The 84,280-nt window shown below is 32.3% G+C and carries 80 protein-coding genes and 1 other RNA gene (1 of these 81 cut by a window edge); 54 read left to right on the top strand and 27 right to left on the bottom strand.

The window, feature by feature from the left end; all coding sequences use genetic code 11:
- Positions 1-361 precede the first annotated feature (361 nt).
- A complete protein-coding gene (locus tag DK442_RS17825) occupies positions 362-988 on the bottom strand; it encodes a putative quinol monooxygenase (protein ID WP_109437253.1) in 627 nt (208 codons plus the stop codon).
- Positions 989-1,854: 866 nt separating this feature from the next.
- Between DK442_RS17825 and DK442_RS28795 the strand changes: the two genes are divergently transcribed.
- On the top strand, positions 1,855-2,766 hold the full coding sequence (locus DK442_RS28795) for a leucine-rich repeat domain-containing protein (RefSeq protein ID WP_109437252.1): 912 nt from the start codon (positions 1,855-1,857) through the stop codon (positions 2,764-2,766).
- 382 nt (positions 2,767-3,148) lie between these two features.
- Entirely contained in the window at positions 3,149-3,319 is a 171-nt protein-coding gene (locus tag DK442_RS28280) for a hypothetical protein (RefSeq protein WP_160114246.1), read from the top strand.
- A 183-nt stretch (positions 3,320-3,502) separates the two neighbouring features.
- Here DK442_RS28280 and DK442_RS28275 read toward each other — a convergent pair whose 3' ends face one another.
- On the bottom strand, positions 3,503-3,646 hold the full coding sequence (locus DK442_RS28275; protein ID WP_160114245.1) for a hypothetical protein: 144 nt from the start codon (positions 3,644-3,646) through the stop codon (positions 3,503-3,505).
- Between the two features lie 388 nt (positions 3,647-4,034).
- Here DK442_RS28275 and DK442_RS17815 point away from each other — a divergent pair, with 388 nt between their 5' ends.
- From DK442_RS17815 to DK442_RS17795, 5 genes are all read left to right on the top strand, one after another.
- On the top strand, positions 4,035-4,415 hold the full coding sequence (locus DK442_RS17815) for a hypothetical protein (protein ID WP_109437251.1): 381 nt from the start codon (positions 4,035-4,037) through the stop codon (positions 4,413-4,415).
- Positions 4,412-4,804 carry a hypothetical protein gene (locus DK442_RS17810; protein ID WP_109437250.1) on the top strand — a complete coding sequence of 131 codons (393 nt, stop codon included), beginning with the start codon at positions 4,412-4,414 and terminating at the stop codon, positions 4,802-4,804. Before DK442_RS17815 ends, DK442_RS17810 begins: the two co-directional genes overlap by 4 nt.
- Before the next feature lie 305 nt (positions 4,805-5,109).
- Positions 5,110-5,979, top strand: a complete 870-nt coding sequence (locus tag DK442_RS17805; protein WP_109437249.1) for a polyprenyl synthetase family protein — start codon at positions 5,110-5,112, stop codon at positions 5,977-5,979.
- A 101-nt stretch (positions 5,980-6,080) separates the two neighbouring features.
- Positions 6,081-7,649, top strand: a complete 1,569-nt coding sequence (locus DK442_RS17800; RefSeq protein ID WP_109437248.1) for an HAD-IA family hydrolase — start codon at positions 6,081-6,083, stop codon at positions 7,647-7,649.
- 16 nt (positions 7,650-7,665) lie between these two features.
- A complete protein-coding gene (locus tag DK442_RS17795) occupies positions 7,666-8,535 on the top strand; it encodes a helix-turn-helix domain-containing protein (RefSeq protein WP_109437247.1) in 870 nt (289 codons plus the stop codon).
- A 95-nt stretch (positions 8,536-8,630) separates the two neighbouring features.
- Here the strand turns inward: DK442_RS17795 and DK442_RS17790 are convergent, their stop codons facing one another.
- Positions 8,631-9,257 carry a hypothetical protein gene (locus DK442_RS17790; protein WP_160114244.1) on the bottom strand — a complete coding sequence of 209 codons (627 nt, stop codon included), beginning with the start codon at positions 9,255-9,257 and terminating at the stop codon, positions 8,631-8,633.
- 944 nt (positions 9,258-10,201) lie between these two features.
- On the opposite strand from DK442_RS17790, the gene DK442_RS17785 reads away from it, so the two are divergent.
- Both DK442_RS17785 and DK442_RS17780 read left to right on the top strand, forming a co-directional pair.
- A complete protein-coding gene (locus DK442_RS17785; RefSeq protein ID WP_160114243.1) occupies positions 10,202-11,305 on the top strand; it encodes a hypothetical protein in 1,104 nt (367 codons plus the stop codon).
- A gap of 784 nt (positions 11,306-12,089) precedes the next feature.
- On the top strand, positions 12,090-12,935 hold the full coding sequence (locus DK442_RS17780; protein ID WP_109437244.1) for a T9SS type A sorting domain-containing protein: 846 nt from the start codon (positions 12,090-12,092) through the stop codon (positions 12,933-12,935).
- A gap of 737 nt (positions 12,936-13,672) precedes the next feature.
- Here DK442_RS17780 and ssrA read toward each other — a convergent pair.
- Positions 13,673-14,071, bottom strand: a transfer-messenger RNA (tmRNA) gene (gene ssrA, locus DK442_RS17775).
- A gap of 150 nt (positions 14,072-14,221) precedes the next feature.
- Here ssrA and DK442_RS17770 point away from each other — a divergent pair.
- The 4 genes from DK442_RS17770 (at position 14,222) to DK442_RS17755 (ending at position 18,304) form a co-directional block, all read left to right on the top strand.
- Positions 14,222-15,430 carry an NAD(P)-dependent oxidoreductase gene (locus tag DK442_RS17770; protein ID WP_109437243.1) on the top strand — a complete coding sequence of 403 codons (1,209 nt, stop codon included), beginning with the start codon at positions 14,222-14,224 and terminating at the stop codon, positions 15,428-15,430.
- Positions 15,431-15,459: 29 nt separating this feature from the next.
- Positions 15,460-16,281: an orotidine-5'-phosphate decarboxylase gene (gene pyrF, locus DK442_RS17765; RefSeq protein ID WP_109437242.1), complete on the top strand. Its 822-nt coding sequence runs from the start codon at positions 15,460-15,462 to the stop codon at positions 16,279-16,281.
- 311 nt (positions 16,282-16,592) lie between these two features.
- A complete protein-coding gene (locus tag DK442_RS17760) occupies positions 16,593-17,375 on the top strand; it encodes an ABC transporter substrate-binding protein (RefSeq protein WP_109437241.1) in 783 nt (260 codons plus the stop codon).
- A 149-nt stretch (positions 17,376-17,524) separates the two neighbouring features.
- A complete protein-coding gene (locus DK442_RS17755; RefSeq protein WP_109437240.1) occupies positions 17,525-18,304 on the top strand; it encodes an alpha/beta fold hydrolase in 780 nt (259 codons plus the stop codon).
- 10 nt (positions 18,305-18,314) lie between these two features.
- Here DK442_RS17755 and DK442_RS17750 read toward each other — a convergent pair whose 3' ends face one another.
- The 3 genes from DK442_RS17750 to purU all read right to left on the bottom strand — a co-directional run bounded on the left by DK442_RS17750 (position 18,315) and on the right by purU (position 20,267).
- Complete coding sequence (locus tag DK442_RS17750) at positions 18,315-18,485, bottom strand: Lacal_2735 family protein (protein ID WP_109437239.1); 171 nt, start codon at positions 18,483-18,485, stop codon at positions 18,315-18,317.
- A gap of 155 nt (positions 18,486-18,640) precedes the next feature.
- Positions 18,641-19,351 (bottom strand): DUF4197 domain-containing protein, encoded by a 711-nt coding sequence (locus DK442_RS17745; RefSeq protein ID WP_109437238.1) that lies wholly within the window; start codon positions 19,349-19,351, stop codon positions 18,641-18,643.
- Between the two features lie 61 nt (positions 19,352-19,412).
- Positions 19,413-20,267, bottom strand: a complete 855-nt coding sequence (gene purU, locus DK442_RS17740; protein ID WP_109437237.1) for a formyltetrahydrofolate deformylase — start codon at positions 20,265-20,267, stop codon at positions 19,413-19,415.
- Positions 20,268-20,549: 282 nt separating this feature from the next.
- Between purU and DK442_RS17735 the strand changes: the two genes are divergently transcribed.
- The 6 genes from DK442_RS17735 to DK442_RS17710 all read left to right on the top strand — a co-directional run bounded on the left by DK442_RS17735 (position 20,550) and on the right by DK442_RS17710 (position 29,873).
- Positions 20,550-23,984 carry a methylmalonyl-CoA mutase family protein gene (locus DK442_RS17735; RefSeq protein WP_109437236.1) on the top strand — a complete coding sequence of 1,145 codons (3,435 nt, stop codon included), beginning with the start codon at positions 20,550-20,552 and terminating at the stop codon, positions 23,982-23,984.
- A 198-nt stretch (positions 23,985-24,182) separates the two neighbouring features.
- Complete coding sequence (locus tag DK442_RS17730; RefSeq protein WP_109437235.1) at positions 24,183-24,440, top strand: hypothetical protein; 258 nt, start codon at positions 24,183-24,185, stop codon at positions 24,438-24,440.
- A gap of 68 nt (positions 24,441-24,508) precedes the next feature.
- Positions 24,509-25,627 (top strand): hypothetical protein, encoded by a 1,119-nt coding sequence (locus DK442_RS17725; protein ID WP_109437234.1) that lies wholly within the window; start codon positions 24,509-24,511, stop codon positions 25,625-25,627.
- A 93-nt stretch (positions 25,628-25,720) separates the two neighbouring features.
- Positions 25,721-27,274, top strand: a complete 1,554-nt coding sequence (locus tag DK442_RS17720; RefSeq protein WP_109437233.1) for a sodium:alanine symporter family protein — start codon at positions 25,721-25,723, stop codon at positions 27,272-27,274.
- A 65-nt stretch (positions 27,275-27,339) separates the two neighbouring features.
- On the top strand, positions 27,340-28,668 hold the full coding sequence (locus tag DK442_RS17715) for an amidohydrolase family protein (RefSeq protein WP_109437232.1): 1,329 nt from the start codon (positions 27,340-27,342) through the stop codon (positions 28,666-28,668).
- Positions 28,665-29,873 carry a hypothetical protein gene (locus DK442_RS17710; RefSeq protein ID WP_109437231.1) on the top strand — a complete coding sequence of 403 codons (1,209 nt, stop codon included), beginning with the start codon at positions 28,665-28,667 and terminating at the stop codon, positions 29,871-29,873. Before DK442_RS17715 ends, DK442_RS17710 begins: the two co-directional genes overlap by 4 nt.
- A gap of 3 nt (positions 29,874-29,876) precedes the next feature.
- Here the strand turns inward: DK442_RS17710 and DK442_RS17705 are convergent, their stop codons facing one another.
- Positions 29,877-30,260 carry a hypothetical protein gene (locus DK442_RS17705; RefSeq protein WP_109437230.1) on the bottom strand — a complete coding sequence of 128 codons (384 nt, stop codon included), beginning with the start codon at positions 30,258-30,260 and terminating at the stop codon, positions 29,877-29,879.
- Between the two features lie 216 nt (positions 30,261-30,476).
- On the opposite strand from DK442_RS17705, the gene DK442_RS17700 reads away from it, so the two are divergent.
- Together DK442_RS17700 and DK442_RS17695 are read left to right on the top strand one after the other, a co-directional pair.
- A complete protein-coding gene (locus DK442_RS17700) occupies positions 30,477-30,941 on the top strand; it encodes an Lrp/AsnC family transcriptional regulator (RefSeq protein ID WP_109437229.1) in 465 nt (154 codons plus the stop codon).
- Between the two features lie 250 nt (positions 30,942-31,191).
- Positions 31,192-32,670, top strand: a complete 1,479-nt coding sequence (locus DK442_RS17695; RefSeq protein ID WP_160114242.1) for a hypothetical protein — start codon at positions 31,192-31,194, stop codon at positions 32,668-32,670.
- A gap of 432 nt (positions 32,671-33,102) precedes the next feature.
- Here the strand turns inward: DK442_RS17695 and DK442_RS17690 are convergent, their stop codons facing one another.
- Both DK442_RS17690 and DK442_RS17685 read right to left on the bottom strand, forming a co-directional pair.
- A complete protein-coding gene (locus DK442_RS17690; RefSeq protein ID WP_109437227.1) occupies positions 33,103-33,855 on the bottom strand; it encodes a DJ-1/PfpI family protein in 753 nt (250 codons plus the stop codon).
- A gap of 23 nt (positions 33,856-33,878) precedes the next feature.
- Positions 33,879-35,093, bottom strand: coding sequence for an MFS transporter (locus DK442_RS17685; protein WP_109437226.1), 1,215 nt, complete (start codon positions 35,091-35,093; stop codon positions 33,879-33,881).
- 136 nt (positions 35,094-35,229) lie between these two features.
- Here DK442_RS17685 and DK442_RS17680 point away from each other — a divergent pair, with 136 nt between their 5' ends.
- Entirely contained in the window at positions 35,230-35,844 is a 615-nt protein-coding gene (locus DK442_RS17680; protein ID WP_109437225.1) for a DUF1684 domain-containing protein, read from the top strand.
- Positions 35,845-35,915: 71 nt separating this feature from the next.
- Here DK442_RS17680 and DK442_RS17675 read toward each other — a convergent pair whose 3' ends face one another.
- The 4 genes from DK442_RS17675 to DK442_RS17660 all read right to left on the bottom strand — a co-directional run bounded on the left by DK442_RS17675 (position 35,916) and on the right by DK442_RS17660 (position 39,171).
- Positions 35,916-37,052, bottom strand: coding sequence for a porin (locus tag DK442_RS17675; RefSeq protein ID WP_109437262.1), 1,137 nt, complete (start codon positions 37,050-37,052; stop codon positions 35,916-35,918).
- Positions 37,053-37,355: 303 nt separating this feature from the next.
- On the bottom strand, positions 37,356-37,694 hold the full coding sequence (locus DK442_RS17670) for a P-II family nitrogen regulator (protein ID WP_109437224.1): 339 nt from the start codon (positions 37,692-37,694) through the stop codon (positions 37,356-37,358).
- 15 nt (positions 37,695-37,709) lie between these two features.
- Positions 37,710-38,075 (bottom strand): fluoride efflux transporter CrcB, encoded by a 366-nt coding sequence (gene crcB / locus DK442_RS17665; protein ID WP_109437223.1) that lies wholly within the window; start codon positions 38,073-38,075, stop codon positions 37,710-37,712.
- Between the two features lie 61 nt (positions 38,076-38,136).
- The gene (locus tag DK442_RS17660; protein WP_109437222.1) at positions 38,137-39,171 is read right to left on the bottom strand and encodes a GyrI-like domain-containing protein; all 1,035 of its coding nucleotides are present in this window, start codon (positions 39,169-39,171) and stop codon (positions 38,137-38,139) included.
- A 93-nt stretch (positions 39,172-39,264) separates the two neighbouring features.
- On the opposite strand from DK442_RS17660, the gene DK442_RS17655 reads away from it, so the two are divergent.
- Entirely contained in the window at positions 39,265-41,316 is a 2,052-nt protein-coding gene (locus DK442_RS17655) for a dihydrofolate reductase (RefSeq protein ID WP_109437221.1), read from the top strand.
- Between the two features lie 68 nt (positions 41,317-41,384).
- Here the strand turns inward: DK442_RS17655 and DK442_RS17650 are convergent, their stop codons facing one another.
- Genes DK442_RS17650 through DK442_RS17640 form a run of 3 tightly spaced genes read right to left on the bottom strand, consistent with a single transcriptional unit; the run spans position 41,385 to position 44,514 of the window.
- Positions 41,385-42,011 carry a response regulator transcription factor gene (locus DK442_RS17650; RefSeq protein WP_109437220.1) on the bottom strand — a complete coding sequence of 209 codons (627 nt, stop codon included), beginning with the start codon at positions 42,009-42,011 and terminating at the stop codon, positions 41,385-41,387.
- A complete protein-coding gene (locus tag DK442_RS17645) occupies positions 42,008-43,894 on the bottom strand; it encodes a sensor histidine kinase (protein ID WP_109437219.1) in 1,887 nt (628 codons plus the stop codon). The genes DK442_RS17650 and DK442_RS17645 overlap by 4 nt, the downstream gene beginning before the upstream one ends.
- Positions 43,895-43,914: 20 nt before the next feature.
- Positions 43,915-44,514: a hypothetical protein gene (locus tag DK442_RS17640; RefSeq protein ID WP_109437218.1), complete on the bottom strand. Its 600-nt coding sequence runs from the start codon at positions 44,512-44,514 to the stop codon at positions 43,915-43,917.
- A gap of 422 nt (positions 44,515-44,936) precedes the next feature.
- On the opposite strand from DK442_RS17640, the gene DK442_RS17630 reads away from it, so the two are divergent.
- On the top strand, positions 44,937-45,323 hold the full coding sequence (locus tag DK442_RS17630) for a nucleoside triphosphate pyrophosphohydrolase family protein (protein WP_109437216.1): 387 nt from the start codon (positions 44,937-44,939) through the stop codon (positions 45,321-45,323).
- A 64-nt stretch (positions 45,324-45,387) separates the two neighbouring features.
- Here DK442_RS17630 and DK442_RS17625 read toward each other — a convergent pair whose 3' ends face one another.
- Positions 45,388-46,455, bottom strand: coding sequence for a branched-chain amino acid aminotransferase (locus tag DK442_RS17625; protein WP_109437215.1), 1,068 nt, complete (start codon positions 46,453-46,455; stop codon positions 45,388-45,390).
- A 181-nt stretch (positions 46,456-46,636) separates the two neighbouring features.
- Here DK442_RS17625 and DK442_RS17620 point away from each other — a divergent pair, with 181 nt between their 5' ends.
- The 3 genes from DK442_RS17620 (at position 46,637) to DK442_RS17610 (ending at position 48,932) form a co-directional block, all read left to right on the top strand.
- Entirely contained in the window at positions 46,637-47,143 is a 507-nt protein-coding gene (locus tag DK442_RS17620; RefSeq protein WP_109437214.1) for a DUF4920 domain-containing protein, read from the top strand.
- 11 nt (positions 47,144-47,154) lie between these two features.
- The gene (mnmD, locus tag DK442_RS17615) at positions 47,155-47,850 is read left to right on the top strand and encodes a tRNA (5-methylaminomethyl-2-thiouridine)(34)-methyltransferase MnmD (protein WP_109437261.1); all 696 of its coding nucleotides are present in this window, start codon (positions 47,155-47,157) and stop codon (positions 47,848-47,850) included.
- Between the two features lie 176 nt (positions 47,851-48,026).
- A complete protein-coding gene (locus tag DK442_RS17610) occupies positions 48,027-48,932 on the top strand; it encodes a TIGR01777 family oxidoreductase (RefSeq protein ID WP_109437213.1) in 906 nt (301 codons plus the stop codon).
- Between the two features lie 65 nt (positions 48,933-48,997).
- On the opposite strand, the gene DK442_RS17605 is transcribed toward DK442_RS17610, so the two are convergent.
- Entirely contained in the window at positions 48,998-49,669 is a 672-nt protein-coding gene (locus DK442_RS17605; protein WP_109437212.1) for a YceI family protein, read from the bottom strand.
- A gap of 165 nt (positions 49,670-49,834) precedes the next feature.
- Here DK442_RS17605 and DK442_RS17600 point away from each other — a divergent pair, with 165 nt between their 5' ends.
- The 12 genes from DK442_RS17600 to DK442_RS17545 all read left to right on the top strand — a co-directional run bounded on the left by DK442_RS17600 (position 49,835) and on the right by DK442_RS17545 (position 61,328).
- Positions 49,835-50,377 carry a nucleotide exchange factor GrpE gene (locus DK442_RS17600; protein WP_109437211.1) on the top strand — a complete coding sequence of 181 codons (543 nt, stop codon included), beginning with the start codon at positions 49,835-49,837 and terminating at the stop codon, positions 50,375-50,377.
- 6 nt (positions 50,378-50,383) lie between these two features.
- On the top strand, positions 50,384-51,496 hold the full coding sequence (gene dnaJ, locus DK442_RS17595) for a molecular chaperone DnaJ (protein WP_109437210.1): 1,113 nt from the start codon (positions 50,384-50,386) through the stop codon (positions 51,494-51,496).
- A 284-nt stretch (positions 51,497-51,780) separates the two neighbouring features.
- Entirely contained in the window at positions 51,781-52,710 is a 930-nt protein-coding gene (locus tag DK442_RS17590) for an ABC transporter ATP-binding protein (RefSeq protein WP_109437209.1), read from the top strand.
- Positions 52,703-54,001, top strand: coding sequence for an ABC transporter permease (locus tag DK442_RS17585; protein WP_109437208.1), 1,299 nt, complete (start codon positions 52,703-52,705; stop codon positions 53,999-54,001). Before DK442_RS17590 ends, DK442_RS17585 begins: the two co-directional genes overlap by 8 nt.
- Before the next feature lie 4 nt (positions 54,002-54,005).
- Complete coding sequence (locus tag DK442_RS17580) at positions 54,006-54,893, top strand: mechanosensitive ion channel domain-containing protein (RefSeq protein WP_200825129.1); 888 nt, start codon at positions 54,006-54,008, stop codon at positions 54,891-54,893.
- 38 nt (positions 54,894-54,931) lie between these two features.
- A complete protein-coding gene (locus DK442_RS17575; RefSeq protein ID WP_235010984.1) occupies positions 54,932-55,831 on the top strand; it encodes a DUF6268 family outer membrane beta-barrel protein in 900 nt (299 codons plus the stop codon).
- On the top strand, positions 55,831-56,994 hold the full coding sequence (locus DK442_RS17570) for a sigma-54 dependent transcriptional regulator (protein ID WP_109437207.1): 1,164 nt from the start codon (positions 55,831-55,833) through the stop codon (positions 56,992-56,994). The genes DK442_RS17575 and DK442_RS17570 overlap by 1 nt, the downstream gene beginning before the upstream one ends.
- 51 nt (positions 56,995-57,045) lie before the next feature.
- Positions 57,046-57,567, top strand: coding sequence for a hypothetical protein (locus tag DK442_RS17565; RefSeq protein WP_160114241.1), 522 nt, complete (start codon positions 57,046-57,048; stop codon positions 57,565-57,567).
- Between the two features lie 122 nt (positions 57,568-57,689).
- Positions 57,690-58,568 (top strand): PPK2 family polyphosphate kinase, encoded by an 879-nt coding sequence (locus DK442_RS17560; protein WP_109437205.1) that lies wholly within the window; start codon positions 57,690-57,692, stop codon positions 58,566-58,568.
- Between the two features lie 20 nt (positions 58,569-58,588).
- Positions 58,589-59,977: a M20/M25/M40 family metallo-hydrolase gene (locus tag DK442_RS17555; protein ID WP_109437204.1), complete on the top strand. Its 1,389-nt coding sequence runs from the start codon at positions 58,589-58,591 to the stop codon at positions 59,975-59,977.
- A 41-nt stretch (positions 59,978-60,018) separates the two neighbouring features.
- Complete coding sequence (locus tag DK442_RS17550) at positions 60,019-60,777, top strand: peptidase E (protein ID WP_109437203.1); 759 nt, start codon at positions 60,019-60,021, stop codon at positions 60,775-60,777.
- The gene (locus DK442_RS17545; protein ID WP_109437202.1) at positions 60,774-61,328 is read left to right on the top strand and encodes a hypothetical protein; all 555 of its coding nucleotides are present in this window, start codon (positions 60,774-60,776) and stop codon (positions 61,326-61,328) included. The genes DK442_RS17550 and DK442_RS17545 overlap by 4 nt, the downstream gene beginning before the upstream one ends.
- 5 nt (positions 61,329-61,333) lie before the next feature.
- Here the strand turns inward: DK442_RS17545 and DK442_RS17540 are convergent, their stop codons facing one another.
- Entirely contained in the window at positions 61,334-61,699 is a 366-nt protein-coding gene (locus DK442_RS17540) for a hypothetical protein (RefSeq protein WP_109437201.1), read from the bottom strand.
- Positions 61,700-61,797: 98 nt separating this feature from the next.
- Between DK442_RS17540 and DK442_RS17535 the strand changes: the two genes are divergently transcribed.
- The 5 genes from DK442_RS17535 to DK442_RS17515 all read left to right on the top strand — a co-directional run bounded on the left by DK442_RS17535 (position 61,798) and on the right by DK442_RS17515 (position 65,775).
- Positions 61,798-63,168 (top strand): MATE family efflux transporter, encoded by a 1,371-nt coding sequence (locus DK442_RS17535; protein WP_109437200.1) that lies wholly within the window; start codon positions 61,798-61,800, stop codon positions 63,166-63,168.
- A 162-nt stretch (positions 63,169-63,330) separates the two neighbouring features.
- On the top strand, positions 63,331-64,416 hold the full coding sequence (locus tag DK442_RS17530) for an OmpA family protein (RefSeq protein ID WP_109437199.1): 1,086 nt from the start codon (positions 63,331-63,333) through the stop codon (positions 64,414-64,416).
- A gap of 68 nt (positions 64,417-64,484) precedes the next feature.
- Complete coding sequence (locus DK442_RS17525) at positions 64,485-64,712, top strand: hypothetical protein (RefSeq protein WP_109437198.1); 228 nt, start codon at positions 64,485-64,487, stop codon at positions 64,710-64,712.
- An 18-nt stretch (positions 64,713-64,730) separates the two neighbouring features.
- A complete protein-coding gene (locus DK442_RS17520) occupies positions 64,731-65,303 on the top strand; it encodes a phosphatase PAP2 family protein (protein ID WP_109437197.1) in 573 nt (190 codons plus the stop codon).
- 148 nt (positions 65,304-65,451) lie between these two features.
- Positions 65,452-65,775, top strand: coding sequence for a hypothetical protein (locus DK442_RS17515; RefSeq protein WP_160114240.1), 324 nt, complete (start codon positions 65,452-65,454; stop codon positions 65,773-65,775).
- A 52-nt stretch (positions 65,776-65,827) separates the two neighbouring features.
- Here DK442_RS17515 and DK442_RS17510 read toward each other — a convergent pair whose 3' ends face one another.
- Positions 65,828-68,071: a penicillin-binding protein 1A gene (locus tag DK442_RS17510; protein ID WP_109437195.1), complete on the bottom strand. Its 2,244-nt coding sequence runs from the start codon at positions 68,069-68,071 to the stop codon at positions 65,828-65,830.
- Between the two features lie 436 nt (positions 68,072-68,507).
- Here DK442_RS17510 and DK442_RS17505 point away from each other — a divergent pair, with 436 nt between their 5' ends.
- Positions 68,508-68,786 (top strand): hypothetical protein, encoded by a 279-nt coding sequence (locus DK442_RS17505; RefSeq protein WP_109437194.1) that lies wholly within the window; start codon positions 68,508-68,510, stop codon positions 68,784-68,786.
- Positions 68,787-69,277: 491 nt separating this feature from the next.
- Complete coding sequence (locus tag DK442_RS17500) at positions 69,278-70,549, top strand: acyloxyacyl hydrolase (protein ID WP_109437193.1); 1,272 nt, start codon at positions 69,278-69,280, stop codon at positions 70,547-70,549.
- A 5-nt stretch (positions 70,550-70,554) separates the two neighbouring features.
- Here DK442_RS17500 and meaB read toward each other — a convergent pair whose 3' ends face one another.
- From meaB to DK442_RS17485, 3 genes are all read right to left on the bottom strand, one after another.
- Positions 70,555-71,631 (bottom strand): methylmalonyl Co-A mutase-associated GTPase MeaB, encoded by a 1,077-nt coding sequence (gene meaB / locus DK442_RS17495; RefSeq protein ID WP_109437192.1) that lies wholly within the window; start codon positions 71,629-71,631, stop codon positions 70,555-70,557.
- 88 nt (positions 71,632-71,719) lie between these two features.
- The gene (locus DK442_RS17490; protein ID WP_109437191.1) at positions 71,720-72,274 is read right to left on the bottom strand and encodes a DUF2911 domain-containing protein; all 555 of its coding nucleotides are present in this window, start codon (positions 72,272-72,274) and stop codon (positions 71,720-71,722) included.
- A 78-nt stretch (positions 72,275-72,352) separates the two neighbouring features.
- Positions 72,353-72,577 carry a hypothetical protein gene (locus DK442_RS17485; RefSeq protein ID WP_109437190.1) on the bottom strand — a complete coding sequence of 75 codons (225 nt, stop codon included), beginning with the start codon at positions 72,575-72,577 and terminating at the stop codon, positions 72,353-72,355.
- A gap of 290 nt (positions 72,578-72,867) precedes the next feature.
- Between DK442_RS17485 and DK442_RS17480 the strand changes: the two genes are divergently transcribed.
- The 4 genes from DK442_RS17480 (at position 72,868) to DK442_RS17465 (ending at position 76,476) form a co-directional block, all read left to right on the top strand.
- Positions 72,868-73,359, top strand: a complete 492-nt coding sequence (locus DK442_RS17480; RefSeq protein WP_109437258.1) for an RNA polymerase sigma factor — start codon at positions 72,868-72,870, stop codon at positions 73,357-73,359.
- Positions 73,343-73,957, top strand: coding sequence for a hypothetical protein (locus DK442_RS17475; protein ID WP_109437189.1), 615 nt, complete (start codon positions 73,343-73,345; stop codon positions 73,955-73,957). The genes DK442_RS17480 and DK442_RS17475 overlap by 17 nt, the downstream gene beginning before the upstream one ends.
- Positions 73,941-75,311, top strand: coding sequence for a hypothetical protein (locus DK442_RS17470; protein ID WP_160114239.1), 1,371 nt, complete (start codon positions 73,941-73,943; stop codon positions 75,309-75,311). The genes DK442_RS17475 and DK442_RS17470 overlap by 17 nt, the downstream gene beginning before the upstream one ends.
- A gap of 526 nt (positions 75,312-75,837) precedes the next feature.
- Complete coding sequence (locus DK442_RS17465) at positions 75,838-76,476, top strand: hypothetical protein (protein ID WP_109437187.1); 639 nt, start codon at positions 75,838-75,840, stop codon at positions 76,474-76,476.
- Positions 76,477-76,831: 355 nt separating this feature from the next.
- Here the strand turns inward: DK442_RS17465 and DK442_RS17460 are convergent, their stop codons facing one another.
- Positions 76,832-77,182, bottom strand: coding sequence for a DUF6249 domain-containing protein (locus DK442_RS17460; RefSeq protein ID WP_109437186.1), 351 nt, complete (start codon positions 77,180-77,182; stop codon positions 76,832-76,834).
- A gap of 149 nt (positions 77,183-77,331) precedes the next feature.
- Here DK442_RS17460 and DK442_RS17455 point away from each other — a divergent pair, with 149 nt between their 5' ends.
- The 4 genes from DK442_RS17455 to DK442_RS17440 all read left to right on the top strand — a co-directional run bounded on the left by DK442_RS17455 (position 77,332) and on the right by DK442_RS17440 (position 80,402).
- Complete coding sequence (locus DK442_RS17455; protein WP_109437185.1) at positions 77,332-77,919, top strand: RNA polymerase sigma factor; 588 nt, start codon at positions 77,332-77,334, stop codon at positions 77,917-77,919.
- Positions 77,903-78,292: a hypothetical protein gene (locus tag DK442_RS17450; protein WP_109437184.1), complete on the top strand. Its 390-nt coding sequence runs from the start codon at positions 77,903-77,905 to the stop codon at positions 78,290-78,292. Before DK442_RS17455 ends, DK442_RS17450 begins: the two co-directional genes overlap by 17 nt.
- 91 nt (positions 78,293-78,383) lie before the next feature.
- Complete coding sequence (locus DK442_RS17445; protein WP_109437183.1) at positions 78,384-79,712, top strand: NAD(P)/FAD-dependent oxidoreductase; 1,329 nt, start codon at positions 78,384-78,386, stop codon at positions 79,710-79,712.
- 3 nt (positions 79,713-79,715) lie between these two features.
- On the top strand, positions 79,716-80,402 hold the full coding sequence (locus DK442_RS17440; RefSeq protein ID WP_109437182.1) for a peptidoglycan DD-metalloendopeptidase family protein: 687 nt from the start codon (positions 79,716-79,718) through the stop codon (positions 80,400-80,402).
- Between the two features lie 102 nt (positions 80,403-80,504).
- On the opposite strand, the gene DK442_RS17435 is transcribed toward DK442_RS17440, so the two are convergent.
- A complete protein-coding gene (locus tag DK442_RS17435; RefSeq protein WP_160114238.1) occupies positions 80,505-82,433 on the bottom strand; it encodes an Ig-like domain-containing protein in 1,929 nt (642 codons plus the stop codon).
- Positions 82,434-82,852: 419 nt separating this feature from the next.
- Positions 82,853-84,280: the 3' end of a preprotein translocase subunit SecA gene (gene secA, locus DK442_RS17430; protein WP_109437180.1), read on the bottom strand. The gene runs 1,944 nt beyond the window's last position; the window shows 1,428 of its 3,372 coding nt (coding positions 1,945-3,372); its start codon lies off the right edge, out of view — the gene reads right to left on this strand; its stop codon occupies positions 82,853-82,855.

The raw sequence follows: 84,280 nt of genomic DNA, 5'->3' as shown, positions 1-84,280 counted from the left end.
ACCGGGTGATGCTTGGGACTGCACCCATAAAGGCAGTCTGGTTCCTGTTGGCTCCTATGTATGTGTTATAGATTATAACGAACCGGAGCTGGGCCACGAAACAAAAATGATATATGTCAATTATTGATGTTTTCGCTTCTCTAACGGTTGACAGTAACTAACAAGAAAAGTAAAGAGGTTTTTAAAAAGAAAATAGGCGCTTTCACCAGATGTGCATCAAAAAATAATTGAGTTTGCTAAACTTGAAAAAAATACAAGCTGACCTCTTGTAGTTATACAACAAGCTTGAATATTTATATATCTATATATCAAAAAAGGAGCATCAATTAAAATGCTCCTTTTCTAACTATGGTAAAAGCTATTATTTCGAAGCCAAAATATCTACTTTTTGAATAGCTGTGGCTTTAAAGTCGTTCAACATAACAGGAGCATTTTCCATAAGTGCAGCGGCTACTTTACCGGTTAGATGGGCCTCCCTTCCGGAGTCATTGGCAAAAGTGTCAAATATAGCATACGTTGTATCGTCTAATTTAAGAGCATACCATGCTAATGTCTCGGGCTCGTCTGCTACCAGTTGCTTTCCAGTCTGAAGGAAATTTTCTACAGCCTCAGATTTTCCTGTTTTAGCATTCATAATAACCAACAATCCTTTTTTTTGAGTTCCGGGTTTATGGTTAGAAGCAATCACATTAACCGGCCGAATACTCACTTTTACATCAAAACTTTCCAATAAATTATCGGCATGAGCTAATAATGCTATTGCAACCTCACCAGTTAAATGCTCTTGTCTACCTGCTTCAACTTCAAAAGTATCATATATACCAAAAGTGCTGTCGTCTATCTGCAAAGCAAACCAGGATACCGTTTCAGGCTCTTGAAGTACTAGTGGTAATCCACTAAGTAAAAAATCTTTAACTTCCTTTTCTTTACCAACTTTGGCTTTCATAGTTACTAATAGTCCAATTGTTTCTTTCTTTCTGTGTTTCATAATAGTATGGTGTTTTGATTTAGAAAATAATTGAAAATCCCAGAATGAAGACTAGGAATACTACTTTTAATAGCATTTTTGTTTTCAATAATTTATCATTTTGTTACTGTGCAAATTTGTAACTACTCTAAAGATTGTGGAATGGACATCTGTAATTTATACATGGACGATTTTACAAAAACAACAATACGCATACGTAGTGTAGGTAATCCCAAAACTTATCTGCCAAAGAGTCGCTGTGGTGCATAAAAAAACTGATGCAATTTAACCTAGATTCATAGGCATTTTGAACTGTGGTATAGAACTCTAACCTTTAAACAGAGTCAGCACTTAACTAAAAAATGTCCTGTAAATTTTGCCTAAAAGATGAAATGAAGCAAGCGTTAACAAACTAAGACTAGACGGGCCATCGAGGCATCATAAGCAAGACTATTTCATTTTATGAACAAAGAAACAAAACCATTTTTTTGCCTTGGACTTTGGTGATACATGTTCTTAGTAAATAAGCTAAACTCCAGGAAAGAATCTTAATTAAAAATATATCAAGGCTTTCAATTTCAAATTATTTCAACCTTAACGTATAATAAAATGACACAAAAAATAATTTTGTAAAGTCCCATAAAATTCCTTTTCAGTCCCAGTTTCAATTCATTTCAGCACTTTATTTATCAAATCTGCAAAATAAGTGGAATTTTCGTTTTCAAATAAATACCAATACCAACAGGCAGATAGTTGATTTATCCATATATAGTGCAAGTTTTTCTGATAACGGTAATGTTTTGATATCAATTATTGGATATTTTTCCTGTATGGTTATTTTTTGTTTTAGAATGTTTTTTAAAAATGGATAAAAATAAACCCATCAGATGAGAAAACAATTAGAATTAATAATGCTTACCATCTTTATAGTATTGGCAGTTCTTACCGGTTATGGCCAAAATGTAGGGGACGAATTTAGCTTTGATGGCATCAAATATAGAATTACTTCTAAAAATCCCAATTCGGTAGAGGTTGTGGGACTGTCTGGAGGCATTAGGGCTTCGTGGTCCCACAACTTGACAATCCTCAAAAATATCTTTTTTAAAAATCAAATCTATGACATTACCGCTATTGGAGAAGATGCTTTTAATCGTCGTGACCAGATCTCTCTAGAAGTTTCCACGGACAAGTTGACCGAAGTAACCTTCGAAAGTCCAAGCAATGTGACAGTTATCGGGGCTAGTTCTTTTGCCTATAATCGATTGACAGAGGTAACCCTGCCCGAAAGTGTAATCAGTATTGGCAGGTATGCTTTTTACGATAATAGATTGACTGGTGTGATCATACCCAATAGTGTGACCAGTATTGGTCGGTATGCTTTAGCCTATAACCGATTAACCAGGGTAACCATATCCAAAAATGTGACCAGTTTTGGCATGTATGCTTTTTGGGACAACGATTTGACCAAGATCATCATACCTGCCTCGGTGACCTATACAGGGAATTCGACTTTTGCGAACAACCCAAACTTAGCCACGGTAGAGGTAAAACCCACCGATCCACCAACACTCCATACAGCTACCTTTCTAGATTTGAATGGCACCGATCTTCGTAACCAAATAAAACTTATAGTGCCCCTTGGGAGAATACAAGCTTATTTGGATAATGGATGGACGGGGTTTAAATCCATATCCGATGGTAGCACGTCGGTCATAGGTGCGCCCGAAGATGACTGCTTTATCATCTCCCCCAACCTGACAAGAGATAAGGTACATATTAACCTGCTGGGGCCGGGATAAGAATTAAAACAAGTAAAGATTTAATTGAGAAAATAGTGATTGCAGATAGGTAGGATGTTTAAGGCACGTTTGATCAAAAGAATCAAGAGGTTTTTCAAGAATTGGTTGACGGATTTAGTAGACTCTGGAAACAGGACGGATAATTGTTCAAGGACTGAGCAGTTGTTTAAATCAGTCTAAAGCGCCAATAGATCAATCGAACCCAAAAACACTGTGAAACTAAACCGTTGCTTTAGTCCTCACTTGCTTTTTTTGCAATTCAGCCTTTTTTGATCCAAATAATAGCTTTTGGCGCTGTTTGGTTTTTGTAAAGTTTATTAAATAATAAAGAATTAAAAATATAATTCAATGCAAATCTGTGTTATAAGAGAATAAAGTAACAATGAAAAAAAAGACATTACCAAAATATTATATGAACGAAAGAAGTATCCGGGAAACCAAAAGAACCGGAAAACAACATATGATGGAACGTTTGCAAAATGGGAATTCGGTACTGGTGGTGGTTACCAACTATGTTCCATTGACATTTGCCAGATCTCTAAATGACCGCTAATATCATGGAAGATCTGAGCCAAAATGTTCTATCCCCCAGTATCCTTATAATTCTAATAATATCGATAATTTTAGTTGTGTCGGCATTGATAAGTTGGAATATCAAATGGGTAATCAAGCAATCCATCAATGTGTTAAAAAAGATAAAAAGCAGGCGTTGAGTAATAGGCTTAGTGAATAGTTATCAAGAGAATCTAATGTAATCCTGACGTTCTTTTTTGGTTTGAGCGGAGAGTTTATCAATAAAAATAGTTTCTAATTTTGATACTAGATTTTCTGCCTCTAGCTCCTCTTCATAGGTTAGTTGATTTTGAATAATATTTTTCATGTTTTTAAAATAATTTTTGATATTCAGGTCCTGTCGTATATCCTTTTAGTAAATAACAATCTGTTTATCGAAAAAATCAAAAAAGTGTACTTGAGTTCTTAAATAATAGGATGAATAACAAAATATTAGGGATAAATAAAGTGTCTGTCTATGAAGCCAGGGTGAAGCAAACCCATTATCATGATTTTTTTGATATTAGAATGTGGTTTGGGTTAGAATCCCCTTAATAGATGTACTGAAATGAGTTCAGGTTTATTATTGACTACGATAATAATTGCATTCCTACCTTTCTTCGTCCCACTTTAAAGCAGTTTCGCCACTTTTTTTAGAATATTTTAGATAAAGAATTGATATTTGATGTACTACAGAGTTCAAGAAAAAATAAACTATGGAGGGTAATATAATCACATTATCAAATAGGGAAAAGTACTTTTTAAGATTATCTGTTCTTAATTTCGATGATCAATATATTGCAGATTTCCTCTCACTTAGAAAGGAGGATTTATGTTATGTAAGAGGTACACTAAAAAAGAAATTTAAGGCCAAAAATTGGGCAGATTTAATCCAACAAGCTTTTGAACTTGGTTTATTGAAAAAACTGGATTATGTGGACTCAACAGTAGAAAAAATAGCATTAGGGTATGCATCAAAAATTATACAGGATTTTAAAAGCATATCTTATGGATATAAAGTTCCTCAGGATACCTTGCTTGATTTTGATAATACAGTGACATCTACTTTAAAACATTTGATAATTACTTCAAAATGATACATACGCTATCAAAACTACTTAATGATAAGGAATTAATCTATTTGAGTTTAATGTATCAAGGGTTAGATAAAGAAGCTATATCCAAAGAATTGGAGTTTAATGATAATAGAAAGCATAGTTATATGGAAAAACATATTTTTGATAAACTTTCCGTTCATAATTGGCATAATGCCTTTAGGAGAGCATTCAATTTACAATTGCTGGATAGACAGGATTTTTTGTTGATTGATATTCAAAAAGAAGCTTCAACGATTTCTACAAAGATCACAGAAATTTTAAACGCTACAGAAGTTGATGATAAAGAAAAAGAACTCATAATTTATTTAGCCTTGTTATCCTTTCAAATTAAGATTGAATATAGTTATTTGTTTAAAGAGAAGCAATGATAACGACTAACCCTAAATAATATAATAAATTAAGAGAATTAGAAGGTTTTGGTGATTAGATGAACTAAATTAACCCTATGCGCTATACTAATTTACAGTTAGCGCTTTTTGTTTGGTATTTCTTGAATTTTCACTTTTTCGAACCCCTACTTTTAATACATTAACAAATCACGCAAATATTTTAATAATTGTTTAACGAGGCCACTAAAATTTAGATGAAGTGTATAGCGTTAAAAATTAAAGGTTGAAGTGTTTAAAACCAGCTAAACGCCTTCAATTTATAGCTCGAAAAACCTATATAGAAAATGGAAAAACTCCAGGATGTTCTAACAAGAACTAAAACAAAAATAGATACAGCTTTTAGAGATATTAAATTCTCCGATACTAATATGCTTGAATCTACAAATGAAGCTATGTATTACATGCTAAACTTGGGAAATGGAGGAAAAAGAATAAGACCGGCCATTGTTTTTGCGATATCAGAAGGCTTTAATGGTAATAAACAGCAAGCATTTGAATTTGCCAAAGCAGTAGAGTTTATTCATACTTATACCCTAATTATTGACGATATTCAAGACAATGATGCTATTAGAAGAAATGCGCCCACTTGTCATATGAAATATGATGTCAACACAGCTACTTTGGCCGCTTCAAGACTCTTTGAAGAAGGATTGTATCCATTTCATAAGTATTGTCAAGACATAGAGCTTTTTCGAAAATTAAATGATCAGTTGCATAAAGGGCAATGTGCAGATTTAAATGCCGAATCGTGGGCAGAAGATATGGTATCATTAAAACACTTGCAATTTATACATTCGGGTAAAACAAGTGCTTTAATACAGATAGCCATTTTAGGAGGGTGTATTTCTTGCAAACTATCAGAACAAAAAATAAATAAACTATTAGATTATGGATATTATTTAGGTCTTGCATTTCAAGCTAAAGACGATATCCTTAGTAAAACTGAAACAACAGAATCATTGGGTAAACCAGCAGGAGAACAAGCAGATGAAAATAAGCTAACCTATCCATCACTTTTTGGTTCTGTAGAAAATGCTCAAATCGAAGCCAACAAATTATCAGAAAGAGCAATAGCTTACTTAAATGAATTTGAGAACGAAAATGTAGCCGTTTTAGAAGAACTTGCAAGATTTACAGTTCAGAGGAAGCGATAATACCATCTCGAAAGTAAACACACATCTTACCTAATTGCTTTCTAGAACAAAAAGCTAAGGTGGATTTCTCGTCATATGTTTCACTAATAAATCAAAACAACATGAAAGAAGTTTTAACCCCAGAACTTATTACCAATTTACAAGAATTATCACAAACTTTAGATATCTATGATGCGATTATTTTTGACTTAGGCGATGTCCTTTTAAATTGGGATTCTATACACTTTACATCAGAAACAAAAGGAATAGATGATGTACGAAAAATGGTCAAACATCCCGTTTGGCAGGATTTAGAAAAAGGTTTAATTAATAGAGAGCTAGCCCTTTCAATGTTGAGTTGCGAATTACAAACCCCTTATAGCAAATTAAAAGAACTGCTTGAGTTAAGTGTAGGCAGTTTAAAGGTTAATGAGTTTATGCTAGGGGTGCTTAAAGCATTACATGAAAAAGAAAAAAAGATATACTGCCTTTCGAATGTTGATTTAGAATCCTTTGTCTATTTATATACTCATTTTGATTTTTGGAAATATTTTAATGGGATATACGTATCGGCTTTGTTGGAACTTAGAAAGCCAAACCCAGATATTTTTCAATATATTATTTCAAGCGCTTCGATAAACCCCAAAAACACCATCTTTATAGATGATAAGTCAGAAAACCTGCAGGAAGCAGCAAACTTTGGAATTAGTACCTTAAAATATAATAAAGATAACTTTGAATATATCGCTATAGAAAGTGATGGGCCTATACCTCTTAAAACTATAACATCAGGAGTAAGCAAGAAGAAGACATTGGGAGAAGCCTATTTGAACCTTAGGCTTCGTAAATTTCCTTTTTGCAGGAGTTTTGTAAGTAATAACGTGCAATTAATTGGAGGCGAAGATTTTTCCAAAGAAATATTTTCTACAGCGGTTATTTTACACTCGTATACATCACTTCCAAATGATATAGTAGAATCCATGTGCCAGGAGATACTTAACCATGATGGACAAAATAAATTGCGTTGGTGTTTTTACAAAAATGAAGCTAGGCCAGAAAATTTCCCAGATGATTTAGACACTACATCCATGGTGTTATCTTTTCTATTAAACCATAACAAGCTGAATAGAGAGGGTATTATACCTGTAGCAGAACAAATGATAGATAATAGAAATGTAGAAGGTGTTATTCAAGTATATTTTGATAACAATAGGCCAAGAATAGATGCTATAGTTGCTATTAATGTATTATATTTAATGCACCAAATAGGGTATGGAGAAAGAAACGAGTTAAAAGAAACTGAGGCATTTGTATTCAATTTTTTAATAAGTAATGAATACCTTAAAGGTACACGATATTACCCAGCCCCAGATGTCTTTTTATTTTTTCTTTCTAGACTAGTAGTTGACTTTCCTGATAAATTTGAAAAATTTTATAAGCCACTCACAGAAATGCTTATAGCTCGGGTAAATTGTTCAACGTTTCCATTAGAAAGAGCATTAAGAATCATTGCGTTAAAAAAGCTAGGAATTGTGAATAGAGTAGATTTTTTAAAATTATTAGATACACAATTGACAGATGGAGGCTGGCCGGTGTATGGGCTTTTTATAGCACCAAGGTCTAATACATATTTTGGAAGTAGAGAGCTTAGTACGGCATTTGCCTTAGAAGCTTTAAATTTATTGAGTTAAAACTAAGCAAAGTTTTATGGTACAGACTATTATTAATAAGCAAAATAATGAATTAGCATTTAGGTTAGAACAGTTCAGCAACCTAGATCAGTTTAAACATTTGCAAAGAAAAAATTGTTACTCTATCATCTTGTTAAGAAGTAATAGTTTTACTTTGAAAGTAGATTTCTCAGAATATCAACTCAAGGAAAATCATATCATTTGCTTGTCACCTTACCAACCATTTATGTTGAGTTCGGAAAAAGAATGCTCAGGATTTATTTTAAATTTTCATCCCGATTTTTTTTGTACATACCGCCATCAAAATGAAATAGAAACAGAAGGAGTACTTTTTGGTAATTTTCATGGCTTACCTTTTTTTAAAATAGCAGAAGAGTTTTTGTTTTTTAGCCTTATGGAGCAAATTTCGAGAGAAATGAATAAAGATTCGATTGCGCAACATGAGGTATTAGTGGCTTTTTTAAAAGTATTTCTTATTGAAGCTGTAAGACAGAAAAAGAAATTTGATAAAGATTCAGTGCTTCAATTTACAGATCGACAATCCGAAATCTTACAAAATTTAGTAAATGCTATAGAAAGTAATTATGCTAGATTACATGCCCCGCAAGAATATGCAGATATGCTATGTGTAAGTTCTAGAACTTTAGCAGCAATAGTAAAAAAATATTTAAATCAAACCCTTACATCTTTAATAACCCATAGAATTGTAGTAGCAGCCAAAAGAGAATTATATCTAACCTCTAAACCAGTAAAGCAAATAGCAGCTAATTTGGGATATGAAGATGAATTTTATTTTAGTAGATTTTTTAAAAAGAAAGTAGGTGTTTCACCAGATATTTACCGAAAGACAGTTGGGTTTGCTAAACTTGAAAAAAATACAAACTGACCTCTTGTAGTTATACAACAAGCTTGAACATTTATGGATCTATATATCAAAAAAGGAGCATCAATTAAAATGCTCCTTTACTACGGTAAACGCTATTACTTCGAAGCCAAAATATCTATCTTTTGGATAGCTGTAGCGCTAAAATCCTTCAGTATAACAGGCGCATTTTCCATAAGAGCAGCGGCCACTTTACCATTTAGGTGAGTATCCCTTCCGGAATCTTTAGTAAAAGTATCAAATATAGCATAAGTTGTATCATCTAATTTAAAACCATACCATCCTAATGTTTCAGGTTCATTATCGACCAATTGCCTACCAGTCTCCAGAAAATGTTCTACAGCTTCAGATTTTCCTGCTTTGGCGTTCATAATAACAAGGAACCCTTTGTTTTGTGTTCCAGATTTGTGGTTAGAGGCAATCACATTAACAAATTGAATGCTCGTGTTTGCATCAAAATTTTCTAATAAATCATCAGCATGAGCTAATAAGGCTTTTGCAACCTCACCTTTTAGATGGGCTTGTCTCCCGGTTTCAGTTTCAAAAGTATCATATATACCAAAAGTGTTATTGTCAATTTGAAAAGCAAACCAAGATACCGTTTCAGACTCCTGAAGTACTAGCGGTAGTCCGCCAAATAGGAAGTCTTTAACATCCTTCGTTTTACCAGCTTTGGCTTTCATGGTTACTAATAGTCCCATGGTTTCTTTTTTTTTGTTCTTCATAATATTACTGTTTTTGAGTTTAGAAAATAGTTGAATAGAAAATCCTAAAAACATGATTAAAGCTGCGGTTTTTAATAGAATTCCTGTTTGCAAAAGTTTAATATTTAATTACGGATCAAATTTGTGACTAATATGAAGATCTAGGAATGGATATCTGTAACTTATTCATGGACAATTTTACATGGATAAATAAGTATCAACATCACTAGTAGATGTAATTACAAAATACATATCATTACAAAGTAGATGTAACTTTGGTAATCTGTTTATGAATACTCATTATGCTATGCTGGTTAGTTACCATAATTTGTGTATTCTAAAAAAGTGAGTGTAAAAGTTAATCGTTAAGAATATACCATAAGGCAGTCCCAGATCTGTCATATGGATAAAGTAGAAAACTTCGAAACCCAGAAGTGTAGTTTTGATGAGGTTTTTGGGTTAATTCTTCTTGAACATATCAAAAGAAATAATCTTTCCGAGAGGGGCGTCTTTTCTTTTGGTTCGTTTTCTTTAGACCAGTAAAGAAAATGAAAATTAAAAATGATTTATCCATAAGAGTAATGAGAAGAATACACTTAGCATGTTGAAAGTATAGAAAATCGCTACTAATCTCTATTAAATTCTGTAATACAATCAAATTAGAACACTATTCAGAGCATGGTCAGTGAACAATATTGAAGTGCAGCGAAGAACCTTATAGGTTTAGTCGTTATAGTTAAAAGCACTGATAGCCCGTAATTAGCAGTGTCGAAGTATGACAATCTTATTAAAGAAAATCAATATTAAATAAGTTATCTCAAAACCCATTAAAACTGCTCAAAAAAGTTTTTAAAGTCCCATAAAATAGATTTTTAGTCCTCATTTTAACATACTTCAGCACTTTTTTTATTAGGGTAGCTAAATACGGTGAATCTTCGTCTCAAAATTGATAAGAATTGATACAATTGAAGAAACATACGGCCATTCTTTTTGGGATACTAAATTTAGCTAGCTATGCTCAGGCTCAAATAGGCAGAAATATAAACAAATCGGTAGTTGATTTGTCAGCTTACAGTGTGAGTTTATCCGATGATGAAACCATCTTGGCTGTAGGAACACATCAAGCTAATTACAACAATACCAAATCCGGATGTGTACGCATATACAAAAAAAAATCAGGAGCTTGGAGTCAAATAGGAAATGATATCAACGGCGAGGCAATAGGGGATTGGTCGGGCTATAGTGTGAGTTTATCAGGAAACGGTACTACGGTGGCTGTTGGAGCTAAGCGTAACAATGGGTGTAACGGTGAAAATTCAGGACATGTACGCGTGTATAAGAATAATGCAGAAGTTTGGGAACAAGTAGGAGGAGATATCGATGGCGAGATGCAAGGTGACTGGTCTGGTTATAGTGTAAGCTTATCTCAAGACGGTACTACGCTGGCAATAGGAGCAGTACTTAACAGTGGTAATGGTAAACATTCTGGTCATGTACGTGTGTACAGAAATACATCAGGAAAATGGTCTCAGATAGGTGAAGATATAAATGGAAAAGCAGTAAGAGATTATTTTGGGGCAAGCGTGAGTTTATCGAGTGATGGTCAAATAGTTGCTATAGGAGCTCACCAGGGTGGGATTTCATCGGGTTACGTAAGTGTTTATCAAAACGTATCGGGGCTTTGGGAACAAATAGGTAAAGATATCGTTGGATTACCAACAGATAATTTTTCAGGGTGGAATATCAGCTTATCTGATAATGGTGCTGCCATTTCAATAGCTTCATACAACAATAGTAAAGAGAAGAGGTATGGGTATGTGAGGACGTACCGCAATACGTCTAATCGCTGGGTACAACAAGGTGCAGATATAGATGATAGAATAGCAGGGTATAATCTATCAGGTTTTAATAATATGAGCTTGAGTAATGACGATACTATTACTCTTATAGGAGCCTTGGAAAAATGGGGAAATAGGAATAAACAAGTACCTATAATAAGCTATATACGTGTGTATAAATTTGAAAAGAGTTCCAATCTATGGAGGAGGTACACAAATATTAGAATATAGAAATTAAAAATGTTGTCTATATAGTGGAAGTATAGGTTGCTCCCTCAACTCCTTTCGTATTACTTTAAACATGGGGCAATGGCAGTAATATAGTAATGGGAAATTTGTTTTGATGAGTTTGGATTGAAACCTTTTTGGTGAGCAGCCTGTATACCACTAAATGGTATTATACCTGAAATAAATAAATTTTAAAAAATGTAAAAAGATGGTAAAAAAGATGGTAAAAAAAGATGTCTTTACGATGTCATTGTTCAAAGTGTTGCAAAAACCAGTTAACATATTAAAAGTATCATATCTGTTGTACTTGATTGTGTTTGTGCAGATGATATACATTTTATTTGGGATACTAAATCTAATTTACATTGGAATTTCCAGTTGGAAAAATATATAAAGCAAAAAGTATGAAATACAATCAGGAGTTACTTTTAAGTCAAAATAATACCTCACGATGCGTTTAGGTGGCCGATGAAAAAAACGCTGATAAGAAACAAAACACAATACCAAATATACTATATGTATACAAGTTTAAAGAGCATTCTAATATATGGTGTAAATAGTTAAAGACGGTATGTTAAATTGTAGAAGGTAAGTTGCTTCGATAACATTCTGACTTATTGAAAATAAATGATTGTTTAGGCAAGAGTTGGGGTGTTTAAGGGCAACTTACATACCACTTAATAAAAACAATACAATATACCCGTTAGATGTAGTGGTATTAGTATAGGTAAACACCATTTATTCGTAATCATAATGCTGTTAATTAATAAGAAAAAATGCATCAGAAATGAATACTGAAGAAGTTATTAAAAACCAATTACAATCTAAAAATAAATGGAGTCTCGTTATTTTTTCTTTGTTTTTAATGTTGGTCACTTATGCACAAAGCTTTACTGTTGGTGACATAAGATATGAGATTATTTCTTCAGCTGAAGTAATGGTTGTGGACTATACAGGTACAGCTACTAGTGTAAATATTCCCGAAACAGTGGTTAGTAATGGTATAGAATATACGTTAACTCATATTGGGAGAAATGCTTTTCAAAAAGGAGAATTGGTGGAGAGCGTTATTATACCAAATAATGTGAGAAGTATTGGGAGTAATGCTTTTGGTTGGAACCAATTGGAGCGGATAACCATACCAAAAAAAATGGAAGGTGTCGGGCTTTGGTCTTTTTTGGATAATCCAAATTATACTACTGTGCTGGTAGAGGCCAATAGTCGCCCCTTTTTTGAAGTTAAAAAGAGAAGCATTAATGAGTTTGTAGAAAATTACCGAGACGAAATGAACTTGATAGTTCTCTTAAATGACAGAAGTTTATATAAAAACCATGATAGCAGGTGGGGGTTTAAACCAATCACTGTAAGTGTGTTACAGCCTTCAGGTGATACGAATGAGCCCGGTGATTTTACAGTCTATCCCAACCCAGCGCAAGACAAAATTCATATTCAGTTAAGAGAAGGAGAAAAATTACAGAAAGTAAATATATACAATACGTTTGGTGTTCAAGTGTATTCGTCACGAAACTTGCTAATAGATGTAAGTGGCTTATATAATGGTATGTATATACTGGAAATAGCAACTAAAACAGGGGTCAAAGTGGTTAAACGAATAATTATAAATAAGATTTAAGGATAGAAGAAGTGGATAAGAAATCTTCTTTGGGAGTACAAAACTTTAATATCTCGATCTTGAATATAGTAAATCTGATTTAGGAGATAATAAATTTCCAATACTCCCATTAGACATTAGAAATAAAAAGGTAAACATTCTTTAGAAGCGACACATTTGGATCATAACGATCCTGTAAAAATGTATTATTAATAATATTATACTGTGATAAGTCCTTAAACTCTATCGAACGGTAAAAATTTTCTCAAGTTGAGTTTGTGTATCCCTAACTAAGATACCTGATGTTTTGACAAGTACGCAATTGAAGTGACTATGTGGCTTATCAAATTTTAGCCTTTAATAGTGGATCATTTCTTTTGATTTTATTTTCCAATTTCAACGTTCCCGTCAAGTACAAGTTAAGCATCAGGATATCTTAGTTTAACAACATCTTTGTCATGCAAGCATATGCTAACTAAGAATTATTGATAATACCATATTTATTTTTGATGGTATTGATGAAATACAAAATATTCAAGATTTTGTTTCTAAATTGGAAAACTTCATAACTAACTTAGAAAAAGAAGATAGAGAATTTGATATTGTTATTAGTTGCAGAAGGAACATATAAGCAAGTATTGTAAAGAATGCCTTTGGTTTTTAAGTTTTCTATTTAAAAGAATTAGTTTATCTGCTAGGAATGTAAAAAGCCCATAAATAATATACTTATAGGCTTTTGAAGGAATTTGATCAATTCTTAGTGGAGTCGGAGGGATTCGAACCCTCGTCCAAACAAGTAATACAACAGCTTTCTACATGCTTAGTTTTTGTTTAATTTTCGTCGATAAGAAAGACCAAAAACCGCCAACTTATCGCTTATTCTCAATTAAATTTCGAAATTATATCAAGATCCTATAATTTCTAGGTTTACTTTTACGATACCCCATAATCAATCGCCGTAAACCAAGGCTCTTGAGAGGTATCCTGCTTGTTCACCTTGTGAACCGAGGCACTATCCTACTAAAATTCAGATTATGCAGCTAGGGCGTAGTTATTCTCGCCGTTTAAAAAAGTGAAATAGATATTTACGAGCATTAACTTCATAGCTCGGCATGCTTACTATCCTATTAGTCTCGCTGTCAAAACCAGTCGACCCCAATAGCATTTGCTTTAATTTGATCATCATATATAAACAATATCTGTCTACTGTTTATAATTTGATTAAAAAATCAAAGGTCGGCAAAGATACGTATAATTGTCATATCTTTAGCCGCAATTTTAAATCACAAAAAACATACCAATTACATATGACCAAGTTCGGTATTATCAAAGAACGAAAAAATCCGCCAGATCGTCGTGTAGTTTTCTCTCCAAATGGCTTAAGATCAGTAGTGAGTAAGTTTCCCAAAGCTTCTTTTAATGTAGAACATTCTGATGTCAGAATTTTTAAAGATGAATCATATACAGAGGCTGGTTTTACGGTTTCTGAAGATCTTTCTGATTGTGACGTGTTGCTAGGAGTCAAAGAAGTACCAATTTCTGCCTTGATCCCTAATAAAAAGTATTTTTTCTTTTCGCATACGATCAAAAAACAACCTTATAATAGGGATCTTCTTAATGCTATTCTTAAAAAAAATATTGAACTGTATGATCATGAAGTAATCGTTGGTCAAAATGGATTTAGATTGATCGGTTTTGGGAAATATGCAGGAATTGTTGGTGCATATAATGGGTTTAGAGCTTGGGGACTTAAATATAATACGTTTACTCTTCCTAAAGCAGAAACCTTGAGTGACCAAAAAGCATTAGAATTAGAATTATCCAAAATTAAGCTTCCAAACATAAAAATAGTACTTACAGGGAATGGTAAAGTAGGAGGAGGAGCTAAAGAGATTTTGGAGGCAATGAACATCAGACAGGTTACAGTAGAAGAATACCTTGATACAATCTTTGATGAACCGGTATATGTACAGATTGATGTTTTAGATTATAGTAAACGAAAAGATGGAAAAATTCTGGATAAGAATGATTTTTATAAAAACCCGGGAGAATATGAAGGAGACTTTATGCGATTTGCAAAAGTAAGCGATATGTATATAGCGGGTCATTTTTATGGTGATGGAGCTCCTTTTATTTTTACCAGAGATGATGCAAAATCCAGAGATTTTAATATCAAATTAGTGGCAGATATATCCTGTGATATAGATGGCCCTGTAGCAAGTACAATTAGATCCTCTACAATAGCAGACCCTATTTATGGATACGATCCAGAAACAGAAACAGAAATTGATTATAAAGATCCAAAAGCAATAACGGTAATGGCAGTTGATAATTTACCTTGTGAATTGCCTAAGGATGCTAGTGAAGGATTTGGGGAAATGTTTTTGACCTCGGTAATCCCTGCATTTTTTAATGAAGATAAAGATGGGATTCTGGAAAGAGCAAGAATGACTCAAAGAGGGAGATTGACCAAAAGATATAGTTATCTTCAGGACTATGTAGATGGTAAAGAGTAATAATAAATAAATTGATTTAATACAGAGATATGACAACTCAGGAACTTGTAGCGCAAATACACAAGAAGAAATCGTTTTTATGTATTGGTTTGGACGTGGATCTAAATAAAATTCCGAAGCATATATTAGAAAAAGAAGACCCTATTTTTGAGTTTAATAAAGCAATTATAGATGCTACTCATCACCTTGCCGTGGCCTATAAACCTAATATAGCTTTTTATGAAGCTTATGGTATCAAGGGGTGGAAATCTCTAGAAAAGACCATTACTTATCTAAATGAAAATTATCCAGAAGTTTTTACAATAGCAGACGCCAAACGAGGCGATATTGGAAACACAAGTACGATGTATGCTAAAGCTTTCTTTGAGGACTTAGAGTTTGATTCTATAACTATTGCTCCTTATATGGGTAAGGATTCTGTGGAGCCGTTTCTGGCTTTTGAGAATAAACATACGATACTTTTGGCATTAACCTCTAATCAGGGAGCTTTTGATTTTCAGACAAAAGATGTTGAGGGGAAAGAACTGTATAAACAAGTTCTGGAAGTTTCTAAATCCTATGAGAATTCTGAAAATTTAATGTATGTAGTAGGTGCTACCAAGGCAGAATATTTGTCTGACATAAGAAAAATTATTCCTGAAAGCTTTTTATTAGTTCCAGGAGTGGGAGCGCAAGGAGGAAATTTGCAAGAAGTTTGTAAACATGGATTAAATAATCAGGTAGGATTATTAGTGAATTCATCTAGAGGAATTATTTATGCTTCAAATGGAATGGATTATGATAAAGCTGCGGCAAATAAAGCAAGTGAACTACAAAAACAGATGCAAGAAATTCTAAATACCACAAAATAAAAAAAAGGAACAAGATGGATATGAATATGAAAATTCTTGTTCCTTTTTCAATGTATAGAACTAACGTCTATTTGCGTTAAACACTTGTTTGGCATATCCAAATAATCCATATGCAATAAAAACAATGAAAAATGGCATTATACCATAAAAGATAATGTTTGGTAATATTGAATTCATAGCCCCAAAATTTTAATTATTAATCTTCTCTAAGATAGGGAATTTGGAACTAAAAACCTATTTTAATTATCTAGTAATTAAGTATTTAATCTTTTTTTATGATTTGTTTATATTACGTTTAAGAATATTTGGATATGATTTATATAGATCAACTAGGGAGAAAAATAGAACTCTTGGATACTCCAAAGAGAATAATTTCTTTGGTTCCTTCTCAAACAGAACTGTTAGTTTCTTTGGGATTATTAGATAATATTGTCGGAGTAACAAAATTTTGTGTGCACCCTGTATCCATAAGAAATCAGAAGACCATTGTTGGAGGTACCAAAAAGGTTAATTTTGAAAAAATTAAAAAATTGAACCCAGATATTATCCTATGCAATAAAGAAGAAAATACAAAAGAAATTGTAGAGGCATTAGAAGACGAATATCCTGTTCATGTTTCAGATATTTATTCTGTGTCAGAGGCTTTAGAAATGATTAGACACTATGGAGAGATTTTTGATAAAAAAACAGAAGCTGATCAACTTACCTCTAGTATAAATATCCAGAAAGTATCTTTTGACGATTTTATAAAAAATAAACCCCAAAAACGCGTAGCGTATTTTATATGGAGAAAACCCTGGATGGCTGTAGGTAATACTACATTTGTCGATTATATGCTTAGTGTTAATGGTTTTATTAATGTTTTTGGCGATGAAGATCGTTATCCCGAAATTTCTGAAGAAAAGCTAAGCAAAATTAAAGATTTAGATATGATTTTATTATCATCAGAACCTTTTCCTTTTTCAAAAAAACATATAAAAGAGATAAAAGCCATTTCTCCTGATGCTAAAGTTATTCTTGTAGACGGAGAATATTTTTCATGGTATGGTTCTCGTTTGGCAGATGCATTTTCATATTTCAAGACGCTTCATTAACCTGTTTTTTCAGATAAATTAGAGTCAAAGAGGTGAACATTTCTGTATAGATTGTTAAGATTAAGTAAGATTTGATGCTTTATTTTGGATATGTACACCTATTATATAAAATAAGTTCATACTTTTGATGCTTTTAAAAAATATACTTATTGCTTAATTATTCAGTATACAAACATCCTAAAAGTAAGGTATGGGTAACTTTTGTTCATGGAGCAGGAGGTAGTTCTTCTATTTGGTTTAAGCAAGTACGAGAATTTAGAAAACATTTCAATATATTATTATTAGATCTTAGAGGACATGGTAATTCTAAACCGGTTCTTAAAGACGCTTTTAATTCTAAATATACTTTTGATTCGATAACAGAAGATATTGTTGAGGTTATTGAGAAAGAAAAAATTGAGAAATCCCATTTTGTTGGTATCTCCTTAGGAACAATATTGATAAGAAATTTAGCAGAAAAATATCCTGATCTTGTATCCAGTATGATTATGGGTGGAGCAATTATGAAATTAAATTTCAGGTCTCAGGTTTTGATGCGATTAGGAGTTGTATTCAAATCTGTAGTTCCATACATGATGTTATATAAGTTATTTGCTTTTATCATCATGCCTAAAAAGAATCATAAACAATCCAGGTTATTGTTTGCTAATGAAGCAAAAAAATTATATCAAAAAGAATTTATTCGTTGGTTTAGGTTAACTTCTGAGATTAATCCATTATTACGCTTCTTTAGAGCCAAAGACATTAATATTCGAACACTCTATATGATGGGAGAAGAAGATCATCTTTTCTTGCCTACTATAAAAAAAGTAGTATCAGTTCATAAATTTTCAGAATTACTGGTAATTAAAAATTCGGGTCATGTAGTAAATGTAGAACAACCAGAAGTATTTAATAAAGAATCCATAGCGTTTATTGGTCAGTTTTAAACAACCTCTGCTATTGCCCTTCAATTTGTTTTATTTGTGCCATAATTCTATCCGCTTTTTCATGTAATTCATCACTCTTGGATTTATCTTTGAGTGCCAATTTATATGAACTCTTCATTAGTTTACAATAATTACTTTGTAATTTTTGTAATTCATTTTTATTTCTAAACCAGGCAAACATTTTTTGTTCTCTTAATATTTGCTACAAAAGTACCGGTTAATAAAAAACATCATTCTTAATTATGAGTTAACATTATCTAAAGTTGTGATAAATCTAGATAAGTGTACTTTAACTCTTGTTTAATCTTTGAATATTTTTATAATTTGGGACAGGTATTAGTCCTGTAAAGCAAATACTTTTTTCAATAAATCTGTTGTTCTGGAACTAAGCTTGGTTCTAATATCTTTTTCTTCGACAGCGATCATAGTATACACTCCTTTAAGAGCTTCGTTTGTAACATAATCTGTTAAATCAGGATTAACATTATTTGTTAATGGTATCGCATTGTATTTTTGGATAATACTGGACCAGATTTTATCAGCACCTACTTTAGAGAATGATTTGTTAATTACCGGGTTGAACTTTTGGTAAAGTTGACTTCGAGTTCTATTTTTTAGATATGAAGTTGCAGCATTGTCATTCCCAAGAAGAATTTGTTTTGCATCTGTAAATGTAATTTGTTTTACTGCATTTACAAATATAGGTGTAGCTTCTTTTACAGCGTCTTCTGCGGCTCGGTTGAGTACTTTTAGCCCTTCATCAGCAAGTTTACTTAATCCAACATCTCTTAATGTTTTGTCTACCTTTCGTAATTCTTGAGGAAGTAAGATCTTTACCAGTTGATTTCTGTAAAAACCATCTTTTAATGTAAGTTTAGCAACTTGTTTGTCGATTCCGTTATCCAAAGCTTCTCTCAGTCCATTGGCAATATCGATATTACTTATTCCAAAACCTCCAGTGGTTTGGGGAAGGCTATTTACAACTTGCTGTAGTTCTGCACAGCTTGATAATATAAAGATACACAGTAAAGCAATAGACTTTTTCATAGATGATCGAGTTATGGGGTTAACATAGTGTTGTACTAGATGGGACTAATTTAAATAATAACTATGAAAAAATAACTGTTTTGTTATTATAAACTAAAACCTTTCTTTCAATATGATGTTTAATCGCTCGTGATAATACAATTTTTTCGAGATCGCGACCTTTTAGAATAAAATCCTGTACGTTATGAATATGTGATACACGAACGATCTCTTGTTCGATAATTGGACCTTCATCAAGATCTGAAGTCACATAGTGACTGGTAGCACCAATAATCTTTACACCTCTTTCATAAGCCGAATGATAAGGTTTAGCCCCCGGGAATGCAGGTAAGAAAGAATGATGTATGTTTATGATCTTATGAGTAAACTGATCCACAAAATTAGCAGAGAGAATCTGCATATATCTGGCAAGAACTATAAAGTCAATTTTATGCTCTCTAAGAATTTCTAACTGTTGTGCTTCTGCTTCTTCTTTGGTAGCTTTAGTAACCGGAATATGTTTAAAAGGAATATTAAAAGCTTTTGCTATAGGAGCAAGATCATTATGATTACTTATAATAATGGGAATCTTTACTTTTAACTCACCCGAAGCATGCCTTCCTAAAATATCATAAAGGCAATGATCGTATTTAGAAACAAAAAGAGCCATTTTAGGCTTTTTTTCTGTATTATACATTTCCCAATGCATATTATAGTTTTTTGCAACATGAGTATTAAATAATTCTTTAAATAAAGCTAATTTTTCTTCGTCTTGATCAAACTCACATTCTAGCCGCATAAAAAACTCCTTTAACTCACGATCGACATGTTGCTCTATATATATTGTGTTCCCCTTTTTTGACAGAATGAAATTGGTTACAGTAGCGATGATTCCTTTTTTGTCGGGGCAGTTGATCAATAAAGTGGTTTCTTTCATGAAGTTTGGTTTTTTTCTGATGATAAACTTACTATTATTGAGGCTATTTCTACAAACATTTTATCCAAAGGTTGACGGTTTTACTTTGTTTTTAATCAATTAGAAATAGATTGCTGTTATCAGTGCATATTTTTTAAAAAAACAACTATAATTAGTGCTAAATTTGAACTATGAATAATGTAAATACCAAACAGGTTAAAAAAATTATATAATTCTAAAAAAATAATCCTTTTCGCTGCATATTTCGTAAATTAGCGGCGTAAAAATCACTTTTTATTGTCAATGGAACAAATAGCACCGTATACACCCAAGAATAAAGTAAGAATAGTAACTGCAGCTTCACTATTTGATGGTCATGATGCAGCGATAAATATCATGCGTCGTATTATTCAATCTACAGGAGTCGAAGTTATTCATCTTGGTCATGATCGTAGTGTGGAGGAAGTAGTAAACTGCGCTATACAAGAAGATGCAAATGCTATTGCGATGACATCATATCAAGGAGGTCATAACGAGTATTTTAAATATATGTATGATTTGCTAAAAGAAAAAGGAGCAACTCATATCAAAATATTTGGAGGAGGTGGCGGAGTAATACTTCCAGAAGAGATTAAGGACTTAATGGATTATGGTATTACACGTATATATTCTCCTGATGATGGAAGAGAGCTAGGGTTACAAGGAATGATTAATGATCTGGTACAACGCTCTGATTTTCCTATAGGAGATAACCTTAATGGAGAAGCAGATCATTTAGCAGAAAAAGAAATAGGTGCAATTGCACGAGTTATTTCTGCTGCAGAAAACTTTCCTGAAATAGCAAAAGATGCTTTAGATAAAATTCATATCAAAAATAAAACCTCTAAAACCCCAGTACTTGGAATTACTGGTACAGGAGGTGCAGGAAAATCCTCATTAGTGGATGAATTGGTTCGTCGATTTTTAATTGATTTCCCGACAAAAACTATAGGATTGATTTCTGTGGATCCTTCTAAGCGAAAAACCGGAGGAGCTTTATTAGGAGATCGAATTCGAATGAATGCTATTAACTCCCCGAGAGTATATATGCGTTCACTGGCAACCAGACAATCTAACCTGGCATTATCAAAATATGTGGCTGAAGCAATAGAGGTATTAAAAGCTGCAGAATTTGATATCATCATTCTGGAAACATCGGGAATAGGACAATCAGATACCGAAATCTTAGAACATAGTGATACTTCTCTATATGTAATGACTCCCGAGTTTGGGGCGGCAACACAATTAGAAAAGATAGATATGTTAGATTTTGCTGATCTGGTAGCTATCAATAAGTTTGATAAAAGAGGTTCTCTGGATGCTTTGCGGGATGTAAAAAAACAATATATGCGTAATCATCAGTTGTGGGATATTCCACAAGATGAGTTACCTGTATACGGAACTATTGCTTCGCAGTTTAATGATCCGGGAATGAATACACTCTACAAGGCTATTATGGATAAAGTCGTAGAGAGGACAGGTGCAGCACTTCAATCAGATTTTCATATTTCTAAAGAAATGTCTGAAAAAATATTTGTGATCCCTCCAAGTAGAACCCGATACTTATCAGAAATTGCAGAAAACAATAGAGCATATGATAAAACAGCAAATACTCAAGTAGAGGTCGCTCAAAAATTATATGGAATTTATAAAACAATTTGTAGTGTTGCAGATATTCATTTTCTTGGTTTATCCAAAAATGGTATAGACGATGATGGGTTGAGAGATATAAAAGATGATGATAAGAAAGTATTCTTAAAATTACTTTTAGCAGAATTTGATAGAGTAAAACTTAACCTTGACCCTTATAATTGGGAAATTATTACAGGTTGGGGAACCAAAGTCAAAAAATATAAAGATCCTATCTACTCATTTAAAGTAAGAGATAAGGAAATAAAAATTGAAACACATACAGAATCGTTATCACATAGTCAGATTCCTAAAGTAGCATTACCCAAATATGAAGCTTGGGGGGATGTTTTAAAATGGTGTTTGCAAGAAAATGTTCCTGGTGAGTTTCCGTATGCTTCAGGGCTGTATCCTTTTAAACGTACAGGAGAAGATCCGACTCGAATGTTTGCAGGTGAAGGAGGTCCAGAACGAACGAATCGTCGTTTCCATTATGTAAGTTTAGGAATGCCGGCCAAACGTCTTTCTACTGCATTTGATTCGGTAACATTGTATGGAAATGACCCTGATCATAGACCTGATATATATGGTAAGATTGGTAATGCGGGAGTTTCTATTTGTTGTCTTGATGATGCTAAGAAATTGTACTCTGGCTTCGATTTAACTCATGCCATGACTTCGGTAAGTATGACGATCAATGGACCAGCACCTATGTTGTTAGGATTCTTTATGAATGCTGCAATTGATCAAAATTGCGAGAAGTATATTAAAGAGAATGACCTAGAGACAGAAGTAGCCGAAAAAATCAATAAAATTTATAAGGAAAAGGGAGTAGAACGCCCAAAATATCAAGGTGAATTACCAGAAGGTAATGATGGACTTGGATTAATGCTTCTTGGGGTTACAGGAGATCAGGTTTTACCAGCTGAGGTGTATAACGAAATTAAGGCGACCACCTTAAATACTGTTAGAGGAACTGTGCAAGCAGATATTCTTAAAGAAGATCAAGCACAAAACACATGTATTTTCTCTACAGAATTTGCGCTTAGATTAATGGGAGATGTGCAAGAATATTTTATAGAAGAACAAGTACGTAATTTCTATTCGGTATCTATATCCGGATATCATATTGCAGAGGCAGGAGCAAATCCTATTACTCAATTAGCACTAACATTGGCAAACGGATTTACATATGTAGAGTATTATCTAAGCCGCGGAATGGATATCAATAAATTTGGACCTAACTTATCTTTCTTTTTCTCTAATGGTATTGATCCAGAATATGCCGTGATTGGTAGAGTAGCACGTAAAATTTGGGCAAAAGCCTTAAAACATAAATATGGAGCTAATTCTAGAGCACAAATGCTAAAATATCATATTCAGACTTCTGGTCGTTCATTACATGCTCAGGAGATTGATTTTAATGATATTCGTACTACACTTCAGGCATTGTATGCAATTTATGATAATTGTAACTCTTTACATACAAATGCATACGATGAGGCCATTACTACGCCAACAGAAGAATCTGTACGTAGAGCAATGGCAATACAGTTGATCATTAATAAAGAATTAGGGCTGGCTAAAAACGAAAACCCAATTCAAGGATCATTTATCATAGAAGAACTGACAGATTTAGTAGAAGAAGCTGTGCTAGCAGAGTTTGATAGAATCACAGAACGAGGAGGAGTATTAGGAGCTATGGAAACCATGTATCAGCGTAGTAAGATACAAGAAGAAAGTTTGTATTATGAAACATTGAAACACAATGGGGAGTTTCCAATCATTGGAGTAAATACATTTTTAAGCTCTAAAGGATCTCCAACAGTAACGCCAGGAGAAGTAATTCGTGCAACTGAAGAAGAAAAACAATATCAGATTACAATGCTAAACGAGTTGCAGAAGGGAAATACTGATGTTACAGCAGAATTGCTAAAAGATTTGCAACAAAAAGCAATCAGTAATCAAAACATCTTTGAAGCTTTAATGGAAGTTTGTAAAAAATGTTCGTTAGGACAAATTACAGCTTCCCTATTCGAAGTAGGAGGACAGTATCGACGTAATATGTAATGATAAGCATAAACCTAAATAAAAAGTCTCGTTTTGCAAAAAACGAGACTTTTTATTTATAAGAATTTTGAATCGACTTAAACTACCCGAATAATGATCATACTTTCTTAGAGTTTGTTTTTTTCTTCCATACATGATTTAGGCCTGCCAGGGACTTTATAACATTTCCTTGCATACAAGAATAGACTCCTTGCACCAATGTTGTATTTCCCGGCAGCAGGGGGACATACTAACCTTACAGGGAAACCTAAAACCTGTGCAGGGGAGCATACTAATCTTACCGGGAAGCCTAAAACCTGTGCCGGGGAATATGAATACATTGCCGGGAAGCTTAAAAACTACTATAGGGAGATGTTAAATACTTGCTGGGGTGAGCTATATCAGGATTTTTTGATTTTTATAAACTGCCAGACTACTTTTGAACACAATTATAATCTGTATAAATTACAATACTGATCTCAACTTGCTTATAGATATTGATAATGATCAAAATTTCAATACCTTTAGACGTAAATGACTAATCTGTGTTTAATACAATAGAATATACTGTAACGGCTATTGTTTGTCTTATTTCGGCAGTTGTAATTCAACGTATATTTAGCAAAGAAAAACTTAGAGGAGCTGATGTTAAAGCTATTCAAGGGATTATGTGGTTTGGTTTAGCCATATTTGTATGGGGTTTAGGAGCTTTAGTTAATCTGATTATGGTGGTAGCCTTGCAATGGTCACCTACGAATAAGGTTCTTATCTATTTTGGAGTACTAATTTCATTGGCGAATTCATTATGTATTATGCTATCACTCCCTTCTATAGAACATCCCAAAAAGCCAGGAATTATTGTTCGATTAGTAGAACGTTTTAGCGCGCGAGAATTTGTAAGTCTCTTTTGTGGTGTTTTAGGGATGATCACTTTTGTTTTTATAACGGCTTCTTATGGTAATCCTGAAATAAGCAATAATTTTATCTGGTTAATCGATATTCCGATCTCTATATTAGTTGCAATATCATTACTTTATGAACTCAATAAAGCTTTTGTTGGTAGGCAAATGAAGTTTATGTATTTGCCAACATTTGCACTCTTTGTTCTTATTGTGATAGCAGTTTCACATCGAATGATTCCGCAGGATAGAGTTTTGCAATTTATAGATCAGGAGTTTTGGAGAACGCTTGGTAGTATTACAGCGATTTCATTTAAATTTCTTTTTATTCTGTTATTCTCAATACTGCTGTACAGTTGGAAATTTCTATCCGAAAAAGAACAACAGCAAAGTTTAACACAAAATCTGGAAGTTCAAAAAGCCAAACTTGTAAGAGATAATGAACAATTGAAATTAGCAAACGAAAGTCATTTGGATACCATTAAACGATTAAAAAATGACCTGGAAACTATTAAAGCTACCTCCAAGATAGAGCTTTCTGAACGACAAAAAGAGGTTTTAGGATATCTTGCACATTTTGGAAATCATAAGTCATATACCGAGATTGCCCAGGAAATGCATATTAGTACTGATGGGTTACAGACTCATATTCATCAAATCAAAAAGATGCTTAATATAAGCGGGGCAGGAGGTAAAGAGCAATTAATCGCCTTTGCAAAAGCAAATAGTTTTCTTAAGTATACTTCACTAAAAGACAATACGTAACCGCATGGTTAAGCATTTAGGAGTTGAATTTTGAATAGTGCTTAACCTTTTGTGGTGTTTATTTTTAGGGCAATTTGCTCTGAAAATTATTATATGTTATTTCCTTATATTATTTCAGAACAAAATTTAGATAAAAATATTGATCGTGTCTTTGGAGAAGCTACCAGTTGGTTTGTAGATACCATTTTAGCTGAAATACCTATAACATCAACAATTGGAATTCCTTGGGTTCTAGTGGTATTGATATTAGGTGCGAGTTATTTTACAATATATTTTAAGTTTGTTAATATCAGAAGTTTTTTTACTGCAATAAATGTAGTTAGAGGTAAATATGATGCTTTAGAAAACTCAGAACAAGAAATGTTTTATACACCTTCTCCTAATATATCATCAAAAGATACTAAGGCAAAAAATGATAATAAAGATACAAATGGAGAGGTAAGTCATTTTCAAGCATTAACTACTGCCGTTTCTGCAACTGTAGGACTTGGAAATATTGCAGGTGTAGCCATTGCATTATCTATTGGTGGTGCCGGAGCGACATTATGGATGGTAGTAGTTGGGGTATTAGGAATGTCTTCAAAATTTGTAGAATGTACTCTTGGGGTCAAATATAGAGAGATCAATAATGAGGGAAAGGTATTTGGAGGGCCAATGTATTATCTGACCAAAGGACTTAAAGAAAAAGGGTATGCAAAATTAGGTAAGGTCTTATCAGTGCTATTTGCGATTATGTGTATTGGAGGATCTTTTGGTGGTGGAAACATGTTTCAGGTAAATCAGGCTTTTAAATTGCTTAATCATGTTGTAATTTCAGATAATTCCATATTACATGGTCAGGGTTGGGTGTTTGGAGTTATTATGGCAATATTGGTAGGAGTTGTTATTATTGGCGGAATTAAAAAAATAGCAAGTGTTACCGATAAGATTGTACCTTTTATGGTATTAATTTACATTGGAGCAGTACTTACCGTTTTAGTACTATATAGCTCAGCTATTCCCGCTGCTTTTGGGGCGATCTGGGATGGTGCTTTTCATCCAGAAGGAGTGCTAGGAGGTTTTGTAGGTGTATTAATTCAGGGATTTAGACGCGGAGCTTTTAGTAATGAAGCAGGAGTAGGTAGTGCTTCTATTGCGCATAGTGCTGTAAAAACACGTTTTCCTGCGAGTGAAGGGCTCGTAGCATTACTCGAGCCTTTTATCGACACTGTGATAGTGTGTACTATGACTGCATTGGTTTTGATTATTACAGGGCAAATTCAAACAGGTGTCGAAATCAGCGATGAGCAAGGAGTTCTTCTCACTGCTTCTGCACTAGAGAGTGGTGTTTCCTGGTTTCCATATCTGCTTACTATTGCGGTATTACTTTTTGCCTTCTCTTCTATGATTGCATGGTCTTATTATGGTTATCAAGCCTGGAGTTATCTTTTTGGAAGAGGTAAACGAACAGAATATCTTTATAAGTTTATATTTTGTTGCTTTACGGTGATAGGTGCTGCTGCAACATTAAATGCAGTGACCGATTTTAGTGATGCCATGGTTTTTGCAATGATGGTACCCAATATGATAGGTTTGTTTTTGTTGAGTGATAAAGTAAAAGAAGAACTAAAAAGGTATAAGAAAAATATCAAAAAGATGATGAGTTAGTGATCATACTCAGTATGGTGGTATTTTTTTTGAATTTCTTTATCTTTATAGAAACACAACTCATCATGCAAAAATTACTTTTAGCGGTCTTCGTAACTACGATTTCATTTGCGCAGCAACAGCCATTAAAAGCTTTGGTAGGGGGCACTCTAATAGATGGATATGGGTCTACTCCAATACAAAATAGTGTAATCCTTATTGAAGGCGAGAAAATTAAAGCCGTAGGTACCTTAAAAACATTACAAATACCAAAAAATGCAGAAGTGATTTCTACTGAAGGTATGTCTGTGCTGCCAGGACTTTGGGATATGCACGTACATACAATGATTAATGGTCATGCAGATTATGCATATTGGGATAAGACATATCCGCCGCTGTTAGAAAATGTTATTATGCCTTCTTCTGCAGAGCAATTACTAATGGCTGGAGTAACTAGCGCCAGGGATTTAGGCGCACCGCTAAAAGAAAGTATAACTGTAAGAGATCGAATTAATAAAGGAGAGATTCCGGGAGCCACACTTTATGTTTCTGGACCATTTATACAAAAAAAACCGTATCCCGGGACCGAAGCTTTTAGATGGGGAATAAATGGAGTAGAAGATGCCAGAAAAAAAATAAAGAAATTAGCTGATGCAGGAGTTGATTGTATCAAACTTATAGATCAGGATCAAATGACTACAGCAGAACTACAAGCTGTGGTGGATACAGCACATAAATATAAATTAAAGGTAGTAGCTCATGGTCATCGTCCACAAGAAATAAGAATGGGACTAAAGGTTGGTGTAGATTGCTTTGAGCATACGGGACTATCTTCAGCTCCAAGATACCCTGATGATGTGATAGAAGCAATTAAAGAACGTACCGCTCAAATGAATCTTGGACCCATGTTTTGGTGCCCTACTGTAGAAGGATTATATAATTATGAATATGTTCGTGATAATGGAGAACATTTAGATAATGATTCCTGGCATAGAGGATTACACGATACGATTGTTGCAGACATAAAAAATAGTTTTACTCATAAAGATCGATTACCATATTTTCAACTCACTCCAATTCGTAAACCAACATTAGAAACTAAAGTTAAGCAATTGATGGATGCAGGAGTAGTGTTGATGATAGGAACAGATAGTGGTATTCCGATGAAATTTCATAGCCAATCAACTTGGAACGAATTAGATGTTTGGGTTAATGAATTCGGAATAGATCCAATGTATGCAATACGAGCAGCTACCTATTGGCCGTCATTATGGATGGGGGTTGCTGATAAAGTTGGAACTGTTACCGAAGGAAAATATGCCGATATTATTGCTGTAAAAGGTGATGTACTTCGTCATATTAATATATTACAGGATGTAGATATTATAATTAAAAAAGGGAAACGGTATAAATGAAACTAAAAGTATCTGTTTTTTTATTAGGTTTTATAGTTCTTGGAAATGCTCAGGAAACCTTTGAAATTGGTAAAATTATTGATTCAATAAAGATTTCTGAAAGTACTAAAGAAACTTTTGCCCTATATCTTCCTCAATCTTTTAATCATACGCAACCGTCTTCTGTTGTGTATATTTTTGATCCCGCAGCTAGAGGTAAAGTAGGTATTAAACCTTTTATCAAAGCATCTGAGAGGTATAACTATATTTTAGTATGCTCTAATAATACAAGAAATGGTCCTTATGAACGAAATTTTGATATCACCGATAGATTATTTGATTTTACATTTTCGAATTTTCAAATTCGAGAAAACCAGGTTTTTTTAGCTGGATTTTCAGGAGGTTCACGATTGGCTTCTACTATTGCGGTATTAACCAATAAAATTGCAGGAGTAGTAGCTTGCGGAGCTGGTTTTTCTAGTAATCCCAATCATGTTCCTTCTACACAGAAGTTTTCCTATGCAGCTATTTGTGGAAATGAGGATATGAATTATGTGGAAATGATAAAAACAAAAAGATATTTGCAGAACTTTAATTTTACTCAGACTTTAATAACGTATAATGGAAATCATAGTTGGCCACACGAAGAAGAAATTTTAAAAGCATTTGATTGGCTGGAAATACAAGCATATAAAAAAGGTAAAAAAACAAAAACAGACGAACAGATTTATAAAAGTTATCAAAGTAATTATGCGGTAGCAGTAGAAGCAGAGAAAAATGAACGACGACTTCAGACCATTGAAAACTACCAACGACTCTTAGATACATATCAATCTTTTTATGATTTGGATAGTATAAAAACTAAGCTCAAAAACCTTAAAAAAGATAAGCTATATATCAAAACTATAAATTCATTGTCAAAAGTATTAGAAGAAGAAATAAAACAAACCGATAAATTTAACTTACGCTTTTCTGAAGATTATAAAAATCCCAAAAAGGTTAATTTTTCATGGTGGGAAAGAGAACTTGGTAAATTGAGAAAGTTAGAAAATTCTAAAGATTCTGAAATCCAAAAAATGGGAATGCGAATGCGATATAAAATCTTTGCTAGAGCTTATGAGAAGAGTAGCCCTAATCTTAACCAGGTAAATAGATTAGAAAAACAATTTTGTGATACAATCCGTAAGATGGTTTATCCAGAATTTGATAAAAAATGGTTGAGATAATAGCTATAAGGTCATTAACCAATGATGTTGCAGACGTTTAAATTTTCTTAGTTCCTTACGTAATAAAACTAAAAATTCTTTACCATTACTTTCTGATTGTTCCAGGCGTTCACAATTTTTATAAAGTCTATTAGTAATGTGTATTAAAGAATTAGCATGACGAATACGATCATCCTGAAAGGTTTGATTTTCTGCAGTTATAATTTTAGGGGCCAAAGCATCCGATTGTCGAATAATATCACCTGTAAAATAGATATGAGGATCTTCACTTCCATTACTTTGAAGGTGAGCTAAGTCATGAACAAGATAGCTTGAAATACTTCGCGAAAGCGTAAATATTTCTAAAGCCTTTTTATACAATCTCTTATTTCTCGGTTTTCGTCTCATAATATTTCGTTTTCCAAAAATAAAGTAATTTCTAATACTTTTTCTTTTGAAATTAAAGAGTAAAGGTTTATTTACCTTAACTATTAATTATAAATAGTATTTTTGATTTAAAATCAAAAATAAAGTAATGGAGTGTGTAATTATTACCAGGTATAGTAATCATTTTGATTGCAAATGTATAAAGGGAGTTCAAGCAAGAAATATTAAAAATACAGTATGAAAATAGATGCTACCAATTGGGGTATTTTACAATGCTTACAGAAAAATGCAAGGTTGTCTAATGCAGAAATAGGAAGAAAAGTTGGTTTAAGTTCTCCAGCTGTGGCTGAAAGAATCAAAAAAATGGAAGATTATGGTATTTTAAAAGGGTATAGAGCTGAAGTTTCATACACAAAAACAGGATACCAGTTAAAAGCTATTATTACACTACGCGCTTTTATGGGAAGATTACAACCTTTTTTAATTAAAGTAGCAACATATAAAGAAGTTATGAATTGTTATAGGATTACGGGTAATGAAAATATAATCATGGAGGTGGTTTTGCGTGATCAAATGCATTTACAAGAATTTATTGATAGTCTTATTACCTATGGAGAAGTTAAAACTCATATCGTACTTTCTAATCTCATAGAGAGTAACCCTATTACTAATTCTTCAGGCTTAAATGAATTAGAAATTTAAATTTTTTGGCATGAGATTTGTGTATATATTTGTACGATGAACCATCTTTATCTTGTGTGAGGACATTAGTTAGGGAAACTAAAGAGAGTACAAGGGAAAGATAAAAAACGTCTGAAGGAATTTAGGCGTTTTTTTCTTTGAAAGTAATGTTGTTTAAACACTTGTTATAAAGAAAAGATATGGGTATTTTATTGAAAAAATCTGAATTCTTAAGTTGATACATTACAAAATTTTATAAATTACTACTAAAATGTGCATAAAGGCATCTTTTTTGCATTATTTTGGTATAAAACTTAATTATATCGTGCCGTTTTCTTTCTTGAAACAATATCTTATTCTTAGTATACTATGTCTTTCTTCACTGGGGTATGGACAAAACAAGCTTACACTTAAAAAAGGAATAGTAATGGATTCCTTATCCGTACCTTCTACAAAGGGTATGTTTAGTGTTTATCTCCCAAAAACTTTCGATACAAGCAAAAGTTGGCCTTTATTACTTGGTTTTGATTCTTCTGGAAAAACAGGAGGGATCACAAGATTATATAAAGCAGCTGCAGAAGAATATGGTTATATTGTGGTTATTGCAGATGTTTTAGAACATCAGAAACCAAAAGAAAAAGTTGAATATATGCTAACTTTTATGGACTATGTTCATTCTCTTTTTTCAATTCAAAAGAGAAGAGTCTATGTTACTGCTTTTGGAGATGATGCTAAAATTGTAAGCCTATTACCAGCATTATATTCTGATGAAATTGCCGGGGTTATTGCTATAGGAGATAGTTATTATTATAATTCGAGTGTAAGAATTAAAAAGAGTTTTTCTTATTTGGGTGTTGTGAATACTTCTAATTATAGATATAGAGACTTTTTTAATAATAAAGCATATCTTAAAAGTAAAGCAATTCCAGCAGATGTTTTTGTCTACAATGATACATCCAAATTACCTAATCAAAGGATTATAAATAAAGCACTTTCTACTTTTACGCTTCAAGCGATGCTCAAAGGTAGAATACCAAAGGATTCTATCAGGGTTCAGAGTTTGTTCAAAAAAGATTTAGCAGAGGTTGATTCCTATATAGACAAAGGAGAGTTTTTATTCGCAAACGAAGAACTCAAGAGAATCCGAATTAAATACGGTATGTTTTTTAATACAAGTTATTTGAAAGAAGAACAAAAGGAAATTAAAAAGCGCAAAGAATATAAACGTGAAAAACGATTAGAGTCTAAATATAATTATAAAGAAAGGCTAATTAGAGAAAAATATATGTTTGCTCTTGAAGAAGATGTTGAAATAGAAGATTTTGAAAATCTAGGTTGGTGGAAATATCAAATGTCATTAGTCGATACATTGGTTCAGAATAAAGAAAAATATGCTCATGATACAGGGCTTAGGGCAAAGGGGTATTTAAAATATCTGGTGGATGCTTATAAAGCAGAATTATTAAAAGATAATAACAAATATCTGGTAAAAAGACTATTTCTTAATATACTGAGTACAATTGTAGATGAACAAGATTTTGAATCGTATAAAAAAATCATTTCTCTAAGTGCTCAAGATCAAGATTATGAAACTGCTTTATTCTATTTAGAAAAAATGTTACAAAATGGATATAAAGATGTAGATGCGCTTTATGTTATCGAAGGTACTCTGGCTTTGAAACTCTCTAAAGAATACAACGAACTCATAAAAAAATACCTCGGTACTTCTAAATATTTGTTTTCAAATTAAGCTGAAATCATAAAATTTTGTGTATTTCATCGATTTATTGTGTTTTTTGTCGTGATTTTTTTTGAATTAACAATTTTTTTACACTATATTTACATCATCAATAAAAAACTTTGATGTATGGCCAAAAACTAACATTTTAACTTGTATGACGATATAAATTAAAATATTAGTTTGGAATACATCAGGGTCGAATTAGGTGTGAGGACATTAGTCTAAAGACCCCAAATCTTGAAACTAAAGAGAGTACGTAATTTGCCCTAAAGACTGAAAGCGTTCATTGAACGCTTTCATTTTTTTTACCCACCTTACTCCTTTATTTAAATGTAAAAATACTGGTAAGAAAGTATGAATTATATATGTTCTCTATGATTTGTATGAATAGAAATGACTTCTGTTCTTGGAGTCAAGATAAATCAAATTATTTCTAAATCTTTACTTATTTATTACCAGATGAGGTACATCTTCAAGTTTCCAATCAATGACTAAACCTCCTGCTAATGATTGTGCTATCTCAGGGCCGTATAAGAATTCACATAAGTAGAGAGCGGCTTCGAAGCTTTTAGCACCTCCTGCAGAGGTTATGTATTTTCCATCATGAACAAATAATACTTCTTTTCTGATATCCAATTTTGGAAACATGGCACGCATTTTATCAATATCACTAGGAAATGTTGTAGAAACTATAGTGTCTAAGACTCCTGCTTTTGCCAAAACAAAAGCTCCATCGCAATGTGAAGTCATAAATGTAGCTTTACTGTCCACTTGTTTTATAAATTCAATCAAGGCATGATCATCTAAATCGGTATCGAGGTGATGCTCTGCACTGGGAACTACCAAAATATCAATATGAGGTAAAGAATCTTTAAGATAATTATAATCAGGAATAATTTTTACTCCTTCAAAGGTAGTTATTGGCAGATCAGTATTTGCTACCGTAAAAACATTCATTTGTTTAATATTCTTTCGATACTGTGTATGTTGAAAAATATCATAAGGAGCGGTGAATTCTGTATTGTACGTTCCGTCCATAATCAAAAAAGCAACGTTATATCGATTGGGTTCTAATTTTGGAAACGTCTTCTTTTCGGTTATTTTTTCTTCCTTGATGGTTTGTTTTTTTTCTTGTTGTACCTGAGTACATCCAAAAAGAAATAGGGTAAGGAGAACCAAAATGAAATTTTTCATGAATCTAGATTTTAAATAGAAGTTTAATCAGTACTTTTTTCCTTAGTAATTTTTTGTTTTACAATGTAAAGTAAAAATGTTCCTAAAACGGCAATACAAGTCATAAAAATCCAGGTGTTGTTATATCCATATTGATTTATAAATTGCATTCCAGAATTATGCCCAAAAATATGAGCTGCAGAAAATGACATGCTATATAAGCCCATATATGCACCTTGTCTTCCTTTTTTTGCTCGATCCAATGCAAAAGCGTTTCCAAATGGAAAAGCAACCATTTCTCCCAGCGTAGCTATGATCATTCCCACAACTAGAATTCCTGCCCAAGGTGTAACTAATAAAAGAGCGAAGCTTATTCCGGTATAGATAAAACCATTGATTACATTCCCTATTTTTGAAAATCTAGATTTTTCTAAATACGCAATTAGAGGCATTTCAAAAAAGAATATAAGTGCACCATTTAAGGCGAGTAAAAGACCAATTTTTTCTTCAGATAACTTATGTATTTCTTTATAATATAAAGGTAACGTAGAGAAATATTGAACAAATATAAAACCAAATAAAGCAAGTGCAATTAAGAATATGATATAGATGCCATCCTCATAAGGTTTTATAGGGTTTTTAACAACAATTTCTTTGTCTTGCTCTTTGGCTTTTTTAGGGTTAAGCGTTTGTATCATTACAAAACCTGCTATAATGCAAGTGATTCCGTCTACCCAAAATAGACCGTTATATCCAATAGATGTAATGATAAGACCGCCAAGTGCTGGTCCTGCTGAGAATCCAAGATTAATAGCTAGCCGTATAAAAGTTAATGATCGTGTTTTATTTTCGGGTTTACTATAAGCGCTTAATGCAACAAAAAAAGCAGGTCTAGCCATATCAGCGATGGCAATAAGAATAAAGAAACCAATACAAATACTCCAGAAACTAGAAAAATACTGAATAGCAAGAAATGAAACCCCGGTTAACATAAGAGATGTGAGGATGACTTTATAATACCCAATCTGATCACTTAGTTTACCTCCAAGCCAAGCTCCTGTAAATGAACCTAAGCCATAACTAGTCATGATCCAACCTACTTGTTCTAATGAAAAATCTAAATCATCGGTGAGATAGAGGGATAAAAATGGAATTACCATTGCTCCAGCCCGATTGATTAATGTAATTAATGCTAACCACCATACTTCTTTTGATAGTCCAGAAAAAGAATCAATATATTGAAGTAAAATCTTGCGCAATGAATTGATGATTTGTGTTGTTCCCTTGAATTTAAGGAGTAAAAGTAGCTTTTTATCTATTATTTGGGTACAATTTTATTAAAATTAATTAGTTAACTAATTGTAAATTGTACTTTTGCAAAAAAACAAAAGGGAAGTGTTTAGGTTATTATTGCTACTTATATTTTTCACAGGAAATACTATTGCTCAGGATTCTACGGCAATTAAAAGAATATTGTCTTTTCAGGAAAAGATCAATAGAGAGTTTTCTTCTGAAGAAATTTCACCATTAACTACAAAAGATTTTAAACGTTTTAAGAAACTAGAATTTTTTAAAATAGATACCTCGCTTTGTATTAAAGCAAAATTTGAGCGTACTCCTTATGAGACTCCATTTATAATGAAAACTACTACAGGGGCAGAACCTTTGTATGTAAAATATGGAGAAGCAAGATTTATACTTCAAGAAAAAGAATATGTATTGTGTATATATCAAAATCAGGGATTAAAAACTCAACCCGAATATGAAGACTATTTGTTTCTTCCTTTTACTGATTTGTCAAATGAGGAATCAAGTTATAGTGGAGGACGTTTTATAGATCTCAAAATACCCGAAGGAGAATCAATTCTAATTGATTTTAATACCGCTTATAATCCGTATTGCGCATATAATGATCGGTATTCTTGTCCAATCCCTCCTGAAGAAAATCATCTGGATGTGAAGATACTTGCAGGGGTTAAAAAATATAAGAAATATCCTGAAAATGAATAAAATAAAAAGCGTCCTGAATCTTCAGAACGCTTTTTGCTTTAAACAAATAATATATTGACTAAAAATATATATTAAAACTTATAGATCGCGCCTAACACAAAAGAAGAAAGACTTTTTGTAGCTTCACGGTCATTATCCAAAAATGAATCTTCTGAAGCAGAATCTAATCTTAATTCTGGTTTAAGTGTTAAATCACCAATAGCGTAACTTCCTGTTAATGTTGCTGCAATAACATCACCATCATTTTCTGAGTCTAATCCAATAACACCTGTTAATCCCCCATTATATACAGAGAAATATTCTCCTCTTAGTCCGATAGTAAATTTTTCTGAAGTTTTGTATTGTGGGTAAAGTGCTACTCCATAGAAACCTGAGGCATCTCCATCTCCTTGTGGTTCGGTAGATAGGTATGTAGTATTTATACCAAGATAAAAATCTTCAGATACATCCCATCCTGTAGTAAGATCTACCTGAAAAGTAGGATCTACTTCATCTGTATCTCCTTCATTACCATATCTAAAGTTAAGAAATGCACTTCCACTATCAGTAGAGTATCCTAATTGTGCACCAACAATGTATGTGTCAAAAGGATTGTTTTCTGTATAATCAGTAGGATTCATAACAGCAAGCATTGCAGACCACTTTTCACTAAGTGCAAAATCTGCTTTTAAACCGGTATGAGAAAAAGGACCATATGAGAACATGTAAGAAGTAGAGTAGTTAAAGTTTCCTGTTGGAGAAATTACTTCATACCCTAGAAAAGTATTAAAGTTACCAACAGTAAGTTTAACTTTATCAGAAACATTCCAATATGCATATAATTGATTGACAATTTGCGCCGAACCATCAGAATTAAATACAGCATCTTCTCCTCTTTGTCCAAATACAAGATCAGCTACAAAACCAACTTTTTCACCTTCATACCCTAAAATCAGGTTAGCCATACCTAACGCAAAACCAGATTGATTTGCAAAAGAAGTTCCAGGAGCAATAAATGAATCGTCAGTACTAGCATCGCCGTCAAAATCATCTGACTCATTAGGAGCTCCGATATTATATCTAAAATATCCGTCTACAGATCCATTCACAGAGAAATTATCAAACCATTTTTTTTCTTCCTCTTCTTGTGCAATTGTGGTGAAGCTCACAAGAGCCAAAGCAACAAGACCTACTTTTCTTAAAAAATTTGTTACAGTTTTTGTTTTCATAATAAACATTAATTATTGTAATTGTTTTTAATTGGAACTGTAAAACTATGTCAAAAGAATTTTACCCCAATAAAAAATAGGGGGTATGCTTGTATTTTTATGCTTTTTTGATTTTTTACCCTAAAAAAATTAAGGTTTAATGTTTATTTGTGTAATTTTTAAGAATTTAAAAGTCTCTTTTTTGGATTTTTAAGAGTTTTTAAGGAAAATAAAGAGATAAGTAAATCTAATTATAACATTTTAGATGCTAAAAATTGTAAAAACTAAGATGAAGGAGATAAAATTATGAATAATTAGAAAAAATCAGCTTAGAGCTTGTTCACCTTTTTCTTCGGTTCTGATTCGATATACATTTTGTATGTCTGATACAAAAATTTTACCATCACCGACTTCGCCTGTTTTTGAGGCTTCAATAATGGTCTGAATCGTTTTTTCTTCAAATTCATCAGAGACAACAATAGAAAGGTATCTACGTTGGATATCAGAAGTACTGTAAGAAATTCCCCTGTAGGTTTGTCCTTTTTTTTCGTTACCGACTCCAGTAACATCCCAATATGTAAAGAAATTTACTTCAATCTCATGTAGCGCATCCTTAACAGCTTTGAATCTTGATTTGCGGATAATAGCTTCGATTTTTTTCATGATTACAATATCGGTTTATTTTACAAGGAACATTCCTAAAAATACAAAAAGGAATCCAATAACAAAAGAACCAATTGTATATGCAAAGAAAGTAATGAAATCTCCAGATTTTAGTAACATATGGTTTTCATATGCAAATGTAGAAAAAGTAGTAAAGCCTCCACAGAAACCTGTTGCTAATAATGCAACTGCATTTTGGGATATGGCATTATTTTTAAGAGCTAGTCCTAAAATAATTCCAATTAATAGACTACCTAATATATTAGCTGTAAAGGTTCCATAAGGAATTCCGGTTGCTGTACTATTTAGATATTTACTAATTAGATAACGGGCTATACTTCCTGTGCCTCCCCCGATAAATACTAATAGTATTTGCTTCATTACTGGTAAAATTAAAACTGCATTTTACATCATTTGGTAAAATGCAGTTTATATAAAGTTTTTATTTTATGGGAATATAAATTTCTGTAACCCATTCTGCAGGATTAGGCTGCAATGTTGGTTCTTCTCGATACACTTCAAAAGCCGGAGATTCTGTATTAGGTTCAAGACCATTTTCGGCGATATACTTATAGCCAGCTTCCCATGCTTCTTTAAGATTTGTGTAATCTCCCTTAAGTGTAGTTTTTACAACTTTTTGTTTAGGCAGGAAGTCACATTGTATTGCACCTTCTTCTGGAGTTACTACTTTGTCTCGTGTTGGAATAGCTGTTGAGAAAATGGCAGTACCTTGCTCTACGTTATACTCATTGTATATTGTCAACGGCATTCCGGTTTGTGGAAGATTATTTTGTCTCATGTATGTGCTGACAGCAGGTATCATTTCTGCCATTTTTTCTGAAATTACGGCAATTGAAGATGTAGTTGCACTATACATATAAAATCCTCCTTCATGTTCTGTAACGCCGTCAACATGAATCGCATATTTTTTCATCTCACCATTTACATAAGCATCGAGCTTTTCTAGTCCTCTTGCATACATTGGTTTTATTGTTTGCGATAAACTGCTATCTTGAGTAGCCCAAAATGCTTTTTCCATAAAAGACTGCTTACCTTTCATTCCCCAGGTGACTTTTGTTTTTTTACCTTCAATTTTTTCAAACTTCCAGTATACATCACTTTTACTTTCTCCCATTGGAGTAATAAATGTGATTTTTTGATCTATACTGGTGAAGGGTAACACTTTTTTAGTTTCAATTTTACCATCACCTTGTGTCTCGCTTCTCCAGGTATAAGATCCTCCTTCACCACTTGTTTTTTCAGGATATTCCATAACCAGATCATCAGATTCATCCATCCATGGACCCCACTTCTCCCAAGTTTTATATTCATTAATAGTACTAAATAATAATTCATCGGGAGCTTCTATTATTCTGCTTTCTTCTGCTTGGTATTCGCCATTAATTGTAGCGACATAAACCGCGCCACCAATGACTACTAGTAATAGCAGAAAAAATAAATACTTTATTATTTTCATGTTAGTTAGTTTTGATTGTTTGATCAGCTAATATAAACAAATTTAACATCCTTTTATTTTGTTACATTTGTCAAAAACAATAAAATAAAACAAATGAAACTCAATAGAATATTATTTTTTATTACTGTTGCGAGTCTGCTAATCGCATGTAAAAAAGATCCTAAAGTGACAGATCAGAGTGATCAGCAAGAGGATGTACAAGAGGTTGTAGAGGAAAAGTTTGATTATATGGTTGAGCAATTTGCTGACCTTAAAATTTTAAGGTATCAGATTCCTGGTTGGGATAATCTTACTTTAAAAGAGCAAAAGCTGGTTTTTTATCTTACACAAGCTGGATTGAGCGGTAGAGATATTATGTGGGATCAGAATTATCGTCATAATCTTACCATTCGAAAAGCACTAGAGAAAATTTATACCTCGTATGATGGAAATAAAACTTCTAAAGACTGGAAGGCTTTTGAAACATACTTAAAAAGAGTTTGGTTTTCTAATGGGATACACCATCATTATAGTAATGATAAAATCAAACCAGAGTTTAGTCAGGACTATTTAAGTTCTTTACTTGCTGCGACAAGTACAGAGATTTCTAAAGAGGTCTATGAAGCAATTTTTAATGATGAAGATGCTAAAAAAGTGAATCAAGCAAAAGGAATTGATAATGTAGCATTATCAGCGGTTAATTTTTATGGCCCTGGGGTAACGAATGATGATGTAACCTCATTTTATGGAAAAATGAAATCTCCTGATAAAAATAAACCATTGTCATTTGGATTAAATTCTCAATTGGTAAAAGAAAATGGAACGTTAAAAGAGAGAGTTTATAAATCTGGAGGATTATATGGAGCTGCAATTGATGAAATCATTAAGTGGTTAGAAAAAGCGCAAGGTGTTGCAGAAAATAAAGCACAGGGAGATGCATTAGGTTTGTTAATCGAATATTATAAAACTGGGGATTTACAAACTTGGGATGATTATAATGTAGCATGGACAGCAGCTACAGAAGGTAATATTGACTATATCAACAGTTTTATTGAGGTGTATAATGACCCACTTGGATATAGAGGGTCATATGAGACTATTGTACAGATAAAAGATTTTGATATGTCTAAAAAAATGTCTGTATTATCAGAAAATGCACAATGGTTTGAAGATAATTCTCCTTTAATGGATGAACATAAAAAAGATAGTGTCGTTGGAGTTTCTTATAAAGTAGTTGCTGTTGCAGGAGAAGCGGGAGATGCCTCTCCAAGTACACCAATCGGAGTTAATTTACCTAACGCCAATTGGATTAGAGCAGCAGTAGGTTCTAAGTCAGTATCCTTAGGAAATATTATAGGAGCGTATAATAATGCTGGAGGTTCTGGGCGTTTAAAAGAATTTGTACATGATGATGAAGAGTTTGAATTAGAAGAACAATATGGACAGTTAGGAGATAAACTACATACTGCTTTGCATGAAGTTGTAGGACATGCGTCAGGACAATTAAACCCTGGAGTAGGTGAAACTAAAGAAACATTGAAGAACTATGCCTCTACAATGGAAGAAGGTCGTGCGGATTTAGTAGGCTTATATTATTTAATGGATCCTAAATTACAGGAACTAGGATTAGTAGAAGATTGGGAGAAAACTGGAAAAGCTGCTTATGATGGTTATATTAGAAATGGTTTATTGGGACAGCTTATACGTTTAAATCTTGGAGATGATGTGGAAGAAGCACATATGAGAAATCGACAGTGGGTGAGTGCATGGTCTTTTGAACAAGGAAAGAAGGATAATGTAATCGAAAAAGTAACCAGAGACGGTAAAACATATTATAATATTAATGATTATAAAAAGTTACGTGAAATCTTTGGACGTTTATTACGTGAAACTCAGCGTATAAAATCAGAAGGAGATTATAAAGCTGCCGAAGAGTTGGTAGAAGGCTATGGTGTAAAAGTTGATCAGGCAATTCATGCAGAGGTATTAAAACGTAATGAACAATTTACTTCTGCTCCTTATAGTGGTTTTGTAAACCCTGTTTTAGTTCCTGAAATGGATGAAAATGGAGAAATCACAAAAATTAATGTTACTCAACCAGAAGATTTTGTATCTCAAATGTTGATGTATAGTAAGCATTATAACTTTTTGCCAGAAGTGAACTAGTAAATAATATTCAACATAAAAAGATCTCCTTTACCTAAAGTAAAGGAGATTTTTTTTGTTATAATAACTTAAAAATTATACTTTTTCTCGATTGCATAACGTAATAATTCTCCTTTGCCATGAAGTCCGAGTTTGCGAATAATGTTTTTACGATGAGTTTCGACGGTAGACACTGAATTAAAACGTATCGCTGCGATTTCTGATGAGGTTTTTCCTTGTCCGATGAGTTTTAAAATTTCTCTTTCACTTTTAGAAAGTAATTGCTTTTTGGCAGACTGCTTACCATCTTCAGAGAAAAGAGATATATCGATAGCGGCATCAAAATAGGTTTCTCCTTGTACTACTTGATGTATAGCACTCAACACTTCTTCCAGCGGTGAGTTTTTTAATAAATATCCAGATGCGCCGGCATCAACCATTTGCTTAATCGCATCTTCCTGATCAAACATAGAAAAAGCAATAATTTTGGTATGCGGAAATTCTTTTTTTATGATTTTGGTTGCAGCAATCCCATCAATTTTAGGCATTCTAATATCGGTTAACACTATCTTGGGTTGTTTTTTACGAACAATGTCCAGCAATTCTTCTCCATCGTTGGCCATTCCTACAATAGATATTTCTTCTTCATATCTTAAAAGAAGTTCTACCCCGTCGATAAGAGATTGGTGATCTTCAGCTATTGCAATAGTGATCATATCGGTATATTTATGATGATATTAGTTCCTTTTCCTATGGTCGAATCAATTTCGAAGGTTCCTTCGAGATGTTCTATGCGTTTTTCTATAGTTCTTAATCCCATACCGTCTTTTTGAGAAATCACTTTTGTGTCAAATCCTTTTCCATTATCCTCAATGATGATGTTTAACAGGGAATCATGATTGGTTAAAGAAATATGTACTTCTGTTGCGTTGGCATGTTTAATAATATTTGTAATTAATTCTTGTATCATTCTAAAGATTGAAATCTCTAAGGCATTATCCAATCGTTCTTCCAACCCATAATCTTGTACTACGATTTGCAACGCATCACCATTAGAGGCTTTTTTTGCAAATTTTTTAATGGCAGGTAATAATCCCTGATTGGCCATTACACCACTATTTTTTTCATGAGCTATGGTTCTTACTTTTTGATATGCTTCTTCTAGCAAATGATCTGTCTTAGCGTAGAGTTCTTCAAGGTTTTCTATTTTTGAGTTATTTCTATTTTTGGTCAAGTGCTGGAAATGAAGTTTGACGGTGGCCAGTGTGCTTCCTAGGTTATCATGTAGCTCATTGGCTAAACGTTGTCGTTCTTTTTCCTGGCCAGAAATCATAGCATCAATAGCAGTAAGTTCCTGATCTTTGAGCAGTTTTTCTGTTTTTTGAATTTCAATTTGTCTTTCCTGTTCGGCTATACGTTGTTTACGTCTGGTGTTTTTGTAAATAAGCAATGCGATTATAAATCCTACGATAAGAATAGAAATAGAACCTATTAAAAAGTTTCGGTTTCGTATTCGGCTAGCTTCAGTTTTGAGGTTAACATTAAGAAGTTGTACTATTCTTTTTTCTTTTTCTACTGTTTGGTATTTGGTTTCTATCTCATTTAGTTTTAGAGCAATTTCATATTCATTAAATTGTTTTAGAGCTTCTTTTTCCTTATTGATATAGTGGTATGCGCTATCAAAATTTTTGAGATTCTTATGAGTTTCGGCTATGGCTAGATATAAATAAGATTTTTTTAAGAAACTATTTTTAGGAATTTTGTATTTGTTCGCTTTCTTAAAATATTGTAATGCAATTTTTGGTTGGTTACTATAATTATATGCAACTCCTAGGTTATTATAGATTCCAAATAGTTTTTCTTCTTTCTCTATGTCTAAGTCGGAAACTTTATTATATTTTTCAGTAGCTTTATTAAAATAATATATAGCACTATCATTTTTTTTATTAAAATGACTTTGTTGAATTCCTAAAATTTGATAAAGCGTTCCTTGTAATAAGTAATTTTTCTTCTTTTCGATTGATTTTAAGGCCTTTTTATATACTTTGATATAAGGCTTATTTGTTCGATATGAAATATTAGTATATTTATAATAATCATAATAGGCACTATCAGTAGGGGTTTTTAGATAATTATTATATATATCAAGATATTCATCTAGAAGCTCAAATAATTTTCGATTACCGAAAGTGAATTTTAATAATTTTCTGAATGTGAGCCTTGTAAGGAGAGTATCTTTTTTTTGAATGGATAAGTCAAGTGCTTTTCTATAACTCTGAAGGATTAAAGAATCATTTTTAATAAAAGATTGATTATGAATATCTCCTTTCCTAAGTAAATTCATAATGTTGTAGGAAGAAATAGTCTCATTATTTTCATTGAGAAATATAGAGTCTTTAATTCCATTTTTTCTGGCATCGATATGCCAAACTAATATTTCTTTTTCTTTAGAATTATGGGCTTTTTTGACTTGCGTATAAGCTTCTTCAATTTGATTCTCCAATAAGTATTCAATAGTTTTTGCAAGAGTTTTATCATCTTGCGAAATGCATATTGTTGTAAAAAATGAAACTATTATGAATAAATGTTTTTTGTTCAAAAGTGATTTAATTATTTAGACTAATTAGAAATGTTAATCTTGTTTTCTGAAACAGCTATAACTCTTCCGAGGCAAATAAATGGAGGGAAAACTTTATCTCTGGTTTCATTATTACTGTTTATTTCCCTGGTTATTATTCTAGGATCATTATCGGATGTAATATCTATATTAAATTCATGTCCAATTTCTATAGGGATACGTCTGTTAAGTATATTGTCAACTATACCACATTCATTATTTCTGTTATTAATTGTGAATTTAATATGATGAGAAGCACCATTGCTTTGGTTATATTCAATATTTTTAATGTAAAACCGATCACAATCAGCTACATCCAATATTTTAAAATCTATAGATTTAATTGTACTATCATTTTCCATTTCAATTTTACCTACAATCCCGAAACTATTTACGATATCGAAATGAAAAGGTTGATAGTTATCTTGATCTGTACAATCAATCTTTAATGAAAGATCATATCCATCTGGTATTCTTTGAGGTTTTGTGTTTTTAAATTTACACGATTCGCAAAGATTATTTTTTATATAAAGATTTCTTCCTAAAAGGAATGTTGAAAAAACCAGAATGATTATAATAATTTTAAGTAATGTTTTAGACATAATATTTTAGTTATTTAGTTTCTCCAAAACTCTTAAAAAAGAGCATATCAGCGTATACCCAGTACAAGGTATTTTCTTTTGGTAATAAAATCCCAAAAGAAATTCAGGTCAGATATCAAAAACGATACTGATCAAAAGAGTTTTTATTTTGACAGAATACTTGGGGTGTATATGGTTTACTCAGGTTGTAAATACGTTTTTAACATAAATAACAACAAAATAAAGATAATAAAACCAATCAAAATGAAGATACTGCCTTTGTAATATTTGCGATGTAGCTTGATATCTTTTCGATAGCTGAAGATCATTAATAGAATGAAAGCTATAACAAAGCATCCTGCAAATATCAATTGGCCTGTACTAAACATAATTTGCTATTTTTACGGCAAAGATAATAACTGAGATCAAATAAAAATCAACATATGAAAGATAAAATTAGTGCAGTACAAGAGTTTCATACTGCGTTTAAATTGGGGTATAAAAATGAACCTATTGCTGATTTGGGAGAAGCAAAAAACACATTGCGATTTAACCTTATGAAAGAAGAGAATGAAGAGTATTTTGAAGCAGCTCAGGATAATGACTTGGTAGAGGTAGCCGATGCGTTAGGCGATATGTTGTATATTTTATGTGGTTCTATTATAGAGCATGGTATGCAACACAAAATAGAAGAGGTGTTTAATGAGATTCAGCGCAGTAATATGAGTAAGTTGGGAGAAAATGGACAGCCAATTTATAGAGAGGATGGTAAAGTACTAAAAGGCCCAAATTATTTTAAACCGAATATTAAGGAGATTTTAGACCGATAAATAAAAAAACTCCGAAAAGAATATTCTTTTCGGAGTTTTTTTTATGACAAAATATTTTGATTATCTATACCTTATATCTCCATCCAAAAGTATCTTCAGAGATATTATATTGTATATCCATAAGCGCTTTTTTGAAATAGTCTGCATAAGAATTTTCCTGTTTTTGGATTTCATAATGTTCTCCTTGATATCCAAAGGCTTTTACAGGACTTACAACAGCAGCAGTACCTGCTCCAAAAATTTCTTTAAGACTTCCGTTTTTAGCGGCTTCAACAATTTCACTCACTTTTACAGGCCTTACATCCACTTTAATTCCTTCCTTTTCAGCTATAGCAATTAAACTTTTACGAGTTACTCCATCCAAAATACGATCACTGATAGGAGCTGTTAGTAAGGTGTCATTAACTCTAAAAAACACATTCATGGTTCCGGCCTCTTCCATATACTCATGTGTATTAGAATCTGTCCAGATCACTTGCTGATATCCTTGTTGCTTTGCAAGGTTTGTTGGGTAAAATTGTCCGGCATAATTACCGGCAGCTTTAGCGTATCCAAAACCACCACTGGCAGAACGACTAAATTTCTCGGCAACCAAAACGCTTACATCTCCACTATAATAGGATTGTGCAGGTGAGCATATAATTAAAAATTTATATTCATCAGCCTCAGAAGCAGAGACACTGGCTTGAGTAGCAATGACAAACGGTCGTATATATAAGGAATTGCCAAAACCTGGCTTAATCCAATTGTTATCTAATTTTAATAGAGCATTTAACCCATCAAAGAAATATTCTTTTGGAAATTCGGGCATTGCTAAACGTTCAGCTGATTTATTAATTCGTTTATAATTTTCATCAGGTCTGAATAAAAAAGTATCTCCCTGATCATCTTTGTAAGCTTTCATGCCTTCAAAAACAGCTTGTCCATAGTGAAAGACACGAGCAGAAGGCTCCATCGTCAAAGGCCCATAAGGGACAATCTTTGGTGTTTGCCATTCTCCATTAATATAATCACAGACAAACATGTGGTCTGTAAAAATTTTCCCGAAATTAAGGTTTTCAAAATCTACCTGTCCAATTTTGGACTCGCTTACTTCATTAATTTCTAAAGTCTGAGAAATTGTGTTTTTCATCCTAATTTAAATTTTAAAGATAAGGATAGTAAACTATCCCTAGTTTATTAACTATACTCTTTGTCTGAAAATGATGGTGATGCTAACACCTTATAAATTTCCTTACAAAAATACCCTTTTCTGTTAAAATAAGAATTTTAAAAATGTTTAATTTTACAAAACGTCAGGATAATAAAAGATTATGAAAAAAAATATACTGTTTTTTGCGGTATTACTATTGTTGATGAGTTGTAATTTATCAAATAATGGTCAAAATACATTCTCTATTGCAGAGATTGATAGTAAAAATTATGAAAGTTATGGAGGGAAAGTGTCTTCAGAAAATATTCATAATAAAAAATCAATTGCAGAGCAATACAAAACACTTAAAGAAGGAGATACGGTTGCAATTGCATTTTCGAGCACGGTCAATAATGTTTGCAAAGCCAAGGGATGTTGGATGAAAGTTACCTTAGGAGATGATAAAGAAACTATGGTAAAATTTAAAGATTATGGTTTTTTTGTTCCTAAGGATATCGAAAATGATACAGTAATTGTTCAAGGTAAAGCGTATGTGAGTGAAGTATCTGTAGAAGAACAACGTCATTTTGCAAGTGATGCAGGAAAAACAGATGAAGAAATAGCCAGTATTACCACTCCAAAAAAAACATACTCATTTATTGCTGATGGGGTTTTGATAAAAAACTAATGCAAGATCATATACAACGTAAAATCATTACTACGGCAGATGGGTCAAAAACGATTCATTTACCTGATTTAGACGAGCATTATCATTCTAAGCATGGAGCAGTTAATGAAGCCAAACATGTTTTTATAGACACTGGTTTTAAACATATTTTAGCCAAAAATTTTTTTAACCCTCTTCATATTTTAGAAATAGGCTTTGGGACTGGATTAAATGCTTTTGTGACTTTTCTAGAAGCGCAGAAAATTAACCAAAATATTGATTATGTTGGAGTAGAAGCATATCCGGTTTCAATACATGAAGCCAGATTGATGAAATATCCAGAAGCGCTTTCTGAAAAGGAGAAGACATCCATTTTTGATGCTTTACATGAATCACCTTGGGAACAACCATTCGAAATTAAATCGAATTTTATATTCACAAAAAGGAAACAATTTTTTGTGGATATAAGGGATCAAAATAGTTTTGACTTGATATATTTTGATGCTTTTGGTGCAAGGGTTCAACCTGAGCTTTGGACTGTAGAAATTTTTGGAAAGATGTATAACGCACTTCGTCCAAATGGAGTTTTGGTAACCTACGCAGCTAAAGGAAGTGTGAGAAGAGCAATGCAAGAAGTTGGTTTTGAAACAGAAAGACTTCCTGGGCCTCCGGGGAAACGAGAAATGCTCAGAGCTACTAAGAAAGATAATATTGGTGATGCAAACTGAAATTGTGAGGTATAAATTTTAATAAACGATTGTTAAACCTATAATAAAGGAATTGGTTTTGTTATAGGGTGATAGTACTTTGTAGCACACAAAATAGATTAGAATCACAATTACTAAGACGACTAGAATATTCGGTGATCATTCATTATTAAGGCTAAAAATAATAAAAAGAACAGATGAAAATTTTAATTACTGGTGCTACCGGTTTAATAGGTCAGGAAATAGTAAGTGTGTGCCGTCAACAGAATATTGATGTTAATTATCTGACCACTAGTAAAAACAAATTAAGTTCTGATCCTGGTTATACAGGTTATTTTTGGGATCCAAAAAAAGGTGAGATCGATACAGATTGTTTTGTAGGTGTCGAGGTCATTATTAATCTGGTAGGAGCTACTGTAGCAAAACGATGGACTTCATCTTATAAAAAGGAAATATTGGAGAGCAGAACCAATACAGCTTCTCTTATTCTTGAATCTTTAAAGACTACAAAACATTCGGTTCGGCACATTGTTTCGGCTAGTGCAATTGGGGTATATCCAGACTCATTTCAAAATTATTATATGGAAGATGCTACAGAAAGAGACTCAGGTTTTTTAGGAGAGGTAGTAGAGAAATGGGAAAAAGCTGTCTTAGATTTTGAAACTATAAATATAGATGTTAGTTTGTTACGTATAGGATTAGTGCTGTCAGAAAAAGGAGGAGCATTTCCTAAAATTGCTAAACCAATCCAATTAGGAATGGGGTCTTTTTTCGGGAATGGTAAACAATGGCAGAGTTGGATACATGTTCATGATCTTGCTCGTATGTTTATGTTTGTTGTTCAAGAAGAATTAACAGGTGTTTTTAACGCGGTTGCTCCAAATCCCGTTTCTAATAAAAAACTTACTCGTACAATAGCAGAAAAATATAATAAAAGGATTATTTTGCCTAATGTACCCAGGCTTACAATGAAACTAATCCTAGGAGATATGCATAGCCTTTTATTTTCAAGTCAACGGGTGTGTAGTGGTAAGATTTCATCTTTGGGATTTGATTTTGATTATGATAACATTGTGATGGCAGTTGATGTATTAGTAGAATGAAATAAAAAAACCGATATCACTTAATGATACCGGCTTTTAATGAGTTTTTTAAGGATATTACTACATTACCCTTTATTAGCTTTTACCGTAATTTTTAACTCGATATCGTCATTAATAAACTTATCACCTAAGTCTTCAAATACAGATTTTGAAGCATAATTCACACCCCAATCAGTACGGTTAATAGTAAAAATCTCTGTGTTTAGAACAACAACGTCTCCTTGTGTAGATATGTTTGCAGGAAATGAGATGTTCTTTTTAATACCTTTTATAGTAAGATTACCTTCTATATAATTTTTTCCTTCTTTATCTGCAATTCCGGTAACTTCAAAAGAGGCTTTAGGATGTTGAGCTACATTGAAAAAATGATCTTCTTTACCTTCTCCCTCGCCTTTTAGATGACCTTCTAAGCCTGCTTTTTCTTCTCCTTCAAGATCAGTTACAGTGATCGATGTCATATCAATTTCAAATGATGCACTTTCAATTTTTCCATCTTTGGTTTTAAGCTTACCGTTTGCTATGTTAATAGTTCCGTTATGCTTTCCTGTTGGTTTAGAGCCTATCCAATCTATGGTGCTGGATGCAGAATCCACAATATAAGTAATGGCTTCAGGTGAAGCTTTTTGCACTTCTTCTGCGGTATTAGCTTCTGTTTCATTTTGTTTTTCTCCTTTACAAGAATAAGTAGAAATACCGATGATAGCGATTGCTAATACGCTGATTAATTTGATTTTCATGAAAATTAGTTTATATGGGTTTTAAACGATTTCAAAAATATTTTTTAACAAATGAAATACTCTTAAATATATACTAAAAAAATCCTGTGACATTATGACATTCAATTCAAAAATGGCAGTACTTTTGCTACTTCAAATTGAAAACGTATAAAAGGTACGAATTACATGAGTAAGAAAAATAAAAATACTGAAGATGTAAAGGATCAAGTAGAAGAAGTACTTGATACTCCTGTTGAAGAAACAGAGACTGAAAAAGTAGATCCTGTAACAGAGCTTAAAGAAGAATTAGACAAGGAAAAAGATAAATTTTTAAGACTTTTTGCAGAATTCGAAAACTATAAAAAACGAACTTCTAAAGAACGTTTAGAGTTATTCAAGACAGCAAGTCAGGACGTGATACAGTCTATGTTACCTGTATTGGATGATTTTGACAGAGCGTCAAAAGAAATTGAGAAGTCAGAGGATAAGAATCTTATCAAAGGAGTAGAACTTATTCATAATAAGTTAAAAGAAACATTAAAGAGTAAAGGTTTATCAGAAGTAGAAGTAATTGCAGGTGATACTTTTAATGCAGATGATCATGAGGCTATTACTCAAATTCCAGCTCCAAGCGACGATCTTAAAGGCAAAATCGTTGATGTTATAGAAAAAGGCTATAAACTGGGAGACAAGGTTATTCGTTTTCCTAAAGTAGTAACAGGACAATAATTAGGTATGAAGGAAGATTTTTACGAGATATTAGGGATAAGCAAAAATGCTACAGATGCTGAAATAAAAAAAGCATACCGTAAAAAAGCTATTGAATATCACCCTGATAAAAATCCAGGAGATGCTACAGCAGAAGAGAAGTTCAAAAAAGCAGCTGAAGCATATGAGATTTTAAGCGATCCCGATAAGAAAGCACGTTATGATCAATATGGTCATCAGGCATTTGAAGGCGGTGGCTTTGGAGGTGGGGGAGGTATGAATATGGATGATATCTTTAGTCAATTTGGTGACATCTTTGGTGGCGGCGGTTTTGGTGGCTTTGGCGGTTTTGGCGGAGGCGGCAGACAACGTAGAGTTAAAGGAAGTAATCTACGTATTCGTGTTAAGCTTACTTTAGAAGAGATTGCGAATGGAGTAGACAAAAAAATCAAAGTTAAAAGAAAAATCCAGGCTCCAGGAACTACTTATAAAACTTGTGGGACTTGTAACGGAACAGGACAGGTAACAAGAGTTACCAATACAATTCTTGGAAGAATGCAAACTTCATCTGCATGTTCTACTTGTGGAGGAGCAGGTCAAGTAATGGATTATAGGCCTTCTGATGCAGATGGTCAAGGATTAAAAGTGACAGAAGAAACCGTAAGTATTAGTATTCCTGCAGGAGTAGAGGATGGGATGCAACTTAAGGTTTCAGGAAAAGGTAATGAAGCTCCAGGTGATGGAATCGCTGGAGATCTTTTGGTAGCTATAGAAGAACAAGAACATCCAGAACTTCAACGAGAAGGGAATAACTTACATTATGACCTGTATATTAGCTTCTCTGAAGCTGCTCTAGGAGCGTCGAGAGAAATTGATACTGTATCGGGTAAGGTACGTATTAAGATTGAAGAAGGAGTGCAAAGTGGTAAGATCTTGAGATTAAGAGGGAAAGGTATTCCTAGTCTTAATGGTTATGGAAAAGGAGACTTGCTGGTTCATGTAAATGTATGGACACCTAAAACATTAAATAAAGAACAACGAGAATTTTTCGAAAAAATGTCTAAAGATGATCATTTTAGACCTAACCCTGAAAGTGGAGAGAAATCATTTTTTGAAAAAGTAAAAGATATGTTTTCGTAATAGAATTGAGTGATTTTAACCATTGAGAATGATTCAATTCTATTAACGTTTGATTAAGAAAAATTCGTATATTTGAGACATCACTAGCGCATTTAGTGATAATTTTTCTTTTTCATAGCAATTTTTTTCCCATCCTAAATACTTGTATTCAGGGTGGGTTTTGTTTTTTGTATAATTTGATTTTAAAAATATATACTAATTAATATTTAACATAATTAGTATAAGTTTTCAAGTTTTCGTATCATTCAGCTTCTATAATAAACTACAATAATATTTTACGGTCTATGACTAATCTTTTAGAGGTACGGCAAGCCACAAAACGATTTGGAACTTTTACAGCATTAGAGGATGTATCAATTCAAGTGCCTAAAGGAAGTATCTTTGGATTACTTGGTCCCAATGGAGCTGGTAAGACCACACTAATACGAATTATTAATCAAATTACATTACCAGACGAAGGAAGTGTATACTTAGATAATGAATTGTTGAACCCCAAACATATTAAGGATATTGGATATCTACCCGAAGAACGGGGATTGTATAAATCTATGAAAGTAGGAGAGCAGGCATTATACCTCGCTCAATTAAAAGGGTTAAGTAAGACAGAAGCAAAAGAGCGCCTTAAGTTTTGGTTCGATAAATTTGAAATTACTCATTGGTGGAACAAGAAAATTCAGGAGCTCTCTAAAGGGATGGCTCAAAAAGTACAATTTATTGTAACTATATTGCATAGACCTAAACTACTGATTTTTGATGAGCCTTTTAGCGGTTTTGATCCTATAAATGCAAATGTAATCAAAGATGAAATTTTACAGTTACGTGATGAGGGAGCCACTGTGATATTTTCTACACACCGAATGGAAAGCGTAGAAGAATTATGTGATCATATTGCATTAATTAATAAATCAAAAAAAATCCTGGAAGGAGAAGTATCAGAGATTAAAAGAACTTATAAGTCTAATACCTTCGAGGTTGGTCTTCTAACAGATGATCATGATAAAATATATAATAACTTAAAAGAGAAATTTACTGTTACCCCTGCTGATTTTAAAGTGATTGATGATCAATTGAAAATGAAAATAACTTTGGATAATAATGCATCATCGAATGACTTACTTAGATATTTGTCAGAAAGAGGGCAGGTTATGAGGTTTAATGAAGTAATACCAGGAGTTAACGAGATATTTATTAAAACAATTACAGAGAATGAGTAACCTTAAGTTAATTATTAAAAGAGAATTTATAGCTCGGGTTCGCAATAGAACATTTATAGTGATGACGTTCTTAAGTCCATTGATCTTTGTAGGTATGATTTCATTAATTGCGTGGTTAACGACCTTAAATAATGATGAGATTCATAAAGTTGCATTTTTTGATGAAACTGGTTTATTTACTTTTGATTTTAAAGATTCTGATGAAATTGATTATATAGACTATAGTAGATTGCCTTTAAACGATGCAAAGGATTCTGTGGTGATTAAACAGTTGGATGGATTGCTATATATTCCTAAAAAAAACACAAATAAAGAACTTGCAATCTCAATTCAATTTTATGCAGATGAATCTCCTAATATCTCAATTCTTAATAAAATTGAAAAAATAATAGGAAATAAACTAACTAATCAAAATTTTACAGAAAAAGGCCTTGATTTATCCATGATAGAAAAAGCTAAAGCCAAAGTAAATATCCAAATAGAGAATTTTTCTGGAGAGAAAACCTCTAAGATGTCTAGTTATGTAAAAATGGTTTTTGGCGGAGCGGCAGGATATTTTTTGATGATGTTTATCATTATTTATGGTAATATGGTTATGCGATCCGTAATAGAGGAAAAATCTAATCGTATTATAGAAATTATTATTTCTTCGGTAAAACCTATACAATTAATGATGGGGAAAATATTAGGAACTTCTTTTGCTGGAATTCTTCAATTTTTGGTTTGGGTAATTTTGGGAGGAGTTTTATTAACAATAGCGACATCAGTTTTTGGTATAGATCCTCAGCCTGTAGGAATGGATGAATCATTGGCTTTACAAGAAGGAAATCATGAAGAAATACAATTGTTACTTCAGGACATTTTGAAACTTCCATTGGGAACTCTAATATTTTCGTTTTTCATCTATTTTATAGGGGGTTACTTTTTGTACAGTTCTATTTATGCGGCGATAGGTGCTGCAGTTGATAGTGAAACAGATTCTCAGCAATTTATGTTACCTATTATATTACCATTGATGTTAGGGATTTATGTAGGTTTCTTCTCTGTAATAGAAAATCCTCATGGTACGGTATCGACTGTGTTTTCTATGATCCCTTTGACTTCTCCTATAGTGATGCTGATGCGAATTCCTTTTGGAGTACCTTGGTGGGAAGTATTGATCTCTATCTTTTTATTAATAGGAAGTATTATCTTTATCATATGGTTAGCAGGTAAAATATATAGAGTAGGAATACTTATGTATGGAAAAAAACCAAGCTATAAAGAACTATTTAAATGGATAAAGTATTAATCCTATGATTCAGGAAGAACTTACAGAACAGGTAAAAGAAGTAATTCAAGAAAATATTTGGGGAACTATACAGGATTTTTTGAGTTATGAAATTTTTTATTTTGGAAAAGATCATTCAATTAAATTAACTGTTGGATTATTACTTTTTGTTATTTTAATAATGGTTATCACTTCTTTTTTACTTAAAATCTTTAAAAGAGTTGTAACCAAAAAACTTCGCAGAGAGGATAAACAAAAATTCGAATCCATATTCTCATTTTCAAAATATTTTGTTTATCTGATCGTTATCTTTTTTACTTTAGACAGTATTGGTTTTAATATTACAGCGATATTTGCCGCTTCTGCTGCTTTATTAGTAGGTGTTGGACTTGCATTACAAACTTTTATTCAGGATATATTGTCAGGTGTTTTTATTTTCATGGACCAAACCGTACATGTAGGCGATATTATAGAGTTAGATGGTAAAGTGGGAAGAGTAGAAGAAATTAAATTGCGAACTACCAGAGCAGTGACCATTGATAATAAAGTATTGATTATTCCTAATCATAAATACTTAACATCGGTGTTGTATAATTGGACTCAAAATGGTTCGGTTACAAGAGAGTCGGTTACCATTGGTGTGGCATATGGGAGTGATACCGAATTGGTTAAGGAGTTGCTTACTAAAGCAGCCCTGTCTAATTCAAACGTGTTAAAAGAACCACCACCATTAGTTTTATTTACTGATTTTGCAGATAGCTCATTAAATTTTAAATTAATTTTTACTATTAATGATAGTTTTCAGGGAGCAATACCAAAAAGTGAAATTCGATTTGAAATAGATCGTCTATTTAGAGAACATAATATTAATATTCCTTTCCCACAACGTGAAATCACTATTGTAAAAGAATAAAAGAATATGGAAGTGCATATAACATACAACTCCCCAAGATGATAAAAAACTCCCTGCTTGTAGCATGCATACTTCTATATGCTTTTAGTAATCTAAAAGCGCAAGACACTGACTTGGTGAGATTTGAGTATGCTTATATTCCACAAGCAGACAGTGATAATGTATATAGCAGAGTTAGGTTTTCTTTTAATTATCCTATAAAAATGGATGATAAAGGAACTTATTTGGTCATAAGTCCACAATACAGGTATAATAGTTTAAAGATAGATGATGGGTTGGTTATAGATGATAGAGGAGATTTTAATAATTTCCAAACTTTTGGACTAGAGCTTGGTTATACGTTTAAAATGAAAAATAACTGGCGCTTTGGAACTAAGGTAGGAGTAGGGATTTCATCTAATTTTGAAGGTTCTGGATTAGAAAGTGATGATTTCAGATATACAGGATCTCTATATTTTGTAAAAAGCTATAAAAATAAAAATGCTCCTAAGACATCACGTTTGATATTAGGCCTGCGATATGCCACACCCGCAAGTATAAATTTTCCGTTACCGATTATTAATTATTTTAAAAGATTTAATCCTAGTTGGTCATATTCGCTGGGTACACCTAAAACAAGTATTAAGTATTTTTTTAATGAGAAGAATACTTTACAAGCGTTTATTGGTCTTGATCGATTTTATGGTAATTTGCAAAACAACAGAGCGTTTGTAGATCAAAATGGAGAAACAAAAGTGGCAGAAAACGCTTCTATGCTAAATATTATAGGAGCATTAGGATATCAATATTATTTTACGGAACACTTATTGTTCTATGCATATGGAGGATATACATTAAGTAATGAAATTCGCTTACGGGATGGGAATCAGGAAAATGTACTGAAGATTAATGATCAAAATACATTCTATTTCCGTAGCGGAATAAAACTAAAAATATAATGGCAAAAATATTAGTAATTGAAGACGAAGCGGCGATCCGAAGAGTTCTTGTGAAAATCTTATCTGAAGAAAGTAGTAATTATGAAGTCTTTGAAGCCGAAGATGGGCTTGTTGGGATTGAAAAAATTAAAGCAGACGAGTACGATCTTGTACTTTGTGATATTAAAATGCCTAAAATGGATGGAGTAGAGGTATTAGAAGCTATAAAAAAGATAAAACCAGAAATTCCTATTGTTATGATCTCTGGTCATGGTGATTTGGATACCGCTGTAAATACAATGCGTTTAGGCGCTTTTGATTATATTTCTAAACCACCAGACTTAAATCGTTTACTCAATACAGTACGTAATGCTTTGGATCGAAAAGAATTGGTCGTAGAAAATAAGATGCTTAAAAAGAAAGTTTCTAAAAACTACGAGATGATAGGTGAATCTCAAGCTATTTCTGATATAAAAAACATTATTGATAAGGTTGCTGCAACTGATGCTAGAGTATTAATTACCGGACCTAATGGTACAGGGAAAGAGTTGGTGGCACATTGGATTCACCAAAAAAGTGAACGCTCAAAAGGACCAATGATAGAGGTGAATTGTGCTGCAATACCCGGTGAATTAATAGAAAGTGAACTTTTTGGTCATGTAAAAGGAGCTTTTACTTCAGCAAATAAAGATCGTGCAGGTAAATTTGAAGCAGCCAATGGGGGAACAATATTTCTTGATGAAATAGGAGATATGAGCCTTTCTGCACAAGCAAAGGTATTAAGAGCTTTACAGGAGAATAAGATACAACGAGTAGGTAATGACAAAGATATTAAAGTCGATGTTAGAGTTGTTGCCGCAACAAATAAGGATTTAAAGAAAGAAATAGCTGATAATAAATTTAGAGAAGATTTATATCACAGACTTGCTGTAATTTTGGTAAAAGTACCTGCGCTAAATGACAGAAGGGATGATATTCCTTTATTGGTAGAATATTTTACCAAGAAAATAGCACGAGAACAAGGGGCACCTGTTAAGAATTTTTCACCCAAAGCAATTAAGCAATTACAGCAATATGATTGGACAGGTAATATAAGGGAGTTACGAAATGTAATTGAACGCTTGATTATTCTTGGAGGTAATGAGGTGAGTGAGGAAGATGTTAAACTTTTTGCGGCAAAGTAAGAAGTAATCAAAAACATGATCTTGCGACCAATACTCCATATGCCCTAAGAAATGAAAAGAATTCTATGTTTGATTTTAATGTCGTATATAATAAATACGGCTAATGCTCAGTATGATCCAGGAGCAACTAATTATGGCTTTATAGCAGCAAAAAGTTTTGCACTGGATAAAGAAATAGCTTTAGGAGCTAGAGTAGAGTATGCGTTTAATTGTTATACTACTTTTATGGGAGAGTATAATCGTACGTTTGCTATAGGTGCTGATGAAGATTATGAAGGATTTAATGAATTAGCTTTTGGAGTAAATTTAATATTGTTTAACTGGTATCCTACAACTATAACTGCTGGTATGGGTTATGTTGGTAATGATTCGAGTGTTTTTGAAGAGATCGAAGATGAAGCTTTTTTGGGATTTAGAACAGGAAACTTTAATCATGGAGCACAAATAAAAATTAGAGCATTACATCAAGCAACCAGATATGTCCATATTTTTGCAGAATTAAATGTAAAGAGTTTAGGAAGAAGATATGACACCTTCCTGATAGGCTTTAGTTATGACTTTAATGCCAAATAGTTAGGAGTTTCAATAAAAAATAGATGTTGTTAAAATCGAAATATATGAGAGTTTAACATCAAAACAATTTTCTTACCCATAGAAAACTTTAGTATCTTTCGGATAATAACACAAATCATATCATGAAGAAGATAAATCACGAAGATTTTAAAGTATCCGATCCTGTAAAACTGTCTAATATTCCTACCACTTTTGATCTTAAAGAAGATGAAAAGAAAATAGAAAAAGAACTTGAAGAAGTTCGCGAAAAACTAGGGAAACTTCAGGATACATTATACGCTCATGGTAAATATGCAGTATTGGTCTGTCTTCAAGGTATGGATACTTCTGGGAAAGATAGTTTAATTAGAGAAGTTTTTAAAGATTTTAATACCCGTGGGATAATCGTACATAGTTTTAAGGTACCTACAGCGTTAGAGTTAGGTCATGACTATTTATGGAGACATTATATTGCTTTGCCACAGCGTGGTAAATTTGGGGTCTTTAACAGGACACACTATGAAAATGTCTTGGTTACTCGAGTACATCCAGAATATATAATGGGCGAAAATATACCCCATATTAATAGCGTTGAGGATATAACTGATGCTTTCTGGGATAAACGTTTTGAACAAATACGAAATTTTGAGAAACATATTGCAGAAAATGGTACGTTGATTTATAAATTTTACTTACACCTATCCAAAGGAGAGCAAAAGAATAGACTACTACGCAGACTCGAAAAAAAAGAGAAAAATTGGAAATTTTCATCAGGAGATCTAAAAGAGCGTAAACTTTGGGATACGTATCAAGCTTGTTATCAAGAAGCAATAAATAGAACTTCTTTATCTCATGCTCCCTGGTATGTAATTCCGGCAGATGATAAGCCTGTAGCAAGGTATATTGTCGCTAAAACATTATATGATACTTTAAAAGAGTATGATGATATACAGGAACCAGAATTAGATGATAAAACAAAAGCAAATTTAGGACTTTATAAAAAGCAATTAGAAAACGAATAAAAGCCTGTAAAAAACACATTATGTCAAGAATTATAATCCCAATCATATTTGCAATTTTATCATTAAGTAGCTTCGCTCAAAATGATGTAAAAGAAGATTCGATCATATTAAAAAAGATATATGATACCTCATTACTCAATGGTAAGAGTTATTCATGGTTAGATTACTTGTCTAATCAGATAGGAGGAAGACTGTCAGGTTCTGTAAATGCACAATTGGCAGTAGAATGGGGAGAAAAAGAATTAAAAACACTTGGTATTGATAAGGTATGGTTACAATCGGTTATGGTTCCCAAGTGGACTAGAGGAGTAACTGAATTTGCATACATAGAAACAGAACCAGGAGTGACAACCAATGTGCCAATTTGTGCCTTAGGAGGATCGGTGCCTACACCGATAGGAGGAATTAAAGCTTCGATTATAGAGGTAACAGGATTAGAAGAGCTTTCAGTATTGGGAAAAGAGCAAATTGAAGGAAAATTGGTTTTTTATAATCGCCCTATGCAAGCAGATTTAATAGAAACATTTAGAGCATATGGAGGTTGTGTAGATCAACGATATTCTGGAGCAGCAGAGGCAGCTAAGTATGGAGCAATAGGAGTTATTGTACGTTCGATGAATCTTAGATTAGACGATTTTCCTCATACAGGTGCAATGAGTTATGGAAATCTTAAAGATGCAGATAAAATTCCAGCGGTTGCAATTAGTACAAATGGAGCGGATCTGTTAAGTTCTATGCTTAAACTCAACCCAAAGATTAAGTTTCATATTAATATGAACTGTCGTACCTGGAAAGATGTAAAGTCATATAATGTGATTGGAGAAATTACTGGAAGTGAATTTCCGAATGAATATATGGTAGTTGGCGGACATCTTGATTCCTGGGATCTTGGTGATGGCTCTCATGATGATGGTGCAGGGGTTGTACAATCTATGGAAGTATTGCGAATATTTAAAGAAATTGGATATAAACCAAAACGATCCATTCGTGTTGTTTTATTTATGAATGAAGAAAATGGTTTGCGTGGAGGAAAAAAATATGCAGAAGTTGCTAAAAATAAGGGAGAAAACCATGTTTTTGCTTTAGAAAGCGATGCAGGAGGGTTTACACCAAGAGGTTTTTCTTTTGATTGTGATGATGCTAATTTTAATATGATTGAAGGCTGGAAACCTCTTTTTGAACCGTACTTAGTACACTATTTCGCCAAAGGTGGAAGTGGTGCAGATATAGGGCCTCTTAAAAAAGATGGAATTGTACTTGCAGGATTACGACCTGATTCACAACGTTACTTTGATTATCACCATGCAAAGAATGATACTTTTGATGCAGTCAATAAAAGAGAACTAGAATTAGGAGCAGCAACAATGACGAGTCTTATGTACCTTTTTGATAAATATGGGGTGAAGTAGTTTATGGTCAGTTTTTATATAAAAATAAAAACACGAAAATCATGAGAATATTTTTGTTAATAGTATTGTTTTTTGTCTATAATATTACAACAGGTCAGGATATTAGTTCATCTGATAAAAAACTGTTTGTTTATGGAGGGCAGGTAAATAAAGAATTTATAAAATATACTGCACAGTTAACGGGTAAAAAAAGACCTAAGGTTTGTTTTTTACCTACTGCAACAGGAGATAATGAGAGGTATATGAATTTTTGGTATCAATTGTGTTCTGATCTTGATATAGAGCCACATGTATTAAAAGTTTGGATTAATTCTTATCGCCAAAAAAAATCCTTCGAAGAAATCTTGTCCAGCATGGATGCAATTATTGTTGGAGGAGGAAATACGTTAAATATGCTAGCAATATGGAAAGCTCAAAAAATAGATTTAGCATTAGAAAAAGCATATGAAAAAGGAATTGTATTAGCGGGAGGTAGTGCGGGCTCTTTATGCTGGTTTAATGGTGGAACTACAGATTCAAGACCTAAAGAATTAAGTATTGTCAAAGGATTAAGCTTTCTTAATTATAGTCATTGTCCTCATTACAATTCTGAAGAATCCAGAAGACCATTATATCATGATAATATTTTAAAAGGAATTTTGAGTGACGGTTATGCTTGTGATGATAAGTCGGGAATTCTTTTTGTTAATGGAAAAGCAAAAAGTGCATTGTCCATTGATAACGAAAGTAATTCATATTATGTGTATAGAAAGGAAGGAAAGATTGTAGAGGAAAAAATTGATTCAGAAATTATAAAATGAAGGACCATTTATATTTAAGGATAGTTGTATTATTCATAATCATCATATGTAGCAATTGCACTTCAAAAACAGAAAAACAAGTTGATAAAACAAATAAATTACTAGATAATGGTATGCGTTTGGTAGTCGAAAAAACCAATGAAACAACTAATGAGATAGGAATTTTTTCAAAACATAATTATAGAACAACGCATAGCTATACTTATAAATTTACTGTAGATGGAGGTGATGTAAATTGGGCTGGAGGAAGTGGTGAGCCTAAACATATACTTTTTTGCGAGAATTCAGTTTATGTTCATTATCTAAAAGAAAAATATATTTCAGTTCAAAGAGATACTACAAGTACCGAAATCAATAATAATGGCTATAATATGGTAGAAGAAGTTTTTGAATTGTATATTGATAATCGCTATTTTTTTAAGCTTTTTGGAGATGATTATTGGGTAGAAATTACCCCTGAGTCATATGCGAATAAAAAAACATCATGTGATGAATACAATATCCCAAATGATAATGAACTGTCATTGGTTCAACTAGGAAAAGATGGCTAGTTTTGTCAACAATCAAAACTTCCATTACATAATATCATCTTATAAGCCATAGTCAATCCATAGATAAACGCGTCCAAAATTGGTATGCTAGCAAAAAGTATAGATAGAAAATGTTTCTTACTAGCAAATAATACCCATGAAGGTATAAGACTACCAAATACTATAAAAGGAAAGAAAATTAGGCTTGCAACTGAAATAGATTGTATGATACTATCATGAGTAAGAGGAGCACTAAACATAAAAAATGCTGCCAAGATAAATGGTATCGTTGGTAATATAAGTATGATAGAAACAATACTTACAATGATAAGATAAATCCTAATCCTATTTCTCTTTTTGATTTCTTTTTCATTATTAATAATTTCAGACATATTTTCTTTTATGACTTATTTTAAATAACGTTAAATATACAATAAGAATATTTTAATTTATATCGGTTATAATACCTTTGCGAGTTCAAAATCAAAGAATGCTACAACAATACACCAAAGAGTTTCGATACAACCTTAAACTTGCAGCACCAGTAATGTTGGGAATGCTAGGGCATACTTTTGTAGGGTTGATCGATAATATTATGGTGGGGCAGTTGGGAACCGCAGAATTAGCTGCAGTATCTTTGGGAAATAGTTTTATGTTTATAGCGATGTCCCTGGGTATTGGTTTTTCTACGGCAATTACACCCTTAGTTGCAGAGGCAGATGGGGAGAATAATTTTAAAACAGGTAAGTCAGCGTTTAAACATGGGTTATTTTTATGCACAACTTTAGGAATAGCTTTATTTCTATTGATTTTGGTAGCAAAACCATTGATGTATTTCATGAAACAACCCATAGAAGTGGTTGAGTTAGCAATACCATATCTGGATTTGGTTGCTTTTTCTTTGATTCCATTAGTAAGTTTTCAAGCACTAAAACAATTCTCAGATGGATTATCTATGACAAGTTATCCAATGTATGCTACACTCATTGCAAATGTGGTTAATATTGTTTTAAATTATCTATTGATCTTTGGTAAGTTTGGTTTTCCTCAAATGGGAATAGTTGGAGCGGCTGTAGGGACTTTGGTTTCAAGATTAGTAATGGTTATTTTTTTGTGGATACTGCTTAGAGGTAAAGAAAAATCAAAAGCTTATGTTACACAAATTAAATTCTTTGTTTTAGAAAGTAAAATGCTCAATAAAATAATAGCATTAGGGTTTCCTTCTGCTTTACAGATGTTTTTTGAAGTTGCAATTTTTACCGCTGCCATATTGTTATCAGGAATTTTGGGCAAAAATCCGCAAGCGGCAAATCAAATTGCGTTGAATTTATCTTCAATGACATTTATGGTCGCTATGGGGCTTAGTGTGGCAGCAATGGTACGTGTTGGTAATCAAAAAGGATTACAGCAGTTTGCAGAGCTGAGAAGAATTGCCATATCAATTTTTTTGTTGTCTTTTCTTATAGCAATCGTTTTTGCATTGATTTTTATCATCTTTAATCAAATGTTACCTAAAATTTATTTAGATGTAAAAGATGTAAAAAATCTTACGGATAATACAGAGGTGATCACTATTGCGGCTAAATTGTTACTTATAGCAGCATTATTTCAAATTTCGGATGCTATACAGGTTACTGTATTAGGAGCTTTACGTGGACTTCAGGATGTTAAAATACCGACATTTATTACATTTATTGCGTATTGGGTAGTAGGATTTCCTATTAGTTATTATTTAGGATTGTATACTGAATATAAAAGCTCAGGGATTTGGATTGGATTATTGGCGGGACTTACTGCTTCTGCCGTTTTATTGTATGTTAGATTCAATGTTTTAACCAAGAAATTAATTCAAAACAAATAGTATTTCCGACAGCTGTTCAGGGGTTTTTTTATCCTGAAAACCATGTAAAAAAGGCTTCTTTTTTTAAATAAAATAAAAGTTGAATACCTTTTTTACACTTCTTGCGTTTATTTGGTATTAACTAATAATTAACTATCTTTCCAAAAAATACAGAATACAAAAATGAGAGTCCCAAATTCTAAATTTTGTCTGCTGCTTATCGTTTTCGCTTTAATGGTAAGTCAGAGTGGTACGAGTCAAAACTTTACTCATAGTAAAAATCAGAATCTTATTCCTAATCCTAGTTTCGAAGAAACCAATGCAGCCGTTAAAAGGTTAGACATGGAAATGCAGAATTTTGGGATTATGAAGGATTGGAAACCAGCTATTAATACTCCCGATGCTTATCATCCAGATTTAGAGTTGATTAGATTTATTCATAAATCTCCTAATTTCTTAAAACAGTTTGGAGCACAGGAACCAAGAACTGGAGAAGGAAAAGTAGGGATGTATATTGCTGGAGGGACATATAAAGAAGGGGTAACAGCTAAACTGAAACGCCCCCTTTCAGCAGGGAAATACTACTATTTTCATATGTATGTTTCTTTGGGAGAAGGGATTTCAAATTCATGTACTTCATCTATAGGAACATATTTTAGTGCCAGAAGTCCTAAAATAACAGGAACATCAAAATTACCACTACATATAGAGTCCTCAAAAATGGTATGTGATACCAAGGAATGGGTTAAAGTATGTGGAGTATATAGAGCAAAAGGAACAGAAAAGTACCTTTCGTTAGGATATTTCTCTGATGGGCCAAAAGGAAAATCTGTAAAAGGAGGTGGGTTTGATACAGCTTATTATTTTATAGATGATGTTTTATTAATGGAAATGAGGGATACTAAGAACCTCTCTTCTAGTCAGGTTTGCGATATGGCTTTGGATTTTTCTCCTGTAGAATTTTTAATTGGAGAGAGTGAAGCATATACAGAGATTAAAAAAGCATTAGATTCATATATCCAATATGTGAAGATATTTAAAGTAACCTCTGTTAAAATTAGTGGTCATGCAGATGATGCGGGAACAGCTTTTGAAAATGAAATCATGTCTGCAATGAGAGCCATTAATGTTAAACAATACTTTGTTGAACAAGGGATTGACGAATCTATTATAGAAGTAATTGCAGCTGGAAATACTGAACCTGTTGTTACCAAGGGATCTAACCTCGATCCAGAATCGAATAATAGAGTAGAAATTAAGATCGAATAGTTAAAGAATTATTTTCTGATGTATCTGAAAAGATAGTACCTTTGGCTTTATAATTTTATGTGTTGATTATGGGCTTTCCGAAATTCTTATTAGGAGATAATACAGATTATCCAGATGCTATTTTTGTGATTCATACCGAGTTCCCCAGATTTATTATTAATCTTGCAGATGACGAAGTAGAATGGTTAGAAGAGTTTGATAAAAATGATGAGAAAGATTTACAGGAAGAAGCAGAGAACCTTTTTCAAGCAGCTAATGATTTCTATGATCGTGAGATAGAGCGATATGATGAATAATAATACAATATCTTAAGAATGGAAGAGCTTATACAATTAGATAAAGATCTTTTTTTATATCTCAATAATTTAGGAACTCCTGCATGGGATGGATTTTGGTTATTTATGACTGAAAAGTTTTATCAAATCCCCTTGTATTTAGTATTGCTATTCTTTTTTTATAAGTATTTTGGTATTAGAGGAACAATTATCACTTTAATTGTTGTAGCCGCTTTGATTACCGCTACAGATCAATTATCAAATTTGTTTAAAAATGTATTATTTATGCGTCCAAGACCATGTAGGGCAGATGGAGTTGCAGAGTTAGCACGCTTTATTGCAGAAAGATGTGGAAGACATGGTTATTTTTCTGGTCATGCAGCCAGCTCTATGGCATTAGCATTTTTTACAGGTTTAACCTTGCAGAAACATTTAAAATACATTTTTCCTTTTATGGTAGTATGGTCTATCATTGTAGCGTATAGTAGGATTTATGTAGGAGTTCATTATCCTGGAGATATAATCACAGGTATGGCAATCGGTATCGTATTAGGAGTAGGTGCTTATAAACTTCAAGGACTTCTTATTAAGAAATATGGTGAAACTTCGTAAAATTTAATTGACTTTCTCTTTTGTACTAAAAACAGATAGACTTGTTATTTTCACTGAAAACAGGGTGCTATTTATTAAACATTTCATATACTTTTGATAGGTATCAATTTATTATAACGTAAATCATATGATTAGAAAAATAAGCATAATGATTGTGTTCATTTTTATAGGTCATTTTCAAAGAGAATGTTATAGTCAAACGATAAGGACTAATAGCATTGTTGATATTGAAGAGGTTATAAAACAGAAGGAAAATGATAAAAGACAACAGGCAATGCTAATCAATTTTGAAAAAAGATATAAAATAGATGATCGTATTTTAGTTGAAGAATTTCAAAACTATTATGAGCTAATAGTGAGTCATTTAGATAAAAATGGGTATACAGGTGGGGCAGAAGGATATACACTGGATAAAAAAACAGGAAAAATAAAAATGGTATGGCATGAACACCCTATGAAACTGCCAGAATGAATATTTTTCTAGTTAAGAATTTTACAAGAAGCAATTGGCTATATACTACTACTTATGCTTTTCCAAATTTTTTCTTTTTCTTCTTTTTACCAAAAAGACGCTTAAGAAAGTTGTCTCTCTTTTCGGGTTTACAATCAATATCTTTTAATACTTCTTCAGAGATCTCCTCAAATTTACTTTTGGTTATAGGATCAAAAATAGGGTCTTGATTCATTTTTTGATATAGCTTAGCAAAAATGGGTAATGCAGTATTAGCTCCCTGACCTAGTGCTGTTGTTTTAAATCCTATATTATAATTATCGTTTCCAACCCAGGTAATGGATACCAAGTTGGGAGTAATTGCAACAAACCATCCATCTTTATTATCTTGGGTAGTTCCTGTTTTACCGGCAATTGCATTTTCTAATTTGTAAGATGTTCTTAGTCTGGTGGCAGTACCTTCATCTATAGTTGATTTCATCATTTCCAAAAGTACTTGTCTTGTATACTCATTATAAGCCGGTATTTCTGATACTTCAGGTTCAAATGAGGCTATTAGGTTGCCATTTTTATCTTCAACTCTGGAGATATAGTAGGGTTTTACACTCTTTCCTTGATTTACATAACTTGCGTACGCCCCAGATAATTCTTTTAATTTAATACCATCTGTACCTAGAGCCATTGCAGGGTCTTCAGAAAGTGAAGCTGTAATTCCTAATTTTTTTACTTGTTCTACTACTTTAGGGATTCCCACTTCATTAAGTACTTTGACAGCTATAGTATTCACAGAGGTGCTTAGGGCTTTTTCTAACGTAAAATTGAGATAGGGGTCTTCCTCTTCTGAAGCATTTTTTGGAGTCCAGTTCTTAAGATTAGTATATGTAATTTCTTTTGCAGAAAAATAAGTACAAGGTTTCATTCCATTTTCAATTGCGGCTGTGTATACAAAGGGTTTAAATGTAGAACCTACTTGCCTTTCACTTTGTGAAACATGATCATACTTAAAATAACGATAATCTATTCCGCCAAGATAAGTTCTAACCGCACCTGTTTTGGGGTCAATAGCGATCATTCCAGTATTAAGAAATTTAAGATAGTGTTGTAGGCTATCTACAGAAGATATTTTTTTGGTAATATTCCCATTCCATTCAAATAATTCAATGTCTTTTTTTATTGATAGAGAATCTGTAATTTGTTTCTCTGTGAGCCCTTGTTCTTTGTATGTCTTATAAATTTTGAGATTTTTAATCGCATTTTCTGCAAGCTTCTTATTGTTTTTCCATGGAGCCGAGCTTCCATATGATTTTTCATAATTACTTTGTAATACTTGCATATGTTCTTTCATCGCATCCTCTGCCAAAGATTGCATTTTATAATCCATAGTAGTGTAAACAATTAGTCCATCATTGTATATGTCATAAATACTACTGTCTGGTTTCTTATGTTTTTCAAGAATTTTTACTAATTCTTTTTTTACTTCTTCCCTAAAATAAGGAGCTAATCCAAGATCATGATTAAAATGTTGGTAATCGATTTTAATAGGTTGACTCATAGCCTGATTAGATCGATTCGAACTGATATAGTTGTATTTGGTCATCTGTTGTAAAACAACATCTCTTCTTAATTGACTTCTCTCAGGAAAAAGTCTTGGATTATAACTATGATTTGCTTTTAAACTTCCTATGAGAGTAGCAGATTCTGATAAAGTTAATTGATGGGTTGGTTTATTAAAGAATTTTTGAGATGCACTCTCGATACCATATGTGTTATCTGGAAATGGTACAGTGTTGAAATATAATGTAATGATTTCCTGTTTAGAATAGATTTCTTCTATTCTTTTTGCAACAAATGATTCTTTTAGTTTATTAATTACAGTACTAAATATTGTATACTTTTTTCTGCCAAATAGATTTTTAGCTAACTGAAGAGTAATCGTACTTCCTCCCCCTGATGATTTGTCTTGTAATAAAATGGTTTTAAAAAAAACGCGTAACAAACTTTTGTTATCTACACCATCATGTTCATAGAATCTAGCATCTTCTGTTGCTACAAGAGCATCAATAAGATGTTGAGGTAGCTCCTCATATGTAATAGGTTGTCTGTCATAGATATAGTATTTACCAATCAAATGACCATCTTTATCTAATACCTGAGTGGCTTCAGCTTGTTTTAAAGAACTTAATTCTTCTTTATTTGGTAATTTCCCCCAAAAACCAAAATAAATACTGGCATAAAAGCAGACGCATATTAAAATAAGTCCGCCAATTGTGAACAGAAGCCATTTGGTCCATCTTTTTTGTACTATCTTTTTTATCATACCCCAATCTTGACAATAATAACGTTTGAAACACAAAATTATTAAGTAACATTATATAGTATACGAATTTTCTTAAACTCAGGCTTCACAAAATATTTTACTCAATGTATTTGTATTTATGATTTGGAATATTCTAAATTATAAATGTAAATAGATCAGAAAATTTACAATGGTCTCTTTTCTAGTATGTTGTTTTGATTTATAACAAGAAAAAAGAGAAATATTTTTTGTTTTTTTAAAGCTGTTTTTTTGGAAAGTTTCATTTTTTTTAAGTAGACTTGTAGTACTATATTACTCAGTGAAATACTTATTTAATTATTTGAGAATTACTTGAGGTATGTAAAAAGCTTATTCCTCAAGATTTGTGATTTATACTAATACATGCGTGCATGTTATTTGTTATTGTATACGTATTAACCTAAACCTACTACAGATCATGAAAAGAGTAATTGTTGACTACAAGAAATTAAATAAAAACATTTTAAATCTTTTGGTAGAGAAATTTCCAGATGGATATAATGATGATGATATTATCTCATTTAGAAACCAGCATAATGAAGCTATTGAAGCTGTTGAAGTAAAAACAAATGATACAATTTATTTGGTTAAAATTAGTAAGAGGTTAGCTGATTCTATGCAGAGTTTTGATGGCCCAGGTGTTGATATTCCTTCGGCAGTAAGTGATGAACAGGTAGGAGAGTTAGACGTCGAATAGTAATAAGATTATAATTTAATTTTATTCATATTCTTTGCCATTCGACTTTTTTAGGTGTGCCTTTCATAATTGAACTTAAAATACTTTTTAAGAATTTCATAAAAGATAAACCTATCTCTGCATTTTTTTTTCTGCTATGCTTTTGGTGATTAATTCTTCAAGGGTAGAGAAGTATGGAGTAATATTGTATGCCAAATCTAATGAAAGATAGTGTCAATACATCATATTAGCCCTTCCTGAAGTCAATTATCTTAAATACATAAAATGCATACTTTTTTTACTTAGTGAATAGGCGCTAGTACTTTATTATATCTTTTTGTTAAGAAAATGTTATAGAAAACTTAATTTTTTTACTTAATTTACAATCTTTCATTGCATTATATGTGATCAAAAATAAAATAATACTTAAGTAAAAGATTAGTTTAACAAATATAACCTGTCAAAAATTAAGGTAAGGGGAAGCCTGTTTGGAGGTTGTGTAATAAAAGTGAATGAAGCATAAGGGATATTATTTGCTTATTTTTTTTATTGGGATAAAGGTACATAGTCAAATATCTAATAGTACAGATAAGAGACCATTCTTTGTGGTGCCAGAAATTTTAATAGGAAAAACAGGAGAAGCTAATACTGGTTTTCCAGAAACCAAATTACAAAAATCGTTTTTTGTGAGTTTTGGAAGACGTAGTAGAATGATTGATCAACAATGGGCAATCTTATTAGGTTATCCAAAAACGGGAGTTTCACTTGGTGTAACCGATTTTGGGAATACTGAAAAATTAGGAATGGCGTATACAGTAATGCCATTTATTGAAGTTGGAATATTTCGAAAATATTCTAGTAGATGGAATTTAAATATAGGTATGGGGAGTTCCTACATAGATAAGCAATTTCATCCAGATACCAATCCTTTTAATCAAGCCGTTACCACAAAAATTAATTGGGCTTTTAGATCATTTGTTTATTATGATATATTTAGGAAAGAGGCACTAAATTGGCGTTTGGGTGTTGGATATACCCATTATTCTAATGGACATACAAGATTACCAAATCAAGGACTTAATTCATTTCTAGTTAGTTTATCTTCTAGTATAGGAAAAGAAGACAAAATTTCTGATAAAGATCGAATCATTCAAAAAGAGAAAAGAATTCGTTCTTCAGAAACTTATTTTTCTGGAAGGATAGGGATTGGTCAAAATGTACTTTCTCGTATTTATAATGATAAAAAAGAAGTATATTCAATAGCGTTGTCTGCTGGTAAAATTATAAACAGAACTTTTAAGTTTGGCGCTGGGTTTTATTATCGATTTTATGAACAATATTATGATCATATAAATGAAAATGGACCGCTAATAAGCGAGCAAGTACCTAATTTTAGAGATAACCCTTACCGATATGCAACAAATTTAGGTTTTTTTGCAAGTACAGAGTTTTTAATGGGGCATGTGGGAGTAGAAATAGACCTTGGTATAAATATTTATAAACCTTTTTATAAAATTGACTGGCAACTTAGTCAAGGATATTTCTTTAAAGGAGAATATACCAGACTTGGAGAATTAGACTCATATTACCAAATAAAACGAACTATATCGTCAAAGCTAGAGATAAAATACTATTTGTTTAATACTAACAAGTCTCCTAAGAATAATATCTATATCGGGGCTAGTATTAATGCTAACCTAGGACAAGCTGATTTTTCTGATCTTAGTATAGGGTATGTATATCGATTTAATTTTAAAGAAAGAAAACACACACGTTCTAATTAAGCTGCTTACTTTTCTTTACTCAATTCTAATAAATAATGTGCAGCAGCAAAAGGAGTAATTTTGTTTTGTTGGACCCCTTGGATTTGTGAATTTAATTCATCTTTGATTTTTGGGTTATTATAAAATGAACTTTTTAGTTGTTCTTCTATAGTTTGCAGAAGCCAAAATTTATTTTGCTGAATTCTATTTTCTTCAAAAAAGCCATTTTTAGAAGTGACCTCTTGGTATTTCAGAATCAATTCCCAAATATCTTCAATGCCAGAACCTTCTAAAGCACTGCACGTTAATACTTCTGGAGACCATGTACTTTGTGCAAGTGGGTATAAATGTAATGCTTTTCTAAATTGATTTTTGGCTTTTCTAGCTCTTAATAAGTTGTCTCCATCTGCTTTATTAATGACCAGAGCATCTGCCATCTCGATGATACCTCTTTTAATACCTTGTAATTCATCTCCTGCTCCTGCTAATTTTAGCAATAAAAAGAAATCCACCATACTATGTACTGCTGTTTCACTTTGTCCTACGCCTACAGTTTCAATAATAATAACATCATATCCAGCGGCTTCACAAAGAATAATAGATTCTCTGGTTTTTTGAGCAACTCCGCCAAGGGATTTTCCTGATGGAGAAGGACGAATAAAGGCTTCTGAAGAACGTACAAGTGATTCCATTCTGGTCTTATCTCCAAGAATACTTCCATGAGATATGGTACTACTAGGATCTACGGCCAAAACTGCTACTTTCTTTCCCTTTTGAATTAATAGATTACCCAAGGCTTCTATAAAAGTACTTTTTCCCACCCCAGGAACTCCTGTAATTCCTATTCGTATAGAATTGTTTGCATAAGGAAGACACATTTCAACAAGTTGTTGAGCCTTTTTAGAATGCTTTTGCTTCGTACTTTCAATTAGAGTAATACCTTTGCTTAAAGCCGCGGTGTCTTTATTAATAATTTCGTCAAATATAACTTTTACAGAAACCTCTTTTTGTTGTAGTCTTTTAAATCTATCAATGGCATATCCTGTAGTACTAGAAGGTACTTTGGGAGATTGACTTTTATGTTTGTTTTGATCTTTAGACACAAGATAGCTTTATAGCAAAGTTATAAATTCCTTATTTGGAAACCTGAAAATTAATAGGATTGTGTTATCAAATTAAATAATTAACCTTTTACACTTTAATGGGAACCGCTACTGCAGTTCTATCCCATGCCAGGTAGAGTATGGTAAATTCATTTGCATTTTCAAAATAAATAGAAAACTGTTCTATGATATTTAATAAAGGTTGTGTAGGAACTTCTACAATAAGTGCATCAAACGCTGGATCTCTTTTTGAAGTACCATCCATGTTTACCCCCCATCCATACTCCTGACTGTTAAAAATTACTTTCCAGGATTTTTGATTTGGAATAGTCCATAAAGTATAAGTTCCAGCTTTAAGGGTGGTGCCGTCTACAAAAATGTCTTTATCTGTAGTAAAGGTCGTTGCTTCATTGGCCCCTGTTCTCCATACTTGGTTATAAGGAACCAATTTTCCAAATATTTCTCTATCTTTTTTATATGGGCGATTATAAAATACTGTAAAAGTTGCATCTTTTGCTGTATGGGTAACGATGTCTTCTGGACTATGTTTTTTAGTATTTTGCTTCATAAAATACATTCCTGCAAATCCAATGATTACAAGTCCAAGTAAAATAAAAACTATTCTTTTTAAAAGTTTTGGCATAATAATGTTATTTAATTTTTAAATATAGCCCTTTTACAGTTTAGAACTATGTTTATAAATTCATAAAAAAAGATCAACTTAAAATGATCTGGTTAATCTAGTAATGTTCATTGCATTTACAGCGCAAGTATTTCTGACAGTGGTTAGAACATTAAGCATGTTTTTATTTGGATGTTTGCGCTCAATAAAAGCATCAATATGATGTATTAGTGTTTGAGAGCAGTTAAGGTTTTTTTCTAAAAGATTAAATAGATCTTCAACATCATCATCATTATGTTCTACATTCTTTTTTAAATTATACATGATTTTGTGTGGTTAATAATTAATAAAAGTGTGTATGATAGTCAGTTATAGCCTAAAAACTTACTTATATAATAGTTAATTTTTTATTAATTATTTGATATTCAGCGCTTTGTTGTGAATATATGTTTTTTATGTATAATTTTGCAACACAGTATATGTATATATCGTCTCTATATATGAATACGATTTAAAACTGTTTTTTTAAATAATAATCACTAACCTAAAGTAAATTAAGTTTGTTACAAAGCGAGCTAATAGAACAATGTAGAACTAACGATCGTAGAGCGCAAATGAAACTCTATAATAAATACTGTGATGGTATGTATTATGTAGCATTGCGATTTCTTAAAGATCCGTTTGAGGCAGAGGAAGCTATGCAAGAATCTTTTATTAAGGCATTTACTAGACTTCATCAATTTACTGGTGATGTAACCTTTGGAGCTTGGCTTAAGCGTATTGTTATTAATAAAAGCATTGATATGCTTAAAGCTAAGAAAATGAATATGGTTGCAATTAATGAGCAGGTTATGACTACAGTAGAAGAACAGAATGATTGGTCAGTATCCGATTCTGTAACTGTAGATGAAGTAAAAAAAGCGATTGAGAAATTACCAGAAAAGTATAGATATGCAGTCATGCTGTTTTTGATAGAAGGATATGATCATAATGAAATAAGTGAAGTATTAGATATTACCCCTGTTTCATCAAGAACATTAGTACATAGAGGAAAAAAACAGCTACAGGAACAATTAAAACATTTGAAAGATGGCACAAGATATTAGAGAGCTATTAAAACAAGATAGACAGATTCCTTCAGAAAAAATAAAACAAGGACATGAATTCAGGTTTATGTCTAGATTAGAAAAAGAACTTCCTCAGAAAAAAACACGAAGTTTAAATTATAAATGGCTTAAGATAGCGGCCAGCATAGTTGTGATTCTTTCTATTTCGGTATTAACTTTTAATCAGCTAGGGGGAGAAAGCCCAGAAGGAATAGAAGTAGTTGATGTAAATGATTCTAATGTTGTAAATGCTACAGTGAATTTGAATAAACAATCTTCTACACTTGCAGAAATATCTCCAGAATATCAAGAAGTAGAAAATAGCATATTGACGAGTATAAAATTTCAATTATCACAGATCACGATTGATGATACAAATAGAGAGTTAGTAGAAAGTTTTATGGCTCGATTGGATAATCTTGATAAAGAATATCAAAAACTAAATAGAGAATTAATAGAGGTGGGGCCAAATGTACAAAGCGTAGAGGCTATGATGGAAAACCTAACTATAAGATTATCATTATTAAATAGACTAAAAGACAAACTAAAAGAATTAGAGAGCATTGAAAATGAAAATTACAATGAGATACAAGCTTAATTGTGTTACTGTACTTGGGGTATTGTGCTGTGTAGGATTATTAGCTCAGGATAAACAAGATAAGTTAAATAAAAAATTTACCGTAGATGATGATGTAGTTGTAAATCTAAATACAAGTCATACTAATATTGTTTTTGAAACCTGGAATAAAAATGCAATAGCAGTAGAAGCGTATTTAGAAGGTAGCGGATCTAACGAAAATAGTCAACGTATACTTGATAGTTGGCAAATAAATGTAAGAGGAAATAATCGTGAAGTAACTATTAGTTCTGCCGCTGGTAATTTATGGAGTGGAAATGTTACAGCTTCTAGTATTCGAATGAGCAAAAACTTACAGGAATTAAGAATGTTGGGCCCGGTAATTACTGATATGTTGAGCCCTCTTATGGAGAACATTGAAAAAAATCCTATGCCAAGTGCTCTTTCTGATCATCAAGCTAATGTTAACTACAGTAATGGTAAGGTTAATAAGAATGATGAAAAATATATTCAACAATGGGAGAGCCAAATACGAGAAAAACTTAGCGATGATGTAAGTAAGGAAAACCAAAAATGGGCTCAGTTTGATAATACATCAAAAGGAGTGACTGGTCAAAAAGAAATTCGTGTAGAAACTTGGGGAGAACAATACGGTAGACAGATGGATGCTTGGTCTACTCAATTTTCAAAAGATGTTGAAAATCAACAAAAAGGAACTGCTAATATTACAGTATATCAATATAGTGCCAGAAAAATAAATACAAAGAACACCAGTAAAATTATAAAAATACGTATGCCCAAAGGAGCTAAGTTAAGACTTAATATCCGTCATGGGGACGTACAATTAGCAGAAAAATCTAATGATATTAGAGCATCTCTATCGCATACAAAGCTTTCTGCTAATGTAATTGATGGTAAACAGACGTTTATTAAAGCTTCTTACTCCCCGGTATTTGTAAGAGAATGGAATAACGGTCGACTTGTGGTAAATTATGTGAAGAATTGTAGAATTCAAAATGCTAAGAATTTATTGGTCAATGCAGATTCTAGTAACATTTATATTCAGGAGCTTAGCGAAAATGGTGCCATCTCAGGAAGTTTTGGTGTGATTACCATTGCTAAGTTAGGAGAATCTTTCTCTACTTTGGATTTGGCAGTTCAAAACAGTGATTTTAAGTTAAACTTACCAGATACAGCATTTAACTTATCATATACTGGAGCACAAAGTATAATTTCTTTACCCAAAACGTTAGAAATAAATACTAGAAAGAATTTTGGAAACGTTTTTATTAATGGGTTTAAAAAAACACGTAGTACAGACAAAATGATCACTATTAATGCAAAATATAGTGAAGTTGTATTAAATAATAAATAGTTTTTCGTAGTAAGTAATGTAGTGTTAATTATAAGAAAGCTCTATCGGTTTTTTAAACTGATAGGGCTTTTTTAGTCATTATATGTAGTAAATGTTTCCCTGCAATTAAAAAGATATGATAACCTTTTACAAGCGGTAAAACAAAAAATATTTACTACAGTTGATTGATTAATGGTATTGTATTTACACTCAGATAATATTAAATCTAAAGTATCAAATTGCATTTTTTGTACTTAATTATACAGAATAAAACGTAAGAATGATAGGTAGATGTTTCTTTTAATCTAGTGAATAATGCTTTTTATCTGGTTTTTTTAGTATTCGATAAGTGTAATCTATTAAAAATCAATTAATTAACATTAAATAAAGGAAAATTTAACATTTTTTGTGTCTTTTGTCGAAAAACAAAAACGTTTGATCTAAAAGTCTGATTTTTAATTTGTTTAACAATAATTATGTAATATCATTGTATGGTAAAACCGTAATAAATTAATATTAAACTTTATTACGAATAAAGAATACAAAGATGAAATTGATAGCATATATTTTTAGTTTATTTTTATTCTTAAACAGTTATGCAAATGACATGGATCAATCTTTAGAAGTAGAGATGGATGGTCTAGTAGTGATGGTTGTAGATTTTCAAGAGGGAGATAAAATTAAGTTATTTGAAGTAGAGACTGGAGACCATGTTTTATCAAAAACACATGGAGAGATAGATCTTAGTCAATTACCAATGGGATCTTATTTGTTAGAAAATAATGAAGGTAGATCAGTAGTTATCGAGCGTTTAGAGGAAGAAATTAGTATTGAAGGAGTTATTGAGCATAGTGAAACTGATTTTGTATTAGAAAATGATAGTGAAAGAACTTTTGTTCCTGCAGATATTAATGTAGAACAAGAATTTATCCATTACTATGAAAACGCAGAAACAAATCTTCTTGCTGTAGAAAGAGAAGGAGATATAGTTAAAGTGATAGATTTTGAAGACGGAGATAAAATTAAGTTATTTGAAGTGAAAAATACAGTTCATGTTTTATCTAAAACAACAAATTATGTTGATTTAAGTCAATTGCCTGCAGGTGTGTATGTTTTAGAAAATGATAGAGGAGATTCTGTAGTATTAGAGAAGTTTGTGGACGAAGATCAAGTGGCAGATATGTAATAATAAATTGATAGATATAAAAAAAGCCTTTCATAATTTGAAAGGTTTTTTTGTGTATTAATATATTTTGATCAATTAGGCATTCTTATTTTTAGAACAGTGTTATATAGCATCGGTTTACGTTTTATTTAAAATAAATGGTGAACGATAAAATAATGTATATGAATAAGGATAGAGGGTCTATGAAAGAAAGAAGTTATTGATGCTTTACATTAGGTTTGTTATGTCTTTATTTTGCGTAAGATATACAAAGACAAAGATGTATAAAGATATATGAAGAATAAAAAATAGGTAAAAAAACTATGCCTGTACATCATTGTACAGGCATAGTTTTTTTACAAAAACAAAGGCTTGTTTATTTGTCTAAGTTTTTAGTCATGTTAAAGCCAGTAAATAATCCTACTCCAGCCATTAAAAAGATTGTTCCTGGATATGCTATATCTTCATCAACACCGATAGATAAATGTAAAATTCCAGCTATAAAAATCCCAATCCCAATTCCCATTAATAATAAGGATAGGTTTAAGATAAAAACTTTCCATATAGGGGTAACTCTTTTCTCTTTGCTACTATAAAAGATAGAAGCATCTGCCCCTTTTTCTATAAGTGCCATGCGTTCTTTATTTCTAGCTGCAATAAATAAATAGAATATTCCAAAAATAGATCCAAATATGGATAATGGTATTAGTGCTTCGATAAAACTCATAATTTTTGATTTAAATGATTATACTGTTCGTTTTCTAATTAAGACGAAGTATGATTCAAAGCGGTTACAAAAAAAGATAAAAAATATATTTTGTACTTTTTATTAAAATTTATGTAACCTATGCTTATACGCTATCGTCTTATGAAGAAATGAACCATCAATCAGATCAATATTATATCAATCAAGTTCTCGAAGGGCAGGTGAATGCTTTTTCTGTTTTGATAGAGCGTTATCAGAACTTAGTGTACACTGTAGTATATCGTATGATCAAAAATAAAGAAGAAGCAGAAGAAGTGGCGCAGGATTCTTTTATAAAAGCATTTAAATCTCTAGATAATTATAGAGGAGATGCGAAATTTTCTACTTGGTTGTATACTATAGCATACAGAAAGAGTTTGGATGCTTTGAAGAAGAGTAAGCGTATGATAACCTCAGAACTTATCGAAGAAATTAATGAGGGTGAAATAGAATTGGTAAATGATGCATTAAATTATTTACAAGCCAAAGAACGAAAAAAGATAATTTCAGATAGTATAATGAAGCTTGCTAAAGATGAAGCTGCTATCATAACATGGTATTACTTTGACGAAAAAAGTGTAAAAGAGATTGTTGAAATGACGGATCTAACGGCAGATAATGTGAAAATAAAACTCTATCGTGGTAGAAAAAAACTATATTCGATATTGAAATATCACATTTCTCCAGAAATTAGTAGTAAAAATGGAAGAGCAATATAAAAATGATATCCAACATTTGGTTAAAGAGGCAGGATTAGAATCTCCTTCTGCAAATTTTATGAATAATATAATGAAGGAAATAGAAGTTTCTTCTCAAAAATCATTGAATTACACTCCCTTAATATCAAAAAAAACATGGTTGATAGTTGCTTTGGTGATTGTGTCAATACTAGGGATTTTGTTGCTTTTGTCTGATAATGAAGTATCTATTTTGCATACCATTGACTTTTCTTTTTTAAAGGTTATAGATCTGGATAATCCATTTTCAGACTTTACACTTCATAAGACAACCCTCTATGGTATATTATTTCTCGCACTTTTATTTTTTGTACAAATACCAATACTAAAGAGAAGAATAGATAGTAGTTTTTAGAGGTGATTAGTATATCTCCCCGGAAATATTTTTTAAACTGCAACACATTTTCTATTTTACAGATCTATTAATTAGGGATCATATCATCTAAATGGAAAGAAGAATTTGTGTTATAGGAGCAGGTCCTAGCGGAATAACAGCGCTAAAAAATATAAAAGATAAGGAGCTTAATGTCATCTGCTTCGACAGAAATAATGAAGTAGGAGGTAATTGGATCTATTCAGAAGAAGAAAGCCATTCTAGTGTTTTTGAAACTACCCATATTATAAGTTCTAAAATATTATCACAATATGAAGATTTTACTTTTGACGATTTTGATGAAACAGTAGCCGATTATCCTTCTCATGACGAGTTAAGACGTTATTTTCAAGCCTATGCCAGACATTTTGAGCTATACCCTTATATTCAATTTGAGACTTCGGTAAAACATTGTAAACGTATACATAAAAATGAATGGCATATTACTATAACACATAAGGGAAAACAGTATATAGAGATTTTTACAGATTTAGTGATTTGCAATGGTCATCATTCTGTACCTAGAGTACCAGAATATCCAGGTATGTTTACAGGTCAGTTTATACATTCTCATCATTATAAAAAAGCTTCGCCTTTTGCAGATAAAAGAGTTTTGGTAATCGGTGGTGGTAACTCTGCTTGTGATGTGGCAGTAGAAACTAGTAGGGTAAGTAAAAAAACAAGTATTAGCTGGAGGAGAGGCTATCGTATTATCCCTAAATTTTTCTTTGGACTACCCTCTGATATTGTAGGAGCTCGTTCATCATGGATGCCTGTAAAAATTAGAAGCTGGCTTAATGACAAATTGTTAAACTTGATGTTAGGTAAAAATAAGCTATATGGATTACCAGAAGTGAAAACAAAATTTGGAGAAACACACCCAACAATAAATGATGAATTATTATATAAAATTCGTCATGGTAAAGTACATCCTAAGAAAGATATTGAGCGACTAAATGAGAAGATGGTTTATTTTAACGATGGTACGAGTGAAGAGTTTGATGTAATCATAGCTTGCACAGGATATATTTTGAAACATACATTTTTTGATAGATCGTTTATTGATTATAGTAGCGGACCAGTGCCTTTGTATTTAAAAATGTTTCATCAAGAATATCATGATCTGTTTTTTATTGGGATGTTTCAACCTTTAGGCTGTATTTGGCCGGGAGCAGAATTACAGAGTAAGATTTTAGCAAATTATTTAGTGGGAGAATGGGAAATGCCTTCTACTATTGAAAAACTGTGCCGACGTGAAGTGACTCATCCACATTATAAGCAAATTAATACGCCTAGACATACTATAACAGTGGATTATCATTTGTTTAAGAAAGCATTGCTAAAACAATTACCCAAAAAATGGAAGTCGAAAATACCAAAAACTATTTCACAAAGTACTTAGATAATGAATGATAATTTTAAAAAAAAGATAAAAAATATCTCACATGATTTTATTTCTGTGGTAGATTCAGAATTCGTTAAAGAAGATTATGTTGCGATTGATCTTTCTGCCACCAATCCAGATTTAGATACTATAAATGTATCCTCTTCAAGAGCATTTGAGGTGTATATAAAGGAATATATAGCTCAAAACAAAGCAAAGGTAGCTTATGGTGGTTATAATGAAGTAAGGGGGATTTATAGCAGGAGTTCTCATTTTAATCAGCATAATCCAGAAACAGAACGTAATATTCATTTGGGGATAGATATTTGGTGTGATGCAGAAACCAAAATACTCGCCCCTCTTGATGGTAAAATTCATAGCTTCAAAAACAATAATAATTTTGGAGATTACGGGCCAACCATTATTCTAGAACATGCATTAGATGATGTTGTGTTTTATAGCTTGTATGGGCATTTAAGTTTAGGGTCACTTTCAGGAATTACTGTTGGAGACCCTGTAAAAGCGGGACAAACTATAGCTGCTTTGGGAACTGCATCAGTAAATGGAGATTATGCTCCTCATTTGCATTTTCAGGTTATTAAAGATATGCAAGGAAATATTGGAGATTACCCTGGAGTTTCTAATAAAAAAGACCTGGAGTTTTATTTGCAAAATTGCCCAGACCCTAATCTTTTGTTGAAAATATAGTTGTTTAATACTATGTACCCCACTAAAAAAAAATATTCTATAAAAATAAAGGTGCTCATTTAATGAACACCTTTGTCTTTTTAGTATTAGAGCTATACAAAATTAATCTAGTATAACACTATCTATAGGAATAGTTAGCGTTTTTCTTGGCCCTTGATTATTAGTAATATCAAGATCTAACTGTTGTAAGAAAAAATCTTGACTATTAAAAAGCCTAACTTCCACAATGCTAATAGTCACTTTACCATCTGCAGGCATCTGAAACTTTATTGCTTCAGCGTAAGCATCTACATATTTTGTTCCATCAGGATTTTCTGAAACATTTATCTGTACTATGTCTGTTGGATTAGATTGATTTAGTAATTCTGTGCCAGAACTATCTTTCACAGAATATTGTATAGTCATTTCTGTGAATTGAGCACTAGATTGTGGATCCACATCTAAATATGCAAATAATTGTATAACTACTTCAGAATTTGCAGGAGCAGTATATAAACCTGTATTTTGATTAAGTGTTATAGGGTCTGCGATAACATTAAAATCTCTAGTTTCCGAGATTGAATTATCTTCTACCGAGGTAATAATAACACTTGTGTTCCCTGGGGTGATGGCCTTGGCAAACCCTCTTGATATTTCTAAAATACTTGGATTAGTTGACGTGAATATAAGTTCTTGATTTGTGGCATCTACTGGTAGTATTTTTGGATAAAGATTCTGTTGTTGCCCAACAAATAATGAGCGTGGATTATCATAGTAAAAAATAAAATCGGTAATTGGGATAGGGTTTTTTACCACACGTAACATTACAGAATCGGTCAAATCAGGATTGCTGGCAGATGTTGCTGTAATGGCTACGGTTCCTAATGCCACACCAGCTACATTGCCATCATTGTCTACAGTCGCAATGCTCGTATCGCTCGAAGTAAATACAAAATCTCTTATATCATCTGGTTTTACATTAAAGTCATTGATTTGAATTTTTTGTACGCCACCAATTAAAATAGAAGATCTTCTTGGTTGTGTGGAGATAAATCGATCACCATTTGGTATTCTTTCAGTTACTGTTATTTCTATTGATTGGGTTATTTGGGGATTGTCTACCGAGGAGGCAGTAATTGTAATTACTCCTATTTTTGGTTTAGTGTGTACATAACCAGATTCATCTACTGTGGCGATTGATTCATCACTACTTGTCCAGTTAAGATCTACAGCATTTGCATCTATAGGAGAAAATATAGGGATTAATTGTAACCAATCGCTTGCTGGGTAGCTTATTGATGCCCCTCTAAAAAATGCGAAACCAGTTAAAGGGATTTCATCTGAGCTGGGTAATGTTGTGAATTCAAAATCTAAAGCAACTGATTTTTGATTCGTACTTATTGCTAACAATATTCCTTTGTACAATGTTTTGGGTTCTAAATTTTCAAAAGTGTACGTGTTATTTGTAAGACTATTGGCAATTAAATCTCCTTCTAGATATATGTTATAAGTGATTTGAGATCCATCACTTATAGTAGCTGTATCCCAATTAAGCGTTGCACCATTATTGATTATACTATTTACTGTAATATTCGAAATTTCTGGTGTTGGAGCACTAGGATCTGCAAATTGTTTCGTTTTAACAATAAAAGAGATAGGATCTAATTCAATACTTTCTTTAGCATTTTTATGATTGGTCTTACTATTTAATAATAAAGTTTTACTATCTACAGTTTTTGGTACAATACGACCAGAATATTCTGTATTTGCTTCTAATTTAGTTAAAGTGTAATCTGTATCTTCGTTACTGTCCTTAATTTTGGTATCCCCCAAATAAATGTCATATACTACCTCTTCGTTATTTGGTCCGGAAACCGCTGACCATTTTAGATTAACCAAATTAAATGAAATATCATTATCCTCGAATTGAATGTCTGAGTTTTCAGAATTTTCATTGTCGGGGTTTATAGGATCAGCTTCATCTTCACTACAACCTATCCCTAATAGAACTATCGATAAGAAAAGTATCGATTTTGTTATATATTTTTTCATAGCAAATGAATAGTGATTTACATTAGTATTGTGACTCTGCATATTTGATTGTTTCTTAGACATCATAATATTAGAATGTTTGTTTAGAATTTTAATTATTTTTTGTTTTCCCCAAAACCATCTTCTTTAGTAGAAGGTGTATTATACACGTTTAATTTTAAAAGGCAACGCTTCCTTTATTTTTTACAAAAAAAGTAAATGTAGAGAAAGATGGTACGTATTAACAAAGTAAGATTAGTGATATTTATAAATTTGGACTAGTTTATGAGGTGTTTGCTGAAGAGTAAGTTGTTGTTTTTGATTGGTTTATGGGTTTTTGGATATAGAAATACACATCAATCAATATAGTTTAAGTAAAAAACAAAAAACCTGAAGAATTAACTTCAGGTTTTTAAATAATGTATAGAGTTTATACAGTTTTATTCGTTAACCAAAACCCATTCTCCTTTTTCGATTAATGGGATAGCTTGTTTGTATTTTACGGTTTTGTTCTCTCCACTCATTACATGTTTGATAGTAACTCTGTCGTTACGTCCGATTTTTGGTTGTTCACGTACAATAGTCTCAGTAACTTGTGGTTGGCCTTGAGTTTGCCCTGCAGCTCTATTTTGAGCGGCACGCTCATCCATATTAGGTATTTCTTCTTTAGAAGTTTCCAGGTTTTCTCTTTTTCGTACTTGACGAGCTTCAGAAATGTCTTGTGAGTCGCCAGTTGGTAATTCACCCTTAAATAAAAATGAAATAACATCTTTATTAACTTCTTCAATCATTACTTTAAACAATTCAAAAGCTTCAAATTTGTAAATTAGTAATGGATCTTTCTGTTCATGAACTGCTAATTGTACACTCTGTTTTAATTCATCCATTTTACGAAGATGAGTTTTCCAGGCATCATCAATAATAGCAAGTGTAATATTTTTTTCGAAATCAGTAATTAATTGTTTTCCTTCAGTTTCACATGCTTTCTTTAAGTTTGTGATTACTTCAAGACTTTTTACTCCATCTGTAAAAGGAACTCTGATTGGAATTTTATCAACATCTGGATTGCTTTTAGATAAGTTTTCATATACTTGTTTAAGTACAGGGTAAGCCGTATCAGCGTTACGTTTCATTTTATCCTGATAATGCTGATATGCTACTTTATATACTTCTCCGGCAATTTTCTGCGCATCCATTTTTTCAAATTCCTGTTCAGAAATCGGACTACTCATAGAAAAGTATCGAATCAATTCAAATTCAAAATTTTTAAAATCTTGTGCTCCTTTGTTTCCTTCTGTGATTACTTCTACAGTATCATAGATCATATTGGCGATATCCACACGAAGACGTTCCCCAAAAAGTGCATGATAACGACGTTTGTACACCACTTCACGTTGAGCATTCATCACATCGTCATATTCTAGAAGTCGTTTACGTACTCCAAAATTATTCTCTTCAACTTTTTTCTGGGCTCTTTCAATAGATTTAGAGATCATAGAGTGTTGAATTACTTCTCCCTCTTTTAATCCCATTCTATCCATCATTTTTGCAATTCGTTCAGAACCAAATAAACGCATTAAGTTATCTTCTAAGGACACATAGAACTGTGAACTTCCTGGATCTCCTTGACGACCAGCACGACCACGTAATTGTCTATCTACACGACGAGAATCATGACGTTCTGTTCCTACAATTGCAAGACCTCCCGCAGCTTTGACTTCGTCTGATAATTTGATATCGGTACCACGTCCTGCCATATTGGTTGCAATAGTTACAACTCCTGGATTACCAGCTTCAGCTACAATATCAGCTTCTTTTTTATGAAGTTTTGCGTTTAAGACATTATGTGGGACTTTACGAATAGTAAG

The organism is Aquimarina sp. AU119 (assembly GCF_900312735.1).
Lineage (GTDB): Bacteria > Bacteroidota > Bacteroidia > Flavobacteriales > Flavobacteriaceae > Aquimarina > Aquimarina algiphila.
This window is presented reverse-complemented; position numbering and strand designations above follow the sequence as displayed.

Excerpts from the sequence above, each read along its gene's own strand:
- DK442_RS17825 (WP_109437253.1), bottom strand. The coding sequence starts at position 988 with ATGAAACACAGAAAGAAAGAAACAATTGGACTATTAGTAACTATGAAA.
- DK442_RS28795 (WP_109437252.1), top strand. The coding sequence starts at position 1,855 with ATGAGAAAACAATTAGAATTAATAATGCTTACCATCTTTATAGTATTG.
- DK442_RS28280 (WP_160114246.1), top strand. The coding sequence starts at position 3,149 with ATGAAAAAAAAGACATTACCAAAATATTATATGAACGAAAGAAGTATC.
- DK442_RS28275 (WP_160114245.1), bottom strand. The coding sequence starts at position 3,646 with ATGAAAAATATTATTCAAAATCAACTAACCTATGAAGAGGAGCTAGAG.
- DK442_RS17815 (WP_109437251.1), top strand. The coding sequence starts at position 4,035 with ATGGAGGGTAATATAATCACATTATCAAATAGGGAAAAGTACTTTTTA.
- DK442_RS17810 (WP_109437250.1), top strand. The coding sequence starts at position 4,412 with ATGATACATACGCTATCAAAACTACTTAATGATAAGGAATTAATCTAT.
- DK442_RS17805 (WP_109437249.1), top strand. The coding sequence starts at position 5,110 with ATGGAAAAACTCCAGGATGTTCTAACAAGAACTAAAACAAAAATAGAT.
- DK442_RS17800 (WP_109437248.1), top strand. The coding sequence starts at position 6,081 with ATGAAAGAAGTTTTAACCCCAGAACTTATTACCAATTTACAAGAATTA.
- DK442_RS17795 (WP_109437247.1), top strand. The coding sequence starts at position 7,666 with ATGGTACAGACTATTATTAATAAGCAAAATAATGAATTAGCATTTAGG.
- DK442_RS17790 (WP_160114244.1), bottom strand. The coding sequence starts at position 9,257 with ATGAAGAACAAAAAAAAAGAAACCATGGGACTATTAGTAACCATGAAA.
- DK442_RS17780 (WP_109437244.1), top strand. The coding sequence starts at position 12,090 with ATGAATACTGAAGAAGTTATTAAAAACCAATTACAATCTAAAAATAAA.
- DK442_RS17770 (WP_109437243.1), top strand. The coding sequence starts at position 14,222 with ATGACCAAGTTCGGTATTATCAAAGAACGAAAAAATCCGCCAGATCGT.
- pyrF (WP_109437242.1), top strand. The coding sequence starts at position 15,460 with ATGACAACTCAGGAACTTGTAGCGCAAATACACAAGAAGAAATCGTTT.
- DK442_RS17760 (WP_109437241.1), top strand. The coding sequence starts at position 16,593 with ATGATTTATATAGATCAACTAGGGAGAAAAATAGAACTCTTGGATACT.
- DK442_RS17750 (WP_109437239.1), bottom strand. The coding sequence starts at position 18,485 with ATGTTTGCCTGGTTTAGAAATAAAAATGAATTACAAAAATTACAAAGT.
- DK442_RS17745 (WP_109437238.1), bottom strand. The coding sequence starts at position 19,351 with ATGAAAAAGTCTATTGCTTTACTGTGTATCTTTATATTATCAAGCTGT.
- purU (WP_109437237.1), bottom strand. The coding sequence starts at position 20,267 with ATGAAAGAAACCACTTTATTGATCAACTGCCCCGACAAAAAAGGAATC.
- DK442_RS17735 (WP_109437236.1), top strand. The coding sequence starts at position 20,550 with ATGGAACAAATAGCACCGTATACACCCAAGAATAAAGTAAGAATAGTA.
- DK442_RS17730 (WP_109437235.1), top strand. The coding sequence starts at position 24,183 with ATGTTGTATTTCCCGGCAGCAGGGGGACATACTAACCTTACAGGGAAA.
- DK442_RS17720 (WP_109437233.1), top strand. The coding sequence starts at position 25,721 with ATGTTATTTCCTTATATTATTTCAGAACAAAATTTAGATAAAAATATT.
- DK442_RS17715 (WP_109437232.1), top strand. The coding sequence starts at position 27,340 with ATGCAAAAATTACTTTTAGCGGTCTTCGTAACTACGATTTCATTTGCG.
- DK442_RS17710 (WP_109437231.1), top strand. The coding sequence starts at position 28,665 with ATGAAACTAAAAGTATCTGTTTTTTTATTAGGTTTTATAGTTCTTGGA.
- DK442_RS17705 (WP_109437230.1), bottom strand. The coding sequence starts at position 30,260 with ATGAGACGAAAACCGAGAAATAAGAGATTGTATAAAAAGGCTTTAGAA.
- DK442_RS17700 (WP_109437229.1), top strand. The coding sequence starts at position 30,477 with ATGAAAATAGATGCTACCAATTGGGGTATTTTACAATGCTTACAGAAA.
- DK442_RS17695 (WP_160114242.1), top strand. The coding sequence starts at position 31,192 with ATGTGCATAAAGGCATCTTTTTTGCATTATTTTGGTATAAAACTTAAT.
- DK442_RS17690 (WP_109437227.1), bottom strand. The coding sequence starts at position 33,855 with ATGAAAAATTTCATTTTGGTTCTCCTTACCCTATTTCTTTTTGGATGT.
- DK442_RS17675 (WP_109437262.1), bottom strand. The coding sequence starts at position 37,052 with ATGAAAACAAAAACTGTAACAAATTTTTTAAGAAAAGTAGGTCTTGTT.
- DK442_RS17670 (WP_109437224.1), bottom strand. The coding sequence starts at position 37,694 with ATGAAAAAAATCGAAGCTATTATCCGCAAATCAAGATTCAAAGCTGTT.
- crcB (WP_109437223.1), bottom strand. The coding sequence starts at position 38,075 with ATGAAGCAAATACTATTAGTATTTATCGGGGGAGGCACAGGAAGTATA.
- DK442_RS17660 (WP_109437222.1), bottom strand. The coding sequence starts at position 39,171 with ATGAAAATAATAAAGTATTTATTTTTTCTGCTATTACTAGTAGTCATT.
- DK442_RS17655 (WP_109437221.1), top strand. The coding sequence starts at position 39,265 with ATGAAACTCAATAGAATATTATTTTTTATTACTGTTGCGAGTCTGCTA.
- DK442_RS17650 (WP_109437220.1), bottom strand. The coding sequence starts at position 42,011 with ATGATCACTATTGCAATAGCTGAAGATCACCAATCTCTTATCGACGGG.
- DK442_RS17640 (WP_109437218.1), bottom strand. The coding sequence starts at position 44,514 with ATGTCTAAAACATTACTTAAAATTATTATAATCATTCTGGTTTTTTCA.
- DK442_RS17630 (WP_109437216.1), top strand. The coding sequence starts at position 44,937 with ATGAAAGATAAAATTAGTGCAGTACAAGAGTTTCATACTGCGTTTAAA.
- DK442_RS17625 (WP_109437215.1), bottom strand. The coding sequence starts at position 46,455 with ATGAAAAACACAATTTCTCAGACTTTAGAAATTAATGAAGTAAGCGAG.
- DK442_RS17620 (WP_109437214.1), top strand. The coding sequence starts at position 46,637 with ATGAAAAAAAATATACTGTTTTTTGCGGTATTACTATTGTTGATGAGT.
- DK442_RS17610 (WP_109437213.1), top strand. The coding sequence starts at position 48,027 with ATGAAAATTTTAATTACTGGTGCTACCGGTTTAATAGGTCAGGAAATA.
- DK442_RS17605 (WP_109437212.1), bottom strand. The coding sequence starts at position 49,669 with ATGAAAATCAAATTAATCAGCGTATTAGCAATCGCTATCATCGGTATT.
- DK442_RS17600 (WP_109437211.1), top strand. The coding sequence starts at position 49,835 with ATGAGTAAGAAAAATAAAAATACTGAAGATGTAAAGGATCAAGTAGAA.
- dnaJ (WP_109437210.1), top strand. The coding sequence starts at position 50,384 with ATGAAGGAAGATTTTTACGAGATATTAGGGATAAGCAAAAATGCTACA.
- DK442_RS17590 (WP_109437209.1), top strand. The coding sequence starts at position 51,781 with ATGACTAATCTTTTAGAGGTACGGCAAGCCACAAAACGATTTGGAACT.
- DK442_RS17585 (WP_109437208.1), top strand. The coding sequence starts at position 52,703 with ATGAGTAACCTTAAGTTAATTATTAAAAGAGAATTTATAGCTCGGGTT.
- DK442_RS17580 (WP_200825129.1), top strand. The coding sequence starts at position 54,006 with ATGATTCAGGAAGAACTTACAGAACAGGTAAAAGAAGTAATTCAAGAA.
- DK442_RS17575 (WP_235010984.1), top strand. The coding sequence starts at position 54,932 with ATGATAAAAAACTCCCTGCTTGTAGCATGCATACTTCTATATGCTTTT.
- DK442_RS17570 (WP_109437207.1), top strand. The coding sequence starts at position 55,831 with ATGGCAAAAATATTAGTAATTGAAGACGAAGCGGCGATCCGAAGAGTT.
- DK442_RS17565 (WP_160114241.1), top strand. The coding sequence starts at position 57,046 with ATGAAAAGAATTCTATGTTTGATTTTAATGTCGTATATAATAAATACG.
- DK442_RS17560 (WP_109437205.1), top strand. The coding sequence starts at position 57,690 with ATGAAGAAGATAAATCACGAAGATTTTAAAGTATCCGATCCTGTAAAA.
- DK442_RS17555 (WP_109437204.1), top strand. The coding sequence starts at position 58,589 with ATGTCAAGAATTATAATCCCAATCATATTTGCAATTTTATCATTAAGT.
- DK442_RS17550 (WP_109437203.1), top strand. The coding sequence starts at position 60,019 with ATGAGAATATTTTTGTTAATAGTATTGTTTTTTGTCTATAATATTACA.
- DK442_RS17545 (WP_109437202.1), top strand. The coding sequence starts at position 60,774 with ATGAAGGACCATTTATATTTAAGGATAGTTGTATTATTCATAATCATC.
- DK442_RS17540 (WP_109437201.1), bottom strand. The coding sequence starts at position 61,699 with ATGTCTGAAATTATTAATAATGAAAAAGAAATCAAAAAGAGAAATAGG.
- DK442_RS17535 (WP_109437200.1), top strand. The coding sequence starts at position 61,798 with ATGCTACAACAATACACCAAAGAGTTTCGATACAACCTTAAACTTGCA.
- DK442_RS17530 (WP_109437199.1), top strand. The coding sequence starts at position 63,331 with ATGAGAGTCCCAAATTCTAAATTTTGTCTGCTGCTTATCGTTTTCGCT.
- DK442_RS17525 (WP_109437198.1), top strand. The coding sequence starts at position 64,485 with ATGGGCTTTCCGAAATTCTTATTAGGAGATAATACAGATTATCCAGAT.
- DK442_RS17520 (WP_109437197.1), top strand. The coding sequence starts at position 64,731 with ATGGAAGAGCTTATACAATTAGATAAAGATCTTTTTTTATATCTCAAT.
- DK442_RS17515 (WP_160114240.1), top strand. The coding sequence starts at position 65,452 with ATGATTGTGTTCATTTTTATAGGTCATTTTCAAAGAGAATGTTATAGT.
- DK442_RS17510 (WP_109437195.1), bottom strand. The coding sequence starts at position 68,071 with ATGATAAAAAAGATAGTACAAAAAAGATGGACCAAATGGCTTCTGTTC.
- DK442_RS17505 (WP_109437194.1), top strand. The coding sequence starts at position 68,508 with ATGAAAAGAGTAATTGTTGACTACAAGAAATTAAATAAAAACATTTTA.
- DK442_RS17500 (WP_109437193.1), top strand. The coding sequence starts at position 69,278 with ATGAAGCATAAGGGATATTATTTGCTTATTTTTTTTATTGGGATAAAG.
- DK442_RS17490 (WP_109437191.1), bottom strand. The coding sequence starts at position 72,274 with ATGCCAAAACTTTTAAAAAGAATAGTTTTTATTTTACTTGGACTTGTA.
- DK442_RS17485 (WP_109437190.1), bottom strand. The coding sequence starts at position 72,577 with ATGTATAATTTAAAAAAGAATGTAGAACATAATGATGATGATGTTGAA.
- DK442_RS17480 (WP_109437258.1), top strand. The coding sequence starts at position 72,868 with ATGAAACTCTATAATAAATACTGTGATGGTATGTATTATGTAGCATTG.
- DK442_RS17475 (WP_109437189.1), top strand. The coding sequence starts at position 73,343 with ATGGCACAAGATATTAGAGAGCTATTAAAACAAGATAGACAGATTCCT.
- DK442_RS17470 (WP_160114239.1), top strand. The coding sequence starts at position 73,941 with ATGAGATACAAGCTTAATTGTGTTACTGTACTTGGGGTATTGTGCTGT.
- DK442_RS17465 (WP_109437187.1), top strand. The coding sequence starts at position 75,838 with ATGAAATTGATAGCATATATTTTTAGTTTATTTTTATTCTTAAACAGT.
- DK442_RS17460 (WP_109437186.1), bottom strand. The coding sequence starts at position 77,182 with ATGAGTTTTATCGAAGCACTAATACCATTATCCATATTTGGATCTATT.
- DK442_RS17455 (WP_109437185.1), top strand. The coding sequence starts at position 77,332 with ATGAACCATCAATCAGATCAATATTATATCAATCAAGTTCTCGAAGGG.
- DK442_RS17450 (WP_109437184.1), top strand. The coding sequence starts at position 77,903 with ATGGAAGAGCAATATAAAAATGATATCCAACATTTGGTTAAAGAGGCA.
- DK442_RS17445 (WP_109437183.1), top strand. The coding sequence starts at position 78,384 with ATGGAAAGAAGAATTTGTGTTATAGGAGCAGGTCCTAGCGGAATAACA.
- DK442_RS17440 (WP_109437182.1), top strand. The coding sequence starts at position 79,716 with ATGAATGATAATTTTAAAAAAAAGATAAAAAATATCTCACATGATTTT.
- DK442_RS17435 (WP_160114238.1), bottom strand. The coding sequence starts at position 82,433 with ATGAAAAAATATATAACAAAATCGATACTTTTCTTATCGATAGTTCTA.